Genomic DNA, 115,343 nt, shown 5'->3' on the forward strand with positions numbered 1-115,343 from the left:
CCTGAGGGTGTTGAGCTCAGAGGAACATGGGATGTACAGCACCATACGCAAGGCGGCGGCACGGCGATATTCACCAATTATACCGGTGGCGCTCAGGGAGAGAACGGAGCTTCTCTCATTCAGCTTAAGTCAAATGCAGGTCTACGAGGACTTATCATTACGCAAGCCAATATCACTAGCGTCAATCTCACTAACCCTGAGCAAACGCTCAAAGCTCCGTTCTTGGTACAAGGACAGGGGGCAGGCGTATATGCGATCAACTTAACGATACCTATAGGCGATAAAGGGATAGATCTCGCATCCTACAAAACCGACGGCCACTATGTCGATTATCTAGGCGGTACGCTCCTCAGAGCAGGCATCTGGGTTGGAGGCGGAGCGGAGGGCGGATTTATTCGCAATATGCAATTCAATCCGCATTACGCATTGCGACTTCCAGGAGGTCAAGGATACACGGCACCTTCAGGCGATTTGTACGGATTCGTACAAAGATACATGAGTGCGCTCAAATTCGCTGATGTGGAAGATCAGACGATCTTCAACAACTTCGTGTTCGGTTCGGTATACGGCATCCACTTCCTGAAGAGAAATCTCGGGAATGGCCAGTTCGCATATCCGGGCAAGATGACGATGATCGGTCACGGTTCGGACGGAACGACGTACGCGCTCTATGTGGAAGACGCAGACCAACATACCAAAATCATCGCGATCAACTCGGAATTGGTTAATACGAACATCGCGACAGAGCCGAACAGATCGTATGTCAGAATGGGCGATGTTGCGAATACGACCAAAATCCACCCTAACGCTGAACTTGTCCTATACAACAGTGCGTTCTGGGGAAGCCCGACAGTGGCGGGAGCGATCGTCAATAACGGTATCGTTCGATTCCAGCAAGCTAACTTCACTCAGTTGCCTGGCGACAATCCGGGTATAGATGTCACTGCCGGCAAAGCACATGTGTACTCTTCTTACTTCCAGCCGTCTAAGAACGGCCAGAATAACAATGTGTATGCCATGCTGCGCCAAGGTGGCACATCGATCGAGCTAAGCAATAACTATTACGCATCTGGTCTCAGAAACAGCGCCCCAGCGAATAACCCGTACGGTATTTACGGTGCGGATTTGGCGGCGGAGCCGTTCGTGTTCAACATCACTCAAAATGGAGCAGCACAGCAATTAAACTTTAAGTTTAATGTCGGAGGAAGAACCTCTGCACCGGGGACAGTAACGATTGCTTCCCCCTCTGGGTATGCTGGAGGTTTCACTCCGGTTCCATTCGCCGGTCTTGCGGCAGGCCAATCTGTAACGATAGATTTACCGCATTATGTTGCAGGTCTGGTCACCTTCAAGCTACAGCTCAACGATGGCAAATCCTATACGTATAAGGCCAAAGTTGACTCGGCTTATGCCGAGAAGGTAAGCTCTGTCGGAGCAGACAACCCGGCGAAGATTGCTGCAACTCCGGCCTATGTAATGAACACCGAAGATTATGTAACGATGGGAACATGGGGTGGACCGCAAGACCTCAGCGTACAGTCGCGTTTCGCATGGGACAACAACAATCTATATGCGTACATTGTCGTCACGGACGATGTGCACTATAGCAGCCAGACTGGTGGAGACATATGGAAACAGGATAGCTTGCAATTAGGCATCGATCTACTCAATCCTGCTACCAACAGCACGACGCGGAATGAATTCGGATTCGCGCGGGGCAATGGCGGCGGAAACGTCGTATGGGCATGGACACGTCCTACAGGCGCCAATGCACCGACTGCTCCGATCACGAATATCGTGGCCAATATTACGAGAGATGAAGCTGCGAAGACGACGATTTACGCTTTGACAATTCCGTTTAATACGCTTCATAATGCACCTGCAGCGCTGCTGGCGAACGAAAGAATCGGCGTATCGGTCATGCTGAATGATTCTGACGGATCGAACGAGTCTGACGGTACCAGAACCACATTCGAAGTTGAAGGCGGACACCTGAAGAATTCGAGTTTATTTACAGCGTTACATCTGTTAACGGCAGGCGAATACAATACAATGCTTGAGGCATCGGCAACCGTTGCCGTCAATAAAGCTGTCACGTCTGGATCAGCTGCAGATATCGCTATGGCACGTAACTTTATCGCGATTATGCCAAACGGCCAAGCTAAGACAGCGTTACTGGCGTTACTTCCGTAGCAAAGCTGTGAAATCTACATGGTGTCTTCCCAGCCAAGCCAGAACCTGAGTAAAACCAACCGTTACATCAAGCACTAATGAAATCCCCGGTGTCTATATGCGCCGGGGATTTTTTTGTGCGCCACGCATGGCGACTAACTAGGCGGTGAAAGTCCGCTGTGGAGGTTTGTAGTTACCAACCACTAGCGAAGAGCAAGGATGTCAGAGCCTCGACTTTCTCCAAGCCAATACGTTCTTCTTTTTGCAAATTCGAACTCAAAGTTCATGAAAGTAATATTGCCCCCGTAAAGGATAAGACTGCCTCATTGGAACTCTATTGCAACACTCGTATGATAATATCAGTCCACATATTTACAGAGTGTGATCGGGAAATGATTGCAGGATAAGAAGAAGTAGTGAGATTACGTTATTGCACGTACGCTTATCGCTCTTTGAATCCTGTTATTTTTTTGGGCTCGTGAAAACGCTAACATCGGATCGATTGTGGACGGATGGGCTGTTTAAATATTTTACATAAGGAAGAGTAGAGGTGATGCGGTGGCGGGCATACAAGCGGGAAAGTGTTGACAGGCCACACATGAGGGGTTCAATTATTATGAATTGTTGCGCTAATCGTATAGAGGTTAGAGTTATGGGATCTCTTCAAAACCCAATTACACGATGCATGGAGGAAATTTAAGCATGATAAAAAGACGGTTATTAGCATCTTTACTTGTGACAGCGATGCTACTTACTTTGTTTTCTCCGCCTAGAACGGTCAGTGCGGCATGGGGAGATGACTTAACTCTCTTGACCGTAAATGCGGGCGCGGATGGAAATACGGCGACAGAAACCGTTGCGCCGGACGGACAGACAGCGTGGAGCTTAAACACCGGAACCTCGAAGGCCGGAGGTCCTTGGGATAACCTCTTCACGCCGAATGTGGCGCCTCTAAGAGATGTATCCGCCTACAAAGACGGATACCTTGCGTTCGAGATGTATATTCCAAGTGCGAGCTTCAAAAATATGCAAGGAAACAACTGGCTCGTCATCGTGAGCGACGGTAATAATGACTTTAACACCAATTCTCGTCTCCAGCTTGATATAAGCGGTGTCACGAACGGAGAGGTGGGCACTTGGGCGACGGTCTATACGAAGTTATCTTCGTCAAGCACCGTAGCCGGGAGCTTCAATGACGCCTGGCTAAACCAAGTAAACAGATTGGCCATGCATCTGCAATGGGATACGAGTGTCCCTAGCACCCCTGTTTTCATCAAAAATCCGCGTTTCCAGAAAAGCGCGTTAGGCGTTCCGAGTTCGCCTTCAACGGTTCCCTCGCTTGACGTAGCAACGCGAACCGTAACGGCGGACGCACCTGCTAGCGGCCAAGCTGTGGAATTCGCAATAAGCGAAAATGGAATCGCTCCCACATCCGGTTGGGTGGATGGCGTTAATATCGATGACGTGTATACGCATCAATTCGCTTCATTACCAACAGCCGACACCTACTATGTATTCGCTCGCGCGAAAGCAGACAGCAATTACAACTTCGTCGGTCCATCTTCAAGAATTACGGTAACGTCAATTGACGAACAAGTATTGGTAGATGACGCGGCTGCGTCTCTGACATGGGATACGATTAAAGGCAGCAATACTTCGAATACCGATGTCAAATCACAGCTTATCCTTCCGACTGCAATAGGTACAACGAATGTAGCATGGTCTTCGGACAATGCGGCTATTAGCAGCACCGGAAGCGTAAATCGTCTATTGAATAGAGAAGCAGACAAAACCGTCGTACTCACGGCGACTATAACCAAGGGTACAGCAAGTGCTACTCAGACGATTACGGTGACGGTGAAAGCCGTGCCGGCGGCGGTAAACGCTCTGGCTGCGACGTATTTCCCTAATATAGAAGAGGGAACGATCAGCGCGGTTGCGCCGGACGGAAATAACGCGGTTAAGCTGGGCGCTGGGAAAATAGGCGCCGGCGCTGAAAGGCTTTGGGATGCCCGCTTTATTAATAGCGGCGGCAACCAAGATTTATTAGGTTACGCGAATCAATATTTTGTTTTTGATATGTATGTTACGCATGCGGACCTTCTGAATTTCAGCGGCAATAACTGGGTCGCAATCGCGTCTGGCGGTAACAATCTGGATACCAACTCGCGTCTTAGCCTTAATGTCAGCGAAATGAGAAATGGACATGTCAATGAATGGATGACTGTCTATGTGCAATTATCGGGAGCCAATTCTCCGAATGGTTTCAATCCCGTTACTTTGAATACGGTAGAGTCAGCGAGATTGCAAATGCAATGGGCTGCCGTGCCTCAAGGCGACATCTATGTGAAGAACCCGCGTTTCCAGAATAACGTGGATTCGCCGAGACCTATCGCTGCATCTGTTGAGGTATCGAATAACGTTACGTTATCGTCAGCAGCGCCGGCAAATGGTCAGGCTGTACAGTTCGCAATCAACACCACCGGCAATACTCCTGCAGTCGGCGATTGGACGACGGGGACGCTAAGTGCAGGCGTTTATACTGCGGCATTCACCAAGCCCGCAGGCAACACCTATTACACATTCGCGCGCACGGCTCAAAATACGCAATATCCTTTTGCAGGAACGCATACGAGAGTGAAAGTGGAGCATCTGGACGACGATCAAGCCATAGCGGACGCGAAAGCGAAGCTGACTTGGGACACGATCAGGAATTTGAATGCGATTCAATCCGAAGTAAGAACGGCGTTGACTCTGCCGACAACAGGTGCGAACGGTACGGCTATCGCATGGTCGGCTGCACCGACAGGTATCATTAATACGACAACGGGCGGAGTAACCCGTGACGCAGACGAAGATCAAGCCGTAACCCTTACGGCGACCATTACCAAAGGTGCTGCAGCATCGGTTACCAAAGCTTTTAGTCTGACGGTAGCCAGTACGACTAACGAGCTTGCCGAAGTGTTCATTGACTTCAATAATGCTGCAACCTTTGCTGAAGTTGATGAAATTGGAAGCGGATTCGGCGATGGCGGAGATCCGGCGGGACCATATCCTGGCCTTCAAGGCGACGGCATAGGCATTAGCCTCACCGGTGACGGCAGCGCGGTTGAACGAGTAACGCAAGACGGTGTTAATGCTGTGAAGGTTGGCAGCTTTATATACGTCATTGCAGACGACCCTCAGCTTAAGCTGGCCAACATGGTCGAATTAGAGGTCAAATACTGGAGACCGAGCGCAGCCAGCGGTATTTCGTTGCAGTATAACACCATCTATGCCGGCAACTTCTCCGGGTTTGATGCTTATCGATCAGCAAGTATCCCGGCGACAGGAAGCGGCAACGCTTGGGTAACGTCCAAAGTTGCGCTTAACGGAGCTAACTTTGCGATCGGCGCGCAGAATCAAGGAGCGCACCTCCGTATCGGTACGGCCGGAGCCATCATTCAGAGCATACGCATAACCGAAATTCCTCCAACGGATGAACAAGCGGTCCAGCTTGCTTCGGAAGCGCTGACTTGGGACGCGATCAAGGGCGTCAATACGAGACAAGATCTGGTTGAAACGGATTTGACGCTTGCCGAGGCTGGTTCGGCGAGAACGCACATTGCGTGGACTTCTACCGATGACACGGTTATCAACAGCGAGACCGGCGCAGTAGCTCGTCAAGAAGCTAATGAAGCCGTAACCCTCACGGCGACTATCAGCAAAGGTACGGCAGCACCGGTTGTAAAAACCTTTACGATCGTCGTTCGCGGAACAGGTACCGGAACCGACGAGGATGCGGTGAATGCGATGGTGAACAAGCTGACATGGGATTTAATCAAAGGCGTGAATACTTCTGAGGGCAATGTGACAACGAACTTGGTTCTTCCGTCCATGGGCGACAATATGACGGATATTACATGGGCGACATCCGCTGCTAACCTCATCACCGCTGCAGGCGTCATACCGACGAACCGTCCTGACGGCGGCGGTAACGTAACGCTTACGGCGACGATTAAGAGAGGTCCGGTAGCCGCTCCCGTAACCCAGACGAAAACATTTGCGTTGACGGTTCCGAATCGATATGATTTCGCCAAACACATGAGAGCGGCAATCGCTCAGGTGAACGATGCGAAGGATTGGGCGATCTCCGACTTTAACGTAATCGCTTTCGGAGCGAAGACAGAAGAGATGGCAGAAGACGAAAACTTAGTTGATTTCGATAATAGAGAGGCTTTCCAAGCAGCGATTGACGCGGCTTATAGTGACGGCGGCGGCGTCGTCTACATTCCGGCGGGAACCTATGCGTTCCGTACGGAAACGACCGGCACAATAAGCGTTAAAAGCACGACCGGCAATACAACCTATGAATATAAACAAGTATTGAATTTGCGGGCAGGCGTACAGCTCCGTGGCGAATGGGATAACCCGGATGCGGAGGATTACGACGGTCAAATCGACGGGACCATTCTCGCCGTCTATGCCGGACATAATTCCGCCAATTATGACACGTATGTTGACTCTGACGAGCGTGAAAATCAGACAGGCGGCAAAAAAGTAGCTAACGTGTCCGATAGATTCATAGACATGGAACAAGGCACGGGCGTAACGAACCTTTCCGTATGGTATCCGAATCAGGATATTACTGCTAGAACGACTGTTGAAAAGAGGAACGCAGACGGTCAGAAGACAGGGGAATTCGAGGACATCAAAGGAATTCCGTATCCGTGGACGTTCTATCAGAGAACCGGGAACAGCGTGACGCTGGATAACGTGACTCTGGTCAACGCATGGGGAGGCTTCATCTCTCTGCCGAGCGAGATGCATTATGTTCTGAACAGCAAGATGACGGCTCTCTACAAAGGCGTCGTGATTCACACGTGTACGGACATCGGACGGATCGAGAACGTGAACATGAACCCGAAATACTGGGCGAATTCGGGACTTGACGGCGCACCGTCCCTAGCGGACGCGAGAGCGTACACAAGAGCGAATGCTACCGGATTCATGATGCACCGTTCGGACTGGGAGTACGTATCGGGATTGAACATTTCCGGATACAAGACGGGGATGTGGATCGGAAGAGAACCGGGCGGCGACGAAGCTCCGAACGCGCAGTTCTACGGATTGAAAATCGAGGACAGTGAAACAGGCATGTATATCGACAACGTCAACGGTTTCGGTCTGTTGATCTCGAATTCGGAATTCGGCGGCGATACTGCCGTACAGTTCGACGAACGTTTCAACACATCTGTTCAATTCAACGGTGTTGACTTCAAAGGTCCGATTGTAAGCAACGCCAGAGGCGGAGTTATATCGTTCGAGGATAGTACGTTCGACGAATATGACAATTACGCGCTGAACCTCCTTAATCGAGGCAACGCATTAGTCAGTCAGAGCAACTTCAAACAGGCTGACAAACATGTCAATCTCGGAGCCAACTTCGGGACGTTCAAATCGGTCAATTCCGGTTATAACCTTAACATCGAGAGTGCTGACCTTGCCGGGCACATCGATAACCTTAATCTTGACGTTAAGGCTGACGGTAGCAACACGACCGTACAGATCGTGAACAACGTTGATTATCTGTTTGAACCGATTCCGAAAGACGTAAAAACGGATATTGACGTACACCCGAGACCGACATCGGACGCAGTGCTTAGACTTGACTTCCCGCGCTCGTTAACAGGCAACGCTCCGACCGTGGATATATCGGTAAGACTGCAAGAAGCTCTAGATTATATTAAAGATAATTACGGCGGCGGCACGATCTATCTGCCAGGCGGAAGATACAGGCTGAATAATCCTGTCATCGTTCCCGAGGGTGTTGAGCTCAGAGGAACATGGGACGTACAGCACCATACGCAAGGCGGCGGCACGGCCATATTTACGGCTTACACCGGTGGCGCTCAGGGAGAAAACGGACCTTCTCTTATTCAGTTGAAGGCAAACGCAGGTCTCAGAGGACTTAACATCACGCAAGCGAATATAACCAGCGTCAACCTAGCTGACCCTAACCAAACGTTGAAAGCTCCGTTCTTGGTACAGGGACAAGGCGCAGGCGTATATGCCATCAACTTAACGATCCCGATAGGCGATAAAGGCATAGACCTTGCTTCCTATCGCACCGATGGTCACTATGTCGATTATTTAGGCGGCACGCTCCTCAGAGCAGGCATCTGGGTCGGAGGAGGCGCGGAAGGCGGATTTATCAGAAATATGCAATTCAATCCGCATTACGCGTTGAGACTTCCAGGAGGTCAAGGCTATACGGCACCTTCCGGCGATTTGTACGGATTCGTGCAAAGATACATGAGTGCGCTCAAATTCTCTGATGTGGAAGACCAGACGATATTCAACAATTTCGTATTCGGTTCGGTGTACGGCGTACACTTCCTGAAACGAGACTTGGGGAACGGAGAATACGCTTACCCAGGCAAGATGACGATGATCGGTCACGGTTCGGACGGAACCACGTATGCTCTCTATGTGGAAGACGCGGACGAACATACCAAAATCATCGCGATCAACTCGGAATTGGTTAATACGAACATCGCGACGGAGCCGAACAGAGCATATGTCAGAATGGGCGATGTTGCGAATACCGCCAAAATCCACCCTAACGCTGAACTTGTCCTATACAACAGCGCGTTCTGGGGAAGCCCGACGGTAGCGGGAGCGATCGTAAATAACGGTATCGTTCGTTTCCAGCAAGCAAACTTCACTCAGCTGCCTGGCAACAATCCGGGTATAGATGTCACCGCCGGAACAGCGCATGTATACTCCTCTTACTTCCAGCCGTCCAAGGATGGCCAGAATAATAATGTGTATGCCATGTTGCGCGAAGGCGGCACAGCGATAGAGCTTAGCAACAATTACTACGCATCCGGGCTTAGAAACAGCACCCCGGCGGGTAATCCATACGGCATTTACGGCGCGGATTTAATGGCGGAACCGTTTGTATTCAACCTAACCGACAACGGCGACCAACAACAAATCAACTTCAAGTATAATGTCGGAGGAAGATCCTCTGCGCCTGGGACATTGTCCATTGTTTCCCCGGCGGCTTATGCTGAAGATTTCACGCCGGTCGCATTCGACGCGCTTGCGGCAGGCGAATCCGTAACCGTAGATTTACCGTATTATGTTGCAGGTCTAATGACATTCAAGCTGCAACTCGAAGACGGAAAATCATACACCTATACGGCCAAATATGATGCAGCTTACGCTGAAAAGGTAAGCTCCGCCGGCTCGGAAAATCCGGCAAAGAATGCCGCAACTCCGGCATTCGTAATGGATACCGAAGATTATCTAACAATGGGGACGTGGGATGGTCCGCAAGACCTCAGCGCAGAATCGCATTTCGCGTGGGACGACAGCAATCTATATGCGTACATTGTCGTTACAGACGATGTGCACTACAATAACCAGTCCGGCGTGAATATTTGGAGAGAGGATAGCTTGCAGTTAGGCATTGATCTACGCAACCCTGTAAACAACAGTACGCTGCGGAATGAATTGGGCTTCACGCTCACCAATGACAACCAAGTTGTCGTATTCCCTTGGACTCGTCCTACAGGCGGCAATGCGCCGACTGCTCCGGTAACGGATATCGTGGCAAAGGTTACGAGAGATGAAGCTGCGAAAACGACGATTTACGATCTGAAAATTCCGTTTAATACGGTGCATATCAATGCTGCATCGGAGCTCGCGAACGGAAGAATCGGAATATCGACGATGTTCAATGAATCGGACGGCTCGAATGAATCGGATGGTTCCAGATCGACATATGAAGTCGTAAGCGGACACTTAAAGAATTCAAGCTTGTTTACGGATTTATACTTGTTAAACGCAGGCGAATACAATGAAAAGCTTGAAGAATCGGCAACGGCTGCCGTTGATAAGGCTGTCGCTTCTGAATTAGCTGCCGATATCGCTATGGCTCGCAACTTTGTCGCTATTATGGCAGACGGCGCAGTGAAGACGAATCTTCAGAACCAGATCGATGCGGTCGCCGTGTCCTATACCGTCACGTTCAAGGATTGGAATGGAACGGTCCTGAAGACGGAAACGGTAAATCATGGACAGGATGCAACCGCACCGACGCAGCCGTCGCGCACAGGGTACAATTTCACGGGATGGAGCGTCGCATTCACGAATGTGAGATCGGATTTGAACGTTATAGCGCAGTATACGGCTATTCCGAAAAATCCGAGCAATTCAGGCAACGGGTCGGTACCGTCAACTACAGAGATTACTGTAGATAGCAGCGGAAACGTAACGGTTAGCACGGCGCCAACGATGAATGATTCGTCCCAAATTGCACAATCCAACTTGTCCCAAACCGAGATTGAAAATGCATTCGGACGGGCAACTGGAGATTCAAAACAGATTAAAGTAAAATTATCCGTCACCCCGAATGCGAAGGGTTACGCATTAGGGATTCCGACCTCCTGGTTCAAGGGAGACACCGTTAGCTCGGTCGTTATCGAAACACCGTTTGGCTCGGTTGTCGTGTCGAGCGCGATGTTGAGCGCAGCTCAATTGCAAAGCGCCGGCCAAACCGTAACCATCGTTGTTCGCCAAGCGGATACGAGCGGATGGAATCAACCGCTTATCGATGAGATCGGCAATCATCCGGCATTGGATCTGTTGGTCATGTTTGACAACAAAGAAGTCGCTTGGAGCAATACCGAAGCGCCGGTTACAATCATGGTACCGTATACACCGACGGCATCGGAGAAACAAAATGCCGATCAGCTTGTCGTCTGGTACGTAGACGGCGAAGGCAATGCAACGCCTGTTCCTAACGGCAGATATGACAACGCAACGGGCCAAATCGTGTTCCGAACTTCGCACTTTAGCCAGTATGCAGTCGTATATGCTGCGCCTAAGTTCAGCGACTTGTCGCGTGTAGCTTGGGCAGCCAAGGCAATCGAAGCGTTGGCGGCTAGAGGCGTAATCGAAGGTGCGTCGGCAACGACCTTTGAGCCAAAGACTGCAATCAGCAGAGGGGAATTCCTCGCGCAATTGATCAGACTCCTTGAGCTGGACGCTGCATTCACGGACAACTTTGCTGATGTAGATGCAAGCTCGCCGTATTACAAAGAGCTTGGAATCGGCCGCGCGCTTGGCATTGTCGCAGGCGTTGGCGGGAACAAGTTCTTGCCTGATACGGAAATCAGCAGAGAAGATGTTGCCGCAATCATTAAGCGTGCGCTTGATCTATGGCAGAACAAGCTGCCGGAAGTATCGTCCAAGTCAATCGACGATTTCAAGGACGGTGCGCAGTCAGCGTCATATGCAAGAGAAGGCTTGGCTTATCTGCTTAGCGTCGGTTTACTCCAAGGAAACAGCAACAACACCTTGAATCCGAAGGGCAACCTGACTCGCGCAGAAGCAGCGGTTATCTTGTATGGAATCTATACGCGTTCACACTAAGGAATAGAGAGAAGAAGCCAGGGAGAGCTCCCTGGCTTCTTCTTCGTTTCTTACTATTCTTTTATTATTCTTTCATTGGAGGTTTTTATAATAAGTCTATCTAGTAGAACAGCTGAGGAGCGAGAGGGAAATGATGTTTATGATGAGATTATCCGGTCCACCGCAAGTGTTGATAAAAGGATTTACGGTTCGAATTCTATTGGGATTGATGGTATTTGCTTTGATATCTTCTTCATTCGCGCTGCCTGCGTCGGCAGACGCCGGCAGCGATTGGACGCACTGCGCGGATGAAGGAGGAACATGTTCCCCTTCCGGGACGAAAGAGCTGCGTTTCGGAGCGGATACCCGATATGTGACGAAAATCATTACCGGCGACGTGACGTGTTCGGCGACGGGATTGTCCGTAACGGATCCCGCGGTCGGCACCGTGAAAACTTGCGATATTCGCGACTTGCAGCTTGATAGCGGAGTGACCGCAAACGGCAGCGGAGATCATCGGACCGTTACGGTTACATTTAGCGTTTATGCGGCACAAACGGGCACGATAGAAGATTTGAGAAACAAAATAACGGTGCAGAAGACGGGGGAGGAAACCTTCTCGCCGCTGGGTACGAACGATATTGTCTCGGATGTAACGGCTGCGGCTTCGTCAAGCGCGTTCTCCATTCACTTCGAGCACGCGTTGGTCGGATCGGAGAACATCATCCGAATCGATGCCGAGGCATTCGAAGATAGCTCCGCGGTTCCTTACGATCAGACCCTGATTATCGATAGTATCCGATTCGGGGAAGGGACGGAAAGCAGTCCTTATGAGATTGCGACCGCAGAACAGCTCTTTAAGATCAGGGACGAAGTGGGGATTGGCGATTATTATAAGCTGACAGATGATATTGATTTGAGCGGCTATTCCGCGGGCGAGGGCTGGATGCCGATTGGCGATATGAATACGCAGGTTTTCGAAGGTTATTTGGATGGGAACGGCTATACGATCCGAAATTTAACGATTAACATGCCCGGCAGCAATGCCGTCGGTTTATTTGGCAGTACCAGCGCGTATGCCGTTCTTACAAATATGAAACTGGAAGACGTCTCGATTAACGCGGATACTTATGTAGGGGGTTTGGTCGGATACAACCAAGGCGCCATTAGCAACAGCAGCGTCACGGGAACCGTTAACGGCGTAAGCAGCGTAGGCGGATTGGTCGGTTTTAATATCAATTACGCTCCGATCAGCAACAGCTATGCCGCAGCCAATGTCGAAGCCCGTACACGCGCTGCTGGTGGACTAGTAGGTTCCAATGATGCAAGAATTAGCGGCAGCCACGCTCAGGGAAGCGTGTCGGGAGGTAGCTATATCGGGGGCCTGGTCGGCTGGAACTATGGGAATGGGATGATCAGCAACAGCTTTGCATCGGGAAGCGGGAGAGGAAATGACACGATAGGCGGTTTGGTTGGTATGAGTCAGGGTTATATTCTCACGAGCTACGCAACGGGGAGTGTAGCCGATGGTTGGGGTATGGGCGGCTTAGTAGGTGCCCAGGTTGCAGGATTGATCAACAACAGCTATTACGACATTCCTGTCGATAATGGTCTTGGTACGTACGTAACAACCGAAGCCATGAAGCTGCATTATACGTATGTCGGATTTGATTTTTCAGAAGGTACAGGGGCGTGGGGGATGAATTCTTCCTATAATAATGGCTTTCCTTACCTTAAGGCAGCGGTACCTTCAGCCGTAATTAGCGTAGGCGTAAGTCCATCCGCTTCGATCGTGGTTGCGGGAGCAACGAAGCAGTTGACTGCCGTAGTGGTAACGGCGGGCGGAGCAGTTCAAGACGTAACCTGGACAAGCAACGATAATTCGAATGTATTCGTTGATGCGGACGGCTTGGTGACGGTTGCCTCGGATGCAGCGACAGGCGACTACGTCATTACGGCAACGTCAACGGCGGATACGAGTAAAATAGGAACGGCAACGGTCACGGTCCTGCTTAACTTATCCGGCGTAGGCATTAATGTATTAGGCGGCAAAATAACCGGTACGTCAGCGGCTATGGAATATAGCCTGGATTCAACGGACGGAACGGGTGGAACGTGGCTGAGCGCAAGCGATACGAATACAGATATCACGTTCACGGCTGGGAATCTATATGTTCGCGAAGCGGCGCTGCCGACAAATTATCGCCTGGTGGCATCCATCGCTAGTGCGGCAGAAGCGCCGAGCGGCGTATCCGCGAATTTGTCCGGCGGGCAGGCTGCCGTGAAGCTTGTAGGTGCTAACCTAACGATGGAATACAGCAGGGATGGCGGCACAACCTGGCAAGCCGTGACACCCATGATTGAAGCGGGAACGGCAACGATTGACGTATCGGTATTTCCGAATGACAATCTGCAAGTTCGAACAGCGGCAACGACTAGTGCTCTGGCTTCTCTGGCAACGACGAAGTTGAATGTAGGATCCGTGACAAGCGTAACGGTAGGTCCGGCAACAGCTACAGTCGTTCAGGGAGCGAATCAGCAACTGACAGCTGCCGTATCAGTAGTGGGAGGAGCACCGCGAACCGTAACTTGGACAAGCAGCGATAACACGAATGTAACCGTTGACGCGAATGGTATCGTAACGGTTGCCGCAAACGCGGTGCCAGGCAACTATGTCGTTACGGCGACATCAACCTTCGATACAAGCAAATCTGGATCAGCAACGATTGCCGTAAAAGCAGCACCTGCCGGGCCATCGGGTGGGGGAAGCAATCCAACCATCGAATCGCCTCTAATCTCCACTGACGGTACATTGACGCTTCCAATCGGAACCAAAGGCGAGGTTAGTTTGGATGGTGCTGTGAAGGTGTCCATTCCGGCAGGCGCAACAAACGAAGAACTGCGAGTAACGATCACCAAAGTGCTGGACACGAAGGCGCTTCTAACACCTGAAGAAGTGCTGGCAAGCCCGATCTTTGAAATTTTGAAAAACGTATCGGGCAATTTCAGCAAGCCGGTAACTTTGACCTTTGCTTTCGATCCCGCACTATTAAAAAATGATCAAAAGCCGGCTGTGTTCTACTATGACGAAACGAAGAAAGTATGGGTGAAAATCGGGGGTGTCGTCGACGGAAATCATATTTCCGTAGAGGTTGATCACTTTACGAAGTTCGCTGTCATGGCCACGGATGAGCCCGTCAAAGAGAATGTTAGTTTCAATGATATTAAGGGACACTGGGCTGAGTCGAACATCAAGCAAGCGGTCAGTAGCGGAATCGTTACGGGTTATCCGAATGGTAATTTCAAGCCGGATTCCACGGTGAGTCGTGCGGAGTTCGCGGTCATGCTGATGAACTCGTTGCAGCGGGCCGGAGATGGAGCGGCATTGACGTTCACCGATGAGGCTAAGATCGGAGACTGGGCAAAGAAGGCGATCGCGCAAGCCGTCCAACTAGGCATTATTACCGGCTATGACGATGGTACCTTCCGTCCGGATGCAACGATTACTCGCAGTGAAATGGCAGTTATGGTTGCAAGAACGCTGAAACTATCCATCGATGAGAATGCCGTAACCGGCTTCGCAGACGACAAGACCATCCCGTCATGGGCGAAGGGCGCAGTAGCGGCAGTTGAGAAGATTGGCCTTATGGTAGGTTCAGGAGCAAATAAATTCAACTCCGATGCAAAAACGAACAGAGCGGAAGCCGTAACCGTACTGATGAGAATGTTGGAGCAACTGAATAAATAGATGAACAAATGAAGGGGTACCCTGGGGCGTTGGAACAAACGGCTTTAGGGTAACCCTTTTTACTGGAAAACCGCATTATCTACCTTTAGTAAGCTTCGTTTTACTTTGTTTTCTTGCGCGAATGGGAGGCTACTCGTGATCCTTTTGCGGATTTTTTATTTTTCGTTTTAACCTTTTCATTAGGTAGACTGGATAGGAACGCTTTTGGTCCAAAAAAAGAGCCGGCCATTTTGATCATTGGCTGCAACTGCTGAAAGATGCTGAAAAATTTTTGGGCATTTCCCATCAAGGACATGATTCCATCGAATCCACCTAATCGATTGGACGTGGCAAACTCATTGTCTGAGGAAGGAGTAGCGGGAGAATTTTCTGGAATAATGGAACCATTCAAAGCTTCACTTTCAGTAGGAAGAATCGCGGTAGTACGTGCTTTGTGCATTCGCTTCACTTCGGATCACTTTCCTTTTCTATTCTTATTTTTTTTGGTATTTTATGCGCAATAGTCTTTCGATGATTGGATATTTGTCACCGAGACTTTCAATCTACTGGATTGGCCTTGATAAGGTAGAGATTAATACCCTTTCCATAAGATAATTTTCCCCCTCCCCCCTCCAAGGGCATCAGTTATGATGAAAGTGATATTGACATCGATCCTGCGGAGGAATAGCCCATGTACAAAGTAATGATCGTGGACGACGAATTGGTAGTCAGGGATGGACTTAAGCAAACGATCGAGTGGGAGGAGCACGGCTTCGCRCTGATCGGGGATTACGAGAATGGCAGAGACGCATGGGAAGCGATCGAAGCCTTCAAGCCGGATCTGATTATCTCGGACATCAGCATGCCGCTTATGGACGGGCTGGAGCTGGCGGGAATGGTTTTAACCCATTATCCATATATCAAAATGATCATTCTGACCGGATACGATCAGTTCGAGTATGCGCAGCAAGCGATTCGGCTCAAGGTGTCGGACTTCATTCTGAAGCCAATCACCGCGAAAGATATGCGAGCGCTGCTGGGCAAAGTCCGGCTGGAGATGGACGAAGAGACGAAGCGGCGCGAGGATCTCGGCCGGCTGCGCAGCCAGCTCCATCTGAGCTTGCCGCTGCTTCGGGAACGGTTCTTGGAGCGGCTTGTCGTGCTTGGTCTTGGAAGGCAGGAAATCGAGGGGCAATTCGCGTTTTTTGGGTTGCCTGCGCTGAAGCCTCCGTTCATCGTTATGCTGGCGGACATTGACGACTTCGGCGAACGCGACGCATGGATGGACGATGGTCACGACGCGGAGTTTTTTCGGTTTGCCGTTTATAATATTTTCGAAGAGGTCATCTCGGCTCGCAGCAACGCGCTCCTGTTTCGTACGAGGGAGGAGCGGCTTGTTGTCATTCTGAACGGAGCCGATGGAGAGGACGAACTATACGTTGGGGCCTACGGGATGGCGGAGGAAGCAAGGCACCACATTGAGAGATACCTGAAGTTCACCGTGACGATCGGCATTGGGCGAGCCTGTTCGTCGCCGGAGCAGCTTCCGGTATCCTACAAGAGCGCCCAATCCGCTCTGGATTATCGATTCCAGCTGGGGAAGAATCGGATCCTCAGCATCAATGATCTGGAAGGAAGCGAAGGCCGGGAGATGCCGTCTGCGCTGCCCGGCGACTGGGAACGCAAGCTGTCCGCATCGGTCAAGACGGGCTCGGGAGAAGCGGCGTGCCGCCAAATCGAGTGCTTGATCGAGGAATTCAGACGCTCGCGGATGCCGATCGAGGCGGTATTTCTGCAGACGCAGAGAATCGTTCTGACGCTTATGAACGTCATGCAAGAGCTCGGAGCGCATAAGGCGGAGGATCTGGGGAAACGCCAGCTATGGCTGACGGACATTTATCGTTTCAAAACGCTGGACGAGATCGAGGTCTGGCTGAAGGTGATCGCGAGCGAGCTGGCGGAGTCCGCACTGGACAATCGCAATCTGGTCGCCAGCAATCAGATTGCCAAGGCGACCGAATATATTGAAGATCATTATGCCGAGGAGAAGCTGTCGCTTCAGCACCTGTGCCGGCACACTCTGATGAGCACGAGCTATTTCAGCCTTCTCTTCAAGCAATATACCGGAGAGACCTTCGTCGAATACTTGACCCGGGTACGGCTCGAGAGAGCGAAGGAGCTTCTTCTTGCCACCTCGCTCAAATTTTACGAGATCGCGTCGCAGGTAGGCTACGCAGATCCGAATTACTTCAGCATCCTGTTCAAGAAGCATACGGGCTCGTCTCCGCGGGATTTCCGGGAGAAGCAGGCAAAGGAGAGTCTAAGCTGACATGTTCCGAGAACGCCGGCCGTTATTCCCGCTTTTTCCGCTAAAAAGCATTCAATCGAGCATTGCCTTTGCGTTCTCCGTTCTGATCCTGCTGACGATCGCGGCGACGAGCCTGTTCGCTTATCGGCTCTCCGTCAATGCCGTCGAGAGAAACTCGAAGGGCTATATTCAGGAAGTCATCAACCAGGTGAACACGAACATCCAGTCCTATGTCGATAACATGGAGAACATATCCCTGCTCGCAATGACGAATAAGGACGTGAAATATTACATCTCCAGCAACAGCTTCATCGGGAACGAAGGACGCCGCCCTTATGAGAAGCGGATCTCGGACCTTTTCCAATCCATTCTCTACACCCGCAAGGATATTGCTTCCATAATGGTATTCGGCTACAACGGCCGATTCGTCTCCGATCGCCGGATCACGACGCTGAACCCGAACGCGAAGGTGGAGGAGCAAGCCTGGTACATGAACGCGCAGAGGGAAGGCGGCAAGTCGGTTATCTCTGAGCCCCATGTGCAGAACATCATTCAGAACGAATATCGCTGGGTCGTCTCGCTGAGCCGGGAGCTGAAGAACTCGGACGGTATGACGGCTGACGGCATCTTTCTCGTCGATTTGAATTTAAGCGTCATTAACGATCTATTGAGTCAAATCAACCTTGGCAAAAAAGGCTGCGTATTCATTGTCGACGGCAGCGGCAATATCGTTTACCACCCAGAGCAGCAGCTCATCTACAGCAACCTGCGCTCCGAGCAGATCGCCGAGGTCGTACAAGCGGGAAGCGGGACTACGTTCAAGGTGGAGGACGAAGAGGGCAAACGTTTCTATTCGGTCAAGGACACAAGCTTCGGGTGGAAAATCGTCGGGGTCGCCTATGCGGAAGACCTGATCGGCTATAAAAGCACGCTGATCAACTTCTTGTTCATCACGCTCGGCGGCGTAGCGGTCTCCCTCGTCATCTCCGTTATGCTGTCGCGCCGGCTGTCGCGGCCGATTCGCAATCTGCAGCGGAACATGCGGAAGGTGGAGAAGGGCAACTTCGACGTACAGGCCGAAGTGACGCAGATGAACGAGATCGGCCAGCTTGCGCGAACGTTCAACATGATGGTCGGGCAGATCAAGAACCTGATGCAGGAAATCTTCGACACGCACGAGAACAAGCGCAAGAGCGAGCTTCAGCTGCTGCAGGCGCAGATCAATCCCCATTTTCTATATAACACGCTCGATTCGATCGTGTGGATGGCGGAGACGAAGAAGCACGAGGAGGTCGTTGAAATGACTTCCGCTCTCGCCAAGCTATTCCGGGCGGGCATCACGAAGGAGCAGGAGCTTGTCCCGATTCGGATCGAGCTTGAGCATATTACCAACTACCTGCTCATTCAGAAGATGAGATATTCAAGCAAGTTTGACTACCGGTTGGACATTTCCGACTCGATTCTGGGCTATAAGACGCTTAAGATTTTGCTTCAGCCCTTTGTTGAGAACGCGATCTATCACGGCATTCGCAATAAGCCCGACAGCGGAACGATCGTCATCCGAGGCATGGAGACGCCAGACGCCATTGTATTCGAGATTGAGGACGACGGACTTGGCATGACGGAGGAGCAGCTGGACAAAATCTGGGAAGCGCCGGACGGAGAGTGGAAAAACGGAGGGATCGGCATTCGCAACGTGAACGAAAGAATTCGATTGTACTTCGGACACGCCTACGAAATCTCTATCCGAAGCGAGCTGGCAGAGGGGACCTGCGTGACCATTCGCATCCCCAAGATTGAGGGATCGGGAGGTGCGGGCTGATGCGGCTTCAGAGGTTTACGGTAGGAATGGGATTGCTGGTTCTGGCGACCGCACTATTCACCGTATTTTACTTCCAGCTCTATAAAGGAGGCACGGCGAGCGAGCCGAGAATCGCGGTTATGCTGAAATCCACCAACGTGCGCTCAGACTTCTGGCAGACGGTTCGCGAAGGTGCGGTTGCGGGAGTTAAGGGGAGCGGTGCCCGGCTCGAGGTMATAGGCTCGCTGCAGGATACCGATGCGGCGGCTCAGGTTCGGCTGCTCGAGGACGTCCTCATGCGGAAGCCGGAAGCGCTCGTTGTCGCGCCGATCGAGGACGCCGGGGTGAGGAGCGTACTTGCGCGCATCCGGGAAGCTGGCATCAAGCTGGTCGTGATGGATATGCCGATGGGCTCGGATTTTGACGGGGTGACGTTATCCAGCAATTACGCGGAAGCCGGCAGGCAGGCTGGAGAGGTCGCCGCTGCGGAAACGGCGGGAGCTCCGCGCGTGGCGGTTCTGAGCGATTACGAGTCGTCCAGCGTATCGGCAGAGAGAGTCAAGGGAATTCGGGAGGCGATCGATGCTAACGAGAACAGCTTCGTCGGAACCTTTTACAGCGACAATAATGAAGATCGCGCCTATGTACTCGCGACGAATCTTCTTAGCTCCGAACCGGACATGAACGCGATCATCGCACTGAGCGAGCCGGCGGCTCTGGGGGCGGCCAAAGCGGTGGAGGAAGCGGGCAAGCAGAATACGGTGAAGCTTATCGCCTTCGACAGCTCGCTCTACGAGATCAAGCTATTGGAGGAAGGCAGCCTGAGCGCCATGATCGTTCAGCGGCCATTTAACATGGGGTATCTCGGGGTGCGCACGGCTCTGAAGTTAATCGACCGCAAGACGGTTCCGAGGATGACGTATATCGATTCCATCGTCGTGACGAGAGACAATATGTACTCTCCGGAAAACCAGAAGCTGCTGTTTCCATTCAGGTAGAGGGCCCGGATATGCGGGATGAAGAGGGAGGAATAGGAATGAAGCGGGGGAGTGCTCGCGCGTTATTGCTGGTATGTATACTGTCGGCAGCAACGCTGCTAGGGGCGTGCTCGGACAAGGAGTCGCAGCCGATCGTCACTGAGGAGGAGAAGCAGTCGGTTATCCGTTTCGTCGCCGCGGAATACAGCACGGAGAGCAAGCCGTTCCTGGAAAAGCTTGTCCGGGAGTTCGAGATTCAAAACCCGGAAATTATCGTTGATCTTCAGGTCGCCAACTGGAACGTGCTGGATGGGATCTACACGTCGATGCTGAGCAAAAACAGCCCCCCCGATCTGCTCATCACGAACGTATACGCGCATTTCGCCAATGCCGGCAAGCTGAACGATCTGAACGAGATTATTTCTCCGGAGCTGAAAGCCAAGCTGTATCCGAATCTGATGCAGATGGATCGAATCGGGAACAAGCAGTACGCGCTTCCGTATGTGGCGTCGATTCGCAACTTGTACTATAACGAAGAGCTGTTCGAAGGGGCGGGAATCGGGGCGCCGCCGAAGACGTGGAGCGAGCTGATGGAGGACGCGCGCAAAATCAAAGAGACGAGCGCCGCTCACGGCTTCGGCGTGGATTTGACGGACGACGAGATTCAGGCTTACTTGTCTTACTTCTTCTTCGGTTCCGGCGGCGGTTGGATCAAGGACGGCAAGTGGGTCATCAACTCTCCCGAGAATGTGCAGGGACTGACCTATCTCAAGGAGCTGTACGGTCAAGGGCTGACCGATTCGGAGCCGACGGTGACGACCCGCGACGAGAAGCAACGGATCATGGGCGACGGCAAGCTCGGCATGATGATCTCCGGCAACTACTTCGCGTCCGTCGTGACGCGAGAGTCGCCCGGCCTGCGCTGGGGAAGCGGTCCGCTCCCGGTCAGAGACGGGATGCCGCCGATTTCATTCGGGGTTCAGGATGTGCTGGTCTCCTTCCAGACCGACCATACGGACAAGGCGGCACTCATGAAGTTTCTCGATTTTCTTTATGATGACAATAACTACGAGGACATGATCGTTCGGGAAGGCTTTATCCCGGTTACGTCTACCGTCGGAAGCAGGCTGTCTCAATCCGATTCGGCGATGAAGCAGTACTTGGAGGAGCTGGGCAAGGCCAAGTTCTATCCAATTCAGGAGCCCGCCTGGCAAGCGGTTATGGATATAAGCCGCAAAATGGGCGATGCCGTCCTCTACGACAACCTGTCGCCGCAGGACGCGCTCGACCAGCTTCAGAAGTTCGCGGAGACCCGTAGCACGCAATAGCGGGCAGAGCGGCGTTCAGCCGCACAATAAGAAAATACTAGAGATTATTTGGAAGATATTCGATAGAGACGCGAAGCCCTCCCCGATATGATGGTTACAGGCGCCGAACATGGCGCAAACCAGCATATACGGGGAGGGTTTTTGCAATATGGTGACAAACAAAAAATGGGCAGCGCTTTGCCTTGCCGCTGTCATGATGATCGCGCTGCTGGCAGGCTGCGGCTCGAACGGCAACGGGAATAACGGGGGCGCAACCAAAGCGCCGAGCACTAATGCAACCGAAGAGCCAAGTACAAATGCAACCGAAGAGCCGAGCACAGGCTCGTCCGAGACGAAGCTGACCGGCGATTTCGAGATTCAATACTTCGTCGGCGGTTATGGCGACAAGTGGTGGAAGAAGGTTATCGCTGATTTCGCAGCGGCGAATCCAGAGCTGAACATCAAGGAGAGCGCCGGTCCGAAAATCAACGAGCAGAACAAACCGCGCTGGATCGGGGGCAACCCGCCGGATTTCGTCTACATTGACGGTCCGAACCTGAACGACCGCCAGATGGTCGAAGACGGCCAGCTCGAGGACCTGACCGACTGGCTGAAGGATGCCAAGAACATCGACGGCGACAAGATCCTCGACGCGCTGGCTCAACAGCCGCAGCAATATGACGGCAAGATCTACAATATCCCGCTCGTTCTGAACTCGTGGGGCATTTTCTGGGATAAGGCTCTCTTCAAGGAGAAGGGCTACGCCGAACCGGCCGACTTCCAATCGTTCCTCGAAGTCAGCGAGAAAATTAAGGCAGACGGCATTACGCCGTATATCCATACCGGCAAATATCCTTACTACATCAACGGCTCGATCCTGTATCCGGCGATCGTCTCTAACAATAACGACGACTTCACGATCCTGCAGGACATGGCGGCGAACAAGATCGAAGCTTACCAAAGCCCGGCCGTGCTCGCGGCTCTGAACCAAATCGCGGAAATGCGCGACAAGGGTCTGATCGACAAGGCGGCCATCCAAATCAACCATACCGACTCGCAAATGATGTTCCTGCAGCACAAGGACGCGTTCATCTCCAACGGCCTCTGGCTGCCGAACGAAATGGCGAAGGACGTACCGGCAGGCTTCGACTTCGGCTTCATTCCGTCGCTCACTCAGAAGCCGGGCGGCAAGGTCGTCGCGAACACGTCCACCGCTACTGTCGCAATCGCTAAGAATGCGAAGAACAAAGAAGCGGCAAAGGCGTTCCTGCAGTTCGTGTTCTCCAAGGCTCAAGCTTCTCAGTGGGCAGAGCTAAGCGGCGCTCCTTCCAACATCAAGGGCGACATCAGCAGCTCGAATGCGCCTAGCTTCGTTAAGGATGCAGCGAAGTACCTGACGGATCCGAACACGGTCGTCATCCCGACGATTACGTTCAACGCGGACGTCGATACGGAAATGCAGAATGCGACCGATGCGTTGACCATCGGCAAGATTACGCCGGAAGAGTGGGTTAAGCGCGTGACCGATGTCGTGGCCAAGGTCAAGTAACGTTGTCTAGCGTATCTATTTGAAAAACCGTGGAAGCGGAGGCAAACCCAGGGCGCGAGCCTGAAGGATGCCTCCGCGAATTTACTTGAAAGGAAGGCGGGCCTGCATGAAGTCGGTATCGGAAAAGCTTCAGCGCAACTTGTTCATCGCCACGTTCATCGTTCCGACTCTCGTATTTTTCTTCATTTTCACCATCTATCCGGTCATTCAGGCGCTGTACTACTCGATGTTCGATTGGTCGGGGATGTCGGATACGAAGGAATTCATCGGCTTCGACAACTTCGCGAATATGTTCAAAGACCCGATCGTTCTAAGAGCCATCGGCAACGATTACCTTCTCGTCGCGGGCAAGATCGTCGGAATCATGGTTCTGGCAACGTTCTTTGCCGTCGCGTTGACACGCTTTAATTTCAAGCTGGCAGGCTTTTTTCGGTCGATCTTTTTTATCCCGAACGTGATCTCCGTCGTCGTCATCGGCGTGCTGTGGAACTTCATCTATAACCCGCAGATCGGCTTCCTGAACGGATTTCTCTCCCTGTTTACGGAAGAGAAGGTTACGATCGCCTGGCTCGGCTTCACCTCGCATACGATTTATATGCTGCTGCCTCCAGCCATCTGGGCAGGTATCGGCTTCTATATGATTCTCATGATCGCGGCGATTCAGAATATCCCGGAGTCCTACTACGAGGCGGCCCAACTGGAAGGCGCGAGCCAGTGGATGCAGTTCAAGAGCATCACAGTTCCTCTCATCTGGGAGCAGATGAAGGTATCCATCATCAACATCATGATGACGACGCTTAACGGTTCCTTCGTCATCGTGTGGATCATGACTGAAGGCGGACCGGACAATTCGACTCATGTTATGGGCTCGTACCTGTACCAGATGGCTTTCCGGCAATATCATTTCGGCTACGCGGCGGCTATTGGGGTGCTTATTCTCGTTCTATCCCTGATCACCACGGTCATCTTGCAGCGGCTGCTCCGTCATGAATCGGTCGAACTGAGCTAGAGGTCAAAGGGAGGACAACATAATGAATATGGGGATCAAAAATCCGGTCGTTAAACTTATTTTCTTCGCCATTCTTGTCATATGGAGCATCTCCGTGCTGTATCCGCTGTTGTGGACGCTGCTGGACGCTTTGAAAAACAACGAGCAGTTTTTCCTTAACGCGCCGTGGGCGCTGCCCGATTTTCCATTGCTGTGGTCGAATTTCGCTTATGTCTGGAACAAGTATCATTTCGACCAGTACTTTATCAACTCGATCGTGGTAACGGGCGGCTCGACGCTGCTCGGCCTGCTGCTGTCCGCTACGACCGCTTATGCGCTCGCCCGGTACAAATTCAAAGGAAGCAACGGGTTGTATTTGCTCTACATTTCGTCGATGATGGTTCCGTTTATTTTGGCGCTTATCCCGTTGTTTTTCCTCATGGATTCCATGAATCTGATCAATACCAAAATCGGTCTTATCTTCGTCTATACGTCCAGCGTCATCGCGTTCGGCGTGTTCGTGCTGGTCGGCTTCTTCAAGTCGTTGCCGAAGGAGCTCGAGGAAGCCGCGGTTATCGACGGAGCCTCCCATTACGGAACGTTCTTCCGCGTTATGCTGCCGCTGTCGCAGCCTGGGCTGATTACGGTCGGTATCGTGAACGTCCTGAACATCTGGAACGAATATATCGTTGGCACCATCCTGATTAACGATCCTACGCAGTATACGCTGCCCATCGAAATTGGGATTATGCAGGCCGAAATGCAATACCGCACGGAATGGGGGCCGCTGTTCGCGGCGCTTCTCATGACGATCGTTCCGGTGCTAATCGTCTATATTAATTTCCAGAAGAAAATCGCCAGCGGAATTACGGCGGGAGCAGTCAAGTAGTTGAAACAGCGACAACCATGGACTAGAAAATAAAGTCCTAAATTGTCGCTGTTTTATTAAACGCTCTCCGTTAGTTAAGCGTTCGCCTTACACGATCCTGTTGACGTCATATTGCTTTGCTACAATCCAACCATTCAATCCGTATGAAGAATAGATTACATAATATAGGTATCCTTCTGTCATAAGTCGATTAGATAATTCATCGATACTTTCATAAGACAACGGCCAGCAATAGTCTTTTTGTTTCTCTAACAATTCATTGTTATCTTCGAAAAATAGGTTCACCCCATATTCTTGAATGTTCAAGATCGTACTTCCTTCTAGTTGGGTTTCGAATCGATGAGCTAGTACATCTCCAAATGAAACTTTCACTTGTTCGCAGTTACTGGATGCTTCCGTATATAGAATTATTTTGTGATTTTTTAAATCCACTTGATAAGATGTGATTTCGTTATCATGAACACTAATCATCTGCCCCCTCCTCAGTAAGCATTTTCTTACACTCTTTCACTGATGGTTCATTTGCGTTAAACTCCCGTTAGCGTAATGCTTAAATATCCTAATTAACGTTTCTTAATATCATAAACTGTAACAAAAGCGGTCTCATTAAAACCAAATTGTCTGCTTACAATGACATAGCTTTCATCGAAAATGTCAATAACATCACCGGTTATTAAGGTAGGCAATGAAACTTTTGTTTCCTGTTCAAACAAACAATTATCGCCAACAAAGAAACGAGTTATAAAAAATTCGATTGGCGGAAAATCAGGTTCATGCTTTATGAGCTTCAACATTTGTCACCTCATTTTTAATAGCAATTACTTCGAATACGGCGACTAGCCGCCTCATTATTCTTTGTACTAAGGTTCTCCGTTAGCGCAATGATCTGGCTTTTTATTTATGATTCATAACAGTTCCCCGCGCTTCAGGACCAGTTCCTACCTCTGTCGGCTTCAAAAAGCAAAAACTTGCCGTTACTTGTGATACGGTTCACCGCGCTGTCTGTAACGGCAAGTTTGAAGGTCATCCTTTACTGCCCGTCAATGTCTACCTCTAAACCGTTTAATCGCATCCTCGGTCACCGGCTCGAAGAGGTTAAGAAGGTTGCCGTCGGGATCGCGGAACAGCATAGAACGGTTCCCCCACGGCATCGTGGTCGGTTCCTTTACCCAATTATCGACAAATGGCTTCAAGCGTACATATTCGGCCTCGACATCGTCGACGCGGAACTCAATAATGACAGTGCGATTGTTAGCCCCCACTACGGAACCGGCGCCGAATAGCTGCGCCGTCTGGGAGTGGCCGATTGCAAGGGTGGATGATGACACAACGAGTTCGGCAAATACAGGCGCGAGTCGCTCCGCCGAAATCCCCAGGACTTTCTCATAGAACTCGACGAGGCGATCCACGTCGTCAGTAATGATGCGTACAGAAGCGAAATTCACAAGATATCATCCTTCCTAATAATAATAGGTTTGGCTGTGTCCCACAGCTGTTGCAAAACATACTTTTACTTATTTATCTCCTTTACATTTACATGTCCAATTATAAAAAAACGCTACTGACAACGTTATGTCAGTAGCGTTTTAGAATTTTTTTGGCTTCCTCACGAATCCGATTTCGGAACGATTCGGGTTCCAACACGATTACGCCCGCTCCCCAGCCAAGCACCCATTGCAGCAATTCATCCAGCTGACGAACGCGTAAGACCACATCCAATCCATCTTGATGCTCTTTCATATCCTCTATGTAATGATAGTTTGATTCCTTCACCTTATCCGCGATGTCATGGTTAAATCGAAGGCAGACTCGCAAATGACGATCATCTAAAGGGGTATACTCCCTTAAGTCAAAATGCGCCGGGAGTTCGAATCGTTCGTCCAGTTCGATAAGTTTATCCATTCGGGACAACCGGAAATGGCGGATGTCTTGGCGTAGATCACACCGGGCCACAAGCATCCAAGATCCTTCAACGAGTACAAGGCCATAGGGAGCGGCTGTACGTTCGCTATGGCGGCTCCCCGTGGAATCCGTAATTCTTTTAGAATAATGAAATCTGATCTTTCGCCCATCTAATAGAGCTCGGCGGATCTTATCGAGATTTTCCCTTTCGTTTGACGGAGCTGCATGTTTGCCTGGAGCGAGCAATCGCAGCGACCTTCTTATACGGGAGGTCTCACTGCGGACACTGTCTGATAGAGTGACCTCGATTTTCCTCCTAGCAACATTAGCTCTATCACGATAATCATCATCAAATCGTTGCTCGATAAACTCTGTTCCTATAAGCAAGGTCACGGCTTCCTCTATTGTAAAACTGATCGGAGGTAGAAAATATCCCTCCATTAAGGTATACCCTGTGCCTGTAGTGCCTGTAATCGGCACGCCTGCTTCGCTGAGCGCCTGAATGTCGCGATAGATGGTCCTCACGCTGGTTTCAAATAGTGCCGCCAAATCTTCGGCGCGTACCACCTGCCTGCCTTGCAACTCCAGCACGATGGCCAACAAACGATCTGTTTTGTTCATTGACTGCCCCCTTGAAACGTAATACTGTACAACAGAAACTTGCCGTTACTTGTGATACGGTTCACCTCGCATGTTCCTAAAGTAGCCTGCCCTTTAGCTTAATGAAAATGGAGTAACTGCCCGATCGCAATCTGCTCCATGTTGAATTCAACTAAAGTTTCCAATTAGCGTAATAATTCGTCTGAGCTTACTTTTTTAAATAATTCGCTATAATGAGTTAGTCCAAAGTCTCTTTCAAGACCAGCTATGTTTTCCCAGAAATCGTCCTCGTTAAATCCTACAAAGTCTTCCATAATGTCCAAGGCAAGATTATGAAAAGCATGTGCTACTCGTAATACGCGATTAAAGTTATCTATATTGAATTCACCACTGTTTTTGATATCTAACAACGCTTGATAATTAAGGGCTAAATAGGCTTTTCTTTTGTTTTCTTTCAATGTTATCCACTCACTTCAACATAGTTTTGAATATTCAATATATTCGAGGTGATGGTCTCAATACCTCTCTATACTGTGAGTCCTTTAAGTTAATCTGCCCGTTAGCGTAAACAGCGGATGTCAGTCTTATACTTTCTTATCTTCGGATTCCTAGAACGCAAAAACTCCCGTCCCGATTCGATTAATCGGGGCGGGAGTTTTGTTTTTTAAGAAGTAATCGTTATCTTTGCGACGCTTTCCCGAACAATCAGCTTGTTTGGCAACAGCACTTTGGCAGGCAGCTTGTGACGCTTGTTCATCCGATCGATTAGGAGCTGTACCGCCCAGTTCCCCATCTCGACAATGGGCATTCCGACAGTCGTCAGCATCGGAGATACGTAACCGGATAGCTCGATATTGTCCATGCTAATAATCGACAGCTGCTCAGGCACCTTGATCTTTGCCTCCGTAAATCGTCGCAACGCGGCAATTGCTGCAATGTCCGTTGCGCAAAATACGGAAGTCGGAAGCGGGGAGGCTTTCGCCAGAAGCTCCTCGGCTCCCTGATAGCCGCCAGGCCCGTTCTGAGGGCAGTTGCTCACCAAGCTTTCCGAGCATTCCAGTCCGTATTGGTGAAGGGTATCGCGGTAGGCTTCGTATCTTACCTCGTTTAACGTCTCGCCAATATAACCAATTCGCTTGTGTCCGTTATCAATCAGATGTTTAATCGCAATTTGCGTAGCTTCATATCCGTCGCATATGACCTGATCACAGTTGGCAGCAATGACGTTTCGCCCTACATAGACCAGATTTTTGTAGTGCTTCTCCAGAAAATTCATGCTGTCGTTGCTGAAGCGGCCCAATATGATTGCGCCGTCCGTATGTGAGGATTCGATCTGATCAAGCAGTGCATCGGTCTCGATATCAAAGAGAGAATAGGAATGACGAACGGCATAACCCAGATCCAGCGCTTGCTGTTCGATGGCGCGAGACATCTGCGCAAAGAAAGGATCATCATCCAATTGTCTGGTACGACCCAATATGCACGAGATGGAAGGAGGGGACGACTTGCGGGAAGTACGTTTGCCAAGCTTGAGTTCTCTGGCATTCTGGTCCGGTACATAGCCGATTTCTTTCGCAACCATCCATACTCTGTCGCGCACTTCTTTAGTGGCAAATCTATTGTCAGGGGAATTCAAAATGCGCGATACGGTTGAGATGGACACGCCTGCCATAGCTGCTATCTGCTTTAAAGTCATCAGACATCCCCCTTTATTATTATTTGATTATGATAGCTCGTTTTTGCGCAAAATAAAAGCGGGTTTGCGTAAAGCGAACGCAAATTTATTCGAAATACTTAAGTGAAACGTTTGCGTAATGAGTGCTGGTTTTCCAAATCGAAAAAACATATAATAATATGAAAATTGTGCTGATTTTTTTATGGGCATTATAGGAGTGATACACATGTCGCTGACACACTTGGATAAACTTGAGGCTGAGGCGATCTACATTTTTCGGGAGGTTGCCGCTGAATGTGAACGCCCGGTTATGCTTTATTCGGTAGGTAAAGATTCGTCGGTCATGCTTCATCTGGCGATGAAAGCCTTTTACCCTGAAAAGCCGCCATTTCCGCTGCTTCAAATCGATACGAGCTGGAAATTCCGCGAAATGATCGAATTCCGTGATCGCAGAGCGAAGGAGCTCGGTGTTGAACTGATTGTTCATCGCAACGAAGCTGCTATTGCAGAGGGCATCAATCCGTTTGATCACGGATCTGCATATACGGATATTATGAAAACACAGGCGCTCAAAGAGGCGTTGACCAAGTATCAGTTTACCGCCGCTTTCGGCGGAGGACGACGCGATGAGGAGAAGTCTCGCGCTAAGGAGCGTATCTTCTCGTTCCGTAACGAGCAGCATACTTGGGATCCGAAGAACCAACGTCCGGAAATGTGGAAGCTTTATAATACCCGCATCAATAAGGGAGAAAGCATGCGCGTATTCCCAATCTCCAACTGGACGGAGAAGGACATATGGCAGTATATCCAACGCGAGAATATAGAGATTGTTCCGCTATATTTGGCAGCTGAACGCCCGGTTGTCTATCGTGACGGCAATATCATCATGGTGGACGATGATCGTATGCGGATGCTGCCGGGAGAAACTCCCGAAATGAAGATGGTGCGTTTCCGTACATTAGGCTGTTACCCTCTTACGGGCGGGGTTGAGTCGGAGGCTGATACGCTGGACGAGGTTATCGCAGAGACGTTATCGGCAACGACTTCCGAACGAACAAGCCGCGTCATTGACAAGGAAGCTGCAGGCAGCATGGAACGGCGCAAACGGGAGGGGTATTTCTAATGAGTAAGACAGAAAGCAGTCTTCTGAAATTTATTACTTGCGGCAGTGTGGACGACGGCAAGTCAACGCTTATCGGCCATATTCTATACGACTCGAAAATGCTATATGCCGATCAGGAGCAGGCTCTTATGCTCGACAGTCAGGTTGGCAGTCGGAACGGAGCTATCGACTATTCCCTATTGCTTGACGGTCTGATGGCTGAGCGTGAACAAGGCATTACGATTGATGTTGCTTACCGCTACTTCAATACCGAAAGACGCAGCTTTATCGTTGCTGATACGCCTGGGCATGAGGAATACACCCGCAATATGGCCGTTGGTGCGGCATTTGCCGATCTAGCCGTTATTTTGCTCGACGCCAAGCAGGGCGTTCTGGTGCAAACTCGTCGCCACGCTCGTATATGCGCGCTGATGGGAATTAAGCATTTTATATTCGCGGTTAACAAAATCGATCTTGTAGGCTACGATAAGCAACGTTTCTTGGACATTACCGAGGATATTCAGCAGCTTCGCAAGGAGCTTCGATTGGATAATGCCGTTATCATTCCTGTCTCGGCGACAGAAGGCGACAATGTAACGCAGCGTTCTGCCAATATGGAATGGTATGACGGTCCGACATTGCTGGAGCATCTGGAAACGGTGGATATTTCTACGGATATCACGGAGAGCGGCTTCTACATGCCTGTTCAGCGAGTAAGCCGTCCGGATCATAGCTTCCGCGGCTTCCAAGGACAGATCGAAGCAGGCAAGGTTGCCGTTGGCGACACGCTGACTATTCTGCCAAGCGGCGAGACGGCAGTCGTCAAATCTCTTCACATCGGAGAGAAGAAGGTAGACAGCGCGATCTCCGGTCAGCCTGTGACGATTCAACTTGATCGTGAGGTCGACGTATCACGCGGCTGCGTGCTGTCCAAAGATGCAGGCTTGAAAACATCGACCGTCCTTTCGACGACGCTGCTGTGGATGGATGAACAACAGCTCGTTCCGGGCAAGGAATACTGGATCAAGCTGGGCACGAAGCTGTTGCCTGCCTTGGTGACGGAGCTGCACCACAAGGTGGACGTCAATAACGGCAACTTGCTTGCGGCTACTACAGCGGTCAAAAACGAGCTAGTGAGCTGCGATATTGTTGTCTCTGAACCGCTCGTTGTCGATGAGTTTCTGCTGCACAAAACGATGGGCGGACTTATTCTGATTGATCGTGTTACGCACGCTACGGCGGCATGCGGGGTTGTTATATCCGTAGGCAGCGAGAATCAGGATGGCGTGTTCTTGCAGGACGGGAATACCAAGCAGCAAGTCAATCTGTTCGACAGCTTCTGGTACGAGCCCGATGTGAACATGGTACTGCGTCAGAAACATCCAGCGGCTACGTATAACAAAGGGGATGCGTTGCCTCTGCAGAGCGATCAATGCGGATATCCTGCCGATTTTGATCTGCAGTCGGATGCAGGCTTTGCTCATATCCGCGGCGGCCTATTCACAGGCTTCGGCCCTCGCGAGCCGCAATTGCCTTTGCTTGATGTGAACGGACTGGAAGCAGGTACCGGTGCAACCGGAGGTTTTGGCAAATATCGCAATATTCTCGTACGAGATAAAGGTTAAGCATTACGAGTAAGCTCGGCAAAAGAAAAGGTTCAAGCCCATGCGGCTTGAGCCTTTTTCGTTTTTATTTTTAAGGTTGGCTAAAGCTAGCTGCATTAAAGTTTAAATAGGACGAGAGGCGATAACATTATTTAAATAAAGGAGTGTTCATTCATGAAAACAAAAAAAACGAAGAAAATAAGCGCTATTACGTTGGCCCTATTACTTAGCGTATCTGCCGTGGGATGCTCTAACGCACAAGATGTCAGTGTGGATGCAGCAGTTACTCAAACAGAAATTACTCAAGAAACAAGCACACCGAGTTCAAGCGCGACAACGTCATCAAGCGAAACGACAACAGCGGAAGCTTCCGTACAAGACACATCGGAATTGTTCAGCGAACGGGATTTGGAACAGTCGGCGGACCTTGCAGGCGCAACTCAGATTAAATTAGAGAACGATCAAGACGTGACGCTGAATACAGAAGGTGTCTATGTCTTAAGTGGCGAGGTAACCAATGTGACGGTGGTAGTTGAAGCAGCCGAGGATGCGAAAGTTCAAATCGTCCTTGACGGCGTCCGAATTACCAATGAAGATTCACCTGCCATTTACGTGAAAGAAGCGGATAAAGTCTTCGTTACATCCACGGACAGCGAGAGCTATATGGAGGTTACCGGAAGCTATGTGGCGGATGGAGATACGAATTTGGATGCCGTTATTTTCTCCAGAGCAGATCTGACCCTGAATGGAACCGGAAGCTTGGATATTGTATCGAACGACGGGAACGGGATCTCTTCCAAGGATGATCTGAAAATTACAGGAGGCGTGTACAACATTCAGTCCTCTGCGGATGCCTTAGAGGCCAATGATGCGATCCTTATCAATGATGGAACGCTTACGATCAATTCGGGCAAGGATGCCCTGCACAGCGAGAACGACGAGGATGCTGCTCTTGGATATATCATTATTAAAGGCGGCGACTTCAAGATCTCCGCTGGCGACGATGCTATCCAAGGTAACAGCTTTGTACAAATCGATGGCGGCACGATTAACATAGAGACCAGCGAAGAAGGTATCGAGTCGACGAGCATCAAGATTAATGACGGACAAATCACGTTGTATGCGAAGGATGACGGGATTAACGCCTCGCAAAAAGTCGATGGTCAAGTCGTTATTGAAGTCAATGGAGGCACTATTAATGTAAGTATGGGCAGCKGGGATACGGACGCCTTTGATTCGAATGGCGATCTCTATATTAACGGAGGCACCATAACGGTTGAAGCCTCGTCAGCTTTTGATGCGGATGGTACAGCTCAATTAAACGGCGGAGATGTTACGGTCAATGGAGAAAAAATCACTCAAATCACCCTATCGCAAGGAGGCGGTGGCCGAGGAGGTGCAGGGGGCGGTAGAGGAATGGGCCGCCAATAGTCCAGTAGTCGAATAGGAGACGGTTCTTTCCGGCCGAAACGAGGTTCAAGCCCATGCGGCTTGAGCCTTTTTAGGTTATTATAGAGTATGACTGTCTCAACTGGCAGTTTATAATAGAGAACATAGGTGAATGACATGTCCTGGAGCAAATTGAAGCAGCAGTTGGAGAGCTTTCTCAGTCCGGCGTTAAACGGAAGGGTCGAATACCGAGCAACGGGCTACCGTTATTTGCCCGATAAAGCCGGACTTTGTTATATTGCGGCGGACAAGAAGAACGTGCTCAATATGATCGATAAAACGACCTTGATCCGTTGGTATGAGACGGAGCTGGACATTAAGAATGATGCTGGCATCTACATCCCGATCACTGACGAAGAAATCGAAGCCGTACGCAAAGGCGCGTCGGGAGTCATTCCGGAGGATCGGCTTCAAGTGATGGCTAGAAGCAGGAAAAAAGCAGAGCTAGCCAAGCAGCTGATGACGGCGCAAGCCTCATTAAGCAAATCGAACTTCGTCGTGACGGCGAATGCGTTTCTATCCACTTCGATCGAGGCGAGCATGGAGAGCAACGATATTTTATTGAATATTTTAGCCTTGGTCGACAAACGAGTCGGGAAGAAGCGGTTGTTGAACATAGCCGACCAAATGAAGCTAAAGCATCCCGCTGTCCAGTATTTTTATGAGCTGCGGCTTAGTACGTAATGAACATTAATAACTCATTCATTTAAACGGGCAAGGCCATCTTACTACATAGGAGCTGTCTGACGGAACATGATCAAGAAAGAGCTTGCGCATATTCGCAAACAATTTAAGCTGGATAATGATTTGCTTAATCTTTTCGAGATTCTTAACGTGTACATCATGAAAGAAAGCAACGAAATTTATCATTACGAGCGTCAGCCGTTCGCCATGTTGGACAGAGAGAAGCAGGAGCTGTATATGAGCAACTTCAAAAAACTGCTGACCGGCGAATTGGATCAGAAGCAATTCGAGTTAAAGTTCATGGATGAAGCGGTGGACCCTTCACAGGTGCTTCTCCATCAAGCGTTGGTGACCGGCGATTCGGATGAATGGCATGATCTGATGATTCTGATGGTGGACAAAATGTTGGCGGATACGAAGTATGAACGGGATACGGTCGTTACTTTCGTCCGCGGACAATATTTTCGCCCGACCAAGGAAAGGAACGAAGAAGCCGAGGAGAGCGGAAAGGACGAGCTGTTCGTCAATCCGTTCATTCTGTGCAGCGTGAATTCTACGGAGCAACAGCGCAACACCCTTATGTTCGATTATGTCGAGAGGGAGTTCAAGTATAATGTCTTCGTGGATCCGATCATCAAATTGAACGCGCCGGAGCAAGGGTTTTTCTATCCTAGCGTGACGGACAACTATTCCGACGTGAATCGCATTATGTACTGCGCGGGTAAATCCAATGAACCGAATCCGCATTTTATCGAACAGGTCCTGAATGCCGAGAAGTCCGTGACGGCGCAGGAAGAGAGAGCTATTTTCGAGGAAATCGTGAAGGAAGTGGCAGGGGAGCAGCTCGATGCGGCAACGCTCGCTCATGTGTACGAGGAAATTCACCAGATCATCGAGAGTAGCGAAGAGGAAGAGCCCCCGAAACTGGATTATAAGGATGTAGCACATATGCTCACTGCAAGCGGCGTGGACAACGTGACGACGGAAAAGGTGGAATTGGCGTTCGAAACGGTTGTCGACGACAAAAATTATGAGCTCAAAGCGACCAGCGTCATACCGAAGTTTACTTCGAAATCGATTAAGATCGATACGAAGGTAGCTACGATTTCGGTCAGCCCGCAAGATTTAAAATATGTGAAACAGGTCAATTATAGAGGGAAACGATGCATCTTAATCGAGGTCGACGAAGATGCGGTTATTGAAGGATTTACGCTTACTACGGAGACGTTGTAGGGGAGCCATACAAATGATGAGGAGGAACTAACATGACAAACCGGGAGCTGTCGCCCGAACTAATTGAAGGGCTGCTCAAAACATTGAAAGGCCGATTCGAGAAAAACACGAACCGCCATGAGGACCTGTTATGGACCGATGTGCAGGCAAAGCTCGAGGCTAATCTTGAAAAACTGTGGTCGCTGGGTGAAATGGAAAAAACCGGCGGCGAACCGGACGTTGTTGGCCATGATAAGAAGACGGACGAATACATTTTCATTGATTGTTCAGCGGAAAGTCCGAAAGGCCGCAGAAGCATTTGTTATGACCGTGTTGCGCTGGATTCAAGAAAAGAGCATAAACCTGCCAATAGCGCTATGGATATGGCTGCCGACATGGGTATTGAGCTGTTAACGGAAGAACAATACCGGAAGCTGCAGGAATTCGGGAATTTTGATTTGAAAACATCGAGCTGGGTAATAACACCTGCTCCTATTAGAAAACTCGGAGGAGCCCTCTTTTGTGACCGCCGCTACGACACTGTCTTCGTGTACCACAATGGAGCAGAATCCTATTATGCTGCCAGAGGCTTTCGCGGGCTGCTAAGGGTATAACCTTATGCAAATAAAATAACTCATTTACCTCCAATGAACCCAGTGCCTCGACGGTACTGGGTTTGTTTGACGTACATGAATGTACGTTTTTCGTTATCACGTTAAAATTCGAATATATACGCAGTCCCGCTTAGTCCATATAATTTGAATCGTACCACTAAATGCGAAGGGAAAAGGGGAAAACGATGATTCGATATGCGAAGGTTGTAAAGCTATTAGCACTTTCGATTGCAATTGGACTATTACCGACATTAGCGGCATGCACGAGCGGCAACGGCAACAATAATAACACCGGAAACTCTACAGCCGCAACAAGCAGTCCAACAACAGACAATAGCAATAAAGAAGAGGCGACGGAAGCTTGGAAGCAGAAGTTCGATCCTCCGGTTACGATTACGACGGCCATCGTAGACGATGGCACCTCGAGGGGCAACGCGTTCAAGCCCGGTGAATCGATGGAGGACAACGCCAATACGCGTTGGATGAAAGAAAACATGGGAATCGACGTGAAATTCGATTTCATCGTGACCAAGCCGGAAGATTACGATACGAAGCTTCGCCTGCTGTTGTCCAGCGGAGGCAAGCTGCCTGACGCGTTCGCGGCAGGGAATGACCCGCTGCAAAACCTGCTGGCGGCGGATAAGCTGCTGCCTTTGGACGAAGCGATCGAGAAATACGCGCATCCCGAATATAAGAAAATGCTGGAGAAGTATGGCTACGCGCTCGGCGAAGTGAAGAAGGACGGCAAGATTTACGGTTTGCCGGCGTTCTTCATGGGCGACGAAGGCACGGTTATGTGGATTCGCAAAGACTGGTTGGATAATCTAGGACTTCAAGCGCCTACAACGCTGGACGAATTCGAGAACGTTCTGAAGCAGTTCACTGAAGGCGATCCGGATAAGAACGGCGTGAAGGACACAATCGGCTTGGCCGTGCCGCTCAAAGAAGGGCCTTGGACGTGGATGGGCCAGACGGACGCGATCGTCTCCGCTCTTACGGATCAAATGATCAATACGTACGACGTGCGCTTGTTCTGGAACAAGGGCGATGACGGCAAGCTGAGCTACGGCGCGATTCATCCGGACGCCAAGCTGTATCTGCAGAAGATGAGCGATTGGATGAGCAAAGGCTACATGGACAAGGAAGCCGGCATCAAGGATCCGGCCAAAGCTTCCGAGCTCGCGGCAAGCGGCAAGGCCGGCATTATGTTCGGACCGTTCTGGATGGGCGACTGGCCGCTCGGCGACGCAACGAAGAACAACCCGCAGGCCGACTTCCAGCCGTATCCGCTCCCCGCTGGGCCGACTGGCTTGACGGGACGCGCGGAGAAGCCGCTGACGCAGGGCTTCACGGTGTTCAACAAAGATTTCAAGCACATCGATGCCTGGTTCGCCTACTTTAACAAAATTATTGCGAAGAAGCTGGAATTGGCGGACGACCCGTACTTCGATCCGCGCTGGAAGGACGGCTACCATGAAGGTTACGATTACGTGAAACTGGACGGCAAAGTCATCAAGGGCAACTACGAAGCGGCAGGCGTACCGGCGGACCAATGGCCGCTCAAGGACGGCGCCACGATCGACATCCGCTTCATGATGACGAATATTCTCGGTAACTTCACGAGCATTCCGAACTCCAACAGCGAAGCGGTCAAGAAGTTCCTGGCCGACCCGAACGCCGAAGCGGTAACGTCCATGGAATTCGACGTCAAGCAAATGAAGCCTAGACAGCTAGCGGCTGCGGGCGTTCGGATTAACCAAACCGTCTCCGAAGGCAAAAACTATTTTACCGGTCCGATGACGGCAACGATGAAGTCGAAGGGCGAATTGCTTAAGAAGCTCGCTACGGAAAGCTATCTGAAGATCATTTACGGCGACAAGCCGATCGAATATTTCGATGATTTCGTTAAGCAATGGCTGGATAACGGCGGCCAGAAAATTACGGACGAAGTCAATGAATGGTACGCGAAAAACCAGTAAACCATCACGGATGACAGTTGAAGAATCAATAAATGGAAGGGGAGGAGAGGGCAGCCTTGGCTCGCTCGCTCCTCCTCGATTTTTTTAGGGGAAAGGGAGGGTTCGTAATGACGGCGTACTGGCGAAAAACTTGGCCATTTCATCTTTTATTGTTGCCGGCTTTGGCATTGGTCATCGTGTTTCAATATATTCCTTTGTTCGGGGCCGTTATTGCCTTCCAGGATTACGAGCCATGGCTAGGGATCAAAAATTCGCCATGGGTAGGCTTAGACCATTTCCGGTACCTGTTCACGTATCCGGACGGCAAGCAAATCATATGGAATACGTTAATTATTTCGGCGTTCAAGCTGGTCGTGAATTTGGTTATTCCGATTATTTTCGCTCTGCTGCTTAATGAAGTCGGCAAAATGTATTTCAAGAGAGCGGTGCAGACCTTCGTTTATTTGCCGCATTTCCTATCGTGGGTTATCCTGGGCGGCATTATGATCGATATTTTGTCGACGGAGGGCGGTATCGTCAATCGTCTCCTCAATTCATTCGGTATCGAGAGCATCTTCTTCTTGGGCAACGGTAACTGGTTCCGGTTCACGGTCGTGTTAAGCGACGTATGGAAGGAATTCGGATTTTCCGCGATTATTTTTCTCGCTACGCTGGTGGGAATCAATCCGGCTCTGTACGAAGCGGCCGAAATCGACGGGGCTACGCGCTGGCAGCAAGTGAGGCTGATCTCCGTTCCGCTGATGATGCCGATCGTGATCGTCGTCGCGACGTTGTCGCTCGGCAGGATACTGGATGCGGGCTTCGATCAAATTCTTAATATTTACAATCCACTCGTCTATTCGCATGGCGATATCATTGATACGTTCGTCTATCGGGAAGGCTTGAACAACGGACAGTTCAGCTTCGGAACGGCAGTAGGCCTATTCAAGTCGGCGATCGGCTTCGTTCTGATCGTCATCAGCTACAGACTGGCTTTCAAATTAGCCAACTATCGGATATTTTAATATAAGCTTGAGGAGGCAGAGACGATGCGCTATCGCTCTAGAGGGTACACCGCTTTTACGATCTCGAACACGATCTTTCTTAGTCTGCTGTCGCTGATTTGCATTCTACCTCTTCTTCACGTGCTTGCGATGTCTTTCAGCTCCCGGGCAGCCGCAACGGCGAATATCGTCAATTTCTGGCCCGTCGGCTTTACGATGGACGCTTACTTGAAGACGCTCAGCAACGCCATGTTCATCAAATCGCTGGGCTTCGGTCTCGAGCGGACGGTGTTGGGCACGGTGCTGTCAATGGCGGTCATCACGATGGCATCGTACAGCTTGTCGAAGTCCATTCATAAGTTCCCCGGCCGTCAAATTTACATCTGGGTGTTCGTCTTCACGATGCTATTCTCGGGCGGGCTGATCCCTTCTTATGTGTTGGTAAGCAAGCTGCATTTGATCGACACGATCTGGTCGTTGGTTCTGCCTACGGCCGTCAGCGTATGGAATATGATTTTGATGCTCAATTTCTTCCGGACGATTCCGCAGGAGCTTGAGGAGGCGGCCCATATCGACGGTGCCGGCCATTTGAGAGTGCTATGGAGCGTTTATTTGCCCGTATCGATGCCGTCCATTGCGACGTTGTCCTTATTCACGATGGTGTTCCATTGGAATTCATGGTTCGACGGCATGATCTACATGTCCAATCCGGACGGGTATCCGCTTGCGACTTATTTGCACTCCATGATTGTTAGTGACAACCTGTCGAGGGTCGGTGTAACATTGGATAGTGTAGCGAACTTTTCTAACCGAACGGTCAAATCGGCGCAAATCTTTATCGGGGCGCTGCCGATTCTGCTCGTCTATCCGTTTCTCCAAAAGTATTTCGTCAAAGGCATCGTGCTTGGCTCGGTGAAATCCTAGGGCGAATGCAAGAAACAATGAAAGCGCTATATTTCCAAGCGTAATCGACCCTCAAAAATAGAGATCAGATCAGGTGAGCCTCATGTACAGAATCAGACGCGGTCCGATTGGAAAATTGAATATTTTCACGAAAGTGATCATCGTTATCGTCCTGATGCTTATCCCGATCATACTCATGTACAATTCTTCGAATAAAACGAGTACGGGCGTTGTCGAGCAAGAGCTGCTTCAGATCAACCTGAATCGAATTAAATTTTTTGTTGAACAGATGGACGTCGAGGCGGACCGGCTATGGAGATCTGCTTTTGTCGTCGCCACCGACCCGGACACGCTGCAGCTGCAGCTGCACACTTCCGCCGAGCCCGCGTATTCCGTGTTGGCTTCGAAGAGGCTTCTGCTGCAGAAGCTGGATATGCAGTCGACCTCCTTCGAATGGGTCAATGATTTTACGGTGTATTCGCCTCTGTCGGAAATCGTCGTTTCTACGAACTTGAAGCAAAATTACGATGCGGAATACTTTAAGGACGCAGTCCAGGAGCGCTGGGATTATCGCGTCATCGTGGCGGACCGGGGACCGGAGAAGGCGTTCGTGCGCGATTTGATTACTCCGTTCGATATCCTTTCCAAGAAGGGCAATCCGAATTTGTATGTCGAAGTGATGTTCACGTCGGCTAATCTTGTGAAAATGCTCGAAAGGTTCATGCAAGGCAGTATCGGACAGCCGTTTCTCTACCATCCGGACTATGATCCGCTCGTGCCGCGGGACCTTGATCCCGATCTGATGGCCGCCATGGCGGACAAATTCGAGACCATTCGAGCGCAGAATCCGACCGAAGGATCGGTCAAGATTACGTTTCGGGATGAACCGTATCTCGTCAACTACGTCACCTCGGAATCGCTGGGCTGGTATATGGTTGATTTCCAGCCGATGAAGAAGGTGCTTGCGCCGATTGACCACAGCAAGCGAATGTTCTACGCTTCGGGCTTGCTGCTGCTGCTGATGGGCATTGCCTCCGCAGCGTTGCTGTACCGCAACGTACAGCTGCCGATCAACGATCTCATCCGAGCGGTCAAGTCGCTTCGGAAGGGCGTGTATAATCATCGGATTAAGCGCGAGAATCGCAACGAATTTCATTATTTGATCGAGCAGTTCAACCTGATGTCCGAGGACATTCAGACGCTCATCGACAAGGTGTATGCGGAGCAGCTTCACGCCAAGGAATCGTCGCTTAAGCATTTGCAAGCGCAGATCAATCCGCATTTCCTGTACAATAACTTCGCCTTTATTCAGAGTATGGCGCAGCTGGAACGAACGAAAGTGATTGTCGCCTTCACGCAGCATCTGAGCCAATACTACCGTTATACGACCCGAACGGAGCAGCAATTGACGGTATTAGCCGAGGAAATGGAATTGATTCGCAACTACTTGGAAATCCACCGGATGCAGTCCGAGCGTCTGCATTTTCATGAACATATGGAAGACGGCATGCCCGCTATTCTTATGCCGAGGCTGCTCATCCAGCCGCTCGTCGAGAACGCGATCGTGCACGGCATGGAAGGTAAGATCGGGAGCTTCGAGATCGTCATCACCGGCAGCATGACCGGGGATGGCTGGAAGCTATCCGTGGAAGACAATGGAGTCGGCATGCAACAAGCCGACTTGGAGGCGTTAAGGCATTCCTTAAACCTGCAGTCGAGCGCGGATCTTAGTCTGGGTCTGCGCAACGTCCATCAGCGCGTAAGAAACTACTTCGGGCAAACCTCGGGACTTCTGGTTGAGCATTCGCAGTTGGGCGGGCTTCGAGTGACGTTGGTGATTAAGAACGGAGGCGATTCCAATGTTGGAAGTTCTGATCGTGGATGATATCCCCTCTCAGGTGGACAGCTTCGCCGCTACGATTCCGAAGGAAGAGCTTGGCATCGGCCGTATTCACAAAGCCTATTCCGGGAGAGAAGCGCTGGCGCTTTATCGGGAACAAAACATCCATATCGTCATTACGGATATACGGATGCCGGAGATGAGCGGAATCGAGCTGATTCATGAAATTCGCGAAATGGGACGCAAAGTTAAAATCGTTGTCATATCGGGTTATGCGGATTTCGAATATGCGAAAAGCGTCGTCCCGTATAACACGTCCGGGTACTTAATGAAGCCGGTGAACCCGGACCAGATGAGGGAGACGCTGGGCAAGTTAGCGGAGGAAATCGCCGGCGAACAGAAGCTGCAACAGGAGCAGCATCGGGACGCCTATGCGTTTCGCGAGAACTTGCCCGCGCTCAAGGGCGAGCTGCTGAATCGTCTGCTGTACGGTTACGGCATTCCGATCGCGGAGCTGGAACGGAAGCTGTTTCTGTTGAACATCCCTTTTACCTTGCAGCAGAGAGTGGGCTTGTTCGTCGTCAGGCTAGAAGGAAAGCTTCAAGACTATGAAAGCATGGATAAAGAGCTTATCGAATATGCGGTTACGAATATGGCGGAGGAGCTGTTCCGGGACGCGTTCCATCTGTGGTTCTGCCGGGATTGCAACGAATATCTCGTTATGATCGTATCGGCCAAAGAAAGCGCGGACGCCAGCGAGCAGGATCTCCGGAATGAAATGGACGTTAGGGCCGCAGCGCTGAAGAAAAAGGTGGGCTCGCTGCTCAGCGGCAGCATATCCATCGTGCTGGCGGAGGATTGGGCGTATTTTCCCGAGGGCATCCCGGGACTGTATCGATCGGTCATCGATGGAATGAGGGCGATCGAGGAGAATCGGCAAAGCGTATTTATGAGGATCGCGGGCAATTCCGATCGGGTGCAGATCGGAACGCTCACCTCGCTGTATCGGCCTCCCCTTCTCATTCATTTGCTCGATACGGGCAACTGGGTGCATGCGGAGGAGAAGCTGATCGAGATATTCGCCGAGCTGAGAAGCAAGAACTATCCTCCCGAGCATGCCAATGAAGCTTATTTTGCCATTGCTAACGCCTACCAGTACATGGCGCACAAGAAAGGGAAGCTGCTTAGCGAGATCGGCGCCTCCTCCTTCGGGCTCATGCCGGCCGCGCCTTCGCTTAACCAGTTGGAGAAGTGGGCCTTCTTCATGCTCCGAAGTCTTAGAGAGCAGTCGGAGGATGGGGGCGAGAAGCAGGCGAGCATGGTTGACAAGGTTCATAAATTCATCGAGGAGAACATGGACGGCAATCTGTCGATGCAGACGATCGCGGCGCATATCGGCCTTCATCCCGCCTACTTGTCGAGAGCCTACCGGGCGGAGACGGGAAACAATCTGAGCGATCACATCCAACGCTACCGGATGGAATTAGCCTCTTACATGCTGCGCAGCAGCGACAAAAAAATATACGAGATTGCCCAAACGATCGGTTATCAGGCAGTCCCGCATTTTATAAAGCTGTTCAAAGCTTTTTCGAATATGACCCCGCAGGAATTCCGCGATAGGGCGGGGATGTCGTGATCTATAGGCAAGCGAGCCCCTTTCTTAACGCGGAAGGGGCTTGTTTTTATTTTATGACAGCGACGATTTTGTTAATGACTACAAAGATGTTTCTTCCCGTTTGGTTTTTTAATTGGACGACTCCGCCTTTCACTCTAATGACTACTCCAATTATTTCTTCTCCTGACACCGTTTTAAGCACAACAGCATTCCCGCGGGAATGTTTCAATATTTTATGAACAAGCATGGATATCCCTCCCATCCAATCTAATAATCTATTAATATGAGATTGATATGGAAGGGTTCGGGCTTCGGGTGTTTTTCTAATGGACACTACGGACGCTTAGCGATCGTTTAATGCTCTGCGTAGTTTCTAATGGACATTACGGATCGTTACAGGCGCTTAAGTAACTAAACTAGTATTCGTATGCCATCTAAGCGTCGCTTTTGTCCATTAGCACCTAGGTGACTGTCGATTGTTAGTTTAAGCGGCTATTTTGTCCGTTATCGGCTAATTAAAAAGTCAGCTAGCTTATAGACGCGGTATCGTTGTTTATCTCCAATGTTCAGCAACAAGTTCTTATCCATTAACTCTTGCAACGTACGTCTAGCCTGCCTATCAGATCGTTGGAGATGAACTGCGAGCTCTCCGGAGGTAAAGGGGCGAAGCAGTCGGCGAGCAAAGCGCAGCGTTTCAGCTTCATCCCAGCAAAGGCCAGCCGTCACGGGCATCGCGACAAACTTGCCTACAAAAGAAAGCGCTAGTTGCCTGCAAAGTTCGGGTTCTTCCTTAATCGATAAGTAGGCAATGGGGAGGAACAACCAGTCGTCAAGTCCAAGCAGCGCTTGCTTCATGCACAGATCCTTAAATCTCCAAGCCTCGATGTCCCTAGCATGTGAGCGGTATCCATGAATTTCGATGCAGCCTTTGGCTCCCAAGGGCATGTACGCCAGATCGAGATAGCGATACTTATTGTTAAGGTCGCGGAGCTCCCATTCGGGATACAAGTGATCCAGGTTGCCTATTGTCGGATACCAGATCGATCTTAGAAACTCAATCGTTGCATGACCTAACCCGCTCTTAAGCCGTTCGCGTCTTCTCGGATTGGATTCTGCGGAAATTTGCTCCTTTAACCATTCCTCGATTCTCCTATCAATAACAGTCACCAACATCACCCCCGTCACCTGAAAATAGAAAAGCCGCCCTGACCACGATCCCTTAATAGGGTTCAAGATCAAAGCGGCATGTGCTTCACGCCAAATGCATTGGATAGTTGGAGTATACCGGATAATAGTAACTGCTGCAATATCGCGAGCTTCTAAGTGCCACTGAACGATATGTAATCAGAATCTAGCAATCTTCATTGATCCGATAATACCAGCATATGGTACAATAGGACGAAATCAAGAGGAGCTATATGAACAACAAGGAGACAAGCCCCGATGATGCGAGTAATGATAGTTGACGATGAAGAAGATGCGCTGGATCTATTGGAAATATTGCTCGGTCAGATCGGGGGCGTCGAGGTCGCCGGAAGATATGTCAATCCGATTCAAGCGATCGATGCTTTGACCCAGTCTCCTGTTGATGCCGTGTTTCTGGATAACCAGATGCCCGGAATGAAGGGGACGGAAGCTGCTAGAAAGATCAGAAGCATGATCCCTCAAATACCAATCGTATTCACGACGGCCTACGCGGAATACGCGGTCGAAGCGTTCGAAATACAGTCGACCGACTACCTATTGAAACCTTTTACGAAAGATAGATTGCAGAACACGGTTGCGCGCATTAATCAAACCTTATCCGAATCCGTCGGTCAGACGCGCCAGAGCGCAAGCGCCGCCTCGACCGTCAACTGTCTGGGAGGCTTCCATTTCGGGGTGCCGGGCGATGCCAACAAGGCTCTGGCATGGAAAACGAAAAAGGAAAAGGAACTTTGCGCGTTTCTGATCCACCATGAAGGAAAATCCGTGAATACCGCATCCATTATCGAGGCATTATGGCCGGGCTACGATCTGAACAAGGCGAAAACGTATTTGTACACCTGCCTGTCCTATCTAAGAAGAAGCTTGGCGGAGCATCATATCCCGATCCATATCCGCAAAGCGGACCAAGGATTCGTCGCCGAATTGGACGGGCTCGCGGTCGATGCAACCGAATTCGAGCGGCTGCTGAGGGGCGTAATGTCCGAAGAGGCCATGGATGAACGGACCTACGACACAATGAACAGGATGTATAAAGGCGAATACATGGAAGCTTGCGATTTCGGCTGGGCCACCGCCAGACAGCTGGAGATCAAAGCCTCTTACGTCCGCGCGCTTCGCAAAGGGTACGCGTATTTTCGAAGACAGGGCAATCGCGCGCTCGCGGCGGATGGCATGCAGAACCTGTTGTCGCTTGTCCCCGATTCCGAGATCGACGGACGCGAGCTGATTCGGCTGCACCTGGAGACGGGCAATCGGAATGAAGCGTATCGAGTCTGTCTGCAGCTGGAGCATGCGGTGCGCAATCAATTAGGCGCAGAGCTGGAGGAGGAGACGCTGGAGTTAATCCGGCAGACGAGAGACAAGACGGAGCGGCAAGCCCGATGAGAAAAAAAGCCGCGGCGGCGATTATTACGTTATCTCTATTGTTGGCAACTTACGGGCTGCTGTTGACCTATTTCTCCATGAATAAGAAACCTATGCCTGTAGCGGCGAACGGTGCCATGGACTTAAGCGCATGGAATTTCGAAGAAGACGGAGTCGTCAGGCTGGACGGGAAGTGGGCGTTTTATCCGGATCGACTTCTTGAAGGTCTAACTTCCCTCCCATCCGCCGCTGCTGGGGGATCAACGCCTGCGTTGATTCAGGTCCCCGGGTCATGGTCCAAGCAGATGAATACGATTGGCATGGCGACCTATCGCCTGCAGCTTCGAATCGATGATGCAAGCGCGGTGTATGGATTGAAAACAGCGTCTATCCACATTTCCAATAGGCTCATCGTCAATGGCCAGGTCGTCGGATCAAGCGGGAATCCGGGCGAGAAGGTGCATTATCAAGCGCTTAACAAGCCGTACGTCAGCTACTTCACGCTGCAGCAGGGCTGGAATGAAATCTTGATTCAGGTGGCAAACCATGAATTCCACGTAAGCAGCGGAATCAACGAATCGCTTCAGCTTGGCAAGGCCGAGCAAATTGCGGGGCTGCGCGATCGGGCGACGGCGCATGATTGGATCGCGTTAACCGCCTTTCTGATCATGGGCTTGTATTTTATCGGACTGTTTTCCCAGCGGAGAAACGATCAATCGCTTGTCGTATTCGGCATCGTTTGCGTATTTATAGCTGCTTTCACGAGCGTCAGCGGCGAGCGGGTCCTATTCGACGTGGTCGGCCCGATCCCGTTCTGGCTGTATTTCCGCATTCAGATGATCCTGACGGTTGGCGTAGGGGCCGGATTTTTCTTGTATGTCTATACGGCCTTCCGGCCTTACAGCCACCAATGGCTCGCGCGGGGAGGTCTGATTGCGGGGGCGATCTTGACCTTGCTGCACATCGGCTTCGCCACCCAGATCACGACGGGGCCGTTTCGCTTGCTGACGTCGTTATACGTGACTTTCGCGTTGCTCTATGCAACCTACGTATTCGTATGCGCGGTCCTGCACAAAGTGGCGGGCAGCTGGTATTTGGCCATGGCGGCTATGGCATTGAACGTACTGGTGCTGAACCAGAATATGTACGTTTATTTCGGCGTGCCGATCTATTCGCTGCCTCCGATCGAACCTTTTCTTGTCCTGCTGATGCTTGCGTTCTTGATGTCGCTCCGGTTCTCGAACGCGTTCCAGAAAATCGAGGAGCTGTCCGGGCAATTGATGCAAGCGGACAAGCTGAAGGATGATTTCCTGGCCCGAACCTCGCATGAATTCAAGACGCCGCTTCATGGCGTGATGAATATTTCCCGTTCGATGCTGGACGATGCGGCACATCCGCCTACCGCCGAGCAGCGGGAAAAGCTCCAGCTGGTTACCGACATTACGAGGAAGCTTTCGCAGCTCGTGTACGATATCTTGGACCTGTCCAAGCTGAAGCAAGGCGAGCTGAGAATCGTTCCGGTGCCGATCGATGTCCGCTCGGTCGCGGAGGCGCAAGTGCGTTTCTATTCCTATCTGTGCACGGAAAACGATATTCAGCTGGTGAATATGATCCCAGCCGAGCTGTCTCCCGCTTTGGCGGATGAAGTTCGAATGAGCCAAGTTATCGGAAACTTGCTGGACAATGCGATTAAACATACGAAGCACGGAAGGATCGTCATTACCGGAAGGGAGCATGAAGGCGGGCTCGAAATCGCGGTGCACGACACGGGAACGGGCATTGAACCGGAGGACCTTCCGTTCATCTTCGAACCGTTCAAATCGTTGGAGGGAACACGGCAACGCGACTTCGGATTAGGCCTTTCGATCGCCAAGCAGCTGGTCGAGCTGCAGAAGGGGACGCTTTCGGTTGCGTCCGCGCCCGGAGTCGGTTCTACCTTTACGTTCACGCTTCCCGTCGCCGGCGACAGAAGCGCAGAGGCATTGCTCTTATCCTATTCAAGTCCCCTAGTCATGCCCAAGGAGACCGAATATTCCTTCGAGACGCCTCATCATGCGAATGTCGACGGCAAGCATACGGTACTGATCGTCGACGATCAGTACGTGAACTTGAAGGTTTTATTGGATGCGCTTCAAGCGCTCGACTATCGCGTGATCGCGGTCAAGAACGGGTACGAGGCGCTGGAGCAAATCGACCGGTCGTGCAGAATCGATCTCGTTATTCTCGATCTAATGATGCCGGGCATGTCGGGATATGAAGTGTGCCAGGAAATTCGCAAGCGATACTCGCTGCTGGAGCTGCCCGTCCTGATGGTGACGGCGGCCTTTCAACCCCAAGACAAGGTGGCGGCATTCCAGGCCGGGGCAAACGATTATTTGCCTAAGCCGTTCGATCTGGAGGAGCTGAAGGCCAGAATCGGCAGCTTGTTATCGATGAAGGAATCGCTAGGCCGTGCGGTCCATATGGAAGTGGCATTCCTGCAATCGCAGATCAAGCCGCACTTCTTGTACAACGTGCTGAACAGCATCGTGGCATCAAGCTATAAGGATGTGGATCGCGCGCGGAAGATGATTGCCGATCTCGCGGATTACTTGCGGGGAAGCTTCCGGTTCAGCAACGCGGACGAGCGCATCGGATTTGCCGAAGAATTCAGCCTCATTCGAACGTACGTGGATATCGAGCAAGCCCGTTTCAAGGATCGCATTCGCTTCGAATATGATATTGCGGAGGCTACCTACGGTTTGCGCATGCCGCCGCTGCTATTGCAGCCGCTTGTCGAGAATGCGATCCGACATGGCATCGGCGATCGCATTGAAGGCGGCACGGTGACGATGACGGCGGTAGAGTCGGACGGAGAGTGGCGTTTCGTCGTGGCCGACGACGGCGTCGGCATCTCCCCGGAACGCTTGAAGACGCTGCTTGAACGAGGCGGTCCCGACGATTCTCAAGGGGTCGGTTTACGAAATATTAACAAACGGTTGAAATACGAATACGGCATTTCGCTGGAACTGGATAGCGAACCGGGAAGAGGTACGAAAGTGACCATACGAATCCCGGCTTCCCCGGTTTAACGGACTGTAACGATTCAATCAACAGGCTCTCGTCGATTTTCGACGGAGCCTGTTTTTTTAAAATATAAGTAAGTATAAAATTGTACGCTTATACTAGGCTTTTATTTCATCCGCGAAACGTTAGCTTACGCCGCCAGAGGACGGCGATAGCCGTTTACGCTTGTGGAGAAATATGTCGGTTTTTAAGGTTTTTTTAAGGTGTCTTCCGTTATGCTGGGCTAGTACTTGAGGACTAAGCAACGAAATGATAATCCGGAGAGGAAGATGCAAATTGGTCCCGGCAACGAGAAGAAGCAACAACTACGATAGAATACGAAAAACGGCATATATTTTGCTTGCCGTTATCCTTTTCATACCGCTAATTGCGAGCGGCGGAGGCAGGGCATCGGCGGCGGCCGGATGGTCTATGATCGACGGCGGCGGACCGAACGGGATTAACGTAAACCCTGCCAACATGGCGGAGTATGCTGCTATGACCGTATTTAATGATGAAGTCTATGTGGCGTGGCAAGAAAGAGTCGTCAATCCCTACTCGCCTAATAACCAAATTAGAGTCAAGAAACGTAGCGGCACGAACTGGGTCAGCATCGATGGCAACGGATTGAACGTAGATGCCTCCAAACCGGGAATCAGACCCGCTATGGCCGAATTCGACGGTCAACTTTATATCGCATGGACAGAAAAGAATGCGGCGTATATCGATCAAGTTCGGATCAAGAAGTACAACGGCACAAGCTGGACAAGCGCTGAAGGCGGAAGCACGGCCGGAATTAACGCGGATGTTTCTAAGAATGCCAGCATTGTTAATCTGGCGGTATACAACGATGCTTTGTATGCGGCTTGGTCTGAAGCCGGACAGTTGCTAGTCAAGAAGTATGACGGCACCGCATGGACGAGCGTCGACGGCGCCGTGACAAACGCAGCTTCTCCCGTGATGGCCGTATTAGGCGATGACTTAATTGCGGTATGGTTTGAATTGGTCGGATCCAATTATCAAATCCGAGCGAAAAAATATGACGGTACGAGCTGGACGGCGATTGACGGCGGATCGCCCGGTTTGAATATCGTTGGTTCGAAAAGCGCGACTAATCCGTCGGTAGCCGTCGCGGGCGATGCCTTGTACGTAGCATGGGACGAACCGATTGGTAATACGGATAACCAAGTTCGGGTCAAGAAATATGACGGTACCTCCTGGTCGAGCGTTGACGGCGGCGGCGAGTACGGTTTAAACGAGAATCCTGCTTTCCGCGGCAACTATGTTGAATTGACGTCCGTCAATAACGAATTGTATGCGGTGTGGCAAGAGCACACGGGATCGGGTACCGTTTTCAAAATTCGCGTTAAGAAGTATGACGGTACGGTTTGGACGAGTGCCGAGGGTGGCCTGAACGGTTTGATTGTGGATGCTACGAAAACCGCCCAATACCCTGCGGTAACCGTGTTAGACGAAACGATATACGTATCGTGGCAGGAGAAGAACAGCGTCGTGGAACAAATTCGTGTAGCCTCGTATACGCCCCCGCCTCCGCCGGCGGTCAAAAGCGTAGACGTTAGTCCGAGCAGCGCGAACGTCGCGAGAGGACAGAGCAGGCAGTTGACAGCTACGGTAGATGCGGTAGGAGGAGCTGCGGCAACGGTCACTTGGACGAGCAGCGATGCTGACGGCAAGGTAGCGGTGAGCGGTACCGGTAACGTCACTGTCGCGGCGGACGCTGCACTAGGCGATTACACGATAACGGCCGCTTCGAATTTCAATTCCAGCAAAACGGCAACGGCGACGATAACCGTTACGGAGGCGCCGGCCGTGAACAGCGTCAGCGTTAGCCCGAGCACCGATAGCGTCATGCAAGGAGACAGCATTCACCTTACGGCTACGGTTGACGCGGCAGGAGGAGCCGCGACAACGGTCACTTGGACGAGCAGCGATGCGCATGGCAAGGTAGCGGTGAGCATCACGGGGGATGTAACCGTGGCTGCGGACGCCGTGCCAGGTGATTATACGATAACGGCAACGTCGAATTTCGATACTAGCAAAAAAGGCACGGCGACGATTACCGTCACGGAAGCTCCGGCCATTAGAAGCGTCAGCGTGAGCCCAAGCAACGACAGCGTCGTTCAAGGAGATAGTCTTCAGCTTACAGCTACGGTAGACGCAGCTGGAGGAGCTGCGACGACGGTCACATGGACAAGCAGCGATACCGACGATAAGGTAACGGTGGACAGCACGGGGAATGTCACTGTAGCGGAGGACGCCGAGCCGGACAATTATACGATAACGGCGACGTCGACCTTCAATATCGGCAAAAAAGGGACGGCAACGATAACGGTAACGGCATCGACGGCCGTAAACGGCGTAAGCGTAAGCCCAAGCAGTGCAGGCATCGTGCAGGGAGAAAGCAGGCAGCTTACTGCCTTGGTAGACGCGGTAGGAGAGGCAGAGACGACGGTCTCGTGGACTAGCAATGATGCCGGCGACAAAGTAACGGTGGACAGCACGGGCAATGTGACCGTAGCGGAGGACGCCGAGCCGGGCGATTATATCATCACGGCGACCTCGACCTTCGATAGCAGCAAGACGGGAATGGCGACGATAACGGTCACGGCAGCGCCGACGTATACGATTGCTCAAATTTCGAACGAGACGTTAACGGCACTGACTCAGGGCTACGAATCCGGTACCCAAGAGAAGAAAAACATTCCGGTCGTGAATACCGGAAGCGGCGATTTGGAGAATCTGTCGGTCTCGCTTAGCGGTTCGCACGCTGACGATTTTACAATTACGCAGCCGGATCCCAGGACTTTAGCCGGGGGCGAATCAACTAGCTTCGACATAGTTGGCAAAGACGATTTGTCGGCTGGCACCTACACGGCAACGGTTACGGTATCCGCGGACCGCATGACGCCCGTAACGTTTACCGTCACGCAATCGGTGAACTTGCCGGATGCTCCCGCAAATCCGCAAAATCTCGAGGCTGTCGGCGGCGACCGTGAAGTTATGCTGAGCTGGAGTACCGTGCCGGATACGACGCAATACCGCATTTATATGGCGACGGATGACGATCAGAGCAACTACGTTGAGATCGCGACTGTAACATCTTCCACTTACAGCGTACAGGATCTGGTCAACGGCACCACCTATTATTTTGTGGTAAAAGCGGAAAATGCGGGAGTCCTTAGCGAGGTATCGAATCAAGCGAGCGCGACTCCGTCGACCGTTCCGGGAGCGCCGACGCATGTGAAGGCAACGGCAGGTAACGGGCGTGCCGTCGTTACGTTCAGGGCACCGGCCGATAACGGCGGAAGTCCGATCACGGGTTACGAGGTGATCATTTCACCGGGAGGTACGGTCGTGACCGGGGGGACAAGTCCGATTACGATAACGGGATTAACGAATGGAACAAGCTATACCTTTACGGTAAAAGCGATCAATGACGCGGGCAGCAGCGAGGCTTCCGAAGAATCGAACGCCGTTACTCCGAGAGCGTCCCATACGCCGACGCCGTCTGAGCCTTCTACGCCAACAACGCCGGACACGACGAACACGGGCGTGGATATCCTTGTTAACGGGAAAGTCGAGAATGCGGGCACCGCTACGGTAGCAAAGCGAAATGATCAGACCGAAATAACGGTAGCCGTGGATCAGAAAAAACTGGATGAGAGGCTGGCTGCCGAAGGGGCAAATGCCGTCGTCACGATACCGATCAACCAGACATTCGATATCTTCGTTGCGGAACTGAACGGTCAAATGGTGAGAAATATGGAGGACAAGCAAGCCGTTCTCGAGTTCAAAACCGAGCATGCGACCTACACGCTTCCTGCGCAGCAAATCAATATCGGCGCAATATCGGAGCAACTCGGCAAGTTAATGGCCTTGCAAGATATTAAAGTACGGATCGAGATCTCTGTCCCGACAGCCGATACATTGAAGTTGGCGGAGAACGCGGCGGCCAACGGTTCATTCGAGCTTGCCGCTCCGCCTCTCAACTTTACGGTAACAGCCGTGTACGGAGACCGGATCGTCGAAGTAACGAAGTTCGATGCCTACGTGGAAAGAACGATCGCGATTCCGGACGGCATTGATCCGAACAAGATTACGACGGGCGTTGTCGTCGAGCAGGATGGATCGGTACGCCATGTACCGACTAAGGTTCGAATGAACAATGGGAAGTACGAGGCCCAAATCAACAGCTTGACGAACAGCACGTATGCGGTCGTCTGGCATCCGATCGAATTTAGCGACGTGGCGAAGCATTGGGCGAAAAACGCCGTAAACGACATGGGTTCCCGGATGGTCGTCGACGGAACGGGCAACGGCATGTTCAGTCCTAGCCGGGACATCACCCGCGCCGAATTTACAGCCATCATCGTCCGCGGATTAGGCCTCAAGCTGGAGAATGGAGCAACGCCATTCTCGGATGTGTTGCCGGAAGATTGGTACGGCAGCGCGGTCAATACGGCTTATTCCTATGGGATTGTCAAGGGCATGGAAGACGGCAATTTCCGGCCGAACGACAAGATTACGAGAGAACAGGCCATGGTGATTCTGTCCAAGGCGATGGCGATAACCGGTCTGAAAGACCAGTTGCTTGAACAATCGTCTGAAGTTGCGCTTCTTCCGTTCGGAGATGCAGCCAGAGTGTCCCCATGGGCGCAAAGCAGCGTTGCGGACAATGTGCAGGCCGGCATTGTAATGGGAAGAAACGGGGCTTTGCTAGCTCCGAAGGCTTACATGACCAGAGCCGAGGTTGCAACGACGATACAGCGGTTATTGCAAAAATCGGGTCTGATATAAGCAGTTAAAGTCACTAGGACAATGAGATAAGCGGAACGGAGGCTGCCAAAGCCGAGCGTTCCGCTTTTTTTATGAACTCAGAAAGTATTTTGTGTCAGTCGGAATTTGGTGTCGGAATTTGGTGTTTTCTTCTGCAGAGGCTCTTTTTTGGACGGAACTGTGCCTCAGTGTGGGTCGTCGCTTTATTGCACTAAAAACGTCCAAAAAAACTATTGTACATAAAAACGTCCAGAAAAATATTTGGACACAAATATGTCCAATATCTAAGTTGTTGCATCCTCAGGCTAATGTTTTTATGATATACTCATAGAGATCATTCTACCTAAAAAATGCAGGGGAGGTTTCAAATGGGTAGACAATCTTATATGACGATTGCACTTGATGTCAAAAACTCCACGAAGCGTGAATTAGTTACGAAAGAGCTTAAAGAAATAGCCAAGAAACTTAATTCGAGATTAAAAAACGAGCTAATCAATAAAGAGTGCTTAATTCCATTTACCATTCGAAGAGGAGATGAATTGATTGCGATCTTTTCATCTTTCTCGAGAGGTTACGATGCTTATTTCGAATTATATAGTCTTATGAATGCTGTCTCGGAAAACGATCTTAGATTTTCTGCCTATATTGGAATTGGACTCGGCTTTATAGATGAAACCGATGAAACCAATCTCGATTTCATTAATGGATCTTCAATAAACAGCGCATTTCGCGCAAGAGACTATTATTTAAAAAAAAGCAAATCGTATTCAAAGCAATACAATCAATACAATAAATATATTAGCACATTCGTATATTCGTTAGAGGATGGGACCCCTTATGAAGTCATCAATCATCTGTTAAGCTATATCAACGAAAATGGTGAAAAGAGGACCGACAAACAGAAGGAAGTCGTGGCGCTTATTGAGAACAATCCTGAAATTACAAATGTTGAAATTGCCGATCATATCGGTATTACGGAAAACGGCGTCTATAAAATCGTCCAGAGATCCAACTACCAGTTAGTTAAGGATGCACAGTTCAGCCTTAAGAAGCTGCTCGATTTTATCCAACAAAACTATAGAGAAGGAGAGCATCATGCTTAATTATTTTGTTATTTTCGTATTTGCTTATTTATTGGCTGAGTTCTGCTTAAGGCCGGAATACGTGATAAAGGAAAAATACAAAAAGACGATTGTATACGTTCAAAGCTTTATTTATCCGATTGTCTTGATAGCCGTTTTGATTCTATATTCTAGTTTTAAGCAAATGGGACTAGCGATCGCAATCATCGCAGTTGCTCATTACATATTCAAGCTGGCATTTCGTTTTTTAAATACAAATGAATCATTTTTCGCTAATAAAAAAACAATCCTGTTCGTGAGCGAATTATTGCTTCATGTTGGCGTTATATATGCAACTCTGTACTATGTTGTAAACGGATTCAGCGGTACTCATAAAGATAATGTTCTGAAGCTTTATCATTTTTTATCGGGAACGGGCGATATCCTATCGAGCGAGACTAAAGTATATTGTTTCCTCATCGTCGTTGTATTCTCAACAGCGGTTACTTCTGTGCTGATTGCTCTTATTACTAAAGATGTGATTCAGCCAAGTATGGAATCTGCAGATATTGAAAAGGGACAAGCTCTTGCAGAAGCCGAAACCGTGCAACAGCAAGCTGCCGCTGGGGCTGAGGAAAGGACTGTAACCGAATATACGAGAGAGTTGCTATTTCCGCCCTTTCAGGCGTTTCCATCAGGTTCAATAACGGACAGCGAGAAGAAAGGAACGGAGTCCTATATTAAAAGCGAAGTTGATGCATTGCATAAGCTCACGCAAAAAGAGTATAGAGATTTTCATATGGAAAGAACGTTAGAGATTACAGAAAAAGAAGATGGAAAAACAGAGGTCAAAAATAAAATATCGTACAATATCAGCCGGTTTAACGATTCCTCGCCACGAGTAGCCAGCTATATCGGAATCATAGAAAGGTTTTTGATAGCCGTTTTAGTTGTAAAAGGGGCCTATACCGGAATTGCTTTCCTAGGGGCTTTAAAGGCGATGACGCGTTATAAACAATTCGACGACAAAGGTTACGCGGAGAAATTTTTGCTGGGTACGCTTATAAGCGCTCTAACGGGAGTGATATGCGGACTCTTGATTATGAGAATATTTGATTTAGTAGCCAAATAAACCGTATATCTTTTGATAATCGAGGCGATTCTCCGATTCAATCCTCTTCCTGTATTCATGCCATATATGAAAACAAGGGAGGAATGTAGGATGCCTAATAGCGTTACGCTTTGTGAGCGTTTTTCTACCATTATCGGGGGGCAATCCGGCTTTGCAGGCGGCAAATGCGTCTCGACTATCAACCGAAATGGGATAAGAGCCACTATTTAGGGAAAAAGATTTCAGGTAACGTCCTCGTTTTCGTTCGAATCCTTAAATGCGAAGACAGGAAAGGCTCTATGTTTAGGAAGAGCGGCATTTCAAGAGAAGAGGTAAATACTTTCCTGCTGGCTATTCGTAGTCAAGGTGTAAAGGTGTCGTCCGTCCATAACGAATGGTTATTAGACAGGCATAATTTGATTTATATCAATATTGAAACAGTAGAGAAGCCGCTAATATTTGCTAGAAAAGTGAGGCTAGCATTAAATATGGTAGCTGCTCGTTAATTTTTGATCGGAATTATAAACAAGCAAATGCATTCTCTTCACATACGGGCAAACTCGAATCAAGGCGGTCAAGGCGCGATCAAACTGACTAAAAAGAGTGGCAAGAGCAAGCGCAAGCTTCGTAGGCGTAAATAATAAGAATCGACACAAATATCAAACAGGAAACGGAACGATCCCTCGATCCGCTTCCTGTTTATTTTGTTAAGACAGCATGATTTGATACAATAGTGTGGAGAGAAGAGAGAGCAAAGGGAGATAAAACAAAATGCCTGCCATTATTTCGAAACCATTTGACCAAGACATGCAGACCTTATTAGGCGAATTGAAATCCGGTTATCATGCTGGGGAACTCAGCAAGAAGGATAGCTCGGAAATTCCGAAAGAAATACATTTGATTGAAGCTGGCTCTAATATGGTCGGCTACGGCGTGATTTGGGAATACGCTAATGGGAAACAGTTAATCCACAAGGCGGAAAAAGATTATTTTAACGATGACGAGAAGTATCTGGAGAAGGATTTCTATATTGATATTAAAAACAAATCTGATTTTATATTCATTGAAGCGCTGGATGTTCTGAAGGAATATGAGGGTAGTGGATATGCGGCTTTCTTTATTAACTGGCTTAAATCGAAATACCCTAATCAAACAATGTACGTGTACACCTTAGATAAATCGCGCAACTTTTGGTTTAAGCAAGGCTTTGAGGTTCTGGGAAGTACGGCATGGATGACCTATAATTAGTATGGTTTTGGCTTCGTTTCTTCTAATGGACACTACGAACGCTCAGCGATCATTTTATGCTAGGTACCGTTTCTAATGGACATTAAGGTACGTTACACGCACGTAATGAATCAAAAAAGCATTCATATGCCTTCTTAGCGTCGCTTCTGTCCATTAGCCCTCCGAAAACAGTCGATGAATTAACTGTTGTTGCCAAAAACTTACTTGTGAGCTATAGTAGTGTTAATTTAATAGAGTATGGGTGCTGGATGAAGTCCGGCTGAGATAGGGAACGTATTTCCCTGACCGTTAATCTGATCCAGGTAATGCTGGCGTAGAGAACTTATCGAATCGTAACCATTCGTTTATTCTCGAATGGTTTTTTTCTGTTGTTCGCGCCTTCTGCCAAGCGAAGGAGACTAAAAATGATTGATTCTATCATTACCAAGGTACAGCAGCAAGCGGAGGAGAGACAGGATGAACTGTTTGCTCTATTGGCTGATTTGATTGCTTTTCCTACCGTTAGCCCCCCCGCGCGAAATACGTTAGAGGCACAGCGGTATCTAGAGGAACAGCTTCAGAAAAGCGGCTTCGAAACGGAATTGTGGGAGGTGTACCCCGGCGATCCGAATGTTACCGCGGTTAAACCGGGCACTCAGCGGGATCACTATCAAAGCTTGCTGCTCAATGGCCACATGGACGTAGCCGAAGTAGGGGATACGCGGGAGTGGCAAGGTGATCCATTCAAACTAACGATGAAGGATGGCAGAGCTTACGGCAGAGGAACGGCGGATATGAAAGGGGGGCTCGCTGCCCTTCTGTTCGCCGTGAAGCTGCTTGAGGAAGCGGGAGTAGAGCTTAAAGGAGATTTGCTGTTTCATTCGGTCATTGGAGAAGAGGCAGGCGAGGCAGGAACTCGGGCTTGCATGGAGCGAGGATATAAGGCGGATCTAGCCGTAGTCGCGGATACGAGCGGGCTGGCCATCCAAGGACAAGGCGGAGTCATTACCGGCTGGGTTACGGTACAAAGTCCGGTCACCTACCATGACGGGATGAGATCGCGAATGATTCACGCGGGCGGCGGCGTTCAAGGCGCCAGCGCGATCGAGAAGATGGTCAAGCTAATCGCCGGACTTCAAGAGCTGGAGCGACACTTCGCGGTGACCAAATCTTATCCGGGTTTCCCGGCTGGCTCGAATACGATCAATCCGGCGGTTATCGAGGGAGGCCGTCATGCGGCATTCGTAGCAGACCGATGCTCTCTATGGATTACGGTACACTTTTATCCGAACGAGGACTATGAAACGGTAGCCGCCGAAATCGAGGAGCATCTGCTAAGAGTCGCAGAGGGGGATCCATGGTTGAGGAATCATCCTCCTACCTTCCGCTGGGGAGGCCGTTCGATGATCGAGGAACGGGGAGAGATATTCCCGTCATTAGTGCTGGATACGGAAGGCGAAGGGCTGAAAGCATTGTCCGCCATCCATCAAGAAGTGCTCGGCGTTGCGCCTGCCGTCGGTATGAGCCCGTCTGTGACGGATGCAGGCTGGCTGGGACGGGCAGGAATCGAGGCGCTTATCTACGGTCCGGGTGAGCTTGCAAAGGCTCATTCCGTAGACGAGAGTACAGACTGGCAAGAGCTGATCGATTACGTGAAAGTAATGATTGCTTTTATTGCGGACTGGTGCAATCGGATAAAGCCGGAAATGACGGAGAGCGGGCGATCAGCCTTGAATCATGATGAAAGGGGCGTGGATACGAATGAACCGATTCAGCGATAGGCTGTACCGTTCGGCCGAAGAGATATGGAGTAAGAGTCACGCTCATCCGTTCCTGACGGAACTACGAGACGGAACACTAGATCCCGAGCGCTTTATCTATTATCTCAAACAGGATTATGTGTACCTGATCGATTATGCCAAGATGTTCGCGATAGGCAGCATGAAAGCACGGGATCTCGACACGATGGTGAAGTTCGCGGAGCTGCTTCATTCTACGCTGAACGTGGAGATGGAGCTTCATCGGCAATACGCGGAGCGCTTCGGCGTAACGCGCGAGGCGCTTGCGCAGACGTGTCCTTCTCCGACCACGGTTGCGTATACGAAGTATTTGCTGGACACCGCTTCGCAAGGGCCGCTTTCAGAAGTAGTGGCAGCTCTGCTCCCATGCATGTGGAGCTACCGGGAGATCGGTGTCGCTTACTCGAAGGTTCCCGGCGCTTTGGACCACCTGCTGTATCGGGAATGGATCTTAATGTACAGCTCCGAGGAATTCGGGGCGCTTACCGACTGGTGTATCGGTCTGATGGATCGGCTCGCGGAGGGGCTTCCCGAGCAGGAACTTGCTACGTTGGAGGAACGCTTCGTCGTCGCGTCCAAGCTTGAGTATATGTTCTGGGATATGGCCTACCGGCAAGAGGAGTGGCCGGTTTGAGCATACGTAACATAGAAGAACGCCCGCCCGCTCTGTCGGTTCGCGGCCTTCGATTCTCCTTTCCCGGAGAGCCTCCCTTGTTCGACGCGCTGGATTTCGATATTAGGCCAGGCGAGTTCGTCAGTATTCTAGCGGCAAGCGGCAAAGGCAAGACTACCCTGTTCCGATTATTGAGCGGATTACTGACCCCACAGGCTGGAACGATTGCTATAGGAGCGGCGGGTGACTCCGCTGCAGTTGCGTCGAAAGGTGGGAACATCGGTTATATGCCCCAAAAGGATTGCCTCATGCCTTGGAGGACCGTGCTGGATAATGCTGCATTAGGGCTGGAACTAGGAGGGACAACGAAGCGTGAAGCTCGTCGTCAAGTCATGGAGCTGCTTCCGGGCTTAGGGCTGGAAGGGACGGAGCACAAATATCCGCATGAGCTGTCCGGCGGCATGCGCCAAAGAGTATCGTTCTTGCGTTCCCTGTTAGGGGGAGGGGAGCTGTTTCTGCTAGACGAGCCCTTCAGCGCTTTGGACGCGCTGACCCGAGTCGGCATGCAAGAATGGCTGCTGCAGGTATGGGAGCAGCACCGCAAAACGATTCTGTTCATCACCCATGACGTGGACGAAGCGCTGCTGCTGTCCGATCGGGTGCTTGTGGCGGCGCAATCACCGATTGCAACGCTTAGCGAGCTTGCCGTAAGTCTGCCCCGCCCTCGCAACTATGAAATTGCGCTGGATGAGGCATTCATAGACTTGAAGCGACAACTGCTAGGGTTGATCGGACGCGGTGCTCGGGGTTCAGAAGGAGGAAGGTCATGAGACGAAAGCACCTTTCAGCTTATGGGCCTGTGCTTGTTTTCGGATTGCTGCTGGTTGCCGGGTGGGAAGCCGGAACGACCATTTTCGATATTCCGCATTACATCATTCCTAAACTGTCGGATGTATTTGTATCCATGTGGGACAACGGACGGGTGCTGGGCAAACATTTTGCCGTTACCCTGGGAGAGGCATTGCTAGGGCTCGGAATTTCCGCCGTATTTGGCGTGCTGGCTGCCGTATGGATCGAAAGCTCGGGCTTAGCCAAGAAGACGATCTATCCGCTTCTTGTCATGTCCCAAACGATTCCCATTATCGCCTTATCGCCGATTATGGTGATGTGGTTTGGTTATGAAATATGGAGCAAGGTTGCCGTGGTGATCTTGTTTACGTTCTTTCCCATTGCCGTGAATACGGCAGACGGGTTCCGTTCCGCCGATCCCGATATCGGGGAGCTAATGCAGACGATGGGGGCAGGCAAGCGCGATCGCTTTTTGAAGTGGAAGATTCCATCCGCGCTGCCGGGATTTTTTACGGGACTGAAGATGGCTGCCGCTATTAGCGTCGGCGGAGCTACGCTGGGAGAATGGCTTGGCGGGGAGAGCGGTCTCGGCATGTATACGAAGCGGGCTTCCAACATGCTGCGGGGAGATGCGGTTTTCTCAGGGGTACTGCTGCTGTCGGCCATGGGCATTTTGCTGTTCCTTGCGGTGCTGGCAGTGGAAAAGGCGTTTCTTGCTCATCGAAGAAGGGCGTAACTATAAATATAAAATTTCTTTTAAGGAGGTTCATTGATGATTAAGTTTCGTTCAAGGAAAAAAGGTACATGGCTAACCATTGCTCTAGTATTGGCGCTAATAGGGGCTTCGGGTTGCAGCTCCAATAATAAAGCTTCGTCCGGAGAGACGGAGCTTACAGTACTGCTGGATTGGTATCCGAATGCCGTGCATACCTTCCTGTATGCGGCCGAGGAGCAGGGCTATTTTGAAGAAGCCGGATTGAAGGTCAAGCTCCAAACGCCTGCGGACACGAATGATGCGCTTAAGCTAGTCGCGACGGGTAAAGCCGACTTAGCTCTCAGCTACCAAATGCAGGTAGCGATATCTCGCGCCGAGGATATTCCGATCGTATCCGTCGGTGCAATCGTTCGTCATCCGCTTAATCAGCTCATGGTAATCGATTCGGGAGAAATTCATAGTCCCAAGGATCTCGTCGGCAAAAAAATCGGTTATCCCTCCATCCCTCTCGACGAAGCGATCGTGAATACGATGGTGAAATCGGACGGCGGCGATCCGGCGAAGCTCGATTACGTGGACGTCGGCTGGGATCTGATTCCGGCAATGACCACGAATAAGGTGGACGCAATTATCGGGGGCTACGTGAACCATGAGAAGCTGTTATTGGAGAAGGAAGGCGAGAAGCTGATTGCTTTCGATCCTTCCGAGTACGGAGTGCCGGATTATTATGAGTTGGTTCTGACAGCGAGCGAGGACGGACTGAAGAGCAATAGAGATGCGATCAAAAAATTTATGGAGGCAGCCGCCAAAGGGCAAGCATATACGGTGAGCCATCCGGATGAAGCGCTGCAAATTTTGCTCGATCAGCAAAGCGAAGAGTTTCCGCTGGACGCTGAAATCGAGAGAAAAAGCTTGGATATCTTGCTTCCTCTGATGGATGCGGGGACTGAGCCTTTCGGCAGCCAGTCTGAAGAATCATGGAGCTCCATCATCGATTGGCTGAAGGAGCAAGGGCAGATTAAGCAGGACGTTGATGCCGAGCAGGCATTCCGTCATTTATAAGGCGGCAAAGGAGCTAGAACAGGTGGACGAACGATATTCAAGACAAATGCTGTTTGCGCCAATCGGCGAAGCCGGGCAGCGGAAGCTGGCGAGCAGCGCGGTATGTATTGTGGGAATGGGCGCATTAGGCACGGTGCTCGCCAATCATATGGTCAGAGCCGGTGTAGGCTTGGTACGTTTTGTGGATCGGGATTACGTGGAACGAAGTAATTTGCAGCGGCAAATGTTATACGATGAAGATGACGTGTTGAATGGTTATCCGAAGGCCGTTGCGGCGGAGAAGAAACTCCGCAAGATCAATTCGGATGTCCGTCTCGAGGCGATTGTGGCCGATGTCACCGCCCATAATATCGATTCTTTGCTTATGGGCATGGATCTAGTGCTGGACGGGACGGATAATTTCCAAACGAGATTTCTATTAAACGATGCATGCTTTCGTATGGGCATTCCTTTCACGTACGGCGGCGCCGTCAGCTCGCGGGGAATGAGCGCCATTCTAGTCCCGGGCCGTACCCCGTGTCTGCGCTGCTTCCTTCAATCGGCGGATGCCGGCGGACAAACCTGCGATATGATCGGCGTCATATCTCCCGTGGTCGATATCGTAGCTTCCTATCAGGCGGTCGAGGCTCTGAAGTATTTGGTCGATGCGAATGACAATAGACGCAACAGCTTAGTCACGTTCGATATATGGAATAACCACTATTATGAAATGAAGCTTGGAGAGCCTGCGATTAATTGTCCTTGCTGTCAGTTAAAGGAGTATCCTGCCCTGGACAAATTCGACCAGGACTCGGCGATTTCCTTATGCGGGCGAGGCACGGTGCAGATCGCCGGAAGCGGGCCGCTGGATTTGGAGCTTTGGCGACATAGGCTGGAGCCTGTATGCGTAAAGATTATGGTGAATCCTTATTTGCTAAAGGCAGAGCTGCCGGACGGCGAACAGCTTGTGTTGTTCCCCGATGGCCGCGTATTCGTGCAGGGGACGGATGACTTGGTTCGGGCGAAAACCTTATATGCCCGTTATATCGGATCTTAATTAGGAGGGATACGGAAGATGAGGGATTTCCGTTTGTATGCAATAACCGGAGAGCAATTTCATCCGAATCGGGATTTGATCGAGGTCATGGAGGAAGCGATCCAAGGCGGAGTAGATATTATACAGCTGCGGGACAAAACAAGCGGCAAACAGGAGCTGCTGCGCAAAGCTAGGGAGCTTAGGGAACTAACCCGCAAGCATGACGTAACCTTTATCGTCAACGATCACATTGATGTTGCGATGGAGGTCGATGCGGACGGCATTCATTTAGGCCAAGGTGATGTATCCTTGCTGGATGCAAGAAAAATCGTAGGCGACAAAATTATCGGTATCTCCACGCATGCGCTTCAAGAAGCATGGCTGGCACAGCAACAAGGCGCGGATTATATCGGGGTCGGTCCCGTATACCGAACGGCGACTAAAGCGGATGTCGTCGATCCGGTGGGCGTCTCGTATGTGCGTGAGGTAACGCAGCATATCCGCATCCCATTCGTTGCGATTGGCGGAATTAAACTAAACAATGTGGATGAAGTCATTGCAGCGGGAGCGACGCGGATTTGCGCGGTTAGCGAGATTGTCGGGAGCAGCGATGTCAAAGGGACTTGTGAAGCGTTCCTAAGCAAGCTGAACAAATAGGGGGACACAGCACGTGGAACTTATTATCAATGGATTAAAGCAAGAACTGGACGTACGGACGATTCAAGAGGTCATTGAACATTATGGGCTGGCAGGAAAGCCGGTTGTCGTAGAAGCGGGCGGCGTTGTTCTGAAGACGGAACAATGGGCGGATACGGAAGTTCATCCCCGGATGCCCATTGAGCTCGTACACTTTGTAGGAGGAGGTTGACGAATGACACGCGATGTTCTGCGGATAGGCAACCATGAATTAACTTCACGCTTCTTCATCGGTACGGGGCTGTTCCCTAATCCATATGTTCAGATGGAAGCGATCAAAGCTTCTGGCGCTCAGGTGCTGACCTTTGCCATTCGGCGAATAAACCTGGAGTCCACGGAGGATGATTCGATCCTTCAGCATTTGCAGAATGAGCCATACACCTACCTGCCGAACACATCCGGTGCGCGAACGGCTGATGAAGCGGTGCGCATTGCTCGGTTGGCACGCGCCTCCGGCTTGAGCGATTGGATCAAGGTAGAGATTAGCGCGAATGAGCGCACGCTGCTGCCGGACCCGATCGAAACCTTGAAAGCAACGGAAATACTCGTCAAAGAAGGATTTACCGTTCTTCCTTATACATCGGACGACCCTATTATATGCAAGCGCCTTGAAGAGGCCGGGGCTGCGGCAGTCATGCCGGGAGCAGCACCGATCGGTACGGGACTTGGAATTCTTAATCCCTATAACCTTGGTCTAATCGTCGAGGAAGCGAAAGTGCCGATCATTGTGGATGCCGGTCTTGGTTCGGTGAGCGATGTAGCCCAGGCTATGGAGCTCGGTGTATCGGGCGTATTGATGAATACGCCCGTAGCGAAAGCGACCGACCCTGTAGGCATGGCGCAGGCGATGAGAATGGGGATTGAAGCCGGAAGGCTAGCGTATCTATCTGGACGTATCGAGAAGAAGCGATATGCGTCGGCAAGCAGCGGATTCGATGAGTATAAACTGAAGTAATCTGACTTCCTAAGAAAGCTGGTTGCGAAATGAAACAGAGTATTCTGATCATGGGCGGGGGAGTCATCGGGTTATCCTGCGCGCTCGAATTGCAGAGTCGGGGGCATCAGGTCACGGTGCTGGAAATTAATCGCTGCGGGGGACAGGCTTCCGGTGCGGCCGCGGGCATGCTGGCGCCTTATTCCGAGAATCTAGAAGGCCCCGATTCCTTTTTCCGATTTTGTCTGCAGAGCCTGCAGTTATATCCCGCATGGCAGCAAATGGTGAAGCAGGTCTCGGGCCGCAATTTCGAATATACCAACTCTGGCAGTCTCTATATTGCCTACCATGAGGCGGATTTGCTAGCCCTGGAAGGCAGGCTGCTATGGCAGCAGCAGTTCGGATCCTCCGGAAGCATACTGGAGGGAGATGCTTTGTTCGCTCTCGAGCCTAATCTGTCGAGGAACGTACGGGCAGCTCTTCATACGCCGGAAGAGAGCCATCTCTACGCGCCGCATTATGTAATCGCGCTTGAGCAAGCCTGCCGGTTAACAGGGGTCAACATTCATGAAAATTTGGGCAAGCTGACCGTCAGCGAATGGCGGGATGGAATTGTCGTTCAATCGGCGGATGAACGAAATTTTAGCGCGGATAGGCTGCTAGTATGCTCCGGAGCATGGGTACAGGAGCTTGCCGATACGTTCGGCATCCGCATTCCCGTATACCCGATCCGAGGCCAAATTTGTGCTTATGAGGCAGACGAGAAGCCTGTTCGGCATATGGTTTTTAGCAATCAGGGTTATCTAGTAGGCAAAGAAAACGGTACGTTGGTATGCGGAGCTTCGGAGGATGTTGCCGGCTTCGATACTTCGGTGACGGATAAGGGGATCGACCGGCTGAGGAAATGGAATAAACAAGCGTTTCCGTTCCTTGAGAATCGGACCCCATTCCACCGATGGGCAGGCCTGCGTCCTTCCACGCAAGACGGTTTTCCTTTGATCGGTTCATTGAAGGAAGCTAGCCATGTCGCATTCGCGGTCGGTCATTATCGCAACGGCATCCTGCTTAGTCCGGCTACCGCCAAACTTGCTGCCGATTGCCTGGAAGGCAAGGATACAGCCGAATATAATCAAGCTTTCTCACCGGAACGGTTTGGAAGAAGGGGTTGAGCGTATAGATGGATACCTATTCAAGACAACAGGTTGCAAGGGCTTTAACGATCGCGGGCTCCGATAGCGGTGGAGGCGCGGGCATTCAGGCCGATCTGAAAACGTTCCAAGAGCTTGGCGTCTTCGGCATGTCCGCCATCACGGCGGTGACTGCCCAGAATACGCTTGGCGTACATGGCGTATATCCAATGAGTCCAGATGCGATTATTGGGCAAATCCATGCGGTCGGCAACGATATCGGGGTTGATGCCGTGAAGACTGGCATGCTGTTCAGCAGCGAAATCATATTAGCAGTTGCCGAAGCGATCCGGACGTTCGGATGGACGAAGGTTGTCGTAGATCCGGTTATGGTAGCCAAAGGCGGCGCGGTACTTCTGCAAGAAGAGGCAATTCGCGCCTTAACGGGCAAGCTATTGCCGCTTACGGAAGTCGTGACGCCTAACATTCCGGAAGCCGAGCAGCTTACGGGCAACTCTATTCGGAGTAAAACGGATAAAGAAGAAGCGGCAAGGAGACTCGCCGGCTTCGGTGCCCGGTATGTCATTATCAAAGGTGGTCACGACGAGGGAGCGGAAGCCGTGGATTTGCTGTTCGACGGCCGTTATTTTACCGAGCTGGCAGGCAAGCGAATCGCTACGGGGCATACGCATGGCACGGGATGCACATTCTCAGCTGCTCTTGCAGCCGGACTCGCTAGGAGGCTTGATGTTGAGTGTGCGATGCGCGAGGCGAAAGCTTTCATCCAAGCTGCGATCGAAGACGGGATAAATATCGGCGGCGGCCGCGGACCAACGAACCACTGGGCGTACAAGCGCAGCCGAACGTCTATCTCCATGCTATATGACGAAAATACAAGCAAATAATGGCATACTTATCGATAATAAGTGCTACTGCCCAATTAAGCCGATGCCATTCAAGGATTGGATCAAAAATCAGCTAAAACCCTCTGAATTTAGGTTTTACTTTGCATAAGGTTGGGCGTATGATTTGTTCAACAACTAAATTAGTCAAACGCTAAATTCCCGAACAGGGAAACGGGGGACCCGACCGAAACCATCCGAATGGTTTCATGGGGTGAATCCTTTCGCTTGCCTTAGCAAGCATGAGGTAGGGCACTCTCAAGCCCGAATCCGACAGCTAACCTCGTAAGCGTATTGAGAGAGAACCGCGATCGTTCCTTGCATAGGCTCGTCTTTTTCGTTATGCAAGAAGTCCGAGAGTAGAGTATCTCTGCTCTCTGGGCTTCTTTTTGTTGCGTATAAGCATGGAAATTACGAGGAGGCTGCCCAATGAATGCGATCGAAATTAACAAACTGACCAAGACTTACGGCAAAGCAAGAGGAATAACTGATATTAGTTTTTCCATTGAAGAGGGAGAAATTTTTGGGTTTATCGGGCCGAACGGGGCAGGTAAATCAACGACGATCCGAACGTTATTGTCTCTCATCTATCCGACAAGCGGCAGCGCTACGATATTCGGTAAAGACTGCATCAAGTTTGCTCCGGAAATCAAAAAGGAAATCGGCTATTTGCCGTCGGAGGTTTTTTATTACGACAATATGAAGGTCGCAGACCTGTTGAATTACTCAGCCAGCTTTTTCAAAAAGGATTGCAAAAAAAGAATAAAAGAATTGGCTGAAATGATGGATCTGGATCTAACGAAAAAAATAGATGACCTGTCTTTAGGCAACAAAAAGAAAGTGGGTATCGTTCAAGGGCTGCTCCATAGCCCGAAGCTCATTATTCTTGATGAACCTACCAGCGGCCTTGATCCGCTCATGCAGCAAAAGTTTTTCGAATTGCTTGAAGAAGAGAATAAAAAAGGAGCCACAATATTATTCTCCTCCCATATCTTAAGCGAAGTTCAGCGGCTATGTAATCGAGTTGCGATTATTAAAGAAGGAAAGGTCGTTACGGTCGAAAAAATCAGTACTTTAAAAGAAAATAACTACAAAAAGTTTACGGTAGATACATCCGAACAACTAGAACGCGATTTCTTCAATATGGCCGGCGTGAACAATATTTCKGTGAATGGGAAAACAACGAGCTTTTTATTTAAAGGCAACATCAACCATGTGATGAGAAAAATAGCTGAAATTGAAATCGAGAACCTATGGATCGAAGAGCCGAACCTTGAGGAAATCTTTATGCATTATTATGAAAAAGGGGTCTGATCGGCGATGAATATGTTTGTGCATGAGTTGAAAGCGTACAGAAAATCGATGCTGATATGGACGCTCTCTTTAATTGGCATCATGATCTTATTCCTCTCGCTCTTTCCCGGCATGTCCAAGGACATTGACGAATTTACCAAGGTGCTGGAAGGCTATCCCGAAGGCGTCAGAAAAGCGCTAGGAATTGAGCTCGATAGCATAGGGACCCTATTAGGCTTTTATTCTTATATTTTCATGTACATTACGCTCTGCGGCGCTATTCAAGCGATGATTCTGGGAACGTCGATTGTTTCCAAGGAGGTCCGTGAGAAAACAGCAGACTTTCTCTTAACGAAACCTGTAACGCGCACGCAAATAATGACTTCCAAGCTGATGGCTGCAGTTGTTTCATTAGCGGTTACGAATGTTCTATATCTCATTGCGGCAAACCTCATGGCAGTCCAGATGAAGACGGAAGATTATAGCGGGAAACTATTTTTTATGATTTCGATAACCTTGTTGTTTATACAGCTCATTTTTCTTGCTATAGGAATTATCGTTTCCGTTGTGTTTCCTAAGATCAAGGCTGTGTTATCCGTTTCACTAGGTACCGTGTTCGCCTTTTTTGTAATCGGCATGCTCGTTGCGGCAGGCGATGATGGCGCCAAACGTTATTTGTCTCCGTTCAAATATTTTGACCCTAAGCTGATTATCGAAAGCTCCAAGTATGAAGCTTCCTATCTCACGGCTGCTATCGGCATCATTATCGTTTCCGTCGCTGCCAGCTACGCCGTCTATAGGAAAAAAGATGTTCATGCTGTATAAGAGAAAACGACAGGATGGGGTGCAAAATGAATGTTTTTTACAGGGAAATGAAGACGTACCGAAAATCGATTATTTTTTGGAGTATTGGAATCATTCTGTTGCTTGCAAGCGGTATGAACAAATATGAAGCAACGGCAGCAAGCGGACAGCTTAACAGCATGATGGAGGATATGCCCAAAGCTCTCAAAGCGTTTATGGGCTCGGGGGATCTGGATCTATCCAAGGCTAGCGGTTATTTTGGAATCTTGGCTATATACTTTTTGTTGATGGCAACGATCCATGCGGTCATGCTCGGAGCCAATATTATCGCAAAGGAAGAACGGGATAAAACGGCAGAGTTTTTATTCACGAAACCGGCATCGCGCAATCAAATCGTTACGGCGAAAATACTGGGGGCGTTAGCCAATATCCTAATATTTAATATCGTTGGCTGGGTTTCGAGCGTTGTTATCGTAGGTAAGTACAGTAATGGCGAAGCTGTAAATGATGATATTGCCATCGTTATGGCGGGAATGTTCATCTTACAGCTTCTCTTCCTAGTTATAGGAACGGTGATCGCGGCCGCGTACAAAAACCCGAAAAAGGCAGCCTCGCTTGCAACCGGCATCCTGCTTATCACGTTCATTCTATCGATTGCCATCGACTTGAACGAGAAACTCGAAACCTTGAAAGTGTTGACGCCGTTTAAATATTTTGAAGCAAAAGATATTATGTACGGCGGTGGGTTGGATGTTGTATTTGTCCTCTTATCTATCGTATGGATTGCAGTTTTGACGATAATGACGTATATATTATTTAGGAAACGCGATTTGCATGTTTAAGAGACTTATAAAAGGTAAAACCTCTATAAAAAAGGAAGTGTTGAACGATGAATTTAGAAGAGGTTATGCAAGAACTCGAAGCGCTTGGCAAGGAACGAATGAAGAAAATGTACATTTCCAATGGCGCGCACGAGCCGCTATTCGGCGTTGCTACGGGCGCTATGAAGCCTATTTTCAAAAAAACGAAAATCAATCAACCTTTGGCGGAGCAGCTCTACGCCACAGGTAACTACGATGCCATGTACTTTGCCGGCATTATTGCAGATCCCAATGCGATGACGGCGGCCGATTATGACCGCTGGATGGATACGGCTTATTTCTACATGCTGTCCGATTTTGTGGTTTCGGTTACGTTGGCAGAAGCGGATATTGCGCAAGAGGTTGCCGACAAATGGATCGCAAGCGGTGACGAGCTGCGAATGTCGGCGGGGTGGAGCTGTTACTGCTGGCTGCTGGGCAATCGGAAGGACAGTGAATTTGACGAAAGCAAATTAGCCAATATGCTCGATCTGGTGAGAAATACGATCCATGATGCTCCCGAACGCACGAAATATTCGATGAATAACTTTGTGTACACCGTGGCGATATCCTACGTGCCGCTCCATGAGAAGGCGGTCGAGACCGCAGAGGCAGTGGGCCCGGTAGAAGTCGGTAAAGACAAGAAACCAACCAAGCTCATACACGCTTTGGCTAACATTCAGAAGGAAGCGGCGAAAGGGAGGCTAGGATTCAAACGCAGGCATGTACGGTGTTAACAGATTTGCTTTAAAATATAGGAAAGTATACAAATGGGGATGTGCGAATGATGCACGTCCCCATTTGTATTTTATGTAATTGGTGCAGGATACATTTCCATCCTCATGAGATCGATGACCATGTTGCCGCCTTTAAGTATATCTAGACCAATAAGTCCATTAATGTATTTGATATCATCGTGAAATACGCCAAAATCAATTCTAAAATTTCTTCATGTTAAAGTTACCGAGCTGAACCTCATCTATCTGCTTTTGAAATGAATACTCATCTCCGCCAATTCCAAAGCTTCTTACAAGCGTATCTCCATTCTMGAAATGTATGCCGATTTCTGAAACAATATCAGAAGACAAAAGGGAATGCGCTGCGCCAGTATCAATGACTAAATTGTCGACAGTTAAAGAGCGCCCTTTATAACAAATGGTCATGGATGTTTGGAGTAAATTGTGAATATATTCAATCTGCATTTCGTCTACTCCTATATAAAGGGTTATGTCTAAGTTCAATAGCTATTTTCTCTTGGCCGGTATGGTAGACAATGTTGTTGTCCTTGCACTTAAATAATTGTTTAGTTGCTTCATCTGGATCTTGAATCGCTTTAACCAATGCGACTTCATCAACATACTGAATATTACCTTCGGTATGCGAAGTCAGGATTTCAAGCAGAACATACTGGCTGGGGTAAATATTCCGAACTTCTTGCCATTGCATAGTACATTCACCTCGCTATCAGCGTTTCTTGCAATAAATTATACCATATTACTGGATTGTCAATTGTTTCATTTTTCTCCGATACGCTTCTTAATAATTTCTTTTAATAATGGAAGAGTTGTTAGGAAGGTAAAAAAACAAGGCTCTAATCGTGAACGATACGATTGGAGCCTTGTTTTTTGTTCAATTGGAGGTTTAAGCCTCCATCTTCTGAGCGGAGTGCAGCTTGTAGTACCTGCCTCGCTGAGCCATCAGCTCGTCATGCGAGCCGGATTCGGCAATGCCTTTATCTGATACGTACATGATCCGGTCGCAATTCTTCACGGTGGAGAGGCGATGCGCGATGATGAATGAAGTGCGTCCTTTGAGCAATTCGTTCAAGCCTCGCTGAAGCAGGCGCTCGGTCTGAGCATCAATGGATGAAGTAGCTTCGTCCAATATAAGGATGCGCGGGTTAGCAAGCAGCGTGCGAGCGAACGAGATGAGCTGCCTTTGGCCTTGCGAAAGCTTCGAGCCCCGTTCGTTAACCTCCGTCATATAGCCCTTCTCGAACTCGCGAATGAATTCGTCGGCGCATACGGTTTTGGCAGCGGCTATAATCTCATCCTCGGTGGCGTCGAGCTTGCCGTAGCGGATATTGTCCATAATCGTGCCGGAGAAGATGAAGCTGTCCTGCAGCATGATGCCCATTTGACTGCGCAGCGACTTCAGCTTCACTTCTGCAATGTCATGGCCGTCGATGAGAATCCTACCGCTTGAAACGTTATAGAAGCGCGAGATCAGATTGACGACCGTCGTCTTGCCGGCGCCTGTCGGACCGACAAGAGCGATGCTCTCGCCAGCTTGAATATCGAAGCTCAGATTTTCCAGCACGTTGTGGCCTGGATCGTAGGCGAAGGTCATATCGTCGAACGTTACCCGTCCTTGGATAGGCGGCAGCTCCCGAGCCTTCGGAATATCGCTTACGGTCACCGGCTCGTCGAGCGTCTCGAAGATTCGTTCCAAATAAGCAACGGCGTTGATGAAGCTGTTATATAAGTTGGAAATGCTAAGGATCGGCTGCCAGAAGCGCGCTGCATAGCTGCTCATGGCAAGAATGACACCGAATGTGACCTCTTCCGGTCCAAGCGCCAACAAACCCACGAAATAGATGGCTGTCGTCACGATGGCCGCCAGGTTGTCTACCGAGAACGGAATCAAGAAGTTGAAATACATCGCTCTCATCCACGTTTTGCGGTAATTGCCGGACAGACGGGTCATAGTGCCTTCGTTATGCTGCTCGCGGGTGAAAATTTGGGTAACGCGAATGCCGCTTATGCTCTCCTGCATATAGGCGTTCATATTGGAGCTTTTGTTGGATACCGCTTGCCACGCCCGGCGCTGCTTAGTCTTAATGAGCAGCATGATGCCGAGGAAGATGGGCAGTCCTCCGAGAATGACAAGCGATAGCTTGGCATTAACGGCGAACATGAAGGCTCCGATGAAGAGAAGGTTCAAGATCTCCAATATGAAGTTAATGATGCCGTTGGACAGCACATCCGATACCGAGTTGACGTAATTGACGACCCGAATCAGAATCTTGCCCTGGGGGCGGTCGTCGTAATATTGGAACGGCAGCTCCTGCAAGTGCTTGAACAGATCCGTGCGGATATCGAAGATAATATCCTGTCCGACACGGGTCATGATGCGCGAGCGGATCGTTGCGAGAATGACGCTGACGACGATCGTAGCAAGCGTGAGCGCCGACAATCCGATAAGCGACAGCTTGTCCTTCGCGGGAATCGTCACGTCGACTACATGCTGAATGATGAGCGGCGCAGATAGCGCGATGCCCGCCGACAGGGCGCTAAGTATGAAAGCAATGATCATCGGTTTTTGGTGACGCCTTATATAGACAAGCGCCCGCCGGAAATGTCGGATGTCAAAGGGGGACTCCAAATCCTCGTCGATGTCGAATTTATTTCTGGCCATGAGTAGTCACTTCCCTTTCAATGCCCTCGTTCTGCAGAATGAACACGTCGTAGTAATAGCCGCGCTTCGCCAAGAGCTCGGCGTGCGTGCCTTCTTCAATGACGCGGCCGTTATCTAGAATAAGAATACGGTCTGCCTGTGCCGTCGTAGACACGCGCTGGGCGATAATGATCTTCGTGCAGGAGAAATCCAGTTCCCGCAGACTCTTCTGAATATGCTCCTCCGTCTCGAGATCGACAGCGGAGGTCGTGTCGTCGAGGATTAGGATCGGAGGCTGCACAGCCATGGCGCGAGCCAAAGCGATTCGCTGCTTCTGTCCGCCTGACAGGCCGACGCCGCGTTCGCCTACAATTGTATTGTAGCCGTCCGGCATCTTGCCGATGAAGTCGTGGGCGGCGGCGAGCTTCGCGAACCTCGTCACTTCTTCCTCCGGCATATCCGGATTGCCGTATGAAATATTGCCGTCTATCGTGTCGGAGAACAGCAGAACGTCCTGCGTGGCTATGCCGATATTGCCGCGAAGCTCATCCAGCTCCAGCTTGCGGACGTCGGTGCCGTCTACCAGGACGCTGCCCTTCGCTACGTCATAGAAGCGCGGAATCAGATTGATTAGCGTTGTTTTGCCAGATCCCGTTGCGCCCATGATGGCGATCGTCTCTCCGGGCTCGACGGTAAAACTGATATCCTCAAGCACCGTTACATTATCGTATTTGAAGCTAACTCGGTCGAATTGGATACGGCCTTGGTAGCGTCGTTTATCAACCGTATTATGCTCGTTAACGATGTCTGGATGAGCATAATAAACATCGATGATTTTGTTAAGGCTTGCAAAAAAGCGCTGAATGTCATTAATGATAATGCCGATGTTGCGCATAGGGTTGGACAGCCCCCATATGAGCGCGGAGAAGGCAGAGAATTCCCCGAAGGTGATGCGCCCGTCCATGATGTATAGACCTCCTGCAAGCATAAGGATTACGCTGAACGCCTGGGAGAAGGTTTCCAGGTAGGGGAAGTAGTCAAGCCATACCATAGCCGCAGTCTTGTTMGCTTTAGAATAGTTAACATTCTTCTCCGTGAACTTCTGGACCTCGAATTCTTCTCTAGCGAATGCCTTGACGACGCGATTGCCGGCGATATTTTCCTGAGTGGTCGTATTAAGCTGCGAGAGGCGTTCCCGTAGATCGATATACATGGGGCGGACGCGTCTGGCGAAAATAAAGGCCACGATAAAGATCGGTGGCGACAGAATCAGCAGCCATAAGGTGAGCTCGACGTCGATGAAGAAGAAATAGACGACTGCCGCTACAAATACGGTCAACGATTCGATGATCGTCTTGATGATCCACGCCAAGGAGTGTCTTACCATATCAAGATCGCCCGTCATCTTGGTCATCAGGTCGCCCGTACGATTGCGATCGTAGTATTTCATGTCCTGGCCCTGAATTTTGTTGTACAAATAAATTCGGACACGGTACAGCATGTTTTGCGAAGCTCGTTCGTACATGAGGGTTGTAAAATAGGACAAACCCGTGCGCAGCAAGGTAAAGCCGATCATGCCGAGGCAAAGACCGATCAGCAGCGCCTTCTCGCGCGATAGATTTTGCATGGCATTGTCGCCTACGATAAAGGTATCGACAATGCGTTGACCGATGTACGGGTTAATAATGGTGAGCGAAGAGCCTACTACAGATAGGATCAACGCAAGAACATACCGTACACGATCCCCCTTCAAATTGTGCCATAACCACTTGAATTGAAACATCTGATCACCGGTTTCTGTAAGTTTCTAAATTCTGAACTTCGGATTGAAAAGCCCCCCCTGTTCATGGATGGGTTGCATCCAATCGAACTGAGACGGCTCCTCTTGAATATTACTATGGAAATTATAACATGTGAATTGGAAATATTGCGGAACATTTTTTTTATATTTAATTGGTACAAATTTATATGACAATGATATATATCTAAGGGTGAATATATGCAAAAACACTAATTTTCAGCCGAAATACATTAATTTTTTATTGCGGGGATTGTTGGGCGTTGGCCCGGTTGCCATCGTACCTTGGATTATGGTAACGTAGAATTATTAATGTGAAGGGGGTGAGGTAGGTGAATCACGAAATGGCCAACAACCGTATTAGCCAGCTGCCGATTGCAACGGCTGGCATTGTTCATGCATTTTCCGCGAACGGGATCAGTCTGTCCAATTACGATCATACGTTTGAACCATTCGCGAGAAGACGCCTACCTTAACCACAACGGATTGTTTTATTGTCCAGAGGGTCGCGGGCTTGTTGCCGCGGCTCTTTTTTTGTGTACGCAAGGAGGGTCTTCATCCAACAGGAGGCTCTTTAAATGATAATAGTGAACATTCAACGTATAAAAAAATACCATGCGGCGAACCTTGTTTTGGACGGGGTGACGCTGCAGCTTCAAGAGAGTGAAAAGGTCGGTCTGATCGGCTGCAACGGCAGCGGTAAATCGACGCTGCTTCGGCTTATATCGGGTCATGATGGGATCGACGAGGGGATGCTGACCGTCAAGAAGGATTTGCGAATCGGCTACTTGCCGCAAATTCCCGCGGAATTCGAAGAGCTTACCGTTTATGAGGTGCTCGCTTACGGAGTTCGGGAGCTTATGGTCACGCAGCGGGAAATGTCGGAGCTGGAGGAGCGAATGTCCGGCTCTGAAGCTGCATCGAATTCGGAAGAGATGGAGAGATTGCTGGAGGCTTATGCCCTTGCGCAAGAGCGCTTTGAACGAGGCGGCGGCTACGAGATGGATACGGCTATTGATCAAGTGGCGAGCGGATTGCAAATCGATCGGCGCAATGACGGGCGGAAGTTCGGCAGCTTGTCCGGGGGAGAGAAGACTCGTATTGTTCTGGCGTCCCAGCTGGTCGTTCGTCCGGCCTTGCTGCTGCTGGACGAACCGACGAATCATCTGGATCTTAAAGGAATCGAGTGGCTCGAGCAGTTTCTGCAGCGTTACGAAGGCGCATGCGTGATCGTGTCGCATGATCGTTATTTCCTCGATGCCGTGGGAACGAAGATGATCGAGCTGGAGGATGGCGAAGCTCATACGTACCTCACCAACTACAGCGGGTACATCAAGGAGAAGGAAGAGCGTCTTATGCAGCAGTTCGCTCAATATCAAGAGCAGCAGAAGGCGATCAAAAAAATGAAAGAAACGATTCGACAGCTGGAGGAATGGGGGCGCATCGGAGGAAACGAGAAGTTTTTCAAACGGGCAGCCTCGATCCGCAAAGCCTTGGAGAGGATGGAGACCGTGAAACGTCCCGTCTTGGAGCGGAAAACGGCGGATTTCGAGCTGTCTCCTCTTGAGCGATCCGGTCGAAAGGTCCTCGCATTCGAAGGCGTGATGAAGCAATTCGGAGGAAAAGCGATTTTGAATGGAGCAGAGGGAAGTCTGATGTACGGCGAGAAGGTCATGCTGCTCGGAGACAACGGATCGGGAAAAACGACGCTGTTCAAGCTGCTTCAGAGCGTCATGGAACCGGATGCCGGCAAGATGGAGCTGGGAGCGCGCGTGGAGATCGGTTATTTGGCGCAGCAGGAGCCGGTGAGCGATCAGAAGCTGACGGTACTCGATTATTTCCGCATCGAGGGAGGCTTGGAGGAAGGGGAGGCAAGAAGCGTGCTGGCTCAATATTTGTTCTATGGCGCCGACGTGTTCAAGCCGCTGCACATGATCTCGGGAGGCGAATGGTCGCGCCTGCGCTTAGCCTTGCTGGTGAGGCGGAAGCCGAACTTGCTTCTGCTGGATGAGCCGACGAACCATCTCGATGTCGCCTCGCGGGAAGCGCTTGAGGAAGCGCTTGAGCAATTTCCAGGCACGATATTGGCGATTTCCCATGACCGATATTTCATTAATCGACTTGCGAAGCGCGTATGGGAGCTGGAGCAAGGCAAGATTACCGCTTATCTCGGCAATTACGATGACTATAAGGTGAAACGCGGAGAAAGGCAGGTATCTGCCCCCGTGGTGCTGCTGCCGAAGCCGAAGGAAGCTAAAGAGGCTCCAGGCGGCTCGGAGCGCCATAACGAACGAAAGCGCGAGCAGGTAGAGCTCGAGATTGCCGTTATGGAAGAGGAACTAGCTCTTGCGGATATAGAATTGCACCAGCTTGATCATAGCGGCGATACCGCACGCCTTGAAGCCAAATGGCACGACAGGGAAGAGGCACAGTCCAAGCTCGATGCGCTTATGGCCTTATGGCTGGAGCTGTCGGACTCCACTCCATGAACCAAATATTTTCGTGGAAAAAGGACCTCGGACTTCACTTTAAAGTGGAGTTCGAGGTCCTCTCGCGTTGTATAAACGGGATATTTTCATGAATTTCATACAGTCTAATCGGTCCCAATCGTCTGTTAAGCGATTTTGAGTGGAAAACATACAGTCAAAACCGGCATTTTAGCCGCAGCAGGGTTTCACCGTCCATTTGACTGTATAAAATCCAACCAAACTCCGATATCGTATCGTTTCCAGCCATTTGACTGCACAAAATCCACTCAAAAGGCTAAGGCATCTCAAAATTAAAGCTGTTTCAAGAACGCTACGATCGTAAGCAAGCCTTTGTCGAAATTCTCGAGATTGAAATGCTCGTTCGGCGCGTGCAGGTTTTCGTCCGGGAGGCCGAAGCCCATCATGACGACGGGAGCTTGCAGGATGCGAGAGAACGTCTCGACGATCGGAATAGAACCGCCGTCCTTCGTGAACAGCGCACGAGTGCCGTATACTTGCTCATAAGCGTCCGCTGCCTTCTGCAGCATTGGATGCGAAGGATCCATATTGAATGCGCGGGCTTGTTCACCGCGTCGAATGACCAGCTTCGCTCCGGGCATGACATGGGACTCCAGATGTGCCGTAATCCGATCAAGGGTGAGCGCGGGATCCTGATCACCGACGAGACGGCAGGTGATCTTGGCATGAGCTTCCTTCGGGATGACGGTTTTTGTGCCTTCGCCTTGGAAGCCGCCATAAACGCCGTTCAGCTCAAGCGTCGGTCTTGCGCCCGTCCGCTCAACGAAGGAATAGCCTTCTTCCCCGTAGAGGGCTTCGAGACCAAGATTGCTTCGTAACTGCTCGTCATTGTGATTTTGCTTGAGAAATTCCGCGCGCATGTCCGAGGAGAGCTCCGGCACGCCTTCGTAGAAGCCGTCAACCGCGACTCGTCCTTGGTCGTCATGCAGGGAAGCGAGCAGAGATACGAGCGCATGCAGCGCGTTCGGAACGCCGCCGCCGAATGTGCCGGAATGCAGATCGGTATTGGCAGTCGTGATCGCGACTTCAAGCGAGCAAAGTCCGCGCAAGCCCGTCGAAATAGCCGGTTTTCCCGGAGCTAGAAGCGAGGTGTCAGATATAAGCACGACATCCGCAGCCAGCTTGTCGGCATGCTCCTTCATAAAAGCAGGCAGATTCGGGCTTGAAATCTCCTCTTCGCCTTCGATGCAAATCTTCACGTTTACCGGAAGGTCATTTTCTTGCTCCAAAAGCGCTTCAATTACTTTCATATGTAGGAACAGCTGTCCTTTATCATCCGTTGCGCCGCGCGCATACAGCTTGCCGCCGCGGATGGTTGGTTCGAATGGAGGGGTGTCCCAGAGATGCAGCGGATCAACGGGCTGCACGTCATAGTGACCGTAGATAAGTACGGTCGGTTTGCCAGGCGCGCCTAAATGCTCGGCATATACGATCGGATGACCTTTCGTGGGAATGATCTCGACCTTCTGCAGGCTGGCTGTCTCCAACTTGTCAGCCACCCATTTCGCGGCATCAATCATATCGTTCTTATGCTCGGACAATGCCGAGATGCTCGGTATCGTTAGAAATTGCTTCAACTCATCCAGATGTTGTTCCTTTTTGTTCCGAAAATAGCTCTCGTAGCTCACAGGCAGCACCTCCTCATTTATTGTAGTTTTAGTATACCTGTTCAGACGGTGAAGTAAAACTTGTCTAAATGGGAGGGAATGCCCTGATTATCTTTCGAGGCTTCGGAACCCGTTCTAATCGCCAACAAGTCGCCCATTATCATTCCATTGCCCATACATTTTGTTAGTACAGGTATGCTCGATAAATTTGGCTAATCGATTTTGAAACAAGGCAGCGTCTTGGCGCACGGACTGGATATTGTCGATCCGAATACGGACATAGAGCTCGGGCAAGCCTTGAAAGTTCTCATAGAGCACTTCGTCCTCGCGTAATTGAGCTAATATATCTTCATGAATAACGAAGGATTCAGCACTCATATCAGGCAGAACTTTACGTCCTGCCTCCGTCATTAAACCTAGTTTCTCCGTACGGCGGACGCGCTCTTTATTGAGCTCGGTCCATTTGCTCTTATTTCTGCGAGGTGAAAATCGCTGCGCTGTCTGCGTGTCGTTCATTTTTTTCTTCGTGCTGTCAATCCAACCGAAACATAACGCTTCTTCAACGAAATCCACGTAGTGTAAGGAGTAATCATTTGTAACTATCCAACAATAATCTTCCGTACCATGATTGTCGCTTAGCCATTGCCGCCACTCTTGCCGACTTTCTACATGTACGATGTTATCAATGATCATGGTTTCGATCGCCCTTCATGAAGTTCAACATGTCCAAGTAATGCTGATTGTACATGATGCCTAACACGTTACCGAACGGATCGATAACCGAAGCCGTGATGAAGCTTTCCCCGCGGTGTTGAATCGGTTCGTACTCCGCAGCTCCCATCGCTTTCAGTCGGCTTACTGTCGCATCAATATCATCCACATGCCAGTACATAATGGAACCGCCAAAGCCGGCTGTTGCTTGGGGAGGAGCATATTTGCGATTAATCAATCCCAGCTCATGCTGATAGTCGCCAACGCGGAACTCGGCATAGACGAGCTTGCCATCGGGTCCCGACCGTTCAAAGTAAGGCGCAATTCCAAGCAGCTCCGCGTACCATTTCGACGCAGCCTCCATATCTTCTGCCCAGTAGCTGATTGTTGCAAATCCTCTTAGTGTTTGGGTTGTATTCATCGTTCTTTCCTCCAATGTTTTTGTTGTTGACTTCATTGTAAGCAACAATGTCTGACAATAGTGTGTCAGTGATTCAGAACTCTTTTTTACAGTAAATATAGCAACTCTATTCTAGTTATTTATCCGGTTCAATCCTGTCCATGCATTCATACCATAATTGAAAACAGGGGAGGAATAGCTTTATGCCCATAAATGAATCGTTATGTGATCAGTTCTCAAGGATTATCGGAGGGGAATCCGGCTTTGCCGGAGGCAAATGTGTCTCTACTATTAATCGCAATGAAATAAAAGGCAAGATTCTAAGGAAAAGGTTTCGAGTTACGTCCTCTTTCTCGTTCGAGTCATTGAATGTAAGAACAGGCAAGGCCCTCTGTTTGGGTAGAGCAGCTTTCTTGCAAACGGAAGTGAATCGATTTATTAAGGCTATTCGCAATCAAGGCATTAAGGTGTCTTCTGTCCACAATGAATGGCTATTCGAGCAGCCACGTTTAATTTATATCAATATTGAAGCCGTGGACAAACCGCTTGCATTCGCTAGAAAAGTCAGACGCGCGTTACGAGCGGCAATGAAAAAGGAGCATTCCTCGAGATGAGGGATGCTGTTTTTTTGTGATTGGAGCTTACTCTGCATTATTTTTTTCTAACTTTTATTTCCCATCCCCATCCGCTCCTAATCGTTTATAATCGTAACAAAGCAAAGTCGGTAAACGAAGAGTTCCTTCGGCATGCTGTTCTGTATGGAGCTTGGAGGAAAAGGTGAGTGCAAACCATGAATAACCGAATTATCGATATAGGAGTCAACCTGATGCATCGTTCGTTTCATCAGGATCGCGAGCTGGTCGTGGAGCGGGCGGAGGCTAATCAGGTCGGTCCCTTGATCCTTACTGGAACGAGCTTGAGGAGCAGCTCGGAAGCAGCTCGTTATGCGAGCCGTTACCCAGGGAAGCTATATGCTACTGCGGGTGTCCATCCCCATGACGCCAAGAGCTGCGACGGGCAGACGATAGCTAAGCTGCGACAATTGGCGGCGAACCCTGAGGTTGTTGCCATTGGGGAATGCGGTCTAGACTATAACCGTGATTTCTCGCCGCGCGATGTCCAGAGAAAGTGGTTTGGCGAGCAGATTCGATTGGCGCATGAGCTGGACATGCCGTTATTTCTGCATGACCGGGAAGCATTTACGGATTTTATCGGAATGCTTAAGGAATGTGAGGTGAAGAATGCGGTTGTCCACTGTTTTACAGGTACACAAGCAGAGCTTAAAGCCTATCTCGAAATGGGGCTCCATATCGGGATTACGGGCTGGATATGCGATGAGCGAAGAGGCAAACATCTGAGAGAACTCGTCCGAATGATTCCACTGGACCGGCTAATGATCGAGACGGATGCGCCGTTCCTGACACCGCGTGATTTGAAGGAAAAGCCGGCTGGCGGGCGCAATGAGCCTGCATTCCTGCAGCACATTCTGCGCACCGTGGCGCACTGCGTCGGGCAGCCTGAAGAGGTGGTCGCCCAGGCAACGACGAGGACGGCGACTGCGTTCTTCCGAATTTGATCATCATAGTGAGTATAAAAAAACCGCGAAGCCTTGAAGCTTCGCGGTTTTGCGTCATTATTCGATCCATTCTTTCATTATTCTTTTATTTGTCCTCGTTACACTTAGGTTAGTAGGCACAAGCGAGGATGGCACGACGAATAGGGAATGGGAGGAATTAAGATGATGATCGCAAGATTAAGAAGAACGACAGCTATGCTATTAGCACTCAGCTTGTTCGCAAGCTTACTGCTGGCAGTGGGATTGCCGCCAAGCACTGCGCACGCGGCAGAGGATACGACGAATTTCTCAGGGGGAGACGGCACCGCCGAAAATCCTTATAAAGTGTCCAGTGCGGCTGAGTTGGGTCGTGTCACGTTGCCTGGTCCGGGAGCGTACTTCCAGCAGATCGCCCCTATTGATCTGACTGGCGACAATTGGACTCCGCTAGGATTGTTTAGCGGGCATTACGACGGCAATGGCTTTACGATCTCGAATATGACGATTGTATCTTCTGCTCAGAGTATAGGCTTGTTCTCGGAATTGAATATCGGGGCTTCGCTTAACGATGTGACTCTAGAGCAATTTACGATTCAAGCTTCAGGGTCAAATTCGTACGTAGGCGGCTTGGCAGGTCATACTTATTCGGGAGCGGATATCGTTGACAGCAGCAGCAGCGGCTCCATTTTCTTCACAGAAGGGAATTCGATCGGCGGCATAGTCGGCCTTAGTGAAGGGAAGGTCAGTCAAAGCTCAAGTGCAATTGCGATCACAACCAGCGGCGGCACCGTATATGGCGTGGGCGGTCTAATCGGAGCAAATTACGGCGATATAGAAGGAAGCAGCACAAGCGGTACTATAGTTCTGAATAATAATAACGTTTATACCGGTGGCTTGTCCGGAGTGAACGAAGCAACGGTAAGGGAAAGCTCAAGCTCCGTTGCGGTAACGCTAGAGGCAAGTGGATCGCCAGGCGGGTTGGTTGGATATAATCGCCCAGGACGTTTCATTATCAACAGCTACGCAACAGGGCAGGTGAGAGGAAACGCCAGCGCAACTGCAGGTGGCTTAGTCGGCAGAAGTTCCGGCGATATCAGCGGCAGCTATAGCACGGGTAATACCCACACTGGCTCGGGAGGCATGGCTGGCGGTTTGGTCGGCTATAAAGCTGGCGGTACGATAAACAACAGCTACAGTACAGGCAATGCAAGCGGCAGCTCCGCTGTATTCGTTGGCGGCTTCATCGGAATGAACAATGAAGGCGACGTCAATGACAGCTACAGCACAGGCAGCGCCAGCGGCGGAACGGATGCCAACGGCGGTCTGATCGGTTTTAAGCAGGGGGCAGGCAGTATTAACGATAGCTATTACTTGACCGGGAGCGGGGCTTCGTCATTTGGCGGATCGCCTAAGACTGCCGAGCAGTTGAAGCAGCAGCTAACCTTCGGCTCATGGGATTTCGATCATGCATGGAGAATCGTGGACGGATTCACGTATCCGGCACTCGATTGGCAGCCATATTCAGCTGACGAATCTACTGCTATCGATTATTTGAGCTTGACTTGGGATGTCATCAAGGGGGCTAACAGCACGGCATTGAATGTAACGGAGGATCTCGTTCTACCTGCGACAGGCGACTTTGGCTCTTCTATTACATGGAGCGCATCACAATCCGGTTACATCAATACGTCTACAGGCGCTGTGACCAGGGCAACCGATGACGACCATGAAGTGACGCTTACTGCGACGATCTCGATTGCAGGAGGTACGGTACGAACCAAGGATTTTGTCGTGGCCATTATCGAGGCTCCAAACAACAAACCGAACCGCAAAGGAGACGCAGCGGAGACGGTAGAAGCCAAAGTGACGCTAAATACGCCATATACGCTTAACCTCGGGGCGATCTTCGAGGATGCGGACGGCGACCCGCTTAGTTATAAAGTATCTGTAGGAGGCGAGGCGGCTGTAGCGGCTTCCGAGACCTATTCTTACACGCCGGTTACGGCCGATGCAGTGACGCTGGTCTTCACGGCCAGCGATGAGGAAGAGGCTTCGAATGATACGTATACGGTGGAGCTGACGGTGAATCGAAAACCTGACCGACAAGGGGACAAGACCGCTACGGCAGAAGCAACGGTGATGGTCAATACAGCGTATACGCTCGATCTCGCTACCATTTTTGAAGACGAAGACAATGATGATTTGACCTATAAGGTGTCCGTKAACSGAGCAACGGCGGCAGCTGCCGACAGCAATTATTCGTATACGCCGACGGCGGCAGGCATAACGACGCTAGCGTTCACGGCCAATGACGAAATGGCGGATTCGACAGATACGTATACGGTTGAGCTGACAGCCAATACCGTTCCCGTTCGCCGGGGGGGAATTAGCGCAGCGGCTGAGGCGACCGTGACGGTAAATACGCTCTATACATTGAATCTAGCGACGATCTTCGAGGATACGGACGGGGATGCTCTTTCTTACCTAGTTTCCGTTAACGGGGCGACGGCAGTGGCGGCAGCAAGCACCTATTCCTACACGCCAATGACGACAGCAACGGTGACGCTCGTATTCACAGCCAACGATGGCACCATCGATTCTGCAGACACGTATACGTTGGAGCTGTCCGTTAATTCTCTGCCTTCGCGCAAAGCTGATGCAAACGCGACGGCGGCGGCAGCCATAACGGTGAATGATCCGTATACGATCGATCTGGCAGCGATCTTCGAGGATGCAGATGACGATGATTTGACTTATAAAGTGTCTATTAAGGGCGCTGCCGCAATAACGGTAGTCAGCCCGTATACGTATACACCTACTTCTGCGGGTACAATGACGCTTGTGTTCAGAGCAAATGACGGATTGACGGACTCTGCGGATACCTTTACGGTGACGCTGACCGTAACTCGTCCAGCCGGAAGCAGCGGCGGGGGAAGTATCCCGCCTGCCCTGCCTGAATATGAAGTGACGCTCGCCAGCGCTGCCGGTGAAGCGAAATTACCAGTGAAAGTGGATACTGCAGCAGGCCGCGCTACTTTAGTGCTTACCAGAGAGCAGGCTAAGTCTATTTTCGCCACAGTAAATCCGACGTTAGTCCAAATGCCGGTCATTCCAGGCGTAGACCGCTACACGGTTGAGGTGCCTGCTAATATGCTCACAGGTACGACGGGTGAAGGCGAGCTCGTATTCGAGACCGATGCGGGGAGTATCACGGTTCCAGCCGATATGCTGAAGGACACGGCGAATACGGAAGGGAAGACCGCGGGCATTACGATTGGCGAAGGCAATAAGTCGGGTTTGTCACCTGAGACGGCTGCAGCAATTGGTGATCGCCCGTTGGTGGAGTTGACGTTAGAGCTGAATGGAGTGAAGGTGCCATGGAGCAATCCGAATGCACCTGTTCGTATTACCATTCCATATGCGCCAACAGCGAAGGAGCTGGAGAACCCTGAGCATATCGTTATCTGGTATATCGACGGCAGCGGCAACGTGATCTCGATTCCGAGCGGGCGTTACGATGCGAAGAGCGGAACCGTTACCTTTGTTACGACACACTTCAGCGCATACGGGGTAGCCTACGCCAAACGTACTTTCGACGATTTGAACCAAGCGGAGTGGGCAAAGCAAGCGATAGAAATAATGGCCTCCAAAGGCATCATTAACGGAATCACGACAGAAGCCTTTGCTCCTAAAGCACAGATTACTAGAGCCGATTATGTCGTGCTGCTGGTCAGAACATTAGGACTGAGTGCGGCATTCGAAGGCAACTTCGCCGACGTTTCGCTGGACGCTTATTATTACGAAGCGCTGGGCGTTGCGAAGCAGCTGGGGATTATTACGGGAAGCGGCGGCAATGAATTCCGTCCGCAGGACAATATCACAAGGCAAGACATGGCGGCGATGACGGCTCGCGCGCTAGAGAAGGTGAAAGGACTAGCGGCAGCGGCTGATACCGCAGTCCTTGATGGCTACAACGACAATGCTGATATTGCCGGATATGCGCAAGCAAGCATGGCAGCTCTAGTCCAAGAGGGACTTATCTCTGGATCGGGAGGCAAGCTGAACCCGCAAGCGCTGACGACTCGCGCGGAAGCGGCAATGTTTCTGTACCGAATATACAACCGATACGCATGATCATGAGGGGCGGGCCTGGAATAGGCTGCGCCCCTTAGTTTTCTTGTATGCCGCTGCTTATTTAACCTCCTAAATAAAAGATGTGATTTCCCTTATTTGGATTGAAGAGCAAGGTCTTCTCCTTTATAATTGGAGGTGATTCAAGAATTTGTCAACAAACTGGAGGAGTAGTCCATGTTAGTAGGAAAAGGCGCAGTACGTGAAATGGCGAATGATATCGATAAAGTAGTTAGAGAAATTGATCAGATTACACAATCCAAGATTGACCGTGTCGCTGACAAAATCGACTCCGAGCTCAACTCTTGCGGCCGTGAATTAACGAATGCCGCGACGACATTGTCTCAAGTAAAGCCGCTGATCGACAGGCTGGTCGGGCAAGTGGGACAGAACGCTCCTGACCATGTTCAGGTTCTTGTTACTTCCATTGCACAAGAGGTCATGTCCAAAGTGATCGCTGCAACAGGCAATATCGACGAAGTTCAACGCAACATCAAGGATGTTGACAAGCTGACGAACGAAATCGATAGCTTGACAGACGAAATCGACAAGCTGACGAATAAGATCGACGAGATCACTGATAAATATCAGAAATAAGGAGGCTCGTCATAATGAGCGATTACACACCGCCGGTTGGCCAGAACAACTACATGGGTGGATGGGGAAACCAGCAAGCGAAGGAAACCGCGCTAAGAATCGACCATCTGGCTGACAAAGCCAAGTTCGGCATCGAAATGCTTGGAACAGGCTTGATTGGTATTGATGCATTGGAGAAAGAGCTGATCGAGCTATCGAATGCTCCCCAAGCTCCGACTCAAGTGCAAATCAGATCGCTTGCTCATCGTCTCGATTCCCATCAGAAACAGCTTGAGCAAGGGCTGAATCGCATTAAAGATATGATGAACGATATTGACCGCGCTACGGATTCCATTCAGGGGCCGCGCACAAACTGGTAACGACATTCAGCGTACAGCCATTATAGGTTTTTATATGAGAACTAAGACCGCGAAGCATGCTGCTGCGCGGTTTTTTCGTTTTTTGTCCTTATAGTGTCTGCACTGTGCTATACTTGTATGTTATGATGTAATGAAACGGTTAGTGGAGACCGCTACAACGGATATTATAGTTGCTTGCGTGACTAATATAGGCAAGTATAACTAAGGAGACTATATGACATTTAACGATTTGAATCTTTCACCTTCGATACTAAAAGCTTTAAGCAAAGAGAACTATACAACGCCTACACCGATTCAGGAACAGTCGATTCCGGCAGTGCTGGAAGGCAGAGATTTACTTGGTTGTGCCCAGACGGGTACAGGAAAGACGGCGGCGTTTTCTTTGCCGATCATTCAGCTGTTAAGCGAGCAGAAATCGAGTCCGAACACGGGACGCCGCATTCGCTCATTAATATTGACTCCGACAAGGGAGTTGGCTATTCAAATTGCCGACAACATTAAGGCGTATAGCCAGTATACCGATATCCGTTGTTGCGCTATCGTTGGCGGCGTGTCGCAGAAGCAGCAGGAGCGTGCGCTTCAACAAGGCGCGGATATTATTATCGCAACGCCGGGCCGACTCATCGATCTCATCAATCAAAAACGTATTGATCTGCAGCATGTTCAAATTTTGGTGCTTGATGAAGCTGACCGGATGCTCGATATGGGCTTTATCCATGATGTGAAACGAATTATTGCCAAAATGCCTAGTAAGAAGCAAACCCTTTTCTTCTCGGCAACGATGCCGCCGGAAATATCGAAAATGATTAAATCGATACTCATTAATCCGGTAAAAGTCGAAATCACGCCGGTATCCTCTACGGTTGATCGAATAGAGCAATCGATTTATTTGTTGGAAAACGGGAAAAAACAAGCGTTATTGAACGACTTGCTGCAAGATAAAACGATTGCTTCGGCGTTGGTATTTACTCGGACGAAACGCGGTGCCGACCGCGTTACGCGAGATCTATCTCACGCAGGAATTACGGCACAAGCCATTCATGGCAATAAGTCGCAAAACGATCGCCAGAATGCGTTAAGAAACTTCAAGAATGGCGCAACGCGAGTACTCGTGGCAACGGATATCGCGGCACGGGGCATAGATGTGGATGAGCTTTCTCATGTATTCAACTTCAACCTTCCCGAAATTCCGGAAACCTACGTGCATCGTATTGGCCGTACGGGCAGAGCTGGAAATAGCGGAATCGCAATCTCGTTCTGCGAGGCGGAGGAGCTTTCGAACCTGAAGGATATTGAGAAGTTGATCGGCAAAAGCATTCCTGAAATGAAAGATCATCCGTATCCGATGCGGAATAAACCTGTTACCAAAGCTGCGATAGCAGCAGCGGCGGCAGCAGCTAAGCCAAAAGCTTCGAAACCGGCTGGCGCTAGACCGCCAGCATCCAAATCGAACTATGCAAAGCCGGCAGCATCCAAGTCTGACGGATCTAAGGCGAGGCCAGTGCGCAAGCCGAAGTCAGAGTGGTTTGCCAAGAGAAGCGCAACGAGCAAATAAGAAAAAGTGTTGACGTAACGATATTCCTATGTTAAATTTGTGGAAATTAAAGGCAATGTAACCATTTGGGTTCAACCTCGTGTATACGCGGTTGGGCCCTTTTTTGCGTTGTCTTAATCTACCTAATTCTAAGGAGAGTGCCCAAGAGTATGAATGAAGAAGCGATTTACCACCGTTCCAAATTTAATTGGACCTATGCTTACGATGATCGCACCCTGCATATCCGAATTCGAACGAAAAAAGCGGATATGAAACAAATTACTCTTTATTATGGCGACAAATATAGCTGGGAGCACGTAAATGATCGTATCCCCATGGTTCATTGGGTATCTGACGGTAAGTTCGATTATTGGGAGGCTGCCATACAGCCGAAGCTGCGCAGGGTAGCTTATTATTTTGCCTTGAATGATGGTGAAAGAACAGTCTACTTATCGGAGAAAGGCCTTTTTGACGAACCGCCGGTCATTTTTTATGAAGGCTTATACGATTTCCCGTTCCTAAATCCTGCTGATGTTCATAAGCCGCCGGCATGGGTGAAGAAAGCCGTGTTTTATCAAATATTTCCGGAGCGGTTCGCGAACGGAGATGCGTCCAATGATCCTGAAGGGACTGAGCAATGGGGCGGCAAGCCAACTCCCCATAACTTTTTTGGCGGCGATCTGCAAGGCATTATCGATCATCTTGATTATGTGAGCGCGCTTGGCATTAACGCGATTTATATGAATCCGGTATTCGAAGGAACGACTAACCATAAATACGATACGAAGGATTATTTGAAAGTCGATCCGCATTTCGGCACGAATGATACGTTGAAGCAGCTCGTGAAAGCGTGCCATGAACGAGGAATGCGGGTATTGCTTGACGCCGTATTCAATCACTCGGGTCACACGTTTGAACCTTTTGTCGATGTCATGCAAAAGGGAGCCTCTTCCCCTTACGCCGATTGGTTCCACATACGCGAATGGCCGCTCACCGTGAAGGATGGCCTGCCGACCTATGACACGTTCGCCTTCGAACCGATCATGCCGAAGTTGAATACAGAGAACGCCGAAGTGAAAGCGTATCTTCTGAAAGTCGCAACGTATTGGATTGAAGAAGTGGGAATCGACGGTTGGAGACTCGATGTAGCGAATGAGGTGGATCATGCCTTCTGGAGAGAGTTCCGACAAACGGTAAAGGCTGTTAATCCGGAAGCCTATATTTTAGGGGAAATTATGAATGATTCTTTGCCATGGTTGCTTGGCGATCAATTCGATGCGGTCATGAATTATCCCTTCACAAAAGCGTGTCTCGATTTCTTTGCCCACAATCGAATCGGTGCATCGGAGCTCGTTAATAGGCTCAGCGGGCAATTGACCAGCTATTCGAGACAAGTAAATGAAGTTGCCTTTAATTTGCTCGGCAGTCATGATACGGTACGATTGCTCACGCTTTGCGGCGGCAACTTAGAGCGGCTGAAGCTCGCAACGTTGTTCCAGCTTACGTTCCCGGGCGCGCCTTGTATCTATTACGGCGATGAGATCGGTATGGATGGAGGATATGATCCCGATAATCGCAAATGTATGGAATGGGATCCGGAGAAGCAGAACGGCGATTTGCTTCAGTTTTTCAAGCGGCTCATCTCCTTGCGTCACCAATATGCTGCCCTGCAAGATGGAACACTGACCTTTGTATCTGACCAGGACAACGATCAGCATTTAATATATGAGCGTCGAGACGACCGGGATCTTTTCGTGATCCTTATTAATCGTTCGCAGACCGCTTCAACCTTACGGACCACTGTATCCGGGGAAGCATGGACTGATGTCATGTCTGGGAAAGAAGTGGTTACTTCGCAAGGTCAATTGAGCTATGAGCTTCCTGCGTACGGTTACGCGATATTGCATCAACAGAAATAGTTTGTTTACTAGAAATTTTGGATTTGACTTTCCCATTGCATCCTTAAGCCGAATACCCTGAGCCGTGCAGTTAATTTTGTTGCTGCACGGCTTTTTCCGTTTTGGCGGGCGTTCGTCACGAAATGGGTTATTGATGCATAAGCTTCATTTGGAGGGGATCGGATGCTCTTTGCCCTGTTTCAGATTATCGGAGGCGTTATTCTTTCGTTCGGATGGATTCCGCAAATTGCGCAAATCATCCGAACAAAATCGGTGAAGGACTTGAATCAGAAAACGTTCTGGCTGCTATTCGCCGGCATCGGACTTATGGAGGTCTATGCGGTTAGCTTAGCGCTCGATGGCGTTGGTTATGCATTCTTGATCACGAATACGATGTCCTTGGTTCTTATTGTCTTTATCCTTGCTTTAATCTTGATGTACAGAGGTAAAGAAAAGTAAGTTTTCCTCTGGCCATTTGAATATGAAACTATTAACCTCTCTAGGTCGTTTATAATAGAGTCGTACCTAAGAGAGGAGATTATCATGATTAGGAAAGCAAGTCTGCTTGTATTTATATTTGTACTGCTGTTCGCAAATCAAACGTTCGCCTATGACGTACAGCTCCAGCCCTTCAAAGACGAAAAAGATGATTATTCGAAGGAGTCCATCTATACGTTATCGGCGCTGGGCATTATTAGCGGTTACGAGGATCGAACCTATCGACCGGAAGCCGACTTATCGAGGGAAGCGTTCATTAAGCTGCTCGTCACGGCGGCTCAATTGGATACGAGCGCTGCTGCCGCGTCCCGACTACCTGGCGATGTGGCGAAAAATCGTTGGTCTGCGCCGTTCATTTCGGTTGCCTATGAACGTGGATGGCTCGATCGTTTATTAGATAGCAAGGGATTGTTCCAACCAACGAAGACGATTACGAGACAAGAGGTTGCGATGCTGGTAGGGCAGTCGCTGCTGGAGTCGGAGAAGGAAGAGACAAGGAAGCAATGGTTGTCCACGGAGTGGAAGAAGGAACGGGATGCAAGAGCCTTCAAGGATCATTCCAGTATAACGACTGCTATACAACCTTATGTATACTATGCGGCGCACCGCGGCATTATGGAGGGCGATTCAAGCGGCTTTAAGCCGGCCGAGCCGCTTATTCGCAAGCAGGCGGCGGCTGTTATTTATCGACTATTAGACAAGCGGATATCCGAGCAGAAGGTTGATTTTACCGGCTATTATGCGGTTCAATCTTATCCTGCGATTAATCAGATGGACAAGCTCGCGAATGTAATCTTTGGTTGGTCGCACTTAGAGTATAGCACTGCGGGAACGGCTAAGCTGAATACGAGCGCGACGGTCAATCGCATTCCGAACGGTTACGAGGAGGTCATTGCTGCGGCCGATGCAGCGGGGCTCTCGAAGGAGCTAATGGTATTCGCAGACGGCAGCAGCAAGCTGGCAGACTTCTTGAAGGATCTGCCTGCACAAGCTGCCTTTATCGAATCGTTGGTAGCGACCGTGAACGATCCAGCTTACTCGTTCACCGGCGTGAGCATCGACTTCGAAGGCTTGAAGGATGCGGCAAGCGCGGCAGATTACGTGCGATTCCTGCAAGCGTTGAAGGCTCAGTTAGGCTCACGCACATTGTCCGTGGCCGTGCCTCCGATCCATTATTACAAAGGCTATGATTTGAAGGAGATCGGCAAGCTGGCAGATACCGTTATACTGATGGCTTATGACTTCACCCATGACGCGAGCAAGCTGCCTTCGGCTCCGCTGCCGCTCGTTAACGATACGGTGGCCACGGCGCTGAAGGTTATACCGAGAGAGAAGCTCGTGCTGGGCATCTCCAAGCAGGCGAATCAGTGGGTAACGACGAATGGCGTCACCGGATCTGTGCTCAGCCCAGCCATCACGGATGTAGAAAAGCGGCTGGCGATGTCAGGAGTGAAGATCTCATGGCCGATGCCTTATTTCGTGACCAAAGCGACTTTCGCGGATACGAGCAGCAGTCATGAACTATTTTATGAAGATACGCAAAGTATAGCGAAGAAGCTATGGCTCGCGAAGTATTACGGTCTGAAGGGCGTGTCCTTGTGGCATATGGGCAATTACACCCAATCGGACTGGAAGCTGGTCGGCGAGCAGGCTGCATCCTAACACCGATTAACCATATGGGCTGTCCCTATAGCTATTAGGCTTGCGGGGCGGCTCTTTCTCTTTCCTGTGAAATTATGCTATGTTGGGAGTGTAGCAGCGATTGCTTGCGGGATGTGAATTGGAGGCATGAACAGGCAATGAATAAGCGAATACTTATCGTCGAGGACGATAGCTCGATTTCGAATATTATTAAGATGAATTTGACGATCGTCGGATATGAGACCGAACAGGCGTATGATGGCATTGAAGCGCTGGAGACGATCCGCAGCGGCAAGTTCGACCTGATCCTGCTCGATGTGATGATTCCCCGTATGGACGGATTCGAGCTGATGGAGAAGATAAGGCCGCTGGAAGTTCCGGTTATTTTCTTAACGGCTAGGGAGTCGGTGTTCGACAAGGTAAGCGGCTTGAAGCTGGGAGCGGACGACTACATGGTCAAGCCGTTCGAGGCGATCGAACTGCTGGCGCGTATCGAGACGGTATTAAGGCGTTACGGCAAGGAAGATTCGGTCATTGCCTTTCACCATATTCGAGTATACTTGGACAAGCGTGAAGTGACGACGCACGATACGGTTGCTGAGCTCACACCGAAGGAGTATGAATTGCTGATCGTTCTGATCAGAAATAAGAACATCGCCTTGTCGCGGGAGCAGTTCATCGAGAAGGTGTGGGGCGGCGATTTCTACGGCGAGACGAGAACCGTCGATATGCATATTAAGTCATTAAGGAAGAAGCTCGGTCTGCAGGAGCACATCAAGACGATCTACAAGATCGGCTACAGGCTGGAGGATTAGCCGATGAAATTTTGGCAGAAAATATGTCTGTTCTCTATTATTACGTTCATCGTCATATTCAATGCAGCTTCCATCATGGTCATCGAACGAAACCATAGCAAAATGCTGCTGCAGGAGATCAACAACACGTTGAGCGCGAACATGAGCATTAACTCAAGCGTGAACGCGATCGTGCCGATCCTGCGCATTTACGATTCCATTGATTACGAGAAAACCGTGCTTACGAATATCGCTCAGGAGTTCGTGGAGAAGAACAGCGGCCAGGGCAACTACCTTGAAATTGCGGGCGACCAGAACAAAACGATCTATAGTAACCTGGACTTTGACATGCCGGCAGACCGCGAGGAGCAGAAGGGGCTGCAGCCGGACGAGATCAAATATATTTTGAGAGATATCGACAGCCGTACTATGCTCTTCACAACGAACGTAACGGACATTAATCAGAAAAGCTATGTATTCACCTACGTCAAGGATGTTTCGCCGCTTTATGCGGAACGGGTGGAGCAGTACCGGTTATTCATTCAAATCGACATTGGCGCATGCTTGCTCTACATGATCGTGATGTTCTTCATCAGCAAAGGGCTGACGAAGCCGATCGAGAATATGGTTCGTACAGCCAAGGAGATCGCTCAAGGTCAGTTCTCGGAGCGGGTACAGCTGAAATCCCGTGATGAAATCGGCATATTGGCGACTAATTTCAATGAGATGGCATCGGTCGTCGAGGATAAAATCATCGAGCTGGAACGCAACAACAGCGCACAGCAGCGTTTCATCAATAATATTACCCATGAGCTGAAGACGCCGTTAACGTCGATCATTGGATATGCCAATTATATGCGGACGACCAAATACGACGAGGCGGCTTTTCTTGAAGGGGTTAACGTGATTTACAATGAGGGCAAGAGGCTCGAGGCGTTGTCGACGAAGCTGATGGATTTGATCCTGCTGACCGACAGACAGCCCCTGATGAAGCCGGACAACTTGAAGGATATTGTAGCGGAGATGGAATCTTCGCTCAGGTTAATTGCCAGCGCGAAGGCGATCGAGCTTGAGCTGCTGTGCGAGGATAGTCCTTTGCTGGCTGAGAAGGATTTGATTAAGGTCATCATATTCAATCTAGTGGACAATGCGGTCAAAGCTTCAAGCGAGAAGGGACGAGTCACGATCCGTACGGCAATGCAAGGAGAGGCATGCGTGCTTGAAGTCGCGGATGAGGGTAAAGGAATTGCCGAGGAGCATATCGCCAACATATTCGAGCCGTTCTATATGGCGGACAAAGCTCGAACGAGGAACAACAATGGAGCGGGGTTAGGGCTGTCGATCTGCCGGAGTATTGCGGAGCTTCATCATGGCGTGATCGAAGTGGCCAGCGAGCTTGGGCGAGGCACAACGATACGGGTTGTTTTCGGGCAACCAAACCGTGCAATCGAGGTGAGCGGAACATGAGAATGATCGCAACGCTGCTCGTTGTTTCGATATTCAGTATGCTGCTCGCCGGATGCGGCAGCTTCTACTCGAGTATTCCGAAAAATACCGTCATGGTCAAAAAAATCAATCAAGATAAGCCGGCCGAAGAGGTGGAATATAACGGCGTGCTTTCGGAAGAGTCCGTCAAGATGCTTAGCGTTAATGCGGTGAACAAATACTTTGGCCATAATCTGTCGGTGGACGATATATTGATCGAGACGACCTCTATGGATCAACAGCAGATCAAAGCGGTATTGGCGGATGCGACGAACGATATGAAAATGAAGCTGGGATTTCTAGTTGAGTATAAAGAGCAATTAGGCGAGGTCGCTAACGGCATCTACATGTCCACGATCGTTAACAAATACGATTCCGAGGATATATACGGCGTCGTCATGAACGCGAAGGATGGCGAAGTTGTCGGCCTCTCGAGAGTGGACGCAGAGAAACGTCCAACGTCCGTAGATAAAAAATTTGATATTAACGGCATGGTAGCCAAAGCAGATCAATTCATCGAGACGATGGGCGATTATACGCAGAGCGCATTGGAATGGGATGACAGCTACTATTTAAGCGGATATGTGACGGAATTGTACTATAAGAAAAAGGATAGCGACGTCGTTGAGTTAAGTGTGCTGATTAACACACTMACTGGCGAAGTTGTAGGCTTCTACAAAGATATTATGACCATCCTGCAGCTATGGATCGGCAAGCGAATGTACGAAATATCCAAGTAAGGAAAAAGAGACTGATTTTAGTCTCTTTTTTTTGCGTTTTTTTGATATTTTACAACTTCATTACAAGTCTATCTCACTTCTAATATGCCGCTTCGTTACACTAGCAGCATGTCACCGACGAAGATGGGAGAGTAAGCAATGACAAGAAATAGAAGGACGAAGCTCGTAGCCGTAACAGCCTTAGCGGTCATTACGCTTTCGATGATGACCGCATGTGACGGACGGGACGCGGACCCGCAGGCACAGGCTCAAGGAGCAAGCGGGACGAAAGCAGAAGGTTTGCCTCCAAAGAAGACGCCGTTGAAAGAAACAATGGCTGATGTAATAGAAGCGGACAAAGTCGCGTACGATTGGACGATTAAAGCATTGGTCAATCGGGAACATCCTCTCGAAGAATCCGAGGTGCCGGAAGACTTGGTGAAGGTGGAGGTGCCAACGGTGCTCGAGAATCCCGAAGTGAATCAACTGAGAGAGGAGCCGGCTGCGGCACTTAAGCAATTGTTCGCCGGGGCGGAGAAGGAAGGACATAAGCTGTATGCCCGTTCAGGCTATCGCTCCTTCAAGACGCAAGATGCGCTGTTCGCCGGTTATGCCAAGCAGGCGGGAGAGGAAGCAGCGAATCGTTATAGCGCGAAGGCAGGCCAAAGCGAGCACCAAACAGGACTTGCGATGGACGTAACGAGCGAAAGCGTATCGCTCAAGCTGACGGAAGATTTCGGCGAGAAGGAAGAAGGGAAATGGTTAGCGGCCCATGCTCACGAATATGGATTCATCATTAGATATCCGAAGGGCAAGGAAGACATTACCGGTTATATCTATGAACCATGGCATATTCGGTACTTAGGTATCGAGCTGGCGACTAAGGTGTTCGAGAGCGGACTGACCTATGAGCAATATGTGGATGAGGAGCAACAATCATGAGACGGGGAAAAGGGATGTGGAGGAAGAGGCTGGGAGCAGGAGTAATCTCATTGGCAATCATCGGAGCGGCAGTTGGCGTTGCTGTTTGGATACAGGGATATGAGGGCATCGTCGGCGCAAACAAGGGCGATGGCGAAAGCAAGAAGCCGCAGGCGTTGACGGTGGTGGAGCAGGGTCAGGAATCGGAGCAAGAAAAATCCGGCGACATTACGATTCAGCTTGCAGCCGTCGGCGATATTATGTTCCACAATACGCAGCTAGAGAGCGCATTAGTTGATGCAGGCAGCTATGATTTTAAGCCGGTATTCGAAGTGGTGAAGCCGATCATAGAAGAAGCGGATGTCGCGATCGCGAACTTTGAGACAACAACGGCTGGCAAGGACAAGTATCCTTACTCCGGATATCCGCGCTTCAACTCGCCTGATGAAGCGGTAGATGCGCTGCAGGAAGCGGGTTTCGACGTAATGACTACGGCTAACAATCATAGTCTCGATACAGGTAAGGACGGCGTCATTCGAACATTGGACACGATTCGCAATCACGCTATGGACACCGTCGGTACGTATGCGAGCCGGCCGGAATCGAGGGTGCTGATGAAGGAGGTTAAAGACATCAAGCTTGCTTTTTTATCCTATACGGAGCATGTCAATGGACTCGAGAGTATGCTTACGGCGGACGAGCTGGATGCCATGATCAATGTCGTGGATGAGCAGAAGATGAAGGAAGACATCGCATATGCAAAGGCGCAAGGAGCGGATCTTATCGTTGCATCGATCCACTGGGGCAATGAATATGAGCGCGAGCCGTCCGGCAGGCAGGAAGAGCTGGCTCAGATGCTGGCCGACTCCGGCGTTGCTATTATTCTTGGCAGCCACCCGCATGTCATTCAAAGATCGGAATGGCTGGACCAAACGTTTGTCATCTATTCAATGGGCAATTTCATATCAAATCAACGGGCCGAGACACTCGATAATGTGTACACGGAGGACGGCGTCATTGTTCGCTTCGAGATCAGCAAAAACCTCGAGACGGGCAAAACGGTCATTAGCAAGGTCGATTATGTTCCGACATGGGTGTATCGGGATAAGGAGCAAGGCGGCTCCGTATACACGTACAGGGTTTTGCCTGCGGAAGGCTACAAGGATAATAAGTCGGTTTCAGATGCTTTCAAAACAAGAATGGAACGCTCTTATAAAGATACGATGTCGCAAATGGATGTGAACGCGAATGCAAGTTAAATCGAGAAAAATAGGAAATATGAATAGAGACTTGATAGGTAGGAAGCGAGGTCGTTCGCGGCTTCGCGCTCTCATACTGTTGCTTGGTATTATCGCTTTGGCTATTATTCTTTGGCCTTCTTATGACCAGGACCCGCCTGTGCATACGAATGGCGACTCCGCTCTATCTGGAGTCTCGAATGAGTTGGAGAATGCCGGCGGATCTTCTTCGCCTTCGGAAGCCGAGCTACCTGGGTTTACAATCGTAATTGATGCCGGTCACGGCGGGAAGGACCCTGGAGCAAACGGGGCAAGCGGTAAAGAGGAGAAAGATTTTACGTTGTCACTGGCTCAGAAGGTGTATGCGCTGCTTGAGGAAGACCCGCTGTACAATCCGTACATGACGCGCACGGACGATACGTTCATCGAGCTGGAGAATCGCACTTTATATTCGAATGAGCTGAATACCGATGCTTTCCTATCCATCCACGGCAATACGTATGAGGATTCGAGCGTCACCGGGATGGAGACCTATTACGATGCGGCTAGCAGCTTTCCGCTGGCGAACATCATTCATAGGAAGCTTGCCGAGACGACCGGCTTTCCCGATCGGGAAGTCAAGCAGGAAGGCTGGAAGGTGCTTGATGGAAATGAGAGTCCTTCTATTCTCATGGAGCTCGGGTTCCTGACCAATCCCCAGGAAGAAGCGCAAATGCTGGACGAAGCTTGGCAAGACCAAGTGGCTCAGGCGATTGTGGATGGGTTGAAGGAGTATTTTTCTAATGCGGACGGCGCAGATGTTAGCGGAGAATTGCCGTGAATGCGCAATATCATCCCTTTCGTCTTAATCTTCGGAATCACTCCTCACGAGCAAGCATACATTTTGAAGGAAAATGGATAGCTATTCGCTTGAGTTGAGGAGGTCATTTAATGAAATGGTTTCAAAAGATCGCGGTAGCGCTGTTCGCGATCATCCTATTCGCGTCCACGTTAGGCCCGATTCCTAGTGCGTCCGCGATAGCTCGCATACTCACGTACAGCGTTTATGAAGGTGGGGATGTTTGGGCAGGGCAAAAACCGCTGAGCGTTCCTTATCTGATTGCCGGTCGGACGTATCGTTTCTCTTATACGGATGACAGTCATTTCACGACGACGGAGATACCAAGAGTGGATTTTGCTTTGGACAATAATCCTTCCTGGTTCAGAGCGCCTGGCTCTGGAGCGATTTTTCAAATTCCGATTGATCCCGCTTACTTGTCGGTAAGGCTTCGTTTGGGCGTTCTATTCAAACCTTTTATAGGCGACAACAGCTATGACGAACGGATTCTTGGTCCCTACAAGGTGCTGCAGCCAAGTTCTCCTTCGGATTTGGTCGCAACACCTAACAATGACGGCACGGTGAAAATTACGTGGACGGATCATACGAATATGGAATCTTATTACGAGATCAAGCGCGACGGTCCAGACGGGACGAAGACGTTCGTGGTAAGCAATACGGAAGACTATATCGGGCCGCTTGTTTACGAGGATAAGGCAACGGCGAAGAAAAACGATATTATTTATGCTTATACGGTTACACCGGTTGTAGACAAATACACGTTAACGGATGCGGAGTCGCTTGGTTGGATATCGACGCTTGTCCGGACGAAGGTTCGATTGAATATAGACCCTGATATCTTCGGGCCGATCGATATTATTATTGATTTACCAGATGTCACTTCACCTATCATTAAGCCGGATACACCGATTATTAAGTTGGATCCTAAATTTATGGAAATATGGAGCAAGGAACTCGTAAACATCGACAAGATTGTTCTGAACCGTATTAGCTTGAACAAAAACGCAATAACGCTGCAGAAGGGACAAAGCGAAACGCTGACGGCGACCATTCTGCCTGCTAACGCAGTGAACAAGAAGGTCGTGTGGAGCAGCGCGAATCCGGATATTGCAACGGTGGACAGCTCCGGCAAAGTAACAGCGGTTAACCCTGGTATTGCCAAGATTATCGCCAAGTCGGACGTTGGCGGATACAAGGATATTTGCACCGTTACGGTTGAAGATCCTACGGCGGGCTCCGGCAAGTTCCTTGATACAGTGGGCCACTGGGCCGAAGATGAAATTGCTACCGCAGTGAAGCTTGGCTTCGCCAGCGGCTACACAGACGGCAGCTTCAAGCCGAATGGCGGCATTACGCGTGCTGAATTCGCTACGCTGTTAATTAAGGCGTTGAATCCCGCCGTTGCGGGAGCGCCATTAACCTTCAAAGACAAAAACAAGATCGCTGCTTGGGCGCTTCCTTATGTAGAGAAAGCCGTAGCGTTAGGCATTATTAGCGGCTATACCGACGGCACGTTTCGACCGGGTGCGGGCATCACCCATACGGAGATGGTGTCCATGGTCGTCCGCGCTTCGAAGCTGGCGCTGTCCACGGGCGCATCTACTGGCTACGCGGACGAATCGGCTATTCCGAAGTGGGCGAAGGATAGTGTTGCCACAGCTGTGAAGCATAACATGATCCAAGCGGAAGCCACGCCTGGCAACAAGTTCGCTCCGGCAGCGCCATCGACTCGCGCGGAATCCGTATCGGTCATACTGGGGATGCTTCTCGCTATGAACCCGGTATAAGTCAGTAAGGTATGAACAAAATAACTGGAAAATGTACCGTTATTACGGCTCTACTTGCCTATTTTCATGATTAGATGGAATTTCTCCTGTTAATAACTCTGTATTTCGGTCGAATTGGTGACTGTGGCGAAATTAACATGAGGAATCCCTGTTATTCCAAATCAATAGGTCATTTCCGAAAAAATAACAGGGGAAATTCCCGTTATTTCAAGAACAGCGCTTGTTCACTCAATTGAGCATCGGACAAAAAAAGCTTAGCTCCGAGGGAGCTAAGCTTTTTATTATATAATTATTAATTAATGCTCGTCATCCTCAACCAGAACGCCAAGCTCGCGGTTCTTCTCCTTGAACTTCGCATTATGCGAGGAGACGTAAGCGACTTTATCGGCTTGCGGGTCGATGTATAATTTGGCGCTATTGAGCGCGTTAACGGCGTCGGTAAATGTGCCGGCTATCAGGTGAACCTTGCTGTCATGATCGACGAAGTCGCCCGCTGCGTAGATACCTGGAATATTCGTTTCCATGCGGCTCGATACGTTCACGTTCCAGTCGCCCATATCGAGGCCCCACTCTTTGATCGGGCCAAAATTGTACCGCAGTCCGTGGTTGACGATAACCGCATCGACGTCCAGTTGCTGCTTCTCACCCGTCTCTACATGGCTGATCATAACCTGATCAATGTCTTTGCCGTTGGAGCTTTGCAGGGAATCGACGGCATAAGGAGTAAGTACGTTGGCGGAGGAAGACTTCATCTGCCTTACGTTGCGCTCATGACCGCCGAACTTATCTCTGCGATGCACGACAGTCAAGCTGGCGGCAATCGGCTCGATCGCATTCGCCCAGTCTACCGCGGAGTCGCCTCCTCCGGAGATGAGCACCCGCTTGCCTCGGAAAATCTCCAATTCCTGCACCGTGTAATGAAGGTTGCTTACTTCGTATCGGTCAGCGCCTTCGATCTCTAACTTAGCCATCTGGAGGATGCCGTATCCGATAGCCAGCACGACTGTCTTCGTCCAGTGGCGTTCTCCTGTGGCCGATGTCAGAATGATCGAACCATCCTCTTGGCGCTCATAAGCGGTAATATGCTGTCCGAGCACAATAGTCGGATCGAATGTTTTGGCTTGCTGAACGAGCTGCTCGATGAGCTTCTCGCCTAATGTTGGCGTTACGCCGCCGACATCCCAGATCATTTTCTCCGGGTAGATTAGAATTCTGCCGCCGAGCTCTTCACGCGCCTCGATCAATTTCGTCTTCAAATCGCGCATACCGCTGTAGAAAGCGGTATACAAGCCGGCAGGCCCGCCGCCAATAATCGTAACATCGAATAACTTCAACTGTTGCTCGCTCATGTATAAATTCCTCTTCCCATTTATAATAATCGGTCTCCCCGATTGAAAGGCGATAAGTATCTTCTTCCATTATATTGATAACGATTATCATCGTCAACAATTAGCTATTATTCGTCGCTAATTTGGCACATGTTGTAGCTGGAAGGAGGTCGTATTATAATGAATTATGATTCATCGGAGGAGGTCGGTAGAGATGGCAAAACACTTTGCCGGTAAATGTAGCGACTCATGCAAAGCCTGATAGAAGGGGCGATACTTTGTATGGGGTGACTCGATATTGATAATAGATCGCCCGTGAAAGCTTATATCGTTATCGTTTCTAATTAGTGGGCTTTGCACCTTATATGCCATTCACAAATAATAAGGGGCTGAGAAGCAATGACAACACCATTTATTAGAAACCATCAATATAACTTGATTAAGAAGCTGGTAGGCCAGCTTCAGCATGCCTGCAATACGGTTGCCGACCGGAAGGTAATCGAAGCGGTCCGACAAAGCATGCTAATGAAAATAAGTGAGGCGTTTCCGCAGGCAACAGAGCAACAAAAGCAAATGCTTGATAGCGTATCGGCTATGCAGAGAACGGAGCAATTTGAGGCCTATTTGCAGGAGCTTGAGCCTTATGTAGAGAGCTTCGTGCAAGCAACGGATCAGCAGGTGAAGAAGCTGTTTCCGAAGGTGAAGAAGCTGAAGACTCCCGATCTGGCAGCTATTGATCTACGCAAGATCACGTATCTTGGCTGGACGGATATCGCTTCAAGCCGGATGTATCTTGCGTATGAGCTAGGCGGCAAGCTGGTTGGAGTCGAGGGCAGATTTACGCCTACGAATAAGAAGAGTGTATGCTTCGTATGCAATCGGCATGAGGAAGTCGCATTATTCACGGCCTTAACGAAGTCAAAGCCGGCCAACGCCTCAGCAGACTATTATAAAGCAATCGGTAACTATTTATGCGCGAGTAGCGAGGCATGCAACCGCAATATTACCGATACGGCAGCGTTGGAGAGATTTGTTCGGGATATTGTTGGTGAAGATAAATTTTAATTGGTTAAAACGAGCAGAGGGACTGTGCCATATATATTATGGACAGTCCCTCGCTGGTTCCCATCTTGCTATCCGCCAGGACGGGAATAGAAAATGGAGACGAACGACTGTACAGCAATTAGAATGAAAATAAGGCTGAAGCGGCAGGTTTCGCTTCAGCCTTATTTATTAACAAATGCCTATTCTTCCTCCTCGATAACCTGAACCTCGACCTTATTGGAATCCACTTCGAAGTCTAGCCCGGACAGCTCGAGCTTGAATACTAGAGTTGCTTGATTCGTTACCGTTCGATCGTCAGAGCCGCGAAGCGGACGGGCGATGAACGAGACGATGAACCCATCACCAGGTTTTAGCGTACCTAGCACGATACCGCTCGGGTCTTCTCCAGGACGCAGATCGCCATTTACCCTTACGCTGTTAGGGACAAATTCAAGCGGTTCGGGAATGACGTCGATCAGCCGAACATTGAGCAAAGTACGACTTCCCCTATTGGCGACTTCTATTGAATAGGTTACTTGTTCGTCTAATGTCACTTCGTCAGTGGATGCCGACTTCGTGACCAGTACCGGGGGCTCGCCAACGACGGTAATATCGTCTTCTGCGTCCTTAGGGGGAGCTTCTACGGTCACAACGGTAGCGACATTCGTAATAACTGAGCCGTTGCTTGCATCGAACGGTACGACGAATGTCATTTCCAGCGTTATCGTCTCGTTAATCGCCAGCGAATCGATCGTTCTGACGAATCCGAGCAGAGGGTCGGTAATGCGAAGCCCGGTGAGTTCGACGTTGCCGGTATTTGTCACCACGAGAGTATAACGAACCGTATCGCCTGGGGCGGCTGTCGGCCGATTCGCCGTCTTCGTTACCGTAAAGTTCGGTGAAGGCAGTACAGTAACGACAGCGGTATCTATGACGGAAGCTGTCTGATCGGATCCAGCAGTCGCTGTGTTCACGATCTCCGTCTCCGGGATCGTTCCACTAGGAATGACATAATCGATCGTGAACGTGATGGACTCATCCGAAGGAAGCTCCGCGATCACCCGATCGAATTGCAATACGKGATCGGACACTCGCACATTCGTCAGTGGCGCATTGGACAAGTTCGTGACTGTGATCGAATATCGGACAATCTCTCCCGGAACGGCGAGCGCAGTATTCGTTGTTTTCACGATGCTGAGATTATAATTAGGCGGTATGATAGGCGTCACAACGACGTTGGACGTGATGTCGCCGGGAAAGACATCGCCGCCGGGCACGCTCTGATAACTAAATACAACTTCTGCTTGGTTCGTAATAAACCCGTCCGCCGGCAACGATACGACTTCGACTTGATACATGACGACGATAGACTGATCGGGCGCCAAAGAGCCAAGGCTCACTCCGGTAATTGGATCGCCAGGCACGTCGATTCCGTCGACGGTAATGCTGCCCGGAACGAACGAGGTATCATTAGGCAAGCTGTCGAGGAGGAACATCGCATCGGCTGATACCGTCCCCGAATTGGTGATAACGACGGTATACGTTAAAATCTGACCAATTTCGGCAGCTGAGGCATCCACACTTTTGTCCACGGTAATACGAGGCGAATTGATATCGATATAGATACCGACCGCAAGGACGGCGTAGCCGTCATTCGTCGTTCGCAATTGGAAGGCAGCTGATGTCTGGTTGTTCGTCAACGTTGGGGAAATATCCACATTCGTAATATCCCAGCTCTGCCTGCCGCCTACGATTTGGGATCCCGGTTCTCCGTTAATTTGATTGCGGTCACCAAACGTTCCCGAGGTATCTAGAAGTCCGCTGTCGTTATTGATTTGCGAAGCGAAGAAGTTGTTGGCGAAGTTGTTAGGGCCGGACAGAATCGTTAAGTTCGTGTCGTCAGGGCCGAATAATACTTGATCGCCTACTTTATTGGCGTCGCCGTCTTGAGCGACGAGGGCCATTCTGCCGCTAACAGGCCCTTCGAACGGCGTCGCGAAGCCTGAGAGCGGAACCGTTACGGACGGATCACTTCCGAACGCGATCTCGACGATGCCCACGTTTAAGCTGAGATTTCGGAAGGGGAGGGCGGTATTTTCATAAACAACGCACAGTGTCCAGCCGCAGTTATTCGCGGTGCTGTTGCCTAGATCAATGTTGCCGACAACGCCGCCGACCGTATAAATCCCAGCTCCGCCGGCTTGAACCTGGGCAGTTACATTCGCGGAGCGAAAATAATTGGAAGTCGCATTACGATGTGATATTTGGGCTGTAGCGGGATCGGGCGTTATGCTGAACGTTGTTCCTTGCGGCGTAATCATCGAAACCTGCTTGTCGATGAACGCGAAGTAATTGTTCGTGCCGTTCGTTACTTCGTATGTTCCGGCCCATATCAGCTCCGCATAGAGAACTTCGCTGCCATCTGGCAGTCTTAATATAGCGCTTGCGCTGTCTAGATTGAAATCGGAGGTCGTCCCTGCAGGATAAGATCCGAATTGCATAGACGTATCCACCGTAACGAATGCTCCTATATAATCGCGAGTGCCGGGGACGCCCTCAGTTCCCGAACGGCTTAATCCTAACGTATTGCCGGTGAACGTAATCGCTCCGGTATCATTGCCGCTAAACCGAAGTACAAATGGCACTTTATCGCCTCCGCTAATAACTAGTTGTAACCACGATATGCCGCCACAGGCGAGCGCGTGCCACTCCACTTTTATTTTACCATGGGCATTTGCTTCGATCTTGTGTTAACATGTGCACTAACTAATCCAATAGCGATCATTAGAAGGTGATAACATGTCGATTCGAATTAAAATGCTGCTGTCCTTCACGGGCATGCTGGTCATAAGCCTGCTGTTCATCCTGCTCACCGCGAGCCTCTACACGATTGCAGCGACGGGGGATCTTCAGAGCTTTCGTGATATTTATAAGGTGCATTATCAGATCAATCCGTTGACGGAGCAGGGAGAGTCGATCTTCCAAGAGCTGAAGTATTTGGCCAAAAATGATCCCGACGAGCTCCAAAACAAGGAATTGCTGCGTGAATACGACATGAAGCTGAGAGCCGAGAAGTCGGGGCTCTACGTGAGGCGCGAGAGCAGCCAAATCTTCGAATCGCTGACGTTCAATCAGCCGGAGTTGAAGCAGGCGCTGCCGCCCTATGATCTGAGCAACAATCAAATACGAAGCACCTTTAACATCAGCGAACGATTTTACGCGTATGCGAAATTCGATTTCCAATATTCGGACGGAGACCGGGGAAGCGTATTCGTCATTCGGGAGCGAAGTCCTTTCGCGGAGCTGACTCGCAAGCTGCTTCCTGTCATGTCGCTCTTGCTAATCGGAGTGCTTATTATAGCCAACTTGCTGCTGTACCGCTGGATAACACGAAGCTTCATCAAGCCGCTTAATCAGCTAAGGAATTCCGCCGAACAAATCAAGGCAGGCAATCTCTCGTTCAAGCTTGAGCTCAGCTCCAATGACGAGGTCGGTCAATTAAACGAAGCTTTCGAGAGCATGCGTAAGCAGCTGCAGCAGTCCAACGAGCTGCGCAGACAGGATGAAGAGAACCGCAAAGAGCTTATCTCCAACATCTCGCATGACCTTCGCACGCCGATTACGAATATTAAAGGGTACATCGAGGGCATTCGAGACGGGGTAGCMAATACGCCCGAGAAAATGGAGACGTACGTCAACATCATTCACTCGAAAGCCGTCAGCATGGATAAGCTGGTCGATGAGCTGTTCCTGTACTCTAAGCTAGACTTGAATCAAGAACCATTTTTGTTCAAAGAGGTCGATATCGTCGCGTTTCTGGAAGACAGCATCGAGGAGCTGCAATATGATCTGGAGGACAAAGGGGTTTCCTTCAAGTGGGACAACCAAACTTCCGGCCCGCTCATCGCTTCTGTGGATTTGGATAAATTAAAGCGCACGGTTGTCAACATTGTGGATAATGCGATGAAGTATATGAACAAGGATCAGAAGCGGTTCGGCATTACGCTTCATGCCGATTCGGAATGGATCACGATGGCGTTCCAGGATAACGGCAGAGGGATATCGGAGGAGGCGATCCCTCAAATATTCGACCGGTTCTATCGCGCGGAGCAATCCCGCAATTCCTCGACGGGCGGCAGCGGGCTAGGACTGGCGATCGCTCGCCAAATCATTGACGAGCATGGCGGATTCATCCATGCGACAAGCGAGCTCGGAGCCGGAACGACGATTTATATTAAGCTGAAACGGCTGACCAACGAGGAGGCGAACATAAGCAATGACGAAAATTCTAATTATTGAAGACGAGGCGACGATTGCTCAGCTGGAACGGGACTATTTTGAACTCAACGGCTTCAGTGTCGATCTGTGCCACACCGGCGATGAGGGGCTGAAGCTTGCGCTTGGGGAGGACTACAGCCTTATCATCGTCGATTTGATGCTGCCGGGTCTGGACGGGTTCGAGCTATGCCGGCGCATCCGCGAGGTGAAGGAAGTGCCGATTCTCGTCGTGTCCGCGAAGAAGGAGGAGATCGACAAGATCCGCACGTTCAATCTAGGCGTCGACGACTTTATTACGAAGCCGTTCAGTCCAAGCGAATTGGTCGCAAGAGCGAAGGCCCATCTGACGCGTTACGAGCGGCTGCTTGGCAAGCATAAGCCTGCAGAGCAGGACGAAATCCATATTCGAGGGCTGCAAATCGACAAAGCGTCGCGCCGCGTGTTCGCTAGAGGCGAAGAGGTCGCGATTACGACGAAGGAATTCGACCTGCTCGTATTTCTGGCGAGCCATCCGAACCGCGTGTTCAGCAAAACAGAGCTGTTCGAGCGGATCTGGGGCATGGATTCCAGCGGCGATATCGCGACGGTTACGGTGCATATCCGCAAGCTTCGCGGGAAGCTTGAGGCCGAGCCGTCGAATCCGGAATATATCGAGACGGTGTGGGGAGCAGGCTATCGCTTCACCGTGTGAGTTTCGATAAAAATTAGACGCAGTTTATATTTTGTTAATCAATTTGCCCTCGGGAGTTTCTTTCTATCCTCTATGCTAGAGCTACAGGTAACAACAACCCATAGAGGAGTGAAATAAATGATGAACATGAATCCTATCGCCAAAAAAATCGCAACAATCTTAACCGTTACTGCTCTAGGTACAGCAGCAATGCCAGTCGTTGCGCAACAAGCACATGCAGCCACGAACGTCGCAAATATTGCAGCTTCGATTGCGCAGCTTACCAATCAGCAGATTGAAGCAGCGGTCAAGGAATTGAATAAACTCGGCATTATGAACGGGTATGTAGACCGTTCGTTGGGTGAATATAGACAAATTAGCCGTGCCGAATTGGCAACGCTGGTGTACAAAGTGTTCGACTTGGAGAACAAGGCGGCAACCGTGACAACAGAGCTTACGGATGTGAATCCGAACGCATGGTTTGCGCCTTACGCAACGAAGCTTGTCGGACTAGGCATTATGCAAGTCCAAGACGGAGCATTCAACCCGCAAGGAAAAGTATCGGATGCCGAGCTGTCGCAAGTCGTATCCAAAGCGCTGCAGCGGGATATCAAATCCGTCCAGCACTGGATGAGCGTCTTCTACGCGGAGAGCAGCATCGCAACGCGTGGCGAAACAGCATATTTGCTGCAAACCGCTCGCAAAGCGATTCCTTCCGAACAGGCCAAGCTTACGAGCGTTAGATCGCTGAATGCCATCACCTTAATTGTTACATTCGATAAGCCGCTTACAGCTGCGGATGAAGTGTTCGCCAAAGCGCAGACGGATTTTATTTTCAGCGGCGGTCTGACTTTGACGAATATGCCACGATTGAAAACAGGCTCGATCGCCGCAACCTATATTGTGCCGACCTCCGTCCAAAAGGCGGGAGAAACGTACAACCTGGCTTATAAAGGCACAGCGGCAGGCTCCTTCACGGGCAGCGGCACGAAATTGAATATGACGACGGCGAGCCAAGTGACAAACGATACATTCGAGCTGGCATCGCTGAAAGCTAGCGGCGTAATCGACTATGGCTACATTATTTCCGCATACAGCGGCGGCCGCGGAGCGAATGCTTTCGTTCTGAACGATCGCGAGCAAGCGAACGGCCAAACGTATCAAATTATTTCGTCCATGCAAGCTAGGCAAGTCGTTATTACACCTGAGGGCGGTGAACCGATCGTCGCGAAGTACGTTCCGTTCACGCAATCAACGGACGGGAAGCAAGAGCCGAAGTTCCGCTTGCCTGACGGTCTAACTCTGACTCCAGGGGTTAAATACACAGTGTCCTCCGACTGGGCGAATATCGCTAGCGCTTCGTTCGTTGCGAAATCGTTCGACTCGCTGCAAGTGGCTGGGGCGCAAGCGATTAGCGAAACGTCGATTGAAGTGACCCTGACGCAAGACCCGGGAGACGAACTGTTCTCCGGACGCAGCATAACGTTGACAGCACCGAATGGCGACGTGTTAACGGCAAGTTACAAATATTCGAGCCGCAAGGGCGCAACGGGCGTCTTCGATGTAACGAATAACGGCAAATTGATTGCCGGAACGACTTATGCAGTAACGCCTGTCGGCGACTGGGCAACTGCCGCAGCTTCCTCCGTAACCGTTACGCTCAAGTAAGTGAGGGCTTTATGACAAAATGGCTGATCATTGCCATAACCTTAAGCGGAATGCTCGTCATTCAAAGCTGCGCCGTACAAGAAGAGAAGACGCCGGAAAAAAAGGAGAGTGCATCGATGTCAGTAGAAGACAGGCTGATCCAAGCAGCGGAGCGCAGAGATTCGCTAACGATCGAGAAACTGATTCTGGAGGGCGCTAATCTAGACGTTCAAGATGCAAGCGGAAGAACAGCAGCGATGATCGCAACCTATAATAATGATCTAGCTTCGGCCAAAGCTCTTATTGAAGCGGGAGCGGACGTGAACCTGCTGGATCATATGCGGAATAGTCCATTTCTGTATGCGGGAGCAGAAGGTTATTTGGATATATTGAAGCTGACGATTGCGGCGGGAGCCGATCCCTCCATCACGAATCGATTCGGTGGAACGGCGCTTATCCCCGCCTCCGAGCACGGATATGTGGATGTGGTCAAGGAGCTTCTGACGCAAACGAAGGTAGAGGTGAACCACGTCAATAACCTTGGGTGGACGGCACTATTGGAAGCGATCATTTTGAACGACGGCAATGCAAGACAGCAGCAGACGATTCAATTGCTCATCGAGCACGAGGCAGACGTGAATATTCCAGACGGCAGCGGCGTTTCCCCATTGAAGCATGCTCAGAAGATGGGCTTCACGGAGATCGAAGCTATATTGCTGAAAGCTGGCGCGAAGTAGAAGCGTCCGGCAGAGAAGCAGCTAATAAGGATAAGGCGGTACGAGGTCATAACCTTGTACCGTCTTTTCTTTTCATAACGGGATACAAACCCTGTTTCCAATTTAACTTTTAGCTCATTATGGCTATAATGAATCGTATCTGATTATTAGGAGAGGAGCAGCTAGGCTATGGACGCAAACAAAACGGCATACGATACGATCGACGAATACATTGCCATGTTCACGCCTGAGGTGCAGGCCGTTCTTCAGCAATTAAGAAGCGTCATAAAGGAAGCCGCGCCGGAGGCTGCCGAAACGATCGGCTATCAGATGCCGGCTTTCAAGCATTACGGGAGTTTGGTCTTTTTTGCAGCGTACAAAAAACATATCGGCTTCTACCCGACTTCAAGCGGAATACCGCCGTTTCTAGAGGAATTGTCGGCTTACAAGGTGTCTAAAGGGGCAATTCAATTCCCGCTTGGCAAGCCGTTGCCCTACGATTTAATTCGTAGAATGGTTGCTTATCGAGTCGCAGAAAACGAACAAAAAGCAGCTGAAAAGGGCAAGAAAAAGTAGCCAAATGCCCCAATTCTGTGAAAACCCTAATCCTACGGGCCATGTAAGCGTGTTATAATCTTGCGAGTAGACGTAAGTCGGAACACGACCTAAATCTTATTATGCAGGAGGTACTCATGGTCAGAGAAGGAAAGCCGACAAACAGGCTGACGCTCGTCATGGTGTTGACGATGCTGTTGCTCTGTATCGGTCCGCTGTCCGTTGTATCCGCGCAAGATGGCGCGGTTGCGGAAGGCGTAACGATTAAGCTGGATGGCGAGATTATGAAGATGACCGATCCGGTTCGAACACAGGATGGAAGACTTTATGTTCCTGTATCCCGTATAGCTGACTTGCTCGGAGCAAGCGTAAGCTGGGACAAAGACAACGAGGAAGCAACGATACATACAGTATTGAAGGACAAAATCGTATTCGGAATAGGCGTTCCCGTCGTTTATTTCAACGGCGGCCGCTATATGATGGATGCTGCTCCGTTCATGACGGAAGGCAGAATCTATGTTCCGCTCCGCCATGCTGCCGAGCTGATGCATGCTAAGGTAAACTGGAATGCAGAGGATGCCATTCTAGACTTGGTAACGGTTCAGCCGGCTGTTACGACKGAAGAATACGGAATTGATGAGATTAGCAAGGAAATCGGCAGCACGAATGCGGAGCTGTTGAAGCGCAATGGAATTGATGCCAAAGCCGAACTTAAGGTGGGAACGAAGCTGAAGGTGGTCGTGCCTTCGATTCTGGATACGCCTGCTAAGCCGTATACAGAAGCAGACTTGATGCTGCTTGCTAAGATTACGATGGTTGAGGCGGGGTATGAGCCTTATGGGGGACAGCTTGGTATCGCCAACATTATTTTGAACCGTGTCAAGGACAGCCGTTTCCCGGACACGATCAAGGGCGTTATCTATTCCGGAAAGCAATTCCCGCCGGCACATAATGGCCTGCTTGATAAGAGCAAGCCGAATGCAAGCTCCTTGCGTGCCGCGAAGGATGCTTTGAACGGGAAGAACAACATTGAGGATGCGGTCTACTTCTTTAACCCGAAGGTATCCAAAGGCGAGTTCTGGTCCAGCCTCGACGTTATCGTAACGATCGGGCACCATAGCTTCGCAAAATAAAGCTTCGAACGAAGGTCCGTTATGACGATGAGTCATGACGGGCTTTTTTTTCCGTATAAAGAGTCGCTAGCGCCGTTGAGTCAGTCCTCATTCTACAGTAAAATGAATCTAATATTCATGATGCGGGAGSGGCGCTTGTATGGACAGCAAATACGAAGATCTGGCTGCTTATTTCGTGCAGACGCCAATTGATTTGTTCGGCGTGTATCGGACGGTACTAGGGGAAGGTCACCATGCGGGCCATAAGTACGAGCCTACCAAGAAATGCGCGCTGCTTGTCGCGCTTCGCGGCGACGCCGAGTTCATCTATGACGGAATCAGCTATATGCTGCAACCAGGCAGGGCCTTCCTCGGCGGGTACAATCGGCATATGGAGATTATTGTGCATTCGCAGGAATTCGAATATTTTCTTATTCATTACATGCCGGCTATTGCTGGACAGGCTGTCCTTTCAGTGATGTCCGAGGTGAACGTGCTGCATATCGAGATGGATGTAGCGCTGCTGCAGATGATGGAACAACTGCGGAAGCTATCTACAGGTCTTGGCAATATCGAGCTGCTGGAGAAAAAGACGCTCTTCTATCGCTTGGTCAACAAAGCGCTTCTATTCGAACGGTATCAGCAAAACAGCGACAGCCAGCCGATGATGGAGGGAACGATCGATTATATCCGTCAGCATTATATGGAGCCGATCACGTTGGAGAGTTTAGCGGGCCAGCAAGGGCTCAAGGCTAAGTACTTTTCGTATCTATTTCGCAAATACACGGGCATTGGCCCGATTGATTATTTAATAAAATACCGGATGAGCGTTGCTCATGAGCTCCTGATGAACGAGCCGTTCTCCGTGCGCGACATTGCGAGAAGCGTGGGTTATGCCGATGCTTATTACTTCAGCCGATTGTTCAAGAAACATTACCAGCTGTCACCAACGGACGTKAAGCGGCAACAGAGCAGAAATAATCCATCCTAGGTTCGGGAAATAATCTATTTGAAAAGCGATCCTGGAATGTTATCATTAACGATGATAATGAGAATCGCTATCAATGTAAGGGCGATATCGAAAGGGAGATTGAAATGAAGAAACGTAATATGCCGCTGCTGACAGCGTGCATCATTTTATTAGTGGCGCTGGTTGTCGGCGCGTGCTCGAACAATGCGGGCAACACCGGCAATAAGGGCGGCAATGCAACGAATGCGCCAAGCGAAGCGACCAACAGCCCATCGAATGAAGGAACGGGCACTACCGAGCAGGCTTCTTATCCAAGAGAAGTGGATAGCGCAGGCGGCGAGAAAGTGACGATCGAAGCGCAGCCGAAGATAGTCGCGCTCGTTCATTGGGGCTTAACGCAGGAGCTCATGAACTTCGATCTCGATTCGATCGCGATTACGCTGCCTTTCACCGAGAAGCAGTCGTTCCTCGGAACGGAAGTGTACAAACCGTATGTCGCGCAATACGATGATGTTTCTGTCGTAGGAGAGAATACGCAGGTGAATCTGGAAGCGTTGCTGCAGTATGCTCCCGATGTCATTCTAGCTGGCAGCGCGACGAATAAAGATATTGCCGATCAACTGAAACAGATCGCTCCGACCGTCTTTATCGATGAAGAGCAGACCAATGTATGGACGGATTGGCAGGGCGTTATGACGCAGTTGGGCGCTGTGCTCGGACTTGAAGACAACGCAAAAGCTAAGATTGATGAAGCTTCGGCTCAAGTCGAGCAAGCGAAGCAGCAGCTAGACGGCGTGGAAGGTACGGTTGCGTATCTGCAAGTGCGTGATAAGAACATCTGGCTGCAGGGCACGGCATATGCCGGCGATTACTATGCGCCGCTTGGCTTGACGCCGCCGAAGGAAGCGGAAGGCGACGGCGTAGAGCTGACGCTGGAAGGACTAGCCGCGATCAACCCGGACCATATTTTCCTCGGCTACTTCAATTACAACGATAAGTCGATGGCCGCACTCTCCGACGAGTGGGAGCAGAGCGAAGTATGGAAGAAGCTGAAAGCTGTTCAGTCGAACCAAGTGTACGCGATCGACGGCGAGCTGGCATTCGGTTATGGCCCAATCAGTCGCACCAACGGAACAGCCGCGATTGCCGAAGCTTTGAAGAAGTAAGCAGGATGACCATAGTAGAGCGTAAGTGAGAGAAGAATGGATCTTCTCCTGCTTGCGCTCTTATTATTTTGCCGGAAGAAGACGGCGACAGCCTTGTACGCTTAGTGTATGATATAGCTGTTCTTCATTATCATAAACGACATCATACAGGGGGAGACGGCCTTGAGAATGCCGAAGCCGTTATTCGTATCGCTGCGGACCAAATTCATATTTATGTTTTGCATAATGATTACGCTTCCATTTCTAATTAGCGGAGTGCTTACGTACAAAAAATATTCAGAGAACAGCCAGCGGGATGCCGAGGCGTATTCGGATCAGATTGCGGAACAAGTATCGATTAATCTGGAACGGTACATGAAAGAGATGGAGCGTATAACGATATCGTTATATTACGATCCGAACGTGCTGCAGATTCTTCAGAACCATAACGGTCCGCGCAAAGAGGACAACTATTTGAAGGTCGATGAAATATCGCGGATGAATAAGCTCATCGCATCAGGCATTATCGAACAGACGGAGATGGAAGGCATGTTCATCTTCGCGCTGGACGGCAGCTTGTTCAGCAATCTGCAGGAAACGGTTCGCAAGAGCTGGAAGCCGGATGAGAATCCCTGGATGCGGCAGGCGCAGCGTAAAGATGGCGGACTGACGGTCATCGCGCCGTCGGCGGGCAGCTATTACTTGGACAATCCGAAGCAGGTGCTGTCGCTAGCTAGGTTGATAAAGGACCCGGTGACGAACCATGAGCTTGGTTATGTGAAGGTCGACTTGACGAGCGAAGGGTTTCAAAAAATACTGACGTCGGTCAAAGTGACAAAAAACAGCGAGCTTTACGTCTTCAATGAAGATTTGGAGCGAATCTATCCGTTCGAGGATGCGCTGGGCTACGGTTATTACGATATTGTCGACAAAGCGAAGGAAGAGAATGTGCTCGTGTCGAGCCGAACGACGAATTACGGCGGTCTGAATATCGTCGGCATCATTCCGCGAGACGACGTGCTGTTCGCAGCTAAGCAGTTGACGAGCTTCACGTTATGGATATCGCTGGGCTCGTTGTTGATGGCCTATGCGGCTGCCGTCTTCACGTCGAGCAGACTGGTGAATCCGATCCGTCACTTGCAGAAGAAGATGAGGCGCGTTCAGAACGGTGAGTTCCATGAGAAGGCCGATGTGTTCTCGAATGACGAGATCGGCTTGCTGACCGAAGGGTTCAACAACATGGTGTCACAGATTGATACGATGATCAAGGACATGTACGAGCTTCGCCTGCGGGAGAAGGAATCGGAGCTGAACGCGCTCCAAAGCCAGATCAATCCTCACTTCTTGTACAACACGCTCGAATCAATTAGTATGGCAGCGCATAAGGACAAGAACGAGGCACTGTCAGATACGATCATGAGTCTAGGCAAGCTGCTTCGCTACACGGTGAACAAGCAGGAACGGCTTGTCTATTTGAAGGATGAGTTATCCTTCGTTGAGAGCTATCTGAACATTCAAGCGTTCCGGCTGGAGGATCGGCTGGAGAGCGAGCTGCTTGTCGATTTTTCACATGAGTATGCGCTTGTTCCGAAGCTGATCCTGCAGCCGCTAGTCGAGAATGCCATTGAGCACGGTCTTAGTACAGACACGCTTAAGCTGACGATCTCGACCAAGGTAGAGGGACAGGATCTGTACATTTAC

General features: G+C 50.2%; 88 protein-coding genes, 1 pseudogene and 2 riboswitches (2 of these 91 running past the window's edge). Of the genes and pseudogenes, 71 read left to right on the forward strand and 18 right to left on the reverse strand.

What is annotated here, in order from left to right; translation table 11 throughout:
- From AC1DF0_RS23745 to AC1DF0_RS23755, 3 genes are all read left to right on the forward strand, one after another.
- Positions 1–2,193 carry the end of an immunoglobulin-like domain-containing protein gene (locus tag AC1DF0_RS23745; RefSeq protein WP_477575527.1) on the forward strand. 5,055 nt of this gene lie to the left of the window's left edge, so 2,193 of the gene's 7,248 nt are visible here — the last part of the coding sequence; its start codon lies off the left edge, out of view; its stop codon occupies positions 2,191–2,193.
- 681 nt (positions 2,194–2,874) lie between these two features.
- Complete coding sequence (locus tag AC1DF0_RS23750) at positions 2,875–11,595, forward strand: immunoglobulin-like domain-containing protein (RefSeq protein WP_477575528.1); 8,721 nt, start codon at positions 2,875–2,877, stop codon at positions 11,593–11,595.
- Between the two features lie 130 nt (positions 11,596–11,725).
- Positions 11,726–15,322, forward strand: a complete 3,597-nt coding sequence (locus AC1DF0_RS23755; protein WP_477575529.1) for an S-layer homology domain-containing protein — start codon at positions 11,726–11,728, stop codon at positions 15,320–15,322.
- 100 nt (positions 15,323–15,422) lie between these two features.
- Here the strand turns inward: AC1DF0_RS23755 and AC1DF0_RS23760 are convergent, their stop codons facing one another.
- On the reverse strand, positions 15,423–15,770 hold the full coding sequence (locus AC1DF0_RS23760) for a hypothetical protein (protein ID WP_477575530.1): 348 nt from the start codon (positions 15,768–15,770) through the stop codon (positions 15,423–15,425).
- A gap of 222 nt (positions 15,771–15,992) precedes the next feature.
- Between AC1DF0_RS23760 and AC1DF0_RS23765 the strand changes: the two genes are divergently transcribed.
- The 7 genes from AC1DF0_RS23765 (at position 15,993) to AC1DF0_RS23795 (ending at position 25,120) form a co-directional block, all read left to right on the forward strand.
- Positions 15,993–17,630: a response regulator gene (locus tag AC1DF0_RS23765; protein ID WP_477575531.1), complete on the forward strand. Its 1,638-nt coding sequence runs from the start codon at positions 15,993–15,995 to the stop codon at positions 17,628–17,630.
- A gap of 1 nt (position 17,631) precedes the next feature.
- On the forward strand, positions 17,632–19,431 hold the full coding sequence (locus AC1DF0_RS23770; RefSeq protein ID WP_477575532.1) for a cache domain-containing sensor histidine kinase: 1,800 nt from the start codon (positions 17,632–17,634) through the stop codon (positions 19,429–19,431).
- A complete protein-coding gene (locus tag AC1DF0_RS23775) occupies positions 19,431–20,408 on the forward strand; it encodes a substrate-binding domain-containing protein (RefSeq protein ID WP_477575533.1) in 978 nt (325 codons plus the stop codon). The genes AC1DF0_RS23770 and AC1DF0_RS23775 overlap by 1 nt, the downstream gene beginning before the upstream one ends.
- A 38-nt stretch (positions 20,409–20,446) precedes the next feature.
- The gene (locus tag AC1DF0_RS23780; RefSeq protein WP_442051853.1) at positions 20,447–21,715 is read left to right on the forward strand and encodes an ABC transporter substrate-binding protein; all 1,269 of its coding nucleotides are present in this window, start codon (positions 20,447–20,449) and stop codon (positions 21,713–21,715) included.
- 148 nt (positions 21,716–21,863) lie between these two features.
- Positions 21,864–23,243, forward strand: coding sequence for an ABC transporter substrate-binding protein (locus tag AC1DF0_RS23785; RefSeq protein WP_477575534.1), 1,380 nt, complete (start codon positions 21,864–21,866; stop codon positions 23,241–23,243).
- Between the two features lie 106 nt (positions 23,244–23,349).
- Complete coding sequence (locus AC1DF0_RS23790) at positions 23,350–24,252, forward strand: carbohydrate ABC transporter permease (RefSeq protein ID WP_477575535.1); 903 nt, start codon at positions 23,350–23,352, stop codon at positions 24,250–24,252.
- 22 nt (positions 24,253–24,274) lie between these two features.
- Positions 24,275–25,120 carry a carbohydrate ABC transporter permease gene (locus AC1DF0_RS23795; protein ID WP_477575536.1) on the forward strand — a complete coding sequence of 282 codons (846 nt, stop codon included), beginning with the start codon at positions 24,275–24,277 and terminating at the stop codon, positions 25,118–25,120.
- 87 nt (positions 25,121–25,207) lie between these two features.
- Here the strand turns inward: AC1DF0_RS23795 and AC1DF0_RS23800 are convergent, their stop codons facing one another.
- The 6 genes from AC1DF0_RS23800 to AC1DF0_RS23825 all read right to left on the reverse strand — a co-directional run bounded on the left by AC1DF0_RS23800 (position 25,208) and on the right by AC1DF0_RS23825 (position 29,318).
- Positions 25,208–25,591 (reverse strand): hypothetical protein, encoded by a 384-nt coding sequence (locus AC1DF0_RS23800; protein ID WP_477575537.1) that lies wholly within the window; start codon positions 25,589–25,591, stop codon positions 25,208–25,210.
- A gap of 92 nt (positions 25,592–25,683) precedes the next feature.
- A complete protein-coding gene (locus AC1DF0_RS23805; RefSeq protein ID WP_477575538.1) occupies positions 25,684–25,914 on the reverse strand; it encodes a hypothetical protein in 231 nt (76 codons plus the stop codon).
- Positions 25,915–26,160: 246 nt separating this feature from the next.
- A complete protein-coding gene (locus tag AC1DF0_RS23810; protein WP_477575539.1) occupies positions 26,161–26,565 on the reverse strand; it encodes a VOC family protein in 405 nt (134 codons plus the stop codon).
- A 130-nt stretch (positions 26,566–26,695) separates the two neighbouring features.
- Positions 26,696–27,643, reverse strand: coding sequence for a helix-turn-helix transcriptional regulator (locus AC1DF0_RS23815; RefSeq protein ID WP_442053479.1), 948 nt, complete (start codon positions 27,641–27,643; stop codon positions 26,696–26,698).
- 164 nt (positions 27,644–27,807) lie between these two features.
- On the reverse strand, positions 27,808–28,080 hold the full coding sequence (locus tag AC1DF0_RS23820) for a hypothetical protein (protein ID WP_477575540.1): 273 nt from the start codon (positions 28,078–28,080) through the stop codon (positions 27,808–27,810).
- 206 nt (positions 28,081–28,286) lie between these two features.
- Complete coding sequence (locus tag AC1DF0_RS23825) at positions 28,287–29,318, reverse strand: LacI family DNA-binding transcriptional regulator (RefSeq protein ID WP_477575541.1); 1,032 nt, start codon at positions 29,316–29,318, stop codon at positions 28,287–28,289.
- Positions 29,319–29,523: 205 nt separating this feature from the next.
- On the opposite strand from AC1DF0_RS23825, the gene cysD reads away from it, so the two are divergent.
- The 11 genes from cysD (at position 29,524) to AC1DF0_RS23880 (ending at position 43,303) form a co-directional block, all read left to right on the forward strand.
- Positions 29,524–30,420: a sulfate adenylyltransferase subunit CysD gene (cysD, locus tag AC1DF0_RS23830; RefSeq protein ID WP_477575542.1), complete on the forward strand. Its 897-nt coding sequence runs from the start codon at positions 29,524–29,526 to the stop codon at positions 30,418–30,420.
- Positions 30,420–32,024, forward strand: coding sequence for a sulfate adenylyltransferase subunit 1 (locus AC1DF0_RS23835; RefSeq protein WP_477575543.1), 1,605 nt, complete (start codon positions 30,420–30,422; stop codon positions 32,022–32,024). Before cysD ends, AC1DF0_RS23835 begins: the two co-directional genes overlap by 1 nt.
- Positions 32,025–32,177: 153 nt before the next feature.
- Positions 32,178–33,434 carry a carbohydrate-binding domain-containing protein gene (locus tag AC1DF0_RS23840; protein WP_477575544.1) on the forward strand — a complete coding sequence of 419 codons (1,257 nt, stop codon included), beginning with the start codon at positions 32,178–32,180 and terminating at the stop codon, positions 33,432–33,434.
- A gap of 135 nt (positions 33,435–33,569) precedes the next feature.
- Positions 33,570–34,136, forward strand: a complete 567-nt coding sequence (locus AC1DF0_RS23845) for an SF0329 family protein (RefSeq protein WP_477575545.1) — start codon at positions 33,570–33,572, stop codon at positions 34,134–34,136.
- A gap of 69 nt (positions 34,137–34,205) precedes the next feature.
- A complete protein-coding gene (locus AC1DF0_RS23850; protein WP_477575546.1) occupies positions 34,206–35,369 on the forward strand; it encodes a DUF4317 domain-containing protein in 1,164 nt (387 codons plus the stop codon).
- A gap of 32 nt (positions 35,370–35,401) precedes the next feature.
- A complete protein-coding gene (locus AC1DF0_RS23855; RefSeq protein ID WP_442051087.1) occupies positions 35,402–35,962 on the forward strand; it encodes a DUF4256 domain-containing protein in 561 nt (186 codons plus the stop codon).
- 185 nt (positions 35,963–36,147) lie between these two features.
- Positions 36,148–37,941: an extracellular solute-binding protein gene (locus AC1DF0_RS23860; RefSeq protein WP_477575547.1), complete on the forward strand. Its 1,794-nt coding sequence runs from the start codon at positions 36,148–36,150 to the stop codon at positions 37,939–37,941.
- A gap of 107 nt (positions 37,942–38,048) precedes the next feature.
- Complete coding sequence (locus AC1DF0_RS23865) at positions 38,049–38,945, forward strand: ABC transporter permease (RefSeq protein ID WP_477575548.1); 897 nt, start codon at positions 38,049–38,051, stop codon at positions 38,943–38,945.
- 24 nt (positions 38,946–38,969) lie between these two features.
- Positions 38,970–39,848: an ABC transporter permease subunit gene (locus AC1DF0_RS23870; protein WP_475824214.1), complete on the forward strand. Its 879-nt coding sequence runs from the start codon at positions 38,970–38,972 to the stop codon at positions 39,846–39,848.
- Between the two features lie 82 nt (positions 39,849–39,930).
- Positions 39,931–41,712: a sensor histidine kinase gene (locus tag AC1DF0_RS23875; RefSeq protein WP_477575549.1), complete on the forward strand. Its 1,782-nt coding sequence runs from the start codon at positions 39,931–39,933 to the stop codon at positions 41,710–41,712.
- Complete coding sequence (locus AC1DF0_RS23880; protein WP_442051092.1) at positions 41,687–43,303, forward strand: response regulator transcription factor; 1,617 nt, start codon at positions 41,687–41,689, stop codon at positions 43,301–43,303. The genes AC1DF0_RS23875 and AC1DF0_RS23880 overlap by 26 nt, the downstream gene beginning before the upstream one ends.
- Positions 43,304–43,349: 46 nt before the next feature.
- Here AC1DF0_RS23880 and AC1DF0_RS23885 read toward each other — a convergent pair whose 3' ends face one another.
- Both AC1DF0_RS23885 and AC1DF0_RS23890 read right to left on the reverse strand, forming a co-directional pair.
- A complete protein-coding gene (locus tag AC1DF0_RS23885; protein ID WP_442051093.1) occupies positions 43,350–43,529 on the reverse strand; it encodes a hypothetical protein in 180 nt (59 codons plus the stop codon).
- 257 nt (positions 43,530–43,786) lie between these two features.
- A complete protein-coding gene (locus AC1DF0_RS23890; RefSeq protein ID WP_477575550.1) occupies positions 43,787–44,455 on the reverse strand; it encodes a transcriptional regulator in 669 nt (222 codons plus the stop codon).
- Positions 44,456–44,725: 270 nt separating this feature from the next.
- Between AC1DF0_RS23890 and AC1DF0_RS23895 the strand changes: the two genes are divergently transcribed.
- The 22 genes and pseudogenes from AC1DF0_RS23895 (at position 44,726) to AC1DF0_RS24000 (ending at position 70,500) form a co-directional block, all read left to right on the forward strand.
- Positions 44,726–45,874, forward strand: a complete 1,149-nt coding sequence (locus tag AC1DF0_RS23895; RefSeq protein WP_477575551.1) for a response regulator — start codon at positions 44,726–44,728, stop codon at positions 45,872–45,874.
- The gene (locus AC1DF0_RS23900; RefSeq protein WP_477575552.1) at positions 45,871–48,924 is read left to right on the forward strand and encodes an ATP-binding protein; all 3,054 of its coding nucleotides are present in this window, start codon (positions 45,871–45,873) and stop codon (positions 48,922–48,924) included. The genes AC1DF0_RS23895 and AC1DF0_RS23900 overlap by 4 nt, the downstream gene beginning before the upstream one ends.
- Before the next feature lie 271 nt (positions 48,925–49,195).
- Positions 49,196–53,716: an S-layer homology domain-containing protein gene (locus AC1DF0_RS23905; protein WP_477575553.1), complete on the forward strand. Its 4,521-nt coding sequence runs from the start codon at positions 49,196–49,198 to the stop codon at positions 53,714–53,716.
- A 347-nt stretch (positions 53,717–54,063) separates the two neighbouring features.
- Positions 54,064–54,798, forward strand: coding sequence for a winged helix-turn-helix domain-containing protein (locus AC1DF0_RS23910; protein ID WP_442051098.1), 735 nt, complete (start codon positions 54,064–54,066; stop codon positions 54,796–54,798).
- On the forward strand, positions 54,791–55,888 hold the full coding sequence (locus tag AC1DF0_RS23915) for a DUF3307 domain-containing protein (protein ID WP_477575554.1): 1,098 nt from the start codon (positions 54,791–54,793) through the stop codon (positions 55,886–55,888). Before AC1DF0_RS23910 ends, AC1DF0_RS23915 begins: the two co-directional genes overlap by 8 nt.
- 90 nt (positions 55,889–55,978) lie before the next feature.
- Positions 55,979–56,373, forward strand: a pseudogene (locus AC1DF0_RS23920) (DUF1259 domain-containing protein).
- 265 nt (positions 56,374–56,638) lie between these two features.
- Positions 56,639–57,115 (forward strand): GNAT family protein, encoded by a 477-nt coding sequence (locus AC1DF0_RS23925; protein WP_477575555.1) that lies wholly within the window; start codon positions 56,639–56,641, stop codon positions 57,113–57,115.
- Between the two features lie 227 nt (positions 57,116–57,342).
- Positions 57,343–57,452, forward strand: a riboswitch (TPP riboswitch).
- Positions 57,453–57,519: 67 nt separating this feature from the next.
- Entirely contained in the window at positions 57,520–58,875 is a 1,356-nt protein-coding gene (locus AC1DF0_RS23930) for an acetylornithine deacetylase (protein ID WP_442051101.1), read from the forward strand.
- Positions 58,856–59,527, forward strand: coding sequence for a thiaminase II (gene tenA / locus AC1DF0_RS23935; RefSeq protein ID WP_477575556.1), 672 nt, complete (start codon positions 58,856–58,858; stop codon positions 59,525–59,527). The genes AC1DF0_RS23930 and tenA overlap by 20 nt, the downstream gene beginning before the upstream one ends.
- Positions 59,515–60,336: an ABC transporter ATP-binding protein gene (locus AC1DF0_RS23940; RefSeq protein ID WP_477575557.1), complete on the forward strand. Its 822-nt coding sequence runs from the start codon at positions 59,515–59,517 to the stop codon at positions 60,334–60,336. The genes tenA and AC1DF0_RS23940 overlap by 13 nt, the downstream gene beginning before the upstream one ends.
- A complete protein-coding gene (locus tag AC1DF0_RS23945) occupies positions 60,333–61,091 on the forward strand; it encodes an ABC transporter permease (RefSeq protein WP_477575558.1) in 759 nt (252 codons plus the stop codon). The genes AC1DF0_RS23940 and AC1DF0_RS23945 overlap by 4 nt, the downstream gene beginning before the upstream one ends.
- A 36-nt stretch (positions 61,092–61,127) precedes the next feature.
- Entirely contained in the window at positions 61,128–62,132 is a 1,005-nt protein-coding gene (locus AC1DF0_RS23950) for an ABC transporter substrate-binding protein (RefSeq protein ID WP_477575559.1), read from the forward strand.
- Positions 62,104–63,168 (forward strand): ThiF family adenylyltransferase, encoded by a 1,065-nt coding sequence (locus AC1DF0_RS23955; protein WP_477575560.1) that lies wholly within the window; start codon positions 62,104–62,106, stop codon positions 63,166–63,168. Before AC1DF0_RS23950 ends, AC1DF0_RS23955 begins: the two co-directional genes overlap by 29 nt.
- Positions 63,169–63,186: 18 nt before the next feature.
- Positions 63,187–63,804, forward strand: a complete 618-nt coding sequence (thiE, locus tag AC1DF0_RS23960) for a thiamine phosphate synthase (RefSeq protein ID WP_477575561.1) — start codon at positions 63,187–63,189, stop codon at positions 63,802–63,804.
- A 13-nt stretch (positions 63,805–63,817) separates the two neighbouring features.
- Positions 63,818–64,015 (forward strand): sulfur carrier protein ThiS, encoded by a 198-nt coding sequence (thiS, locus tag AC1DF0_RS23965; RefSeq protein WP_442051108.1) that lies wholly within the window; start codon positions 63,818–63,820, stop codon positions 64,013–64,015.
- Between the two features lie 3 nt (positions 64,016–64,018).
- Positions 64,019–64,798 (forward strand): thiazole synthase, encoded by a 780-nt coding sequence (locus AC1DF0_RS23970; RefSeq protein WP_477575562.1) that lies wholly within the window; start codon positions 64,019–64,021, stop codon positions 64,796–64,798.
- 29 nt (positions 64,799–64,827) lie between these two features.
- Positions 64,828–65,946, forward strand: coding sequence for a glycine oxidase ThiO (gene thiO / locus AC1DF0_RS23975; protein WP_477575563.1), 1,119 nt, complete (start codon positions 64,828–64,830; stop codon positions 65,944–65,946).
- A gap of 8 nt (positions 65,947–65,954) precedes the next feature.
- Positions 65,955–66,809, forward strand: a complete 855-nt coding sequence (thiD, locus tag AC1DF0_RS23980; protein ID WP_477575564.1) for a bifunctional hydroxymethylpyrimidine kinase/phosphomethylpyrimidine kinase — start codon at positions 65,955–65,957, stop codon at positions 66,807–66,809.
- Between the two features lie 139 nt (positions 66,810–66,948).
- A riboswitch (cyclic di-AMP (ydaO/yuaA leader) is annotated at positions 66,949–67,114 on the forward strand.
- A gap of 121 nt (positions 67,115–67,235) precedes the next feature.
- Positions 67,236–68,120 carry an ABC transporter ATP-binding protein gene (locus AC1DF0_RS23985; protein ID WP_477575565.1) on the forward strand — a complete coding sequence of 295 codons (885 nt, stop codon included), beginning with the start codon at positions 67,236–67,238 and terminating at the stop codon, positions 68,118–68,120.
- Positions 68,121–68,126: 6 nt separating this feature from the next.
- Entirely contained in the window at positions 68,127–68,924 is a 798-nt protein-coding gene (locus AC1DF0_RS23990; RefSeq protein WP_477575566.1) for an ABC transporter permease subunit, read from the forward strand.
- 26 nt (positions 68,925–68,950) lie between these two features.
- On the forward strand, positions 68,951–69,745 hold the full coding sequence (locus tag AC1DF0_RS23995) for an ABC transporter permease subunit (protein WP_477575567.1): 795 nt from the start codon (positions 68,951–68,953) through the stop codon (positions 69,743–69,745).
- A 47-nt stretch (positions 69,746–69,792) separates the two neighbouring features.
- Positions 69,793–70,500, forward strand: a complete 708-nt coding sequence (locus AC1DF0_RS24000) for a DNA alkylation repair protein (protein WP_477575568.1) — start codon at positions 69,793–69,795, stop codon at positions 70,498–70,500.
- Positions 70,501–70,701: 201 nt separating this feature from the next.
- Here the strand turns inward: AC1DF0_RS24000 and AC1DF0_RS24005 are convergent, their stop codons facing one another.
- The 4 genes from AC1DF0_RS24005 to AC1DF0_RS24020 all read right to left on the reverse strand — a co-directional run bounded on the left by AC1DF0_RS24005 (position 70,702) and on the right by AC1DF0_RS24020 (position 74,942).
- Positions 70,702–70,965 (reverse strand): retropepsin-like aspartic protease, encoded by a 264-nt coding sequence (locus tag AC1DF0_RS24005; RefSeq protein ID WP_477575569.1) that lies wholly within the window; start codon positions 70,963–70,965, stop codon positions 70,702–70,704.
- A complete protein-coding gene (locus AC1DF0_RS24010) occupies positions 70,955–71,209 on the reverse strand; it encodes a hypothetical protein (RefSeq protein WP_442051116.1) in 255 nt (84 codons plus the stop codon). The genes AC1DF0_RS24005 and AC1DF0_RS24010 overlap by 11 nt, the downstream gene beginning before the upstream one ends.
- 195 nt (positions 71,210–71,404) lie before the next feature.
- Positions 71,405–73,180 (reverse strand): ABC transporter ATP-binding protein, encoded by a 1,776-nt coding sequence (locus AC1DF0_RS24015; protein ID WP_477575570.1) that lies wholly within the window; start codon positions 73,178–73,180, stop codon positions 71,405–71,407.
- On the reverse strand, positions 73,167–74,942 hold the full coding sequence (locus AC1DF0_RS24020; RefSeq protein ID WP_477575571.1) for an ABC transporter ATP-binding protein: 1,776 nt from the start codon (positions 74,940–74,942) through the stop codon (positions 73,167–73,169). The genes AC1DF0_RS24015 and AC1DF0_RS24020 overlap by 14 nt, the downstream gene beginning before the upstream one ends.
- Before the next feature lie 347 nt (positions 74,943–75,289).
- On the opposite strand from AC1DF0_RS24020, the gene AC1DF0_RS24025 reads away from it, so the two are divergent.
- Together AC1DF0_RS24025 and abc-f are read left to right on the forward strand one after the other, a co-directional pair.
- Positions 75,290–75,433, forward strand: coding sequence for a hypothetical protein (locus tag AC1DF0_RS24025; protein ID WP_307206274.1), 144 nt, complete (start codon positions 75,290–75,292; stop codon positions 75,431–75,433).
- A gap of 102 nt (positions 75,434–75,535) precedes the next feature.
- On the forward strand, positions 75,536–77,446 hold the full coding sequence (abc-f, locus tag AC1DF0_RS24030; protein ID WP_477575572.1) for a ribosomal protection-like ABC-F family protein: 1,911 nt from the start codon (positions 75,536–75,538) through the stop codon (positions 77,444–77,446).
- Between the two features lie 290 nt (positions 77,447–77,736).
- On the opposite strand, the gene AC1DF0_RS24035 is transcribed toward abc-f, so the two are convergent.
- The 3 genes from AC1DF0_RS24035 to AC1DF0_RS24045 all read right to left on the reverse strand — a co-directional run bounded on the left by AC1DF0_RS24035 (position 77,737) and on the right by AC1DF0_RS24045 (position 80,203).
- On the reverse strand, positions 77,737–79,092 hold the full coding sequence (locus AC1DF0_RS24035) for a dipeptidase (protein WP_477575573.1): 1,356 nt from the start codon (positions 79,090–79,092) through the stop codon (positions 77,737–77,739).
- A 114-nt stretch (positions 79,093–79,206) separates the two neighbouring features.
- Positions 79,207–79,764 carry a YdeI/OmpD-associated family protein gene (locus AC1DF0_RS24040; protein ID WP_477575574.1) on the reverse strand — a complete coding sequence of 186 codons (558 nt, stop codon included), beginning with the start codon at positions 79,762–79,764 and terminating at the stop codon, positions 79,207–79,209.
- Entirely contained in the window at positions 79,754–80,203 is a 450-nt protein-coding gene (locus AC1DF0_RS24045) for a VOC family protein (RefSeq protein WP_477575575.1), read from the reverse strand. The genes AC1DF0_RS24040 and AC1DF0_RS24045 overlap by 11 nt, the downstream gene beginning before the upstream one ends.
- Positions 80,204–80,385: 182 nt before the next feature.
- On the opposite strand from AC1DF0_RS24045, the gene AC1DF0_RS24050 reads away from it, so the two are divergent.
- The 16 genes from AC1DF0_RS24050 to AC1DF0_RS24125 all read left to right on the forward strand — a co-directional run bounded on the left by AC1DF0_RS24050 (position 80,386) and on the right by AC1DF0_RS24125 (position 100,177).
- Positions 80,386–80,796, forward strand: coding sequence for a DUF1259 domain-containing protein (locus AC1DF0_RS24050; RefSeq protein ID WP_477575576.1), 411 nt, complete (start codon positions 80,386–80,388; stop codon positions 80,794–80,796).
- Positions 80,797–80,972: 176 nt separating this feature from the next.
- A complete protein-coding gene (locus AC1DF0_RS24055) occupies positions 80,973–81,758 on the forward strand; it encodes a TatD family hydrolase (RefSeq protein WP_477575620.1) in 786 nt (261 codons plus the stop codon).
- Between the two features lie 162 nt (positions 81,759–81,920).
- Positions 81,921–85,871, forward strand: a complete 3,951-nt coding sequence (locus tag AC1DF0_RS24060; protein WP_477575577.1) for an S-layer homology domain-containing protein — start codon at positions 81,921–81,923, stop codon at positions 85,869–85,871.
- 174 nt (positions 85,872–86,045) lie between these two features.
- Complete coding sequence (locus tag AC1DF0_RS24065) at positions 86,046–86,465, forward strand: hypothetical protein (protein WP_442051441.1); 420 nt, start codon at positions 86,046–86,048, stop codon at positions 86,463–86,465.
- 14 nt (positions 86,466–86,479) lie between these two features.
- Positions 86,480–86,824 carry a hypothetical protein gene (locus AC1DF0_RS24070; RefSeq protein ID WP_442051440.1) on the forward strand — a complete coding sequence of 115 codons (345 nt, stop codon included), beginning with the start codon at positions 86,480–86,482 and terminating at the stop codon, positions 86,822–86,824.
- A gap of 214 nt (positions 86,825–87,038) precedes the next feature.
- On the forward strand, positions 87,039–88,379 hold the full coding sequence (locus AC1DF0_RS24075; protein ID WP_477575578.1) for a DEAD/DEAH box helicase: 1,341 nt from the start codon (positions 87,039–87,041) through the stop codon (positions 88,377–88,379).
- A gap of 149 nt (positions 88,380–88,528) precedes the next feature.
- On the forward strand, positions 88,529–90,277 hold the full coding sequence (locus AC1DF0_RS24080) for an alpha-glycosidase (RefSeq protein ID WP_477575579.1): 1,749 nt from the start codon (positions 88,529–88,531) through the stop codon (positions 90,275–90,277).
- A gap of 162 nt (positions 90,278–90,439) precedes the next feature.
- Entirely contained in the window at positions 90,440–90,715 is a 276-nt protein-coding gene (locus AC1DF0_RS24085; protein WP_477575580.1) for a PQ-loop domain-containing transporter, read from the forward strand.
- Positions 90,716–90,799: 84 nt separating this feature from the next.
- Entirely contained in the window at positions 90,800–92,416 is a 1,617-nt protein-coding gene (locus tag AC1DF0_RS24090) for a glycosyl hydrolase family 18 protein (RefSeq protein ID WP_477575581.1), read from the forward strand.
- Between the two features lie 137 nt (positions 92,417–92,553).
- Positions 92,554–93,210, forward strand: coding sequence for a response regulator transcription factor (locus tag AC1DF0_RS24095; RefSeq protein WP_477575582.1), 657 nt, complete (start codon positions 92,554–92,556; stop codon positions 93,208–93,210).
- A 3-nt stretch (positions 93,211–93,213) separates the two neighbouring features.
- On the forward strand, positions 93,214–94,656 hold the full coding sequence (locus AC1DF0_RS24100; protein WP_442051434.1) for a sensor histidine kinase: 1,443 nt from the start codon (positions 93,214–93,216) through the stop codon (positions 94,654–94,656).
- Positions 94,653–95,414: a hypothetical protein gene (locus tag AC1DF0_RS24105; protein WP_442051433.1), complete on the forward strand. Its 762-nt coding sequence runs from the start codon at positions 94,653–94,655 to the stop codon at positions 95,412–95,414. Before AC1DF0_RS24100 ends, AC1DF0_RS24105 begins: the two co-directional genes overlap by 4 nt.
- 138 nt (positions 95,415–95,552) lie before the next feature.
- A complete protein-coding gene (locus tag AC1DF0_RS24110; protein WP_477575583.1) occupies positions 95,553–96,335 on the forward strand; it encodes a M15 family metallopeptidase in 783 nt (260 codons plus the stop codon).
- On the forward strand, positions 96,332–97,573 hold the full coding sequence (locus tag AC1DF0_RS24115; protein WP_477575584.1) for a CapA family protein: 1,242 nt from the start codon (positions 96,332–96,334) through the stop codon (positions 97,571–97,573). The genes AC1DF0_RS24110 and AC1DF0_RS24115 overlap by 4 nt, the downstream gene beginning before the upstream one ends.
- Positions 97,563–98,372: an N-acetylmuramoyl-L-alanine amidase family protein gene (locus tag AC1DF0_RS24120; protein ID WP_477575585.1), complete on the forward strand. Its 810-nt coding sequence runs from the start codon at positions 97,563–97,565 to the stop codon at positions 98,370–98,372. Before AC1DF0_RS24115 ends, AC1DF0_RS24120 begins: the two co-directional genes overlap by 11 nt.
- Positions 98,373–98,482: 110 nt before the next feature.
- Positions 98,483–100,177: an S-layer homology domain-containing protein gene (locus AC1DF0_RS24125; RefSeq protein ID WP_477575586.1), complete on the forward strand. Its 1,695-nt coding sequence runs from the start codon at positions 98,483–98,485 to the stop codon at positions 100,175–100,177.
- Positions 100,178–100,473: 296 nt separating this feature from the next.
- On the opposite strand, the gene AC1DF0_RS24130 is transcribed toward AC1DF0_RS24125, so the two are convergent.
- On the reverse strand, positions 100,474–101,526 hold the full coding sequence (locus AC1DF0_RS24130) for an NAD(P)/FAD-dependent oxidoreductase (RefSeq protein WP_477575587.1): 1,053 nt from the start codon (positions 101,524–101,526) through the stop codon (positions 100,474–100,476).
- Positions 101,527–101,904: 378 nt separating this feature from the next.
- Between AC1DF0_RS24130 and AC1DF0_RS24135 the strand changes: the two genes are divergently transcribed.
- Positions 101,905–102,570, forward strand: a complete 666-nt coding sequence (locus AC1DF0_RS24135; RefSeq protein ID WP_477575588.1) for a FusB/FusC family EF-G-binding protein — start codon at positions 101,905–101,907, stop codon at positions 102,568–102,570.
- Positions 102,571–102,749: 179 nt separating this feature from the next.
- On the opposite strand, the gene AC1DF0_RS24140 is transcribed toward AC1DF0_RS24135, so the two are convergent.
- Positions 102,750–105,194: a DUF7507 domain-containing protein gene (locus AC1DF0_RS24140; RefSeq protein WP_477575589.1), complete on the reverse strand. Its 2,445-nt coding sequence runs from the start codon at positions 105,192–105,194 to the stop codon at positions 102,750–102,752.
- A gap of 154 nt (positions 105,195–105,348) precedes the next feature.
- Here AC1DF0_RS24140 and AC1DF0_RS24145 point away from each other — a divergent pair, with 154 nt between their 5' ends.
- The 9 genes from AC1DF0_RS24145 to AC1DF0_RS24185 all read left to right on the forward strand — a co-directional run.
- On the forward strand, positions 105,349–106,848 hold the full coding sequence (locus AC1DF0_RS24145; protein WP_477575590.1) for a sensor histidine kinase: 1,500 nt from the start codon (positions 105,349–105,351) through the stop codon (positions 106,846–106,848).
- The gene (locus AC1DF0_RS24150; protein ID WP_442051425.1) at positions 106,826–107,518 is read left to right on the forward strand and encodes a response regulator transcription factor; all 693 of its coding nucleotides are present in this window, start codon (positions 106,826–106,828) and stop codon (positions 107,516–107,518) included. The genes AC1DF0_RS24145 and AC1DF0_RS24150 overlap by 23 nt, the downstream gene beginning before the upstream one ends.
- A gap of 126 nt (positions 107,519–107,644) precedes the next feature.
- Entirely contained in the window at positions 107,645–109,165 is a 1,521-nt protein-coding gene (locus AC1DF0_RS24155; RefSeq protein ID WP_477575622.1) for an S-layer homology domain-containing protein, read from the forward strand.
- An 11-nt stretch (positions 109,166–109,176) separates the two neighbouring features.
- A complete protein-coding gene (locus tag AC1DF0_RS24160; protein ID WP_477575591.1) occupies positions 109,177–109,881 on the forward strand; it encodes an ankyrin repeat domain-containing protein in 705 nt (234 codons plus the stop codon).
- A 168-nt stretch (positions 109,882–110,049) separates the two neighbouring features.
- A complete protein-coding gene (locus tag AC1DF0_RS24165) occupies positions 110,050–110,436 on the forward strand; it encodes an iron chaperone (protein WP_477575592.1) in 387 nt (128 codons plus the stop codon).
- A 116-nt stretch (positions 110,437–110,552) separates the two neighbouring features.
- Positions 110,553–111,548 (forward strand): cell wall hydrolase, encoded by a 996-nt coding sequence (locus tag AC1DF0_RS24170; RefSeq protein WP_442051421.1) that lies wholly within the window; start codon positions 110,553–110,555, stop codon positions 111,546–111,548.
- A gap of 139 nt (positions 111,549–111,687) precedes the next feature.
- Positions 111,688–112,518 carry a helix-turn-helix domain-containing protein gene (locus tag AC1DF0_RS24175; RefSeq protein WP_477575594.1) on the forward strand — a complete coding sequence of 277 codons (831 nt, stop codon included), beginning with the start codon at positions 111,688–111,690 and terminating at the stop codon, positions 112,516–112,518.
- A gap of 104 nt (positions 112,519–112,622) precedes the next feature.
- Positions 112,623–113,663, forward strand: a complete 1,041-nt coding sequence (locus tag AC1DF0_RS24180) for an ABC transporter substrate-binding protein (protein ID WP_477575596.1) — start codon at positions 112,623–112,625, stop codon at positions 113,661–113,663.
- Between the two features lie 168 nt (positions 113,664–113,831).
- Positions 113,832–115,343 carry the 5' portion of a cache domain-containing sensor histidine kinase gene (locus AC1DF0_RS24185; protein WP_477575624.1) on the forward strand. It continues 282 nt past the right edge of the window, so the window shows 1,512 of its 1,794 coding nt (coding positions 1–1,512); the start codon lies at positions 113,832–113,834; the stop codon falls past the right edge of the window.

Source organism: Paenibacillus sp. 05T425, from assembly GCF_056396205.1.

Bases quoted from the DNA above. Each gene is read 5' to 3' on its own strand.
- AC1DF0_RS23750 (WP_477575528.1), top strand. From the start codon at position 2,875: ATGATAAAAAGACGGTTATTAGCATCTTTACTTGTGACAGCGATGCTA.
- AC1DF0_RS23755 (WP_477575529.1), top strand. From the start codon at position 11,726: ATGATGTTTATGATGAGATTATCCGGTCCACCGCAAGTGTTGATAAAA.
- AC1DF0_RS23770 (WP_477575532.1), top strand. From the start codon at position 17,632: ATGTTCCGAGAACGCCGGCCGTTATTCCCGCTTTTTCCGCTAAAAAGC.
- AC1DF0_RS23780 (WP_442051853.1), top strand. From the start codon at position 20,447: ATGAAGCGGGGGAGTGCTCGCGCGTTATTGCTGGTATGTATACTGTCG.
- AC1DF0_RS23785 (WP_477575534.1), top strand. From the start codon at position 21,864: ATGGTGACAAACAAAAAATGGGCAGCGCTTTGCCTTGCCGCTGTCATG.
- AC1DF0_RS23790 (WP_477575535.1), top strand. From the start codon at position 23,350: ATGAAGTCGGTATCGGAAAAGCTTCAGCGCAACTTGTTCATCGCCACG.
- AC1DF0_RS23795 (WP_477575536.1), top strand. From the start codon at position 24,275: ATGAATATGGGGATCAAAAATCCGGTCGTTAAACTTATTTTCTTCGCC.
- AC1DF0_RS23800 (WP_477575537.1), bottom strand. From the start codon at position 25,591: ATGATTAGTGTTCATGATAACGAAATCACATCTTATCAAGTGGATTTA.
- AC1DF0_RS23805 (WP_477575538.1), bottom strand. From the start codon at position 25,914: ATGTTGAAGCTCATAAAGCATGAACCTGATTTTCCGCCAATCGAATTT.
- AC1DF0_RS23815 (WP_442053479.1), bottom strand. From the start codon at position 27,643: ATGAACAAAACAGATCGTTTGTTGGCCATCGTGCTGGAGTTGCAAGGC.
- AC1DF0_RS23825 (WP_477575541.1), bottom strand. From the start codon at position 29,318: ATGACTTTAAAGCAGATAGCAGCTATGGCAGGCGTGTCCATCTCAACC.
- cysD (WP_477575542.1), top strand. From the start codon at position 29,524: ATGTCGCTGACACACTTGGATAAACTTGAGGCTGAGGCGATCTACATT.
- AC1DF0_RS23835 (WP_477575543.1), top strand. From the start codon at position 30,420: ATGAGTAAGACAGAAAGCAGTCTTCTGAAATTTATTACTTGCGGCAGT.
- AC1DF0_RS23845 (WP_477575545.1), top strand. From the start codon at position 33,570: ATGTCCTGGAGCAAATTGAAGCAGCAGTTGGAGAGCTTTCTCAGTCCG.
- AC1DF0_RS23850 (WP_477575546.1), top strand. From the start codon at position 34,206: ATGATCAAGAAAGAGCTTGCGCATATTCGCAAACAATTTAAGCTGGAT.
- AC1DF0_RS23855 (WP_442051087.1), top strand. From the start codon at position 35,402: ATGACAAACCGGGAGCTGTCGCCCGAACTAATTGAAGGGCTGCTCAAA.
- AC1DF0_RS23860 (WP_477575547.1), top strand. From the start codon at position 36,148: ATGATTCGATATGCGAAGGTTGTAAAGCTATTAGCACTTTCGATTGCA.
- AC1DF0_RS23865 (WP_477575548.1), top strand. From the start codon at position 38,049: ATGACGGCGTACTGGCGAAAAACTTGGCCATTTCATCTTTTATTGTTG.
- AC1DF0_RS23870 (WP_475824214.1), top strand. From the start codon at position 38,970: ATGCGCTATCGCTCTAGAGGGTACACCGCTTTTACGATCTCGAACACG.
- AC1DF0_RS23875 (WP_477575549.1), top strand. From the start codon at position 39,931: ATGTACAGAATCAGACGCGGTCCGATTGGAAAATTGAATATTTTCACG.
- AC1DF0_RS23880 (WP_442051092.1), top strand. From the start codon at position 41,687: ATGTTGGAAGTTCTGATCGTGGATGATATCCCCTCTCAGGTGGACAGC.
- AC1DF0_RS23885 (WP_442051093.1), bottom strand. From the start codon at position 43,529: ATGCTTGTTCATAAAATATTGAAACATTCCCGCGGGAATGCTGTTGTG.
- AC1DF0_RS23890 (WP_477575550.1), bottom strand. From the start codon at position 44,455: ATGTTGGTGACTGTTATTGATAGGAGAATCGAGGAATGGTTAAAGGAG.
- AC1DF0_RS23895 (WP_477575551.1), top strand. From the start codon at position 44,726: ATGATGCGAGTAATGATAGTTGACGATGAAGAAGATGCGCTGGATCTA.
- AC1DF0_RS23900 (WP_477575552.1), top strand. From the start codon at position 45,871: ATGAGAAAAAAAGCCGCGGCGGCGATTATTACGTTATCTCTATTGTTG.
- AC1DF0_RS23910 (WP_442051098.1), top strand. From the start codon at position 54,064: ATGGGTAGACAATCTTATATGACGATTGCACTTGATGTCAAAAACTCC.
- AC1DF0_RS23915 (WP_477575554.1), top strand. From the start codon at position 54,791: ATGCTTAATTATTTTGTTATTTTCGTATTTGCTTATTTATTGGCTGAG.
- AC1DF0_RS23925 (WP_477575555.1), top strand. From the start codon at position 56,639: ATGCCTGCCATTATTTCGAAACCATTTGACCAAGACATGCAGACCTTA.
- AC1DF0_RS23930 (WP_442051101.1), top strand. From the start codon at position 57,520: ATGATTGATTCTATCATTACCAAGGTACAGCAGCAAGCGGAGGAGAGA.
- tenA (WP_477575556.1), top strand. From the start codon at position 58,856: ATGAACCGATTCAGCGATAGGCTGTACCGTTCGGCCGAAGAGATATGG.
- AC1DF0_RS23945 (WP_477575558.1), top strand. From the start codon at position 60,333: ATGAGACGAAAGCACCTTTCAGCTTATGGGCCTGTGCTTGTTTTCGGA.
- AC1DF0_RS23950 (WP_477575559.1), top strand. From the start codon at position 61,128: ATGATTAAGTTTCGTTCAAGGAAAAAAGGTACATGGCTAACCATTGCT.
- AC1DF0_RS23955 (WP_477575560.1), top strand. From the start codon at position 62,104: ATGCCGAGCAGGCATTCCGTCATTTATAAGGCGGCAAAGGAGCTAGAA.
- thiE (WP_477575561.1), top strand. From the start codon at position 63,187: ATGAGGGATTTCCGTTTGTATGCAATAACCGGAGAGCAATTTCATCCG.
- AC1DF0_RS23970 (WP_477575562.1), top strand. From the start codon at position 64,019: ATGACACGCGATGTTCTGCGGATAGGCAACCATGAATTAACTTCACGC.
- thiO (WP_477575563.1), top strand. From the start codon at position 64,828: ATGAAACAGAGTATTCTGATCATGGGCGGGGGAGTCATCGGGTTATCC.
- thiD (WP_477575564.1), top strand. From the start codon at position 65,955: ATGGATACCTATTCAAGACAACAGGTTGCAAGGGCTTTAACGATCGCG.
- AC1DF0_RS23990 (WP_477575566.1), top strand. From the start codon at position 68,127: ATGAATATGTTTGTGCATGAGTTGAAAGCGTACAGAAAATCGATGCTG.
- AC1DF0_RS23995 (WP_477575567.1), top strand. From the start codon at position 68,951: ATGAATGTTTTTTACAGGGAAATGAAGACGTACCGAAAATCGATTATT.
- AC1DF0_RS24000 (WP_477575568.1), top strand. From the start codon at position 69,793: ATGAATTTAGAAGAGGTTATGCAAGAACTCGAAGCGCTTGGCAAGGAA.
- AC1DF0_RS24010 (WP_442051116.1), bottom strand. From the start codon at position 71,209: ATGCAATGGCAAGAAGTTCGGAATATTTACCCCAGCCAGTATGTTCTG.
- AC1DF0_RS24015 (WP_477575570.1), bottom strand. From the start codon at position 73,180: ATGGCCAGAAATAAATTCGACATCGACGAGGATTTGGAGTCCCCCTTT.
- abc-f (WP_477575572.1), top strand. From the start codon at position 75,536: ATGATAATAGTGAACATTCAACGTATAAAAAAATACCATGCGGCGAAC.
- AC1DF0_RS24040 (WP_477575574.1), bottom strand. From the start codon at position 79,764: ATGATCATTGATAACATCGTACATGTAGAAAGTCGGCAAGAGTGGCGG.
- AC1DF0_RS24045 (WP_477575575.1), bottom strand. From the start codon at position 80,203: ATGAATACAACCCAAACACTAAGAGGATTTGCAACAATCAGCTACTGG.
- AC1DF0_RS24050 (WP_477575576.1), top strand. From the start codon at position 80,386: ATGCCCATAAATGAATCGTTATGTGATCAGTTCTCAAGGATTATCGGA.
- AC1DF0_RS24055 (WP_477575620.1), top strand. From the start codon at position 80,973: ATGAATAACCGAATTATCGATATAGGAGTCAACCTGATGCATCGTTCG.
- AC1DF0_RS24065 (WP_442051441.1), top strand. From the start codon at position 86,046: ATGTTAGTAGGAAAAGGCGCAGTACGTGAAATGGCGAATGATATCGAT.
- AC1DF0_RS24070 (WP_442051440.1), top strand. From the start codon at position 86,480: ATGAGCGATTACACACCGCCGGTTGGCCAGAACAACTACATGGGTGGA.
- AC1DF0_RS24075 (WP_477575578.1), top strand. From the start codon at position 87,039: ATGACATTTAACGATTTGAATCTTTCACCTTCGATACTAAAAGCTTTA.
- AC1DF0_RS24080 (WP_477575579.1), top strand. From the start codon at position 88,529: ATGAATGAAGAAGCGATTTACCACCGTTCCAAATTTAATTGGACCTAT.
- AC1DF0_RS24085 (WP_477575580.1), top strand. From the start codon at position 90,440: ATGCTCTTTGCCCTGTTTCAGATTATCGGAGGCGTTATTCTTTCGTTC.
- AC1DF0_RS24090 (WP_477575581.1), top strand. From the start codon at position 90,800: ATGATTAGGAAAGCAAGTCTGCTTGTATTTATATTTGTACTGCTGTTC.
- AC1DF0_RS24095 (WP_477575582.1), top strand. From the start codon at position 92,554: ATGAATAAGCGAATACTTATCGTCGAGGACGATAGCTCGATTTCGAAT.
- AC1DF0_RS24100 (WP_442051434.1), top strand. From the start codon at position 93,214: ATGAAATTTTGGCAGAAAATATGTCTGTTCTCTATTATTACGTTCATC.
- AC1DF0_RS24110 (WP_477575583.1), top strand. From the start codon at position 95,553: ATGACAAGAAATAGAAGGACGAAGCTCGTAGCCGTAACAGCCTTAGCG.
- AC1DF0_RS24115 (WP_477575584.1), top strand. From the start codon at position 96,332: ATGAGACGGGGAAAAGGGATGTGGAGGAAGAGGCTGGGAGCAGGAGTA.
- AC1DF0_RS24120 (WP_477575585.1), top strand. From the start codon at position 97,563: ATGCAAGTTAAATCGAGAAAAATAGGAAATATGAATAGAGACTTGATA.
- AC1DF0_RS24125 (WP_477575586.1), top strand. From the start codon at position 98,483: ATGAAATGGTTTCAAAAGATCGCGGTAGCGCTGTTCGCGATCATCCTA.
- AC1DF0_RS24130 (WP_477575587.1), bottom strand. From the start codon at position 101,526: ATGAGCGAGCAACAGTTGAAGTTATTCGATGTTACGATTATTGGCGGC.
- AC1DF0_RS24135 (WP_477575588.1), top strand. From the start codon at position 101,905: ATGACAACACCATTTATTAGAAACCATCAATATAACTTGATTAAGAAG.
- AC1DF0_RS24150 (WP_442051425.1), top strand. From the start codon at position 106,826: ATGACGAAAATTCTAATTATTGAAGACGAGGCGACGATTGCTCAGCTG.
- AC1DF0_RS24155 (WP_477575622.1), top strand. From the start codon at position 107,645: ATGAATCCTATCGCCAAAAAAATCGCAACAATCTTAACCGTTACTGCT.
- AC1DF0_RS24160 (WP_477575591.1), top strand. From the start codon at position 109,177: ATGACAAAATGGCTGATCATTGCCATAACCTTAAGCGGAATGCTCGTC.
- AC1DF0_RS24165 (WP_477575592.1), top strand. From the start codon at position 110,050: ATGGACGCAAACAAAACGGCATACGATACGATCGACGAATACATTGCC.
- AC1DF0_RS24180 (WP_477575596.1), top strand. From the start codon at position 112,623: ATGAAGAAACGTAATATGCCGCTGCTGACAGCGTGCATCATTTTATTA.